The sequence below is a fragment of the Vibrio sp. V30_P3S12P165 genome (assembly GCF_009904905.1).
In the GTDB taxonomy this organism is placed as follows: Bacteria; Pseudomonadota; Gammaproteobacteria; order Enterobacterales; family Vibrionaceae; genus Vibrio; species Vibrio fujianensis.
Genome location: NZ_WXWH01000030.1, coordinates 57672 through 173014 on the forward strand (window position 1 = coordinate 57672; position 115343 = coordinate 173014).

A 115343-nucleotide genomic window follows, 5' to 3' on the forward strand; every position below is an offset into this window, starting at 1 on the left:
AGGGAGCGTGGCGTCATTGGGCCAAAGTATGGGATTTAGATTTCGATTGGATTGCAAATCGATTTGATAGTGGTACGTATGGAGGCAGCAAGCCGATGAATACCTTTGGTATTCCGGTTTCTCGTTGGATAGATGGAGTTTTAGAAGATAAACATAATATTCAACAGCGAGAGAATATTCGAGCTATGTTTTATTGGGGCCATGCAGTGAACTCCCAAACGCGTGGTGTCGAAATGAAAAAAGCCATGCAAAAGCTCGATATGATGGTGATTGTGGATCCGTATCCAACCGTGGCAGCGGTTATGAACGAGCGTCATGACGGTGTGTATTTATTGCCAGCGACCACGCAATTTGAAACTTATGGTAGCGTGACGGCATCTAACCGGTCTATTCAGTGGCGAGATCAAGTCATTGAACCGCTGTTTGAGTCGAAACCAGACCATGAAATTATGTATCTGCTCAGTAAAAAATTAGGATTTTCGCAGCAGCTCTTTAAGCATATTCATGTTGAAAACGATCAACCTCTTATTGAAGATCTTACCCGTGAGTTTAATAGAGGCATGTGGACCATCGGTTATACTGGTCAAAGTCCTGAGCGCTTGAAAGCTCATCAACAAAATTGGCATACCTTCCATAAGACGACGTTACAAGCGGAAGGCGGCCCCATTCATGGTGAAACTTATGGTTTGCCTTGGCCATGTTGGGGCACGCCTGAGTTAAAACATCCAGGAACTCATATTCTTTATGATACCTCTAAACCCGTCGCTTTAGGTGGCGGTACATTTCGTGCGCGTTATGGGGTCGAATTTGAAGGTCAATCATTATTGGCAGAAGAGAGTTTTTCTCAGGGGAGTGAAATTGAAGATGGCTATCCAGAGTTTAATGACAAACTCTTGAAGCACCTTGGTTGGTGGAATGACCTTACCGAGTCAGAAAAAATGGCTGCTGAAGGTAAAAATTGGAAAACAGATTTGTCTGGTGGCATTCAGCGCGTGGCGATTAAACATGGTTGCATTCCCTTTGGTAACGCAAAGGCGCGAGCCATTGTGTGGACTTTCCCTGATCGAGTGCCTTTACACCGTGAACCGCTTTATACCCCTCGCCGAGATCTGATCGCCGATTATCCAACTTGGGACGATAAAGACGCCATCTTTAGGATGCCGACGTTATATAAATCCATTCAAGACATCGATAAATCGCAAGAATACCCGATCATCCTGACCTCCGGTCGTCTGGTTGAGTATGAAGGTGGTGGCGAAGAAACTCGCTCAAATCCTTGGTTGGCAGAGCTACAGCAAGAGATGTTTGTTGAGGTAAACCCGAAAGATGCCAACGATCTAGGTTTTAAAGATGGTGATATGGTGTGGGTCGAAGGCGCAGAAAAAGGTCGTATTCATGTTAAAGCCATGGTTACCCGTCGAGTGAAGCCGGGTATGGCCTTTATTCCTTTCCATTTTGGAGGCAAGTTTCAAGGTGAAGATTTGCGTCATAAATATCCAGAAGGTACTGATCCTTATGTCATTGGTGAGTCAGCAAATATTGCGACCACTTATGGTTATGATCCGGTAACTCAGATGCAAGAAACCAAAGTCACCCTCTGTAATATTCGTAAAGCGTAAGGAGCGAACCAATGGCTAGAATGAAATTCCTTTGTGATACCAAGCGCTGTATTGAGTGCAATGGCTGCGTTACTGCTTGTAAAAATGAAAATGATGATGCCTTAGAGTGGGGGATTCAGCGGCGACGTGTGGTGACACTCAATGATGGGGAGCCCGGAGAAAACTCAATCTCGGTTGCTTGCATGCACTGTACTGATGCGCCTTGCATGGCGGTTTGTCCGGCAGATTGTTTTGTTCACACCGACGACGGCATTGTTTTACATAACAAAGATCTCTGTATTGGTTGCGGTTATTGCTTGTTTGCATGTCCGTTTGGAGCACCTCAATTCCCTAAACAAAGCGCATTTGGTGAACGAGGGAAAATGGATAAATGTACATTCTGTGCTGGTGGGCCAGAGACAGAACCCGGTTCAGAAGAAGAACGTCGCAAATATGGAGCCAATCGTATTGCAGAAGGGAAACTCCCTATGTGTGCATCTTTATGTTCAACTAAGGCACTACTTGCAGGTGATGCGGAAAAAGTGTCTGATATTTTTCGTCAACGTGTGGTAGAGCGAGGTGCTAAAGGGGCCGGATGGACAGATGGTGAAGATCTTGCTTTTGATGCGACAAGGAGCTAATCGGTATGCGACACAAGATAGTGTGGGCCACACAATTTATGTTACCGATACTGGTAGTGTGGTTGAGCCTTTTGGCTCTACCCTCTAATGCTAAAGAAGGGGCTCAATCGGAAGTGGCACAACGAGAGATCACTCAGCTCGCAGGCGCAGATTATTGGCGACAAGTTCGACAGGGACAAGAAGGCTATACCACTTCGACATTTCCAGAGCATGGTATTTTGATCAGCGCGCCAGGAGAAACTTGGTTTGTGCTAAAAGAAAAATGGATGTCCCCCGCGGGAGCGATTGCTATTTTTGGTAGTATATCCATGGTCGTTATGGCCTACTGGTTATTAGGGCCGCTGATGCTGAGCCAACCGCGCACCGGGCGAAAACTCACTCGCTGGTCTCGATTAGACAGAGCCTTGCACTGGTGCATGGCGTTTACTTTTTTGACCCTAGCCTTTAGTGGCTTAATGCTTGTTTATGGGAAACACTTTCTCAAGCCTTATATTCCAACAGACTGGTGGGGAATGGTGATTTACTCAGCAAAACAATACCATAACTACATAGGGCCCTTGTTCTTTATTTTGTTGATCTTGATTTTATTGAAGTGGTGGCGAAAATCATTATTTAACAAAATCGATATTCAGTGGTTCCTTAAATTGGGTGGAATGGCTGGAAAATATAAGGGAACACACCCTTCTGCCGGTTTTTCTAATGGCGGAGAAAAAGCCATTTATTGGTTATTAATTGTGTTTGGAACTTTCGCGGCTATCAGCGGGTTGATCCTAGATTTTCCTATTTTTGGTCAAACACGGCGAGATATGGAATTGTCTAATTTAATCCATATGGTCTCTGCGTTGATTTTGATCTGTGGGTTTATCTTCCATATCTATATTGGGTTATTTGGCATGGAAGGAGCACTTGAAGGAATGGTGACAGGAAAAGTCGATGAAACATGGGCGAAAGAGCATCATGATTTATGGTATGAGGAGATGGACGCTCAAGGTAAGATCGAAGCAGTAGATAAAGCAGCACCTGATCAAACAAGGAATCATACCGAAAAAGGAGGAGAGAATGATGTTGCCCGCGAATAAGAACAAATCGGTATGGTTCGTTTATATTGCTAGTCTGTTAACACCATTAACCTGCTTATTATCTGGTGTGGTGGGGATTATCTACGCAGGATATCGGCTTGATAAAAACCAAGATGGTGAGGTTGCCAACTCTCACTACTATGGATTAATTCGTACGTTCTTCCTCTTCTTAACCTTTTTCGTTGTTTTGATTGTCACAGTCGCGACCACAAATGGAGTGATTATGGGGGTCAATCGCTATTGGTTTAGTAATGCATGGCTAGCCGCTGTTGGTCATGCTATCCCTTATGTGGGAGTGGCCATCGCTGCTGGAGCCATAACATTATGGATTTTTCGGATGATTCAAGGAATGAAACAATTGCAAGCTAATATTCTCCATCAGCCGTCAAAAGGGCCTAATCTGTAAATGAGCGACGTATAAAACCAATGCCTTAGTATTCGAACTGAAACACCCAGCTTGTCTGGGTGTTTTTTCAGCGTTAAACGTGATGTAGGTAGTCAAAAGTACTACTATTGTCTAATCCAGAAAACTAGGTTGACGCTTACAATCGATGTTAAGCTAGTTCTAATATAGTGAAGAGAAGGAATATGGTATGAACTTTCCCTATCAAAATATTGTTGTACTAACCGGTGCGGGGATTTCTGCCGAGTCTGGTATTCAAACGTTTCGAGCTCAAGATGGTTTATGGGAAAATCATCGTATTGAAGACGTAGCCACACCAGAAGGATTTGAACGTGATCCTGATCTGGTACAAACGTTTTATAATCAACGTCGTCGCAAGTTACAGTCAGCAACGATAGCGCCCAATGCTGCACATATTGCTTTAGGCGAGTTAGAAAAAAAACTTCATGGCCAAGTTACCATCATCACTCAGAATATCGATAACCTCCACGAACGAGGAGGCTGTCATAATGTCATCCACATGCATGGAGAACTATTAAAAGCGCGATGCAGTGTTTCTAATCAAGTGATTGAGCAGCAGGATGATTTAAACATGGGAGATCTATGCCATTGCTGCCAAATTCCGCAACAGCTACGGCCTCACATTGTTTGGTTTGGGGAGATGCCATTACGTATGGGAGATATTTACACCGCGTTAGAGCAGGCCGATTTGTTTATTTCCATTGGCACTTCCGGTGTTGTCTATCCTGCTGCAGGATTTGTGCATGATGCAAGAATGCATGGTGCACATACCATCGAAATTAATCTTGAACCGAGTGCTGTGGAAAGTGAATTTGCAGAGAAACGTTATGGCAAGGCGAGCATTGAAGTGCCTCGTTTAGTTGATGAATTATTAGCTTTACAAACCGAATCGAAGCCCGCCTAAGGTTGCCCTTTGACACCATGGCGAACCTATTAATAGTGTTCGCCTTCAATCAGAAATATTTTGATTTGGTGAGGCTGGTTAAGTGTTTAATCCCGCAGCTGTCATCATGATTCGAAATAGGCTTGAAATAATACCTAACGCGAGAACACTGCCACCCCAAAGACCGATCATCCATGCCCATTGGATACACCATTGTTTTATCTTCATAGAGACTCCTTACCAATTTATTTAGTGATAGGCTTGACCTTGTTTTACTTTTCCTGAAAAAACGTAATAACTCCAAGAGGTATAAGCCAGTATTATGGGAACAATAATAGCGGTACCTATGAGCATAAAAGATTGACTACTGGCCGGCGCGGCAGCATCCCATATTGATATGCTCGGTGGAATAATGTTAGGCCAGATACTGATGCCAAGTCCTGCGAATCCGAAGAGTACGATCAGCAATGCCATGATGAAAGGGCTACGCTCTTTACGGGTTCTGATTGAACTGGCTAGTTTAAAGCATACTATCCCAGTAAGAACTGGCACCGGAACCAGATAATATAAATTGGGTAGCGAAAACCACCGTTCGGCAATCGATGGGTAAGCAAGTGGAGTCCAAATACTGACAATAATTAATATTGAGATCATGACTAGCAAGATGTAATGAGTAAATCGGTACATCGTATTTTGTAGTTCACCTTCAGTTTTCATAATTAACCATGTACTTCCGAGCAGTGCATACGTTGCTACCAAACCGAACCCGCAAAATATTGGGAAAGGAGTGAGCCAATCAAGCTGACCCCCCGCAAAAACACGGTTTTTAACATCGAACCCTTCAATTAGAGCGCCAACCACCACGCCTTGGAAAAAAGTCGTTAAAATAGAACCGATCATAAAAGAGCGATCCCAGAACTTTAAATGATTTTCCAATGCCTTAAAGCGAAATTCAAACGCCACACCGCGAAAGATCAAAGCAATCAACATCAGCGTTAAAGGGATCGTTAATGCTTCTATAATGACCGAATAAGCGAGTGGAAAGGCACCTAAAAGCGATGCGCCACCCAGTACAATCCACGTTTCGTTCCCATCCCAGACGGGAGCTACGCTATTGACCATGACGTCTTTTTGCCTCTCATCCTGAATCAAGGGCATCAAGATACCGATTCCCAAATCGAAGCCATCCATAATGATGTACATCAGCGTTGCAAAAACGATGATTGCGAACCAAATCACGGATAAATCAAAATGCATATTCTTTACCTTTATTGCTATTAGAGAGACTACATACGGCCTGAAATGGTTGTTAGTTCATGGGGTTCACTTTGCTCGATAATATCAGGCCCTTTTTTGATCTGATGGATCATGTAGTAGTAACCAAAGCCAAACACTAAGCTATACACCACAAGAAAGCACAATAGGCTTATGCTCATCTGAAGATCGCCATGTGTAGAAACAGCATCGCGGGTTTTTTGTACGCCATATACAACCCACGGCTGACGTCCAACCTCGGTAGTAAACCAGCCAGCGAGTATGGCAATAAGACCAGCAGGGCCCATAAGTAGAGAAAATTTGAGGAACCAACGTGAGGTATAAAGTGTATTTTTCTTTCGCAACCATAGACTGTAAAAACCTTGAACAATCATCAATAAACCTAGCCCGACCATGATCCTGAATGACCAAAATACGATAGGGGAGTTCGGTCGCTCATCTTTAGGGAAATCTTTTAACGCAGGGATAGGCTCGGTTAAACTATGGCGCAGAAGTAAGCTACCTAATATTGGTATTTTTATCGCAAAGTTTGTTCGCTCTTGTTCCATGCTCGGCATACCAAATATGATTAATGGTGTTGGTTCGCCATCGCTGTTATCCCAGTGACCTTCAATGGCGGCGATTTTTGCGGGTTGATACTCTAGCGTATTTAATCCGTGCATATCGCCAATAATCGCCTGAAGAGGCGCGAGGAAAACTAAAAGGCCTAATGACATCGAAAACATAGTTTTTATCGCTGAAGATTGGTTTCCTTTGCGTAGGTGCCAAGCGGCGGCTGCGGCAACAAACAAGGCCGAACTAACAAAAGCAGCAACGCTCATGTGGACTAAACGATACGGAAATGAAGGGTTAAACACGATAGCAAACCAGTCCGTTGGTACCACGCGTCCATTGACGATTTCATAGCCTTGTGGTGTTTGCATCCAGCTATTTGAAGCAAGAATCCAGAAGGTAGAAATAATCGTACCTAACGCGACCATGGAGGTGGCAAAAAAATGCAGTTTTTCACCAACCCGATGCCAGCCAAATAACATCACGCCAAGAAATCCAGCCTCAAGAAAGAAAGCTGTTAAGACTTCATAAGTAAGCAATGGCCCTGTTATTGAGCCGGCAAAATCAGAGAAACCACTCCAGTTGGTGCCAAACTGATAGGCCATAACAAGGCCAGAGACAACCCCCATTCCAAAGTTAACGGCAAAGATTTTAGCCCAAAAGTGATAGAGTTTTTGATAATCGGGATTACGGGTTTTGAGCCATAAACCTTCGAGAACGGCGAGATAGGTTGCCAAACCGATAGTAATGGCGGGAAAAATAATATGAAAAGAGACAGTGAAGGCAAACTGTATCCTTGCAAGGATCAATGCGTCGAGGCCAAACATGAAACTTCCTTTGAGCTTATTAGTATTATCAGAATGCTAGTTTAAAAGGAGAAAAGTGCAGGAAGTAGATACAGATAAACACGATAAATCCATAACAGAATATTAACCAAAGTGTTATTATTTTGAGGAGTGTAAATCGCGAGGTTGTGAGTATGGCAAAATATCAACAGTTAGTTGAACAGCTTAAAAGACAGATAAAGTCGGGGATATGGCACTCTGGGGATAAGCTTCCTTCTCTTCGTCGTCAATCTGAACATTCTGGCTTAAGTTTAATGACGGTATTGCATGCATACCAGCTTTTAGAATCACAAGGCTGGCTCATCTCTCAACCTCGCTCCGGTTATCGAGTTGCCCCCAGGATGAAAAGCGCACATGAGACTCAACAAGTCTCAACTGCCGTTGCATGGACGGAGCAAGTCGATATAAATGCATTTATCTTCGATGTGTTGCAGGCCAGTAAAAATCCCTCCATAGTTAACTTTGGCTTTGCCTATCCAGATCCAAGCCTCTATCCGCGTTATCACGTTAATCGGGCGATGAGTGCCGCCGCTCGTAATATGCCGATTTCTTCCACATTTGATAACTTACCACCAGGAAACGAACAATTGCGCTCAATTATTGCGAAGCGCTATGCCGCTAAAGGTGTTGAGATTGCACCAGATGAAATTATCATTACAGCAGGAGCGTTAGAGGCATTAACATTGAGTTTACAGGCATGTACTCGACCTGGGGATTGGGTTGTGGTTGAGTCACCTACATTCTATGGCGCTCTGCAATCGTTAGAAAGATTAGGGTTAAAGGCATTATCTGTTAGAACAGATCCTGTGACTGGAATTGATTTAGATTCTTTGGAAAAGGCGTTACAAACGCACGATGTCAAGGCATGTTGGCTGATGTCGAATTGCCAAAATCCTTTAGGATTTACCTTAACCAACGAGAAGAAGCAACAATTGGTTGAACTTATTCGACGATATCAGATCCCGATTATTGAAGATGATGTATATAACGAACTTTATTCCGGAGATGAACCCGGACATCCGTTAAGAATGTTCGATGATACAGGTAATACCATGCTGTGTTCATCGTTTTCTAAATCGTTAATTGCTGGGCTTCGTATTGGGTGGGTTGCTGCAGGGAAACAAGCGTTAGAGATTCAAAAGCTACAGTTAATGAGTACACTAGCGACAAGTGCGCCAGTTCAGATGACGTTGGTGCACTATTTGACGAGTCGTAATTATGAATCGCACTTGAAGCAGTTGCGGAAAAAACTGTCTGAACGAAAACGCAAAATGACGGAGCGACTCAAGACACTTTTACCTAAAGAGGTCACCGTGTTCAGTCAAAGTGGCGGGTATTTTATTTGGTTAGTGCTTCCTAAACAGATCGACGCTTTGCAGGTATATCGAGAAGCATTAAACAATAGTATTAGTATTGCCCCAGGGAAAATGTTCAGCCTTACCGAACAATATGATCATTGTATTCGGCTTAATGCTTCTTTTGAGTTAAATCTGAAAAATAGTCTTGCACTAAGCACGTTATCTAACATCATCATTAACCAACTGTTGTGATATATCGAACACATTGCTGCGCCTATCCTCAAACAACTTGGAGTTGCTGCTAAGCGGTAAATTGGTCTGGAATAAATGTGAACAGTCGTAGGTTGGTTTTGTTAAGAGCCAAGAATGGCGAGGTGGGGTGAAAGAACATAACCGACACCACTGTAGCTTCAAGTAGAAAGCGGGATAATCTCTCCATAAATCAACAGCGACACAAGTGTCGCTGTTGATTTATCTGGTAAGCAATGATTATTTTACTTTGAGTCGTTGGAAATATTCATCGTAAAGTACGCTGGCGTCACCGACTTCATCTTGCCATTCACCACTTTCCATAACCGATTGTGGTGGGAAGATATTTGGATCGTTAGCAAATTCTTCTGGTAGAAGTTTATGCGCGGTTTTTACTGGCGTCGGATAACCAATTTCTAGAGCGATTTTCGCAGCATTTTCAGGACGTAATAAGAAATCGATCATCTTATGAGCTGCTTCGACATTTTTAGCTTCAGCGGGTATGGCTAAGCTATCCATCCAAAAAATAGCGCCTTTTTCAGGCCAGATAATATCAATCGATGCGCCTTCTTGACGTGCCATATAAGCGGAGCCGTTCCACAGCATTCCTAGAGAGACTTCTCCGGCTAGAAATGGGTTGGCAGGAAAATCGGAGTTAAATACTAATACGTTAGGCATTAACTTGGTTAACTCGTGATAAGCGGCTTCAATTTCTTTTGGATCGGTAGTATTAGGGGAATAACCCAGTTTGCTTAATGCGATATGGAAAACTTCACGCGAGTCATCCATTAGCATGAGTTGACCTTCCCACTTTGCATCCCATAAGTCGCCCCAATTTTTAATGGCGCTTTTATCTAACATATCAGTATTGATACCGATGCCCGTTGCTCCCCAGATATAAGGAATAGAGTAGTTGTTATTAGGATCAAATGATTTGTTTAAAAAGTTAGGGTCTAAATCGGCAAAGTGGCTAAGTTTCGATTTATCTATCGCGCGTAACATGCCTTCTTTACGCATTTTTGAGACAAAATAAGTCGAAGGGACAACTAAGTCATAGCCTGAGCCTTGTGTTTTTAACTTAGCATACATGCTCTCATTCGATTCATAAGTGGAATAAATAACTTTGATTCCGGTCTCTTTGCTAAAATTTTCAAGAATTTCATTAGGGATATATTCAGACCAGTTGTAGAAATAGAGTTCATTGTCGCTAGCCATAACAGAGGTGGTGAATAGCGCGGCTGCGCATAAAGCGCCAGCATACAGTTTACTTTTCTTCATTACAGTTCCGTATTCTTATAGCAATAGCCTAAATTAGGCAAAAGGTGAAGCTAATCAGTGGCTAAGTATAGCAGACCCAAAAAAAATAGGCAGCTAATGCTACCTATTTATCAATACTGCTAGGTTATTGTCCGGCTTTTAACTTCATGAAATAATCTTCATACTTCACGGTTTTATGGCCAACGGCGGCTTGCCACTCAACACGATCTAAATCTTCTTGTGAAGGGAAAAGCGGTTCAACATCTTTAAATTTTGCATTAGATTGGGCGACCCCGGTTAGATATCCAGTATCACGAGAAATCTGCTCCGCAATTTCAGGACGCAATAAAAAGTCGATCATTTTATGTGCTGCTTCGACATTTTTTGCACCAGAGCTAATCGCAAAGTTATCGACCCATCCGATTCCGCCTTCTTTTGGGAAGATTAATTTAATCGGGAGCCCTTCTTTCTGTGCTGCAGCGGCTGAACCATTCCACAACATACCTAGGCCAACTTCGCCAGAGAGATAAGGAGCAGCGGGGTTATCAGAGTTGAAAACCAACACATTTGGCATCAGTTTACGTAACTCCGCATAAGCTTCATCAATCTGCTTATCATCCGTTGTGTTACCGGAGTAACCAAGTTTACGCAGAGCAATATGGAAGACTTCACGCGTGTCATCCATCAACATGAGCTGACTGGCTAATTCTGGTTTCCACAAATCACCCCAACTTTGAAAATCGTTGGGATCATACATATCGGTATTGACCGCAAGCCCGGTAATTGCCACAACATGAGGAATTGAGTAGTCGTTATTTGGATCGTAAGGCTTATTGAGATAGTTCGCATCTAAGTTAGCAAAATTGCTTAACTTTGATTTATCTATCTTTTGCAGCATTCCCTCATCGCGCATTTTCGACACAAAGTAAGTCGACGGTACGACAAGATCATAGCCTTGGTTATGGGTTTTTAGCTTGGCATATAAAGTTTCATTCGATTCATAAGTAGAATAAATAACTTTAATCCCAGTTTCCTTAGTAAACTGTTCTAGTATGCCACTATTAATGTATGGCCCCCAGTTCATAAATACCAATTCCTCATCCTGCGCAACCGCTGTATGTGATAACAGAGAAAGCGCACATGCACTACCAGCTAATAGAGTAGCCCATTTTTTCATTGACGTTAGCTCCAAACCAAACGTAGCCCCATGGGGCGTTATATAGAAAAACAGAATGACGATCGCCATTCTGTTCCGTGTTAAATATCAAGTGAATATTACTTCACTTTTTCCCTTGCTAACAACTGTGATGTGATCACAAGTAGTAATGAAACGACTAGCATCACGGTTGCCAACGCATTCACTTCTGGTGAAATTCCAACCCGAACCATCGAGTAAATTTTTAGCGGTAAAATTTCGTAGGTGGGCCCGGTCACAAACGAGCTAATAATCACATCGTCTAAAGATAGTGTAAAGCTCAATAGCCAACCAGCGGCAACAGCGGGCTTCGCCAAAGGAAGAATGATTTTTTTCAAAATCACCCATTCACTTGCGCCTAAATCTTTTGCGGCTTCTAGCATTTTCACATCAAAACCGTTTAAGCGGCTGTATACCGTCACAACCACAAATGGTAAACAGAATGTGATATGGGCAATTAACAGCGTAAAAAATCCGAGTTGTGCGCCTAAGACAATAAAGAGTGCTAGTAGGGCAATGGCCATGACAATGTCTGGTGACATCATGACGACAAACAACATACCATTGACCATTTTTTTACCCTTGAATTGATATCGAAACAGAGCAACGGCCGTTAGGCTACCGATGAGGGTGGCAGCTGTGGCGGAAAATACCGCAACAGTAATTGAGTGCCATGCAGCTTGCATCAAGCTATCATTATTCACTAAAGCGTGATACCACTTGGTGGTAAACCCACCCCAACGGATGCCGAACCGGTTATCGTTAAAAGAGTTGACGATAAGCACTACGATAGGGAGGTATAAAAAGAGATATACCAAGCTCATAAAGCTAAATCTAACTGTTCTTCCCATTAGTCTAGCTCCACTTTTCTATTCAATAATTTTCCAGCACGGTAGTAGGCATATAGCATAATGGCCATTGCTGCGGTTAAGGCGATACTGGTTGCAGCCCCAAACGGCCAATCTCGAGCATTTAAAACTTGGCTCTTAATCACGTTACCAATCAGCAAGTTTTTCGCACCACCAAGGAGATCAGCAATATAGAACATGCCTAATGCCGGGAGTAGAACGAGTAGACAACCACCAATAATTCCGGGCATCGTTAAAGGCAATACTACTTTGATCAGCGTTTGTAGCTTATTGGCACCGAGATCTCGCGCAGCTTCAATGTAAGTGCTATCGAGTTTTTCAATCGCAGAATAGAGCGGTAGGATCATAAAAGGCAGTAGAATATAGACCAAACCAATCATCACGGCAGTTTCGGTGTACATGATACGCAATGGTGTCTCGATTACTCCGATTCCGAGCAGTAACTTATTTAAGATCCCTTGGGTACCTAATACTACTTTTAATCCATAGGTGCGGATTAATGAGTTGGTCCAGAAAGGAACAATGATAAGAAATAGCATGATAGGACGCCATTTTTCTGGCATTTTGGCCACAATATAAGCAAAAGGGTAGCCAATGACTAAGCAAAACAGTGTTGCGACAATCGCCATATAAAACGAGTGCAGCATGACTTTGGCATACAAAGGATCCATCAAGCGTAAATAGTTTTCAAAGGTAAACGTAAAATCAATCAGATTGGATTCATCACGAGTGAGAAAACTAGTTCCAATAATCATCAGATTAGGAATAAGAACAAACAGAGTCAGCCATCCGACAATTAATGCGATAATCGCATTTTGCAGATTAATCTTGTTGCTCATCATTGAGGACCACCTCCCAGCTTTCAATCCAAGTAATCGCGACTTTTTGGCCGATAGAGTGGTCTACGTCGGGATCATCCTCATTAAAAAATTCACTGACTAACACTCGCATACCAGAGTCTAACTCAACGATCGACTCTAACGTCATTCCTTTATAAGTTCGATCAGTGACGTGGCCGACAATGCCTCGAGTTTCCGACTCTTTAATTTCTTCGATAAGAAGATCTTCAGGTCGAAGTAGAACTTGCAATTTATCGCCTTTTACGACCGCTTGATCGTAGTAAACAATAGCAGGCACATCATTGATCGTGACTTTTATCCGCTTATCATCGATACGTTCTTGCATTTCTGCATTAAATACATTGATTTCACCGATAAAGCGCGCAACGAAGAGGTTTTTAGGTTCTTCATAAATCTCACGAGGAGAGCCATCTTGCTCAATAATTCCATCACGCATGACAATAATACGATCTGACATCGATAAAGCTTCTTCTTGATCGTGAGTCACGAAAATAAAGGTAATGCCTAGTTTACGTTGCAGCTGCTTAAGCTCGATTTGCATTTGTTTACGCAGCTTATAGTCAAGAGCCGATAAAGATTCATCAAGAAGTAATACTTTCGGTTTATTAACCACGGCTCGAGCAATAGCGATACGTTGTTGCTGACCACCTGATAGCTGGTGGGGTTTGCGTTGCGCCATTTGTTCTAAACGCACCATACGCAAAGCTTCCATCACGCGAGGTTCAATATCGGCACTAGGAACTTTCTGCATACGCAATCCAAAGGCAACATTGTCGAACACGGTCATATGAGGAAATAAAGCATAACTTTGGAAAACCGTATTAACATGCCTTTGTTCGGCGGGAACTTTGGTAACGTCTTGACCATCAAGTAATATTTGGCCAGCATCAACCGTTTCAAACCCAGCGATCATTCTTAATACGGTGGTTTTACCACACCCTGATGGGCCAAGAATAGTCAAGAATTCACCATGATTCACATCTAAGTTCAGGTGAGAGATGATCTCTTTTCCATCGAAGCTTTTGCTAATGCCAGATAGACGAATAACTGGCGTACCTACCGAGTGTTGTTTATTCAACGTCTGTTTTTCTCCCACGTGTAGTCGTTATACCCTTATCCTACTCCTTATCCTGTTGAATGCATCATTGATCTATTCACAGTAGAAAGTGAGTAAGCAGTGTACCGGAGTGTGACATAAAGTAATTTTAGTGATACAACCAACAGATTGATGACCATCAAGACCATGAAATCGAGCCATCATTAAGTAACTTGGTTATGTTCTTAAAGGGCGCATCATAATTACCATAAACGCTGAAATCAAAGTATTTTCACCTCTTGAAACAGAAAAATTTTTATGGGCAAATGATGGTGATCTTTAACCGAGCTATTTTACTAAGTTTCAACGCTTTCAAGCGGTTAATTATTGACCATGTAAAGCAGAAAGCAAGTCGAGTTTGGTAATGAGATTTTAGACTGCGCCGTATTTCAGTATAATGATCGAATATTTTTCATTTTGGTGTGTTCGCTTTTTAAACAGCCAATCTAGGGCAAACTATGAGTAATAATTTAGAAAAAGAATTCAACTTAGGCGGAACGGTTGAGCAAGCCCTTTCGGGGCAATATCAACTCAAAGTTGGAGAAATATTAAAAGAAGCGTGGGATTGTACCCTAAAGCATTTCTTATCCTTTTCTCCGGCGGTTGGGATCATGATTATAGCTCAGGTGGCTATTTTCTTTATCGCCTTGAAACTGATGATCGGTGATCCATCGCTCATTCTGACCGCATTAGAGCAGGCCGAGGGGTTTCCACAAGAAATAGTACAGGGAATATTGATCGCTAATTTCAGTTATGAAGTGGTCAGCGCGCCGATTTATGCTGGTGTGAGTTTAATGGCCATGAGCCACGCCGCTGGGTTAAAAACTAAAACGAGCCATATTACGAAAGGGTTACAATTTACGATTCCAGTGATTGTAGCTACTTTATTGAGCTTATTGTTACAAGGTATCGCCGGAATGATTTTTCCGCTTTTATCGATGTATTTTTCATTAGCATTTAGTGGTGCCATTCTTCTTATTTGTGAAAAACGTGTACCGCCTGTTCAATCGCTCTGGATTTCATTGCGTGCAGTCAATAGAAAACTTATTCCGTTGGTGGCCATTTATGCGTTATTGATGCTGATGTTTGTCGCTGCGGTATTATTTTACGGTATTGGACTTATTTTTGTGTTGCCTTTCTTTTTTCATGTTAAAGGCATTATTTATCGAAATATGTTTGGTATTCGTTTGAAAATTATCGCCACCAAAAAACCAAACGATCACGATAATGATAACTCAGACTCACAGGTGTTTAATGCGTAAATTTACTTTGATGTTTATTGGTATCGTATTGACAATCTGCGGTGGTCTTTATGTTTATCAAAAAATGGCTGATGAGCCCGAGGCGGTACTCCAAGGGCAAGCGGTATCTGACGCTCCCGATTTTCGGTCTATCAACGATGTACGAGAAAAAAAACATGCCTTTTTCTCTTACTTAAAACCTGGGGTTGCTTTTGAAAATGCTCGGATTTTGCAAGAGAGGAGCCAGATTACTCAGTTACAGCACGTTGTAAGTAAAGGTAAAATGTCAGCCCAGCATCGAGCGCTAGCCATTCAATTAGGTCAGCGATATGGCATTGAGTGGCAAGACACTCAGACAGAGGCATGGTTTGATGCAATGTGGCATCGAGTTGATGTTCTACCTGAAGCGCTGGTACTAACTCAAGCCGCCAATGAGTCAGCTTGGGGAACTTCACGCTTTGCTAGGGAAGCGAATAATTATTTTGGCCAATGGTGTTACGTACAAGGTTGTGGCCTGGTTCCTTTGGCTCGTCAGGAGGGGATGACTCATGAGGTAGCAAAATTTAGTTCAGTACAAGAATCTATCCATCGTTATTTTATGAACGTCAATCGCAACCCAGCCTATCACGATCTCAGAGAAATCCGCTTCCAGTTACGTCAGCGTGATGCAGACCTTTTTAGTGTCGAAAGTGCTATGGCATTGAGCAATGGCTTACTGAAATACTCGGAACGTGGTGAAGATTATGTGCACGATTTACAAACGATGATGCGTCATAACCAACCTTATTGGCAGAGTGAATAAACATGAGACTACCGACGACACTTCTACTAACTTGCCTATCATTGGGAGCTTCGCTTCCTGCTCAAGCACAAGAATACATGTTTACTTATTCAAAATTGTTTTCTCAGTTAAAACACAACACAAAAGAACAGTATTCGGATGTGAAAGTCGGTATTTTTTTTGTGAATGCCGAAAATAAACAGCTTTGCCCGATTGAAAAAGCATGGATGGAAAAAGAAGCTCATTATGAGTTATTGTCTTCCAATAAATCTTATGAGTTATTACTTCCTCTCGATAACCATTTACGGCAAGCCAACCCACTGGTTTTTGTGGATACACCAAACGATATGCGTTGTGATTTTTCTGTGGTGGTATTGAGCAAACAACCACTAGAAGGGCTGGTCTCTTATCAGCAAATCAACCATCTGTTGCCACAAATGCAAAGTTTATTACAAGAGTTGGGGGGCATGTTTGCGGGTTGGTTTACACCGCAAGTTACTGGTGTCACATTAGAATTTGACCCTGAAATGCAGGGACACATAGAGTTGAGTAGTGGAGAATGGCTGCCGATTATTGATGGTAAGGTTCAAGTTTCGCTTGAACAGATCGGTGAGCAGGGTTGGATGCGATTACCTAATGCAACTCGGCGAGTATTGCCTTTCTTGCCAGAAGCTAGTTCGAGGTGATTACTCAATACTTCGATGCGCATAATAAGACGTGCATCGAAGTCGATAGTGCTTCTTTATACGTTAGTAATATCAAGCATTAAGCTTGGATCAAACTCTGTTACCATATCTTCATCATCTGGTTTTAGCTGTGGAAGCGGTTCTTTATCAAAACCAATATCGCCACCATTAATGACACCAGAATCACGGTTTATTGATTTAAAATCAAAAAGTTCAAAGTCAGCTAAATGGCTCGGAACCACATTTTGCATGGCTCTAAACATGGTTTCAATCCGCCCCGGAAATTGTTTATCCCACCCGTTTAGCATTTGTTTAATGTTTTGTCGTTGTAAATTTGGCTGAGAACCACATAAATTACAAGGAATAATCGGGTAGCCGCGCAGATCGGCATATTTAATGATGTCTTTTTCTCGACAATAAGCGAGGGGGCGAATAACCACATGCTCACCATTGTCAGAAACCAATTTCGGCGGCATTCCTTTCATTTTGCCCCCATAAAACATATTTAAAAATAACGTTTCAAGGATATCATCACGGTGATGTCCTAGTGCAATTTTCGTGGCACCTAATGCTTTGGCTGTGCGGTATAAAATACCACGGCGCAAACGTGAGCAGAGCGAACAAGTGGTTTTACCTTCAGGGATCTTCTCTTGTACAATTGAATAGGTATCTTCTTCAATAATTTTGTATTCCACACCCAAACTTGCAAGGTATTCAGGAAGAATGTGCTCAGGGAAACCGGGTTGTTTTTGATCTAGGTTCACAGCGATTAATGAAAAAGAAACGGGGGCACTTTTTTGCAAACTCATCAAAATATCTAGCATGGTAAAGCTATCTTTACCCCCCGACAAACATACCATGATACGATCGCCATCTTCGATCATATTAAAGTCTGCAATGGCTTGGCCGGTATTACGGCGAATACGTTTTTGTAATTTATTAAAATTGTATTGTTGGGCTTTGGTTAGTGCTTGGGTCTGCTCTGTCATTAGCTTGCGGTCTTTAATCTTCAAAACAAAGTGAAGTGCGTATGATACGGATATATGATCGAGATGCTAGGGTTTGTTGACCTTTTACGATTAAATAAAAACGCCCAAAAGCAATCGCTGGGCGTTTTTGATCAGCAAACATTAAGTGAGGATTAATTCGCAACTTTTGGATCAAGCGGGCTGATGTAACCTTTAGGTTTTAGCGCTAAAACATCACAATTGATTTTATCGATCACTTGTTCTGCTGTATTACCAATAAAAACCGCAGACAGGCCAGTTCGTCCAGTTGTTCCTAAAATAACCATGGCTGCATTGAGTTTTTCAGCTGCGGCTGGAATCACATCTTCAGGTAAACCTTGTTGAACCACCGTTTGTTCTTCATTCAAGCCATGTTTTTGGCGTAATGCTTTCATTGCCGTGAGATGATGACCACGAACTGCATCGGTGTAAGTCGTTGGGTCAAATTCTGGCAGCTCAATTGTAATATTAGCTGGTGTAACCGGATAAGCATTCACCAAATAAGGCATTGCATCCAATCGAGAAGTTAAACAGAGTAACTGTTCAACCATAATATCATTCAATTCAAGGTGCGCTTCAACTTCAGACCCTACATGAACAGAAGCGATAATATTCGCATTTTCAGGCCAGTCAGCATTTTTAACCAATAAAACTGGGGTTGGGCACTTGCGTAATAGATGCCAATCGGTGGGGGTGAAAATAACCGACTCAAGAATATCATGCTTGCGCGTCCCCTTAATCAGAATATCGTGTTCACCAGAAAAAACCTCTGCGATGATCGCTTCATAAGGACGATTGTGCCAGACTACTTTGACGCTAAAGTTAATGGAAGAATCAATATAATCTTCAGCTACTTTTTTCATCCACTTTTCTCGTTGATGAATGACACCTCGTCGCATGGCATCTCTTTCATCCATCGAAAGCATAGAGGTCATATCATAAGAAAAGTCATAAATCGACATAAAGAAAGTAATTTGGCTCGGGGAACGACTTTTTGCGGCTAACTGAACCGCTCGGGCAAGTGCTGGTTGTTCATCGTGATTAATATCTGCAACCACTAATATCTTGTTGTAGATGCTCATAACAGACTCCTTGTTTGTGTAGGAGGTTTAGGACCCACCAACCTTAGAGTTACTTTAGCGCAGTTAGCGTCAGAGTTTTAGCGAATATGAGAAGATTTTTCGGAAAAGTATGAGGTAGCTCATTAAAGAGCTACCTCATTGAACTTATTTAGATTCTTTTGACACACCAGCCAATTGCATTAACGCATCATGATCTAAGATGGTGATATATTTGCCTTTTACGCTTAAAATTTCAGATTTTTGAAATCGACCCAGTAGGCGGCTAATGGTTTCGACCGTTAAGCCTAAGTAGTTACCAATATCTCCACGGGTCATCGTTAAGCGAAACTCTCGCGGGCTGAAGCCACGTTGAGAAAAACGCGTCGATAAATTATATAAAAATGCGGCTAAACGTTCTTCTGCATTCTTTTTAGACAGCAAGAGAATCATTTCCTGATCGCCTTTAATTTCATTACTCATCAAACGCATAATTTGTTGACGTAGCTTAGGCATTTTCCCTGACAAGTCATCAAGAATTTCATAAGGAATTTCACACACCATGGAAGTTTCTAATGCTTGCGCAAAACTGGGATGACAATCCTCGGTAATGGCATCAAAGCCGACCAGATCACCAGCAAGGTGAAAGGCAGTGATCTGCTCATCGCCTTGTTCGGTAATGGTATAGCTTTTAATGGTTCCTGAGCGTATCGCATAAAGAGAACGAAGTTCATCGCCTGCCTTAAACAGTTCTTGACCCTTTTGAATTGGCTTTTTACGCTCAATAATTTGATCAAGCTGATCTAACTCTGACTCGTTTAATGTAAATGGAATACAAAGCTGACTAATACTGCAGTCTTGGCAGTGAATTGCACAACCACCAGATTGAATGCGCTTTGCAGCAGGCTTATCAGAAATCATAACAACCTTTCACTAAATTGATATACATCAAGATTCTACCATTCATTAGCATGAAAGGATAGTCTAAAAGTCTCACTCACGATAGGGCGAGCAATATTTCAACAGCGCCATAAGCGGTATAAAAGCCATAGGCAATAATTGAAAGAGCGGCTAGTTGACGAAAATATTTAGACTGTTGAATATGTTTTAATTTAGTCGCACTCGCGCCTATAGCTAACATCGCTGGTAGTGTCCCCATGCCAAATGCGCCCATAATTAAAGCGCCCGAAATAGCACTGCCTGAAACGGCAGCCCAAGTCAGTATGGAATAAACTAATCCACACGGTAACCAGCCCCAAATAAAGCCAAATGGGATCGCTTGCCAACGGGATGTTAAGGGTAAAAAGTGGCGTCCTAATGGTGAAAGGTAATACCACAGTTTTTGCCCAACCGCTTCTAACTTTAATAGCCCAAACCACCAGCGACCAATATAAAGACCCAGTATGACCATAAACATGGCGGCCAATAAACGTAACCAAATGAGAGATTGATTTAAGCTAGCGAGTTGAGAGATTGAGGCGGTGAATCCGCCAATCAAAGCGCCAAAAACCATATAGCTAATGATACGGCCTGCATTGTAAAGAAGGAGAGTATGAGACATAGGATGAGCAGAGGGGGATCCGATGGTTAATAATGAACTTAACCCGCCACACATCGCCATACAGTGCCCAGCTCCGAGCAGACCAATCACAAACGCTCCAATAAAATCTGGCGTGACCATGGCTTATTTGCCCTCTTTTTCTTCGGGTTCTAGGCGGTATTGTGATTTGCAAGCATCGGTTTCTTCTTGTTTTGGCTCTTCATCATCAAACAAAATGTTATGACCTTGCCGCTCTAAATCTTCAAATTGATCATGTTTTACCGCCCAGATAAAAATCGCACAGGCGAGGGCGGTAAATAAAATGGCAGCGGGCACTAATAGAAAAAAACTATCCATGGAACTTCAATAACCTCATTGAATTTGCAATCACGACAACCGAGCTGAGCGACATTCCTAAAGAGGCAATATAAGGCGGGACATAACCCATTATGGCTAAAGGTAGAATCAGTAGGTTATAGAACAAAGATAGCCATAAATTCTCTTTAATGATTTTCCGAGTGTTAAACGCAAGTTTTCGAGCTTTAAGCACATTACTGAGTTTGTCATTCAATAAAACCATATCAGATGAAGCTTTAGCGACATCGGTTCCTCCTCCCATGGCAACAGAAAGATGCGCGCCGGCTAGGACAGGAGCATCATTAATACCGTCACCAATCATTAAGGTGATGGTATCATCCGGTAGAGAGTGTAGATAGTTTAATTTTTGTTCTGGAGTCACATTCGCAACCACATGTTCAATGCCCATTTTGTCCGCGACTCGTTGTACGTTCAATTGATTATCTCCGGATAATAGAGTTAAACGAATCCCCGCATTTTTGAACTCAGTGACCATCGCCAAGCTCTCACGACGAATCGGATCGCGGTAATAAAATGAAGCGATCAACCGTGTATTACTACTGAGATAAATACAATCGAGTTCTTGCGCATCGAGATCGGATTGACCTAAAGCAAAAGACGCCGAGCCTAATCGGAGAGTTTGTCCTTGATAAATGCCCTGTAGACCACTTCCTATTACGTTTTTTACCTGTTCAACTTGATAACTCTCATCCGCAAAAGAAGTAAAAGCTTTCGCTAAAGGATGATTAGCATGTTGCTCTAAACTGGCGGCAATGGCTTGACATTGCAGGAGGGAAAAATGTGCATCATGTACTTTTGTTTGATAAATCTCGATGCGACCTTCAGTCAGTGTTCCCGTTTTATCCATAATCAAGTGATTCACTTGACAAAGAGTTTCAAAAACATGCCCTTTACGGAGTAAAATGCCAAAGTGGCTTAAACGAGAGGTCGCACAGGTAATTGCGGTCGGTGTGGCTAATGCGAGGGCGCATGGGCAGGTTGCCACTAAAACCGAAAGCATGATCCAAAATGCGTCTTCTGGATGATAAAAGTGCCAAAATAGCCAAGTCCCTGCGCCAATAACTAATGTCGCTATGACAAAATAACGTGAAACAATATCGGCAATTTCTGCAATTCTTGGTTTACTTATCTGGGCGTTATCTTGCATGCGAACTATATGAGAAATCATTGACTCTGCTTTATTTTTAGTTACCTGCATTTCAAAAGATTCATCACCATTTAAGGTGCCAGCAAAAACATCATCACCCATTATTTTCACGACAGGAACGGACTCCCCTGTTAACATGGACTCATCCACATACACTTGCCCTGAAAGAATTTTTCCATCAGAAGGAATATTTTCTCCTGGTAACACTCGTAATGTATCGCCTACATTCAATTGCCTTACAGGGACTTGTGATCCATCAGATAAGGTAGCAAACGTTGGCACCAATTTGAGCAAATTTGCACTATGAGCAGAGGCTTCTCGTCGAGCTTTCATCTCAAAATATCGGCCAAGTAATAAGAAGAAAGCAAACATGGTTACTGCTTCATAAAACACCTCGCCTGAACGGTTGACTGTCGCAACAATACTTGCAACATATGCCATGATCATTGCGATAGAAACCGGGATATCCATACTTGGTGCGCGAGCTTTGATGCTTCGCCATGCATTTTCATAAAATGGCCACGCTGAATAAAGCATGACGGGAGTGGCAAAGAAAAAGCTAACGATCCGAAAATAATGTTTAAAAGCGTCATCGAGATCGGAAAAAACTTCTAAATAGAGTGCAACAGCAACCATCATAACCTGCATCGATGCGATACCGGCAACACCGATACGATAAAGGTATTGCTTTGAAGCTCGGTGGTATGCTTGTTCTTGATCGTCTTGTTCAAAAGGGGAGGCTTTGTAACCTAACCTTTGTAGTTGGGTGATAATGGCACTTAGTTTTATTTTCGTGGGGTCCCAGACGAGTCGAGCTCGATGAGTTAGGGTATTGACACTGACTTCTGCTATTCCTGCTTGTTTTAGCATGTGTTTTTCAATTAACCAAGCACAGGCGGCACAGGAAACACCTTCGAGGCCTAACGTGACCTCATTATACTCATCATGCTTAAAAACAAATTCCTCTTGAATCGTGTCATCATCATAGTGAGTTAAGTTTTTAAGCGCATCAGGAACAAGGTCAATTTTTTCGGCCGTTTTTTGTCGGTATTGGTAGTAGGAAACAAGGCCACTGTCTACTATCGTCTGAGCTATCGTTTGACAGCCAGGGCAGCACATCTCTCGTTGTTCGCCTAAGATCATCACCGTCAATTGGGTATCGGCTGGGACATCTTCGCCACAGTGATAACACGTTTTTTTCATAAGCCTAATTCAGCAATTGAGTGGCTGCGACCGAGGGAAAGTTGACCTTTCCTTGAATCAACCATTGATCGTTATGCGGCGATAATTCTAAAAACCATGGACCGTTGAGCGCTTCATCCAATTTTATTCGATAATGACCTTGAAAGTCGGCAGTCACGAGTTGAGTAAAGTCACGATCCGGCAACGTTCGATGAGCAAACATAATATTGAGTGCAGGGTAATGCGGCAAAGAACCTTTATCGAGCTGAATAACGACATCGTTACCTTCTGAAAGAATCGCCGCTTTGAGGTGATGGCGTTTTGCCTGATTAATTTTTGATAAGTCAATATTGATTCCTTTCCCTTTTTTATAATAATCCTCCGTGACCATAGAAACTGAGTTTTGATGAAAGATAAAGACAACAACTAAGGTTCCAATGACCACCATCGAAGGTAATATAATTAAGAACCAGGGCCAGAATTGTTTATACCAAGGTTGTTCCATAAGAATATTCTCTACAACAAAAGATAGAACATAAAACTGATAGAGAACCAGCCCCTTTTAGGGGCTGATTTGAAACGCTATTTCATTGTATCTGAATTACTCAAACTCCAGACATAAGCGGCAACAAGCTGAACTTTATCTTCACCCAATATGTCCAACCATGCAGGCATCACACCGGAACGACCATACATAACGGTTTCTGTGACATCGGCACGGGAACCGCCAAAAAGCCAATATTGGTCGGTTAGATCTGGAGCACCAACAGCAGGGTTTCCTTTACCATCAGTACCATGACAGGCAGCGCAAACGACAAAACGATTTTTTCCGGCTGCTGCTTCACGGGCATTAACAGAACGGCCTGAGAGACTCAAGGTATAGCTGACGACTTCTTTAACACCTTGTTCACCAAGAGAGTCTTTCCATCCGGGCATTTCACCGATGCGACCGTGGCGAATCGTGGTAATAATCGCCTCTGGTTCTCCACCATAAAGCCATGCTTTATCGGTGAGATTAGGAAACCCTTTTTGTCCGCGAGCATCAGAACCATGGCATTGAGAACAGTTTTGCAAAAACAGACGTTGACCAACATTTAAAGCGTCTGAATCAGCGGCAATCTCTGGTAATGAGCGTAGTTCATCCCCGCCGTTTTGGTAGGCGAGTTTTCTGAACTGTTCACCAAAGTAAGTTTGTGCGTCATCTAATTCTTTTGCGTATTGAACCAAACGCTTATTTTGTTGAGCGGCTTCGATAGAGGATTCAGATGCCGCTAGTGAACGCACCGTTTGATCTGAACTCTGCCAGCCAAGTAACCCTTTAAAGTTACCCAAACCAGGATAAAGAGCGAGATAAATCGCGGCAAAAACAAATGTTCCAATAAACAAATATGTCCACCACTTAGGCAGCGGATTATTGATTTCTCGGATGCCATCATAGTCATGGCCCATGTCTTTGCCTTCTTCTACCCCCATTTTGTCTTTCAAACACCAAATGAGTAGAGCCGCACAGCCCAGTAGTGTTCCGACTGTGATGACGATAATCCAAAGACTCCAAAATGTCGTCATTGCTTGGTCTCTCCTTGTTTTTTCGATGAAGATGGCTCTTCGTCGAAGATGAGATTAGCTGCTTCATCAAAACGTGCTTTACGCTTCTTCCCGTAAGCCCACCATACAACACCAATAAAGCAGACAAACAAGACAATGGTCCAAATACTGTGAATCGTACCGATATCCATAAATACTTCCTCTATTTCATTGCATGACCAAGCGACTGAAGATAAGCAATGATGGCATCCATCTCTGTTTTACCTTCTAATTCTTTTGGTGCATTGGCAATTTGTTCATCGGTATAAGGCACACCAAAGCGATCACGGAATAAGGCCATTTTCTGTTGAGTATGCTTATCACTGACTGCATTTTTTGCTAACCATGGGAAACCAGGCATATTAGATTCAGGAACCAACTCACGAGGGTCAATTAAATGAACACGGTGCCACTCGTCAGAATAGCGTGCACCCACTCGAGCAAGATCTGGCCCAGTACGTTTTGACCCCCATAAGAAAGGATGTTCCCAGACGCTTTCACCGGCGACGGAATAGTGCCCGTAACGTTCAGTTTCAGAGCGGAAGGGACGGATCATCTGGCTATGACACACATGACATCCTTCACGGATGTAGATATCACGGCCCTCCAACTCTAAGGCAGTGTAAGGACGTAAATTATCGACCGGTTCATTGGTTTGTTGCTGAAAGATCAAGGGCGTAATTTCGACTAAAGCTCCCAGACTAATAGCAAAGACGATCAAAATAGCCAGCAAACCTACATTACGTTCTACTATTTCATGGCGGTTTTTAGCGTTATGACTCATGCTCTCAATCTCCTTATACCGGCTGAGGAATAGCTTTTAAGCTATCTTTCGGGGCTGAAATGGTTTTATAGGTGTTATAAGCCATGACAAACATACCTGATAAGAAAATAAAGCCACCAATAAAACGAACGGTATAAAAAGGATAAGAGGCTTGAACAGACTCAACAAAACTATAAGTGAGTGTGCCATCAGAGTTCACTGCACGCCACATTAGTCCTTGCATTACGCCTGAGATCCACATTGCGACGATGTATAACACTGTACCAATCGTTGCGAGCCAGAAGTGCATGGTGATTAAACCAACCGAATACATACGTTCTTGTCCAAATAAGCGCGGGATAAGGTGGTAAACGGATCCGATAGATACCATAGCGACCCAACCTAAAGCTCCAGAATGCACATGGCCTACCGTCCAATCAGTATAATGAGAGAGAGCATTGACGGTTTTAATCGACATCATCGGCCCTTCAAAAGTTGACATACCATAGAAGGAAAGCGAAACGATCAAAAAACGTAAAATGGGATCATCGCGTAATTTATGCCATGCACCCGACAGCGTCATAATACCATTGATCATACCTCCCCAAGATGGTGCAAAAAGAACCAATGACATCACCATACCGAGAGACTGTGTCCAATCGGGGAGTGCGGTATAATGAAGGTGGTGCGGGCCAGCCCAGATATATAAAGAAATCAAAGCCCAAAAGTGAACGATAGAGAGCCGATATGAGTAAACTGGACGTTCAGCTTGCTTGGGAACAAAATAATACATCATGCCTAAAAAACCAGCCGTCAATAAAAAACCAACCGCGTTATGGCCATACCACCATTGCACCATGGCATCAACAGCACCTGAATAAATACTGTATGATTTCATCATTGAGACAGGAATCGCCATGCTATTGACTATGTGTAGAACAGCCACAGTGATAATGAAAGCACCAAAAAACCAGTTCGCGACATAAATATGTGAGGTTTTACGTTTGACTATCGTCCCAAAAAAGACCACAGCATAAGCAACCCAAACGATAGCGATTAAGATATCGATCGGCCACTCTAACTCAGCGTACTCTTTACTGGTGGTGTAACCTAAGGGCAAAGATATAGCAGCGGCAACAATGACCGCCTGCCATCCCCAAAAGGTAAAGGCCGCAAGTCGGCCACCAAAAAGACGAGTTTGACAGGTGCGCTGTACAACATAATAAGAGGTTGCGAATAGGGCACTAGTACCAAACGCGAAAATTACCGCATTTGTATGCAGAGGACGTAAACGACTATACGTCAACCACGGCGTATCAAAGTTGAGCTGTGGCCATACTAATTGAGCGGCTATCAAAACGCCCACAGCCATACCGACAATACCCCATAAAATAGTCACAAGGGTAAATTGACGAACGACTGTGTAGTTGTAGTTTTGTCTAAGCTGCTGTTCTTGGCTCATTTGCATGCTTCCAATGTCTAATTAACTACACTTTACTTTCAACACGACTCATGTCGTAATGCCACCAAGTTGACAACAACAGGCAATCCCCACCATAAAAATAATGGTTATCAAATGCTTGAGAGTTGTTGCTGACTTTATAAAAAAGTGGCATTTTCCAAACGCAACTATACTGCATTTAACAATTTAATGACAGGGATGTAACCTTAGTATTGTTCTGGGCTTGCTTTTTTATTTAAAAAGTTTGAAGTTTGTTACATAGGGAACACAAATTAATGCCATCAGAAAGACTTACAAAACACAGACTTGTTCAAATTACCATCACTTTAACTATTTTACTGGTTGCGTTTATATGGCGCACCATAACGCATGATGACGTTGTCACTCTTGACTGTGTCATTCAACCTAAATGTTCGTTAATTGTGAATGAAAAAGTGCTTACGATAACAAGAAAAGAAAACGATGAAGTTGGGTACAGCCTTTATTATCCTATTGAGGAACAGTGGACGATCACGCCCAAAGAAAATGTGATTAAACAAGAGAGGAATAGATGGTTGGTCAGTGAAGCGACATCAGAAATATACATTGTTGAGTTGGGTATCAAAATTCGTCTTTTATCAAGCAAATCAGGATAAAAATTATACTCTACCTTTCAGATCATGTATAACAAGCAAAGAACTTTTTAAGTATATATACAGATGCGATTAATTACCGCTTACACTCATATATTAACGCCCCAAAAAGCGATAGACCAACTGCAAGAAGAGCTCGAAAAAGAGGGGATCGCGAGTCTTATTTGTTATTATTCAGAAGAATATGCTGGTCATGAAATTCAACATGCGCTCACCCAAGCCTTTCCTTCAACGCCTTTCATTGGCTGTTCTTCCTGCTGTGGGGTCATGACCGATCAAGGTTACCATGCGGGTCCCGTGATTGCGTTAATGGCGATTTATGACTCGTTTTATAGTGCCTATGGCACTGGGCTTATCAATTTTACACTCGGCTGTGACTATAAAAAAAATACCCAAATCGCCCTTCAGCAAGCATTAGTGTCAGCCGACCGAGTGGGTGAAGTTCCAAGCTTAGTTGTTTTACATTCAACCCCCGGTAATGAGGAACTTTTAATTGATGCCATTGATGAAACATTCGGTACTCAAGTTCCTATGATTGGAGGAAGTTCAGCTGATAATGATATTCAAGAGAAGTGGTCTATCATCACTCAAGATGGCTGGAGCCAAAACGGCATTGCTATTCAACTGTTTTTCCCTTCGCAGCCATTACTCACTGGACTAAGCGCGGGTTATTCACCGACCGAGTTTGAAGGAAGAGTCACAAAATCGGCTGGACGACTAATTGAACAGATTGATGGAGAAAGAGCGGCTGATATTTATACGGAATGGGTCAGTGATCATTCTGGGATGCAAATCAACGATGATTATCTTTTTCAACATGTCACTCGCTTCCCGTTAGGACGAGTGGCCGGTTATGTACACCAACAGCCCTACTATAAATTATCTCACCCAATTCGAATGACAAAAAATGGAGCATTAGAACAATTTTCCACCATTAAAGAAGGTGAGCGGATCACCCTGATGACCGGCTCGAAAGAGCAATTAATTAATCGAGCGTCCAAAGTAATTAAAGAGGTTAATACTCAAAATTATCATGAATCGCTTATGCTTGGGGCGATCATCATTTACTGTGCTGGTTCAATGTTACGATTAGGGAGTGAAATTTCAACCGTTTACCAGCAATTATCCAAGCAGATGCGTGGACATCCTTTTATCTGCCCCTTTACGTTTGGAGAACAAGGACGGTTTACTGGTGGTGAAAATGCGCACGGTAACCTTATGATAGCTTCGGTTATTTTTTATGAATCAGAATAACAATTAATGATGGAACAAGACAAAATTGAACAGTTTAATGAGATGTTACTTGAGCTTGAGCGGAGTAAAGAGCGCGAGCTCAAACTCGCTGAAGAGAACCGAGTTATATTAACCGCGATTTCTACCTTAAGTCATGCCGATAATAAGCATCAGATATTTGATGAATTAAAGAATGTACTACATCGATACATTAAATTTGATGACTTTGTTGTTATCTCTAAACTTAAAGATAAAACTACGTTTGCTACTTTTCTTTCCTCTAATCAAGCGTTTAAAGATAAGTCTTGGTTAAATGGTGATAAATTTCGACGTGTATTAGAAGGTGAGTGCATTATTCTTTTCGAGCCTATCAAGCTAGAAGAGTTTGATAATCTGAATCCCTTTCTTAAAAACCAGATAAAATCGGCGCTTTTTACGGGTATTCGAACCGAAACAAGCGACTCTATTTTATTATTGTTAGGCAGTAGAAAAGGGCAGTTTAGTCTAGAAACGAAAGCAACATTGCAACGTTTTCGTCCATTACTCGAACGAGCGATCAATGATATTGAACATAAAGAAGAGTTACAGCGTCTCGTTGAATTGAAAACGCGCGAATTAACAATAGCACAACAACAAGCAGAGCAAGCGAATCAATCCAAATCTCAGTTTTTAGCCATGATGAGTCATGAGCTGAGAACGCCGCTCAACGCTGTATTAGGATTGATTGAAATTTTACGTAAAGACTCCAATCGTTATCAACAAAATCTGCTTGAACAAATGGAAGGCTCAGCTGAGCTTTTACTGGTCATTATCAATGATATTTTAGATTTAAGCCGTATTGAATCAGGGCATTTTAAGTTACATTGTCACTGGGTTCAGCTCCATAAACGTTTAATGCATGCGCTTGGGTATCATCATAAAGCCGCAGAAACGAAAGGGATCCGTTTTAATGTCCGAACATCCATCTGTGATCACTATGAATACTGGGTTGACCCAGTTAGATTGATGCAAATTCTGTTCAACATTATTGGTAATGCTATAAAGTTTACTCACATTGGCAGTGTCGATGTTTCATTGATAACCGCACGAGATCAGTTGGTTATTGAGGTTAGAGATAGCGGCATTGGCATAGAACAGCAACGAATTGAACATTTATTTTCACCTTTTATCCAAGCTGATAGCTCAATTACTCGTAACTATGGTGGTACTGGCTTAGGGTTAGCAATCACAAAACATCTAGTGAAGTTAATGGGAGGGGAAATCACCGTTCAAAGCCAACTTGGTGAGGGCAGTCAGTTCACCATTAAGTTACCTGTTGAGTCTCGTTTAAATCAAAAAGCCACTGTTTCTTCAACGACTAATATGACGTTGCGCAAACCCGCACAAAATGTAAGTAGCCAAAATATCTTGGTAGTTGAAGATACAAAAACAAACCAAGTGGTCATTCAGTTAATCCTATCTCAGATGGGTTACAATGTAACAATTGCAGAGCATGGTTATCAAGCGATTGAACTCGTAAAGAGCAACGACTCTTTTGACCTAATTTTTATGGATATTTCTATGCCGATTATGGATGGTATTCAAGCAACCCAGCAGTTACGAGCCAATCACATTCAAACGCCTATCATTGCGCTCACCGCTCATGCGATGCAAAGTGATCATAAAGTATTTCTAGAGGCAGGCATGAATGATGTCATTTTAAAACCGATACGTAGCCAAGAACTGCAACGTCTTACTCAGCTTTATTTACAAAGAAATTAATCTTTGCTCTGTANTTTATGGATATTTCTATGCCGATTATGGATGGTATTCAAGCAACCCAGCAGTTACGAGCCAATCACATTCAAACGCCTATCATTGCGCTCACCGCTCATGCGATGCAAAGTGATCATAAAGTATTTCTAGAGGCAGGCATGAATGATGTCATTTTAAAACCGATACGTAGCCAAGAACTGCAACGTCTTACTCAGCTTTATTTACAAAGAAATTAATCTTTGCTCTGTATCGCATAATTAGCTTTATTGGTCAGCCATGACACAATAAAGCTAATTATATACTTTATGGTAAATAGGTTATGTTCAATGGAAAATAGCGCGAGTGAATAGAAGTCATCTAAGCTTGAAAGGAATAGTCATTTATTGATTATAGCCACGTTATATAATTTAACATAATATACGTAATGCGCACTTAAGTATAACAAGGCTCAATAAGATTGACATGCGAATTACCTCATGTTTTTATGAGCAAACGTTAATCAATAAGGATATGTAATGAAACGTGAAACTCTTGCCTTGCACTATGGTTATCAACCCGATAGCCAACATGCTGTCGCTATTCCTGTCCATCAAACAACCTCATTTAGCTTTGACAATGCTCAGCATGCCGCTGATTTGTTTGATTTAAAAGTTCAAGGTAATATTTATTCTCGAATTATGAACCCTACCTGTGATGTGCTTGAACAGCGGATTACAGCCCTTGAAGGTGGTGTTGGCGGCTTAGCCGTTGCTTCCGGAATGGCAGCAATTACTTACGCCATTCAAACCATCGCTGAAACTGGCGATAATATCATCTCATTAAGTGAACTTTACGGTGGAACTTATAATTTATTTGCTCATACGCTACCAAGACAAGGTATTGAGGTTCGTTTTGTAGATAAAGATAACTTCAATCAAATTGAGCAACTTATCGATCAAAATACGCGCGCAATTTTTTGTGAAAGTATCGGTAACCCTTCTGGTAGTTTGGTCGATATCCAAGTTCTAGCTGATATTGCTCATCAACATGGCGTTCCTTTGATTGTTGATAATACTGTTGCGACGCCATTTCTATGGCGTCCTTTTGAACATGGTGCCGATATTGTTGTGCATTCTGCCACTAAATATATTGGTGGGCATGGCACAACAATCGGTGGAGTCATTGTCGATTCTGGAAACTTTCCATGGGCCGATCATGCCGAACGATTTCCATTACTTAATCAGCCTGATGTCTCTTATCACGGCGTTAATTATACTCAGGATATCGGGGCGGCAGCCTTTATTGCACGCGCACGAGTTGTCCCCTTACGTAATATGGGAGCTGCATTAAGCGCTCAATCCGCTTGGAATCTTTTGCAAGGATTAGAAACACTCGCACTACGCATCGAACGCATTAACCAAAATAGTTTAGCCATTGCTCAGTGGCTTACTCAGCATCCTCAAGTGAGTTGGGTGAACTATGCTGGATTACCGACTCATAAAGATCATCACTTAGCTGAAAAATATATGCAAGGACAAGCATCGGGTATTTTAAGTTTTGGTATTGTCGGCGGGCGTGATGCTGGCACTCGATTTTATGATGCACTAAAGTTAATTCTTCGCTTGGTTAATATTGGTGATGCTAAAAGTTGTGCGGCTATTCCCGCAGCAACAACCCACCGTCAACTGAATGACGAAGAGTTAAAAGCAGCCGGTGTTTCAGCTGACATGGTTCGGCTCTCTATTGGGATTGAACACATTGATGATTTACTTTCAGATCTTGATCAAGCTTTACAAGCCTCACAATAATATACACAGCTGATTAGCTTCCTATTTTAATATTTTAGGCTCTTATCATAAAAAGCCCATCAAACGTGACATTGTCACCTCCTTGGTGAGCTTTTTATTTATCTCAATCAAACCTTTTAGCCTCCGCAACTAAGATCCATCCCACATCGTTGTTATACCCTTCCTACTTGAAGCTGCAGGGGTGTTGGCTACGTTCTTTCACCCCAATCACATAGCCAGTCTATGCTCATGGGGATTCACTCACTTGCCGCCTACCTGCAACTCCAAGTTGTTTGGGTATATTGTCCTTAATAAGAAAGTGACACCGTTGCCTTTTAGCATATCCTACTAGTAAAGATATTGGCGCTATTTGTTTTTGTAATAAAATTACAAAGCATGCTTTTTGACTAAACTAATGAGAAAGGTGGTAGTGTTTTATTCTGATGTAATGCATTGAAATTTATTCATTTTATGTTTTTTGTGTTTATTTAAAACAAAAAAAGAGCGCTTTTAGCGCCCTATTCTTCGACCTTTACTGTAATTTATTCTTTGCTTTGAGAGGTTGTTGCTTGCTCCGTTCGTATAGCTTCGGCAACGACTTTAATGGCTTGTGCCGTACTCATACCTTGTGCCATTAAGTGTTGAATTTGTTCCACGGCGGTTTGTTGCTCGGCATGGGTTAACGTTGGGAAATCATCTAACATAAAAAAGGCTCCTATAAAGGAGCCAAACTATAGAGCTTCATTTAGTAACTCGCAAGGACGTTTACATAAGCGCCCATTGCATTTTCGTTCGTATAGCTAGCACCCACGTCTAGTTGAAATAATCCGAGTGGCGAAAGCCCTATTCCGGCGGTCACCGTATCTTCTGAATGACGATAAGCTAAGTTTTTATTGTAACCTGCTCTTAGTTTTAGTTGTCGCATAATATCGATCTCAGTTCCGACTCGAATCATTTGCGTATCATCAGCAAAATTTTTATATCGCTTATCGGTATTCAAATCATAATCGACGCTGAGGGAAAAATAATCAGCAACAATTCCTGCTCCAAAGGTGACTTGAGGACGAATTTGATATTCATATTGTGTATTGCCAATACTACGGGTCTGTATATCTCGGCTGACTAAATTATTGACCGAAACACCTAATCGATAAGGGCCATGAAACCATAATGCCCCCGCATCAATATTAAAGGTGGTTTCACCGGTCCCTTCATCTAAAAAGTCTTTAAACTCATAGTTGGTAAAACTGGCTTGATAAACGTAGGTATAGATACGTTGTAACTTTGGGCTGATGCCAAACGACATGTGCTGCCCTAATACAGTTTGATATTTTGCTAATGATATTCCAACCTCTGTTACCGCGACTGAAACAGCATTGACGGTACTATTTTGTGCTTTTTCCAGCGTACAAAGATCTGTATTTCCTGGGTCTGAACATGTATCGGAAATGGCGGGAGCAGCGAAGGCTTCAACATAAGCTTTGCCAAAAATATTGGCAGAGATATAACGATTCGGTATGCCAAAAGCAACGACTCCCCCAACATTCGCGTTAAGGACACTACCATCTATATCGTTCAGTGCGGTTTCTAGTTCACTGGCTTTTGATGGATCGCCGCTGTTGATTAAATCAGCAATATTATCAATGCCTTTTACGAGCTTATTGGGATCATTATAGGTAAGGCCGATACTCGGTAAAATCATACCAGCATCATCACTACGCCGATAAATCGCAACAATGGCCGGATTATAAAATGGCGCAGTTAGATAGTTTGCTGCCACGACTCCGACCCCACCCATAGCATCGCCACGGGCTTCAACGGCATAGTTTGCAGCGAACGTATTTCCCGCTGCTAGCGTAACCGATAACGCTAAAAGGTTAATTTTATACTTCATACCAGATAAACCGTTCGTTTCTTTTTTCTATTAACGGCTTATTGTCTATTAACTTGAGTTATTCCTCTAGTGAAACGTTGTATGTTTTACTAATAACTTGAGCTTGTTCTATGGTGATAGCACCTTGCCAACGTTGATGGGTCATCGAGACGGCGAGTACATAGCGATCGGAGGCAAGATTGGTCAATTCAAGTTGTGTTGGATAGTCAGACTCATAACTTTTTGTCCATATTTCTTTGTATTCGTTATCCACATAGTCAAAAACGGAAACATCCAATTTGGGTAATGGGCAGTATCTATTCAGTAGTGCGTTTTTATCTACGATCCACTGATCTTTTGATGACCAATGCACTGTTTGTTTGGCTTTAAAATCGCTTAAAATAATCCAGGAACTCCAAGAGGTTTGATCACTCGCGGTAATATCTAATCGATATAAGCCTATCGATAATTTGTTATTCAAATTATAACGTTTAAGATAGGTTCGCCAACCATTAGTGACATTGTCACCTTTTCTACTAAATAAAATATCGGAAGAGAGTGGTTTTTTGACCCATTTTGTTAATTTTACGTCGGTGAGTTCTTTACTTGTTTGTGCTTCAACTAAGACTTGATAAGCATCTCTCCCCGGGCTTTGAATGTCGATATTGGTAATAGTTATCGATTTTATCCATTCAGGAAAAGGTTGATTATTTAAGCTTTTTCCACAATCGATGGAAAGTGATTGCACGAATAAATCATTGAGGTGGGATTGAATATTTTTGTTCTGTTTTAGTTGCCACACTTCAACTAAGGAAGTAAACATTCCTTCAAGATCATTGGTTAACAAGTTTTGATGGGCTTGAGCCAAAGGAGTGTTTGTCTCAAACCAATCGCTACTATGTAGTTGAAAAGGCACGCTTAGCAACGTGCCCAGAATCAATACTTTTTTTGGCATGAAATTAAGCTTTCATTTTATATCCTACACCACGCAAAGTTTCAATTTCTAATCCGGGAAGCTTTTGGCGCAGTTGTAGAACATGTGTATCGACAGTTCGGGTTGTTGGGAAATGGTTATATCCCCATACGTGATCAAGCAACTCATCACGAGTAAAAACACGACCTAAATTACTGGCTAAAAATAGCAATAGATCAAATTCGGTTCGAGTTAAGGTAATAGACCGATCATGAAAGAATACCTCTCTTGTCGCTTTGTCAATCACCAAGTTCGGGGTAATAACTTTGCTATCATCTTGTTCATCACTATCGGGTGAACGAAGTTGTGCTCTAATTCTGGCAAATAGTTCTGCTTCCGCAAAAGGTTTTGTTAAATAGTCATTTGCTCCCGCATCAAGTCCGGTCACTTTATCTTTGACTGTAACCAGTGCGGTTAACAAGATCACGGGAACATCCTTGATTTTTTTCCATTCCGTCATATGTTGTACTGAGTCACCATCGGGTAATTGGCGATCCAAAATAACTAAATCGGCTTTTTCCCAATATTGTTGTACAGCGGCAATGGTTTCTGCATGTAAACAGTCATATCCTGCTTGCTCCAAGCTAACTAATAGACCGTCAGCGAGGTTTTTATCATCTTCAACGAGAAGCAATGTCTGTTTCACAGGGTATCTCCAATATAAAAGTGGTTGGTGGTCCAATAAGGGTCATTGTTCCCCCCATTCTGCCAACCATCGATTCTACTATAGTTAAGCCAAGTCCTAAGCCACTTTTGCTTACAAATGGCTTGCGTAAATGACGCCAATCTTTATGTGTTAGTGCCCCTTGGTCTGTCACCTTGATCGTCACAACATTCGGTTGTGTAACAACTTCCAACGTCACGGGGGCAACGCCATATTTGACCGCATTGCGAATTAAATTATCCACACAAGTTCCAAGCCAATAAACGTTAAGTTTTGCGGCAATATCTTGATTAATAATGAACTCAATCGGTTCTATAAATTCTTCTTCAACCTTATATTCTAGCCATTCCGCAACCGAGGGAACCCAATCGGTTGCCAGTGGCTTATTATCCGATTGCAGATAATCTTTACTTGCTTCAGCTAATTGCCTTAGTCGCCTTGAGTCTTCACAGAGACGACGAAACTCATCGTATACAGATTCGGGTAAATGTTCAAATTCACGGCGAAAACCTTCAACCGTTAATGATAAGCTTGCAATCGGGGTTCTAAGCTCATGCGTCAAAATCTGTAAAATAAGCATGCGGCTTTTCATTTCTTTTCGTTTAGAATTCCAGCGATAGATTAACCAGCCGATCACTAATAGGATATTGGCAATCACCAATATCACCATACTTATTCGTAGTAGATCAGAATGATCTTTTACATCCCAACACAAATTACCACGTTGTACAAAACAAGTACTCTCATGACCCGCTAAGCTAAATGATAATCCCGCATTAGCGGCATTTTCCTGCCAGATCCCCTCTTCAAACAGATAGTACTTATCCCCTTTTCTCAGCCAAAATAATTTACCATCACTAAACATAAGTGCACCTGAAATCAATGCACTCATCGTGTACTCATCCATCTGTTGTAGACGACCAAGAAGATCATCTTCAGGCGCTTTGGGGCGTTCTTGAATGTGCATAAATGGTTCAAGTTCGGCAAACCTATCTGGATAAGCGTTTGCATAGCGAGCGGCATAACTTCCACCACCAGGATGAATCAATGCACTTCGAGCAAACCAACGTGTTGGTAAGTGAGTTCCTTTACAGAGTGCACGAGTAAACACCAACGGCTCGGTCATTAAAGGATTTAAAGGTAAATTACCAGAACACGTTTCAGCTAACCGATACAGCAATTGGATATCCTTTAACGGATATGCAGCAGTCTGAGGTAGCATGGTTTCGTGAATTAATAAACGAGTCGGATATTCTTTTTGTATGCTACGAATATCGTAATTCACTACAGAGCTTTGATAATCAAACGATGAAACAAACTGATCGATTCGCTCCGGTAGTGAATCGGCATAAACTGAAAAAGCCGATGCAACTGCCCATAAACCAATGAGAGTTCGTATAACCGTAGCCACCAATATTAATGTTCGTTTGATCATAAAACCCCAAAAATGGAGATTAATTATCTAATAGATATAAAATGTTGTTGTTATTTCCCTGTCAATAATAGACAGGGCTAATGTCAAAAAGAAGACTGGCTATTAGCCAAAATAATGAAAGCCAGCATTTGCTGGCTTTCATTATTAAACCTAGAGATAAGATTACAACGCTTTAGATATAGAGTCTACACTCTCTTTGGCATCACCAAATAACATATAAGTATTGTCTTTAAAGAATAGTGGGTTTTGCACACCGGCATAGCCCGTATTCATGGAGCGTTTAAAGACGATGACATTTTTAGCATGCCAAACTTCCAAAACGGGCATACCTGCAATTGGGCTGTTGGGATCTTCTAACGCGGCTGGGTTAACCGTATCATTGGCTCCGATAACTAAAACGGTATCGGTCTCAGCAAAGTCATCGTTGATTTCGTCCATTTCTAGTACGATATCATAAGGTACTTTAGCTTCTGCTAATAGAACATTCATGTGTCCAGGTAACCGACCAGCAACCGGGTGAATTCCAAAACGAACCTTGATTCCCTGCGCTCGCAGTTTTTCGGTGATCTCATAAACTGGGTATTGAGCCTGAGCAACCGCCATACCATATCCAGGAGTGATGATTACGGAACTTGAATTTTTGAGTAGATCGGCAACATCTTCTGCGTTCATTTCACGGTATTCACCTTGCTCTTGATCGGAATTAATCACGATCTCTTGACCAAAGCCACCAGCTATGACACTAATAAATGAGCGGTTCATTGCTTTACACATGATATAAGACAGAATGGCACCTGAAGAACCAACCAATGCACCGGTCACAATTAAGAGATCATTAGCTAACATAAACCCAGCGGCTGCGGCTGCCCAACCAGAGTAAGAATTCAGCATTGACACAACCACTGGCATATCGGCACCACCGATCGAAGCCACTAAATGGTAGCCAAAGACTAAAGCAATCATTGTCATAACGATTAAGGGAAATAACCCTCCATCAGTATTAACAAAATTAATCATTAATAGTCCAGATACAACCAGCGCGGCAAGATTTAACTTGTGTTTATGTGGCAAATTAAGTGGTGATGAATTAATCGTGCCACGTAATTTACCAAAAGCAACGATAGAGCCAGTGAAGGTCACCGCGCCAATGAATACTCCAAGGAAAACTTCGACTAGGTGGATCACATGTTCAGCATGAGTGGTAACCGAAGGGGCATCTAATAAGCTATTGTAGCCGACCAAGACTGCCGCCATACCAACAAAACTATGTAACATAGCGACCAACTCAGGCATTTGGGTCATTTCCACTTTTTTTGCTAAGTGGATACCAATCCCCGCACCGATAACCATCGCCAGTAAAATCCAACTGAGCCCTTGGGCATCTGGGCTAAAAATAGTCGCAAATAAGGCAATCGCCATCCCTGCAATCCCATAATAGTTCCCTGCCCTTGCCGACTCTTGCTTTGATAGACCAGCCAAACTTAAAATAAAAAATAGAGCAGCCACAATATAAGCCGCGTGTACTAATCCTGCAGACATTGTGAACTCCCTTAGTCTTTACGGAACATTTCAAGCATACGTTTGGTTACCGTAAAGCCACCAAATATATTAATACTTGCAATTAAAACAGCAATAAATGCCAAAGCGGTAACCACGCCATTTCCTTGCCCAATTTGTAATAATGCCCCAACAACAATAATACCGGAGATAGCATTCGTCACCGACATTAAAGGGGTATGTAAGGCATGTGTCACGTTCCAAACAACGTAATATCCAACCACACAAGCCAAAACAAAAACCGTGAAGTGACCGAGGAATGCAGCAGGAGCGACAGAAGCAACCCATGCAAAAGCACTAACCCCAACCGCAAGGCCGAGCAATTTTTTAATCGGTGATGTCGGTTCAGCTTGTACTTTTTCAACGACAGGTTTAGCTGGTGTGGGTTGAGGTTGCGCAGACACTTGAATTGGCGGCGCAGGCCAAGTAACTTCGCCCTGTTTAACCACGGTCACGCCGCGTAAGACCACATCGTCAAAATCGATATTGATTGTGCCGTCTTTCTCTTTACAAAGTAATTTAAGTAAGTTAACTAAGTTGGTTGCATAAAGCTGTGACGATTGCGTAGGTAAGCGTCCAACCATATCGGTATAACCAATGACCTTGACACCATTTTCGGTCACAACTACTTGATCTTTGACAGTATATTCGCAGTTTCCGCCATTGGCTGCTGCTAAGTCAACAATGACACTTCCCGCTTTCATGCTATCAACCATCTCTTTGGTGATCAATTTAGGAGCTGGCTTACCTGGGATCAGTGCTGTTGTAATGATGATATCGACATCTTTTGCTTGTTCAGCATAAAGCTCTGCTGCTTTTCGATTAAATTCATCGGACATCTCTTTGGCGTAACCATCCCCAGAGCCCGCAGCTTCTTGGGAGTTAACTTCTAAAAAGTCAGCGCCCATAGATTGCACTTGTTCTTTGACCTCTGGACGTACATCAAATGCACGAACAATCGCGCCTAAACTTCCTGCTGCCCCAATAGCTGCAAGACCAGCCACACCGGCACCGGCAATAAAAACTTTTGCAGGGGGAACTTTTCCTGCCGCGGTAATTTGGCCAGTAAAGAACCGTCCAAACTCATGGGCTGCTTCAACAACGGCTCGATAACCCGCGATATTCGCCATGGATGATAGCGCATCTAGCGCTTGCGCTCGTGAAATACGTGGCACACAATCCATCGCCAGTACATTAATATTTTTGCTCGAAAGCTTTTCCATCAGTTCCGCTTGTTGTGCTGGCCAGATAAAGCTAATTAGTGTGGCTCCATCCTTGAGCAAAGCAATTTCGTCAATTTCATCATGACTAACAGGCGCGTTCACTTTTAAAATCAGTTCTGAATTCCACACCTGCTCTTTATCTACAATCGTGGCTCCTGCCGTTTGAAAAGCAGAATCTTCAAAACTGGCTAAAATCCCCGCTTGGGATTCAATGACGACATCAAAACCTAATTTTATTAACTGTTCAACCGATGAGGGGGAAGCAGCAACTCGCGTTTCTCCTGCGAGAATTTCTTTTGGTACACCAATTTGCATAGCAGTTCCTTGACTATTGGCACAATGATTATTCTATTTTTCTCTGTTTACCTTTAAAAACCGATCATCGCAATCGACTCCGCATATAAGGGTATATCAGACTAGAGTGACGTAATGTTAGCTATCTAACTTGCATGAAGTCAGAGCAAATAGCAAATAGCAAATAGACTCAAGCCACAGCTGAGAAAAATAGGGCTTTGCAAAGCACACAAATAAATAAAAGAACGATAAGCATATCGACTTAGCGTTCTTTTATTTATGATTTCTGTCAATGACTTGGTTAATTACTGAAAGATCTGACCACTCATCTGATCAATGTAGAGCTGTGCTTTCTTTAACATGAGTTCTTTTGCTTGTGCTTCACTGGACAGTAAATCAGAGCGGATGAAACGATGTTCTTTCCATTCGCCATTCACCTCCTGAATAATTCGCCCGGCAATACGATATTGACCGTGTTCATTAATCGGCTCCTGATAAATTAAAAAACCTTTATATTCATAGGGTTTTTCATCAATAATGTCATTTTTTAAGTGACGACTAAACCAACGAGAAAATAAGCCCACAACTACTCCTTATCGATTAATTTCTCTCCCATAATGGGGGTTTCATACCATTCTAAAGGCATTTCGTCATCCACCGTACGTGTCCCAAACAAGACGGGAATGATAAGCTCTCGATCGGTTCGCCTATCATTGATGATCATCGGCTCTGCGGCTTCAACTGCCGCGACAGCTCGCTGTTTTAATATCACTAAGCGTTCTTCTGGCAGTGAGGATAAAAAATCAATATCAAAGCGAATATACACAGGCCGAATTTGATTTAATGCTAAACAGGCTAAATCGGCTAATTGATCTGTATCATATTGTGAAACATAGTAACTTTGGGCTAGGACTTGTCCAACTAATGTTTCCATATAATTATGGACTTCCATGTTCAGTTGCATCGTTGAATTCCTTATCATTTCATAGCAGACAAAACAATTCTATCTCACTTATAATACAAAAAGCCTGTTACACTTCAGCAAGATGGTTGGCAATGAAAGCTAAAATTAGCATTTTCAGCGAAAACGATATCGTTATGTTCACGTCTAGTTTAGCAAAAGGTTGGCAATTGATGAAATCAACGTATTCTGATCACTAGGGTCTGTTCACCTTTCTGGCTGATTTTTGCAAATTTTAACGGCGAAAGGTCAACAGACTCTCCCGAGAGATAAGTCATCGCTCTTTTTTTCATAATGTCTGGTTTGTTCTTTACCTCATAATTACAGCAAATGGTTTAAAAATAAAACATGTTTACGGGCTTTACCTCCTCGTCTTGGTTTCGTTTTGCTTTTCCTCTTCTCTTGCTGCTCGCGGTATGGGCAGGGATGAATAACGTTATTTTCGTCAGCCAAACCAATAGTGGTTTTGCTGATACGCTCCCGTATGTGCTTTTTTTCGCCGCCATTGCTGTCGCTCATCTATTTAAGCAAAGTCGTATCGCGATGATCGCTTGTACCCTTATGATTAGCTATTGGGTGATTCATTATCGTTTACAAACCCCACTGACGACGGGGTCAACCTTACTTGAATTATCTTTATTAGCGGTATTGCTGCCCGTTGCAAGTCTCATCAGTTACACGTTACGTAATGAAGGACTTTTTAGTAAAGGCTTTGTATTGTATCTGGTTCTATTAATATTTTTTGCTTTGTGGAGTACATTGATCGTGGTTCACTTCGACTCTGAGCCGCTTAATGGGCTCAATGGGCTGCTTTATGTCGAACCAAGACTGTCTCGCTTACCTGTTATCGTTGTCCTATATCTTGCTTTGATGTTAGGTATTTGTGCCATCGTGCTCTTGACCCGAAATCGTCTAATGGATGCTGTCATGTATACGTCGATACTATTTATGACTGTGACTTTTGTTTTTTTTCATGTCCCCTATATTTCCAGTACGATGTTTTCATTAGCGGGTATTTTTCTGCTTCTATACTTACTCTCGATTGGCCATGAATTGGCATTTAAAGATCGCCTTACCCAGTTACCAGGACGCTATGCTTTAGATCTCGATTTACCACGATTAGGTAAAAAGTTTACTATCGCTATGCTAGATATTGACCATTTCAAAACCTTTAATGACCAATTTGGCCATGATACGGGCGATGATGTACTCAGATTAGTAGCCAGTCGATTACGGCAGATACCAGGTAAAGCTCATGTTTACCGTTATGGTGGTGAAGAATTTACCCTTTTATTTAAAGGAAAATATGCCTCTCAGGCCGAGGAGTCTCTTGAGTGGTTACGCAACGATATTGAGCAGTATGATCTCGTCATCCGTAATATAGAAGAACGCCCTAAAAGTCAGCGGGCTGGCGTGAAAAAACGCCATGAAGGGGGGAAAAACTCGGTCAACATCACGGTGAGTATGGGAATTTGTGATAGCCGTATTGAAAGCGATCCGAAACGAGCCTTAAAGCTAGCAGATGAAGCTTTATATAAGGCAAAAAAATCGGGCAGAAACTGTATTAAACAAGCCTCGCTTACTACATCGACTGCGTATTAAACAGTAATCCCCCTAAATAAAGGAGGATTACATGAAGAAAAGGCGATTTAATTTTGTTGTTTTTCTTGTACGTACTGACGACTGACATCAACAATTGCTACATGTTTAAAGAAACTTCTTCCCAACAAAAGTGGAAAAGTTAAATGAGTTCTATTGGCTAATGTAAATTCTGTTTTTTCTTTTAGATCACCAATTTGAATCCACGTGACAACCACTGGACGGCGATGTGCCGCTTCACTAGCTGATTGACGAATGCGAACCCAACGTTCAACCGGAAGATTCATTTCGTTGCTTGTAATACCATCATGTTCAATTCGAAATTTAACCCAGTCTTTGCCCCCTCGATCAAATGGCACAATGTCTACAGCACTGATGGAAGACGTCGCTGCTCCAGTATCAATTCTTGCCCGGAAATGTTCCTGTAATGCAGGTACATATACCCACTCTTGATCACCAAGAATTAATTTTCCATCCGATGTTTTAGTCGAAGATAAAACTAATGCCGCAGGCTCTATTGAGTGAGGGGCTAAATGGGTTTCCTCCTCGATAGCCACTTGGTTACTTTCTGGTGGCACATGTTCAATGGGCGTCAGTTCTTGCTGCTGTTCCGGCGTACTGTGTGGTTCGGGTAAAAAGGAGCAAGCACTCAATGTGCCAGAAAGTATACCTAGGATAAAAATTTTCCAGTGTGATTTCATTCATTCACCTAATCAAACATCAGTTAAGATACCTTAACTATCGCCTCTGCCACATAAGGAATATCTTGTTCGGTTAACCCTGCGATATTAATTCGACCATCAGCCACACCATATATTGCAAACTCTTCTCGCAATCGATGCATCTGCGCGGCACTAAATCCAAGCACGGTAAACATCCCTTGATGACTTTCAATAAAATCAAATTGTGACGTATTATGTTGATTTCTCAACTCATTACATAAGGTTTGACGCAGGTTTAACAAGCGGTGTTGCATGGTATTGAGTTCTTGTTTCCAAAGGGAGGTTAATGCCTCACTTTGTAATATGGTTTTCACCAATGCGGCACCGTGATCCGGTGGCATGGTGTAAGTCGAGCGTGCTAAGGTCAACATTTTGCCCCGAGCGTTCGCAATCTCCTGCCCGTTTTTTCCTAATACTATAGCAGCCCCTGTTCTTTCTCGGTATAAACCAAAATTTTTAGAGCAGGATGTGGTGATCAACATTTCCTCAACTTTTGCTGCCATATAGCGTAAACCGCTGGCATCTTCTTCGAGCCCACCACCGAAGCCCTGGTAGGCAATATCAACAAAAGGAGTAAAGCCTTGTTTAAGAGCTAACTCTGTAATTGCCTGCCAAGCAGAGAGATCAATATCGGCTCCTGTTGGATTATGGCAACACCCATGCAATAGCACGACATCTTTTGGCCCTGCATGAGATAAATCATCCAACATGCGTGCCACATCAACTAACTTAGTCTGTGGATTGAAATAAGCATAGTATTTAACCTTTAATCCTGCGGCTTCCATCACTGGTTTATGGTTAATATAACTAGGATTGGTTAGCCAAACGGTGGTTTCTGGTTGAGCGACCCGCATTAAATCACCAAGCATGCGTAAAGCGCCACTAGCTCCTGGGGTTTGAATTGAAGTCAGACGATCAAATACCGGCGTCTCCCCTAATACTAGCTTAGCGATGTGCTGATTAAACTCTTCACAACCCGCTAATCCAACATATGACTTGGTGGTTTGTGTATTTACAACCATGGCTTGTGCCTGCTGCACCGCTTGCATTATTGGTGTTTCACCTTGGCTATTTTTATACACACCAATCCCGAGATCTACTTTTTGAGGACGTGGATCTTGGCGAAATGCGACGGAAAGCGAAAGAATGGGATCTAATGTTGGTGTTGGTAAATGTGAAAGCATGAAAGTCACAACCCTTTGAAATTCAAGTAATGACTTTCAAGTAAACACCAGATAAGGAAAAATCGAAAGTGATTTTTACAACTTTAAGTAATGAATGATCTGATTACTGCTCCCTCGCCAGTCTAAACTCGGGTCAGCCAATGATTGCTCAAATTTACCATCGATCAAGACATCAAGGTAATCTAACACTTGCCGCTGCTTTTCATCTAGTTCGTGTAAACAATATCCGGTCCATAACCAAATATCTTTTCCAACACACTCTTTCTTTACTCGCTCAACCAAATGCAATACCGCTGCGACATTGTCTGGATGCAGTGGATCACCGCCGGAAAGAGAAAGCCCCCGCTTCGGTATCCGAGAATCATTAAGATCCGCAATAATTTGATCTTCCATTGCAGTGGTAAAAGGACGTCCAGAATCTAGTGGCCAAGTGCTTTTATTGTAGCACCCTCGACATTGATGGAGACAGCCGGAAACGAACAAAGTACAGCGCGTGCCCGGCCCATTAACCACATCAATTGGATAGTATTGATGATAATTCATAAAATCACAGATGTTTCACACGACGTTTAACTTCTTCTTGTTTGCCGAAGTTAAATGGACGGGCATCAGGACTACCTAAATAACCGCATACACGCCGAGTCACCGACACTTTGGAAGAATCGTGGTTGCCACATTTAGGACACACAAACCCTTTACTGGTGCATTCAAATTCTCCCGTAAATCCACATTCATAACATTCATCAATGGGCGTGTTCGTACCATAGTATGGCACTCGGGTATAACTGTAATCCCAAACGTTCTCTAATGCTTCAATGTTACGTTGCATATTGGGGAATTCACCATAGCAAATAAAACCACCACTCGAGAGGGAAGGATATGGCATCTCAAAATCAATTTTATCGTAAGGATTCACTTTCTTTTCAACGTCTAAATGAAAGCTATTGGTGTAATAGCCTTTATCGGTTACCCCATCAATGACACCAAATTCTTTAGTGTCAATACGACAAAAACGACTGCATAGGTTTTCGCTAGGGGTGCCATAAAGGCTAAAGGCATAACCCGTTTCTGCTTTCCATTGGTCAACTGCAGCACGAAGTTTTCCAATAATATTTAAGGCATGCTCACGTAGCTCTACGCTATCATAAACGTGTTGCTGTTGACCAAATAGCGCATTCACAGTTTCATGCACCCCGATATAGCCTAATGAAATCGAAGCTCGACCATGTTTAAATATTTGCGCGACAGAATCATCCGCTTTTAAACGGACACCACATGCCCCTTCCATATATAAGATAGGCGCAACACGTGCTTTCACATTCTCTAATCGATGGATACGTGTTTCTAACGCTCGACGTGCAAGCTTCAATTTTTTATCTAATAAGCGGTAAAAAGTATCAAGATCACCTTTCGCCTTGAGCGCAATACGCGGTAGGTTTAAGCTCACTACACCTAAATTATTACGACCTTCATGGACTAATTCGCCATTTTCCTCATATGGGTTTAAAAAACTACGGCAGCCCATTGGGGTTTTAAATGAGCCTGTGACTTCGACGACTTTGTCATAGTTAAGAATATCAGGGTACATACGTTTAGAGGCACACTCTAACGCTAACTGTTTAATGTCATAGTTAGGATCATCCGCTTTATGGTTTAGGCCATCTTTGATGGCAAAGACCAGCTTAGGAAAGACTGCCGTTTTACGATTTTTTCCAAGCCCTGCAATACGATTTTTTAAGATAGACTGCTGAATTAACCGAGCTTCCCAACTGGTTCCTAAACCAAAGCCAAAGGTGACAAATGGCGTTTGCCCATTCGCTGTATGTAGGGTATTGACTTCATACTCTAATGATTGGAATGCGTCGTAACATTCTTTTTCAGTACGAGCCATTGCGAAAGCCTGAGGCTCTGCAATCTCCCATTCTTGGGCGATGGCCAAATGTTTGTTATAGCTAGAAGTCACATAAGGAGAAAGAACTTCATCAATACGGTTAATGGTTGTGCCACCATAAATATGGCTAGCCACTTGCGCGATAATTTGGGCCGTTACTGCCGTTGCGGTAGAAATTGACTTCGGTGTATCAATTTCAGCATTACCCATTTTAAATCCATGGGTTAACATGCCATTTAAATCAATCAACATGCAGTTAAACATGGGAAAAAATGGTGCGTAATCCAGATCGTGATAATGGATATCCCCTTCTTCATGCGCTTGTACAATGTCACGTGGCAAAATACGTGTTTTGGCATAATGTTTTGCCACTATACCCGCTAGCAAATCACGTTGAGTTGGAATCACTTTACCGTCTTTATTGGCATTCTCATTGAGAAGATCGGCATTGCTTTCTTGAATTAATCCTTCAATTTCTTTAGTTAACGTACTCTGCTTCTCTCGAGCGATGTCACGATCATGGCGATATTCAATGTATGAACGAGCCAATGCTTTATACGGACCTTGCATGAGTTCGTTCTCTACCAGAGTTTGGATCTCAGCAATATGAACTTGTTCATACTCTTTGAGTTTAAGCTCGACTGCCAACGCAACATTCAATGCATAAATTGCGATTTCATTAGTGACCTGATCAGCTGCACTTTCCACAGCAGATTGAATACGATCTCGACTAAATGGGGCTTTTGATCCATCTCGTTTGATTACTATTGGTTTCACCATTTCTCCTTACCCAGCATATTCACAGAATTATCCACAAATACACCATATGGTTATTATATTGCACGTTGAGCACTATATGTTGTGCTGTATTTAACGAAAAGCCAGTGGGTTGCGTATTGATATAGATCAATAAAAAACGGACAATGAGTAAGAAGGAATCAATCTTATAGAATAAGATCTCAATCTACTATGAAAGTAAAAAATGAGGTTTTCATAAAAATTTATGTTGCTTTTTTTGTACTCCAATCAAGTAAAGGGCTGAGAGCAATGCAAGAAAAAAATAACCAAAATAATACCGTAATGGCACGAATTTTTATCCCCTAGCGAGTGATTATGGTTCCGAAAAGTTATTCACAATGACAAACAAAAAAAAGCCCCAATTAGGGCATGTTGATCTTTAGCGGTTAAATTGTATGCGAAACAAAAACGTATTCACCGCGGTGAAAGGTCAACAAGCCCTGAGGCAATAGATGAGGTGGGTGATAAAATACGATTTAATGATTTTGCATTTTCAGCCAAAAGTTCATCACACTTAATCCAACGATCATCGAAATAAAAAAGATCCAAACATCCGGATTACCCAACGCTAAACTCGATACAGCGGGCCCCGGACAAATGCCTGCGATTCCCCAGCCAATGCCAAACAGTGCCGCACCTAGAAGTAACTTGGCATCAATCGTCCGGTTTGTAGTTAAACAGAACTCTGAGGCATTCCATGGTTTTTGCTGGGGCTTGATCAGTAAAAAATAAGCTGGCAGAAACACCAACAGAGCACCGCCCATGACAAAGATCAAGCTTGGATCCCAAGTCCCTGCAATGTCTAAAAACCCAATCACTTTTGTTGGGTTAGCCATTCCTGATATGGCCATTCCCACGCCAAATAACACCCCAGAAACGAGAGAAGTCAGCTGAAAGAATATTTTTCTCATAAGGTTATCCTTACTTTTATTGCATTAAAGTAGGTGAAGACGAAGATAGACGGTAATACCGGCAACCAACATAAATATCCCCGTTGCAACGATAGAACGAATGGATAAACGCCCGATACCACAAATGCCATGGCCACTGGTACAACCGTTACCTAAACGTGTTCCTAATCCGACCAGTAATCCCGCACCAATTAACAGGCTAGTTTGAGTGCCATAAGTCATGGGAACATCGCTGGTGAATAGATTAACCCCGGCGACCCCACCAGCAATCATGCCTACCACAAATAATAATCGCCACATGAAATCTTGTGCTTTAGGAGAGAGAATGCCATTTAAAATGCCGCTAATTCCGGCTACTTTTCCATTAAGTAGTAGCATCAAGGTCGCTGAAATCCCCAATAATATGCCGCCAAGCAGCGACGCCCAAGGAATGGAAAATGTCATAATTGCCCCTTTGTTGGTTCACGCTAAACTAAGAACAAAATACCGCTTGTAAATGGTGGATAAATTGACTTAATCGACTATCGGTTAATGAATAAAAAACCTGCTGAGAAGATTTGCGAGCTTGAATCAATCCGTGTTTTCTTAATACTGCTAAATGTTGAGAAAATGCTGACTGACTCAATGATGAACTCTTCATCAATTGCGTCACACCAACTTCTCCTTGCGTTAATTGACAAACTACCATGAGTCGCTCTGGGTGAGCCATGATGCTTAACAATTCGGCGACCTCAACCGCTCGGGTGTGCATCTGATTGACATTTATTCCATCCATACCTTATCCCTCGCGTTGTCATTGAGTGTTAATCATACGTAAAGACAACTAAATTAGTCAAACCTTATTTAGAAATATCAAATTTAGATAAATTAAAATTAGACATGGCTAAAATAAGGTTTTATAGTAGAACCAATTTTGCAACGGAGGCTAAAACTATGACAATCGAAAATGGCATCAGAGTCATCGCAGGAAGTATGATTCTTCTCTCAGTACTATTAACCGTGTTTATCCATGCTAATTTTATATGGCTGACAGTGTTTATTGGTGCCAACTTGCTACAAAGCGCATTTACCGGTACCTGCCCTGGTGTATTTGTCCTAAAAAAAATAGGCATACTAGCTAAGTAAATTCGAGTCTATTGCCGTTGCCCAACCTATTGCTGAGTGGGTATAAAAAAGATTCATCCTTTGCCCTACCACTTAACCAGTGTAGGGCATGTATTTTTTGGAGTCGTTATGACAAAAATCGTTATTGTGGGCGGAGTTGCCGGTGGCGCTTCTGCCGCTGCCCGGGCTCGTCGTTTAAGTGAAGAGGCTCAAATTATTATGTTTGAGCGAGGCCCTTTTGTTTCATTTGCTAATTGTGGATTGCCTTATCATATCGGCGGTGACATTAAAGAACGTAGCAACTTACTCCTGCAAACCCCTGAAAGCTTTTTAGCCCGTTTTAATGTTGATGTACGGGTGATGAATGAAGTGTTGCGCATCAATCGTGATACCAAAACCGTCACAATCCGCAATCTCATTGATCACACGGAATATGAAGAAAGTTATGATTTTCTTCTACTGAGCCCCGGTGCTGGCCCTGTTATCCCCCCGATTTCAGGCTTAGACAATCCACTCACCTATTCACTGCGTAATATTCCGGATATGGATAACATCATGAAGGCGATTCAGATGAATCAACCTAGCCATGCAACGGTGGTAGGCGGTGGATTTATCGGATTAGAAATGATGGAAGCCTTTCATCAATTAGGCATCAAAACCACTTTGATCGAAATGGCCGATCAAGTGATGACCCCGGTCGATCGAGAAATGGCAGGTTTTGCTCATGCCGAAATCCGAGATAAAGGCATCGACCTACGTTTAGGGGTTGCACTTCAGTCGGTTGAGTTTGTGCCAACGACCTCAATTGCTAATGCTGATGCTGGTGAAACCGTCAGACAGCAGCACTTATGTGGTCAATTAATGCTAACACTTAATAACGGTGATACCTTATCGACTGAATTGCTGATCATGGCGATAGGCGTGCGTCCTGAAACTCAACTGGCGAAAGACGCTGGTTTACAAATTGGTGAGCTTGGTGGCATCTGGACCAATGAGTCAATGCAGACCAGTGATCCGTCTATCTATGCCGTGGGAGACGCCATCGAAGAGAAAGATTTTGTCACAGGAAAACCAACACTAGTGCCACTGGCAGGCCCAGCGAACCGTCAAGGTCGAATGGCTGCCGACAACATGCTTGGCCGCAATGAAACTTACCAAGGTACACAGGGTACCGCAATTTGTAAGATTTTCGACTTGGCGGTAGCTTCAACCGGTAAAAATGAGAAGCAACTTAAACGTGAAGGCATTGAATACGAAAAAGTTTATGTGCATACCGCAAGTCATGCCAGTTACTACCCAGGGGCAGAAATTGTCTCATTTAAAATGTTGTTTGATCCGAATAACGGTAAAATTTTCGGCGCACAAGCAGTCGGTAAAGACGGTATTGATAAACGGATTGACGTGATGGCGGTTGCGCAACGTGCCGGTATGACCGTTGAACAACTGCAGCACTTAGAGTTGACTTATGCACCACCGTACGGCAGCGCAAAAGATGTCATTAACCAAGCCGCATTTGTTGCCACCAACCTGATGAAAGGTGACGCTAAAGCGATTCATTTTGAGCAACTTGACACCCTAACCGACGATCAGATTCTGTTAGATGTCCGCAACCCGGATGAACGGCAAAATGGTTGTTATCTCAAAGGCGACATCAATATTCCGGTCGATCAATTACGTCAGCGGCTGCATGAGTTACCGAAAGACAAAGAGATCATTATCTACTGCCAAGTTGGGTTACGCGGTAACGTCGCCTATCGCCAGTTGGTGAACCACGGCTTTAAAGCACGTAACTTGATCGGTGGGTATCGCACTTACTATTTTGCTCATGCCTAGCACACATTTAGTTCTCAGCCAGTGGATTACCACTGGCTTTTGCTGATTGAAAACAGACCCTAGTACAATTACCCTTTGAGATCTGCCTGCCCTTGGGCATTGGTCACCGAAAGCGTTTTCCCTTGGAGTGCTTTAGGTAAAGCAAGCGTGAACGATTCCCACATTGGCATCCGACGACACATATCTTGTTTAACGCGCATCACCGATACGGTTGCTGCTTGTTGCTGGATTGAGTCTATCTGTAACGCAAAATGATCCGCCTGGCTGCATCCATTCCCCAGCGCTTCAAAAACGATATAGTGTGAGTTTATTTGATAGCTCAATAGAGGGACTTTATCCCCTGCTACAGTGGTATTGGTTACAGCAGTCTCTGCGCCACTACAAGCACTCAACATAAAGGCCAATACGATGCTGAATACGACTCTTATCACCATTTCACTCCTTGACGAAAACGGAACCAACCGAGTAAGCCTAACCCCAATAAAGACCAACTGATACTGCCACCTGAGCTAGAAGTAGTAACCTCTTTATTTTCTTGGTCACGCTCAAACATCAAGGCAAACGATAATTTTTCATTATTTTCTCGGTTAGTCGTAACGGTTAGCTGTTGAACTTCACGGGCATCAGTCGATCGAGGAAACAGTTTTTTTGAGGTTGAGGTGAGATGAATGCTACAGCTAGTAGAAGGCTCTAAAGTCTCACCAAGACAAGTATTGGTTGTTATGGTGAGCTTGGAATCAGGCTCAAGTTCTATGTCAAGAATAGATAATGCCGTATCAGAGGTATTCTCTATGACAAGCTCTTCTTCTACGCTTGGTTGAGTGACTTTACGATAAGTATATTGGGAATAACTGATACCCAATTCTTTTATCTTGGCGATCCAATCTTGAAAATAAGCAACATTAGCATAAACCCCATAGGCGTTTGGCTGAGCGCAGCCATTCCCCCAACTAACGATACCAACTTGCTGCACGTTATCACCTTCTTTAACCACTAAAGGCCCGCCACTATCGCCTTGGCAAGAATCGTATCCCCCCTCTGGAAAGCCAGCACAAATGGCATCGTTACCAATCTTGGCATAGGCACCATTAAGATTTTGACAGGTTGTTCTCGGCACATAAGGCACATCGACTTGTCTCAGCACTGATGGATAGTGGGGGGGGTGATTACGATCGGCCACAGTATTTCCCCAGCCCATGACTGTTAGAAGTTGCCCTTCCGACAGATCTCCTTCAGTTGTTTTCAGCGCTACGGCGTCAGCATTAGGTTTCGACCTTAACTCAATCAAAGCAATATCATTGCTGTAATCACTAGCAGCTGCATACTTTTCATTCACATAAACTGCTTTAATCTCAGCACGTTCGCCTTCATTTTCATCTTCGCTAGCCGTTTTAAGCAAATTATGCACGCCAATATGCACATGAAAATCGTTAACGTTGATTCTCTCGACACAGTGGGCTGCGGTCAATACCCACCCACCACCCAGGTAACTCGCCCCACAAAACTGTCCTTTATAAGTATTAATTGCATTATTTTTGACTAATGCAGTCATAAAAGGCCAAGCGTTTACGTCTGACTCTTCTCCTTCGATGATTCTAGGCATCCATTGATCCAACGACCATTGCTGATTGTGAGTATTTGCACTGATCTGTGATGCAAATACACTAGCCAATACACCAACCCATATACTTTTATACATTTTGTTTACCAAACCAATTTTATCTTAAACTATTAATAGCTTGATTTAGTCAATCAATCAATGTCGAGCGCAACAACATCGCTTAAAAATAGGTTTTGCCTATCAAAAGAATAGATATAAGCAATTTTCCTTTATCAACTCAAAGTGGGAATATACTTACCGAACGCAAGACATTGCGAAATCAAAAACTTACAAGAAAGGAAAGTAAAGAATGATTAACACTCATATCAAACCATTTAGCGCAACAGCATATAAAAACGGTGAATTCGTAGAGATCACAGAACAAGATGTTCTTGGCAAATGGGCCGTGTTCTTCTTCTACCCAGCAGACTTTACGTTTGTCTGCCCAACTGAGCTTGGTGACCTTGCAGACCATTACGAAGAACTACAAAAACGTGGCGTAGAAGTGCTCTCTGTCTCAACAGACACCCACTTCACTCACAAAGCATGGCACGACAGCTCTGACACGATTGGCAAAATCAACTACTACATGGTCGGTGATCAAACGGGCAACATCACTAACAACTTTGGCGTGATGCGTGAAGGTCAAGGCCTAGCAGACCGTGCGACCTTCCTTATTGACCCACAAGGGGTGATTCAAGCGATGGAAATTACCGCTGAAGGGATTGGTCGTGATGCAGAAGATCTGATGCGTAAAATTAAAGCGGCGCAATACGTTGCGGCACACCCAGGTGAAGTATGCCCAGCAAAATGGAAAGAAGGTGAAGCCACGCTTGCTCCTTCGCTAGACCTAGTCGGTAAAATCTAACCTTTACCGCTAATTAAGAGCAAGCCGGGTGTTTTACTTTGACGACCTAAATGCCCGGTTTGCTCTCCCTTTTCGTTCAATCTCTAACATAGATAAAAACTTAACAGCGACTAAAGGGCATTTCGCATTTATCCAGAGTAGCCATTCTCTTTATCACATTATTCGACAGGATTAGATAACCATGCTAGACCAAGCGATCAAGCAACAATTACAACAATATCTCAGTAATCTGAAAGAAGAAGTCCGTTTAGTGGTTAGTCTCGATGAAAGCAAAGCTTCACAAGACATTCTTTCACTCGCGAATGAAATTGCAGACCTCAGTGCTTTAGTATCCGTAATCCAAGATGATCAAGCCAGTGCACGTAAACCCGTGATGACGGTGACTAACCCAACCAAACAGACTCAACTACGCTTTGCTGGCGTACCTATGGGCCATGAATTTACCTCTTTAGTTTTGGCTCTGCTCCACTCCGGTGGGCATCCCATGAAACTTGAACCTGCGGTTATTGAACAAATTGCACAATTGGATAAAAAGCTGGATGTGGAAATCTTTATTTCTCTATCTTGCCAAAACTGTCCGGATGTGGTGCAAGCCTTCAACATGATGGCAGCGATCAATCCTAATATTCGTGCCACTATGATTGACGGTGCTCTATTTCAAGATGAAGTCAAACAGCGCGACATCATGGCAGTACCGAGTGTCTTTATTAATGGCGAATTATTTGGTCAAGGCAGAATGAGCCTTACTGAAATTCTCCATAAACTCGATGATGGGGCCGCTCAAAAAGCCGCAGCAAGCTTAAATGACAAAGCCCCCTACGATGTACTGGTTGTCGGTGGTGGCCCTGCGGGAGCGGCAGCAGCAATTTACGCGGCGCGTAAAGGCATTCGTACCGGAATTGTCGCCCAACGCCTTGGCGGTCAAGTGATGGACACCATGTCGATTGAAAATTTTATTTCCGTTAAACATACCGAAGGCCCCAAATTGGCGGCAGATTTAGGCGAACACCTCAAAGAGTATGGCGTGGATATTATTACTGAGCAGCAAGCCAATAAACTGATGGGCGCTGATTTTACCAACGATGGTAATATTCACCTCAGCCTTGAAAGCGGCGCTCAGTTAAAAAGTAAAAGTGTGATTTTAAGTCCGGGAGCTCGCTGGCGTGAAATGAACGTACCGGGTGAACAAGAATACCGCAATAAAGGGGTTGCCTACTGCCCTCACTGTGATGGCCCTTTATTTAAAGGGAAAAAGACAGCCGTGATCGGTGGCGGAAACTCAGGGATTGAAGCGGCGATTGATCTGGCAGGAATTGTCGAACATGTCACCGTACTAGAGTTTGCTGATACGCTACGGGCAGATCAAGTATTGATCAATAAAGCCAACTCAACACCGAATATCGAAATCATCACGATGGCACAAACCACAGAAGTGATTGGCGATGGAAAACGAGTTACTGGGCTGAAGTATAAAGACCGTAACACCGATGAAATCAAGCAGCTCGAACTCTCAGGCATTTTTGTTCAAATTGGACTGGTTCCTAATACTGAGTGGTTAAAAGATTCAGACGTTGAGCTTTCTGATCGTGGTGAAATCGAAATTAGTAGCCGTGGTGAAACCAGTATGCCGGGTGTCTTTGCTGCTGGTGATGCGACAACGGTTCCTTATAAACAAATCATTATAGCGATGGGCGAAGGGGCCAAAGCTAGCCTTGGCGCGTTTGACTACCTTATCCGTCAACAGAACTAACCTTATCTAAAGACGATGACTCTTGCGATGCGGCGGACTCCTTTTCTAGGCCGCTATCGTAGGAGTCTTTTTTTCATGAATTCAATCGCGCTCTGGCTTTTGGTCTGATTTTTAGTAGAAAAGCTCAGCATCAACCTTTATCCACTGCTAGCCATGCTGATGATACGCACAAAATCGCCGCGCTTAGCGCTTTATTGATACGTTTAGGTTGACATTTCAGCGTAACTTTTTAGCATGAGGTTTTTCCTTGATGAGAAATTTTTCATGTCAGAAACGACTCAAACTGAAGCACCGACCATTACTTTAGATACTATTTCACCTGAACTACGCCAAGTGATCGAGTTTGATCAAGTGCCAGAGCAGATGTACAGCATGGTGACTTCCATCCATGAGGTCTCAGAGGAAGTCGTTCGAGAGGCTTGGAATAGCCTGCCTGCTAGTGCACAAAATATCCTGGATAATTTTGAACAGTTCCATGCACTTATTTCTGTTAGTCAGGCTTTTGCTGGTATTGAGGTAATGGAAGAATTTCCAACGCTAAACTTACCTCAAGAGATGACGGAGCAAGATAAAGAAGAATATCGTGCTCAATTGCTTGATCAAGTGTTGCATAGCTGTGTTAAAGATATGGTTAAGCAAGTTAAAAAAGCTCGTCGCGATCCGATTTTAAAACGCGACTTTAAAGACGTTTTTCAAAAATAAATAACGGCTAAACAAATCCTAATATAGAAGCTCGCGATAAGCGGGCTTTTTTATTGCGCCTGCTTTTTTCCTACGACAACCTGTCTATCCTTTTTGGCACTGATTTATCCTTTATCGTCACTTCAGCCAATCATGATGGTTTTCGATCCCACTTCATGTTTGCCATAAGATAGAAACTACAGCAAAACATGATCAAGATCAAAAATAAACGAGTGAAAACTGCCATTTTTTACTGTTTAATGCTTTCATACGAACATAAACAAACAAAAAAGAATCAAAAAGGCCATCGATATGGAAAAAAAACAGAGCTTAACGCAATTTAACGAACATGAAGTGTTAGATATCATTGTGGTTGGTGGTGGTATTAATGGCGCTGGCATTGCCGCAGATGCGGCAGGGAGAGGATTAAAAATTGGGCTATATGAAGCACAAGATTTTGCCAGTGCCACCTCATCAGCTAGTTCTAAATTAATCCATGGCGGCTTGCGCTACCTTGAGCATTACGAGTTTCGTCTCGTCAGTGAAGCACTTGCTGAACGCGAAGTGCTGCTTAAAAAAGCCCCTCACCTCGTGACGCCTATGCGCTTTCGTCTTCCTCACCGCCCTTTTCTTCGTCCTGCATGGATGATTCGTATTGGGCTATTTTTATACGATCACTTGGGTAAACGAACCTCTTTGCCTGCCAGTCAAAAAGTGCCACTCAAAGCAGGAACCGTTACTAAACCAGAAATGAAGGTCGGTTTTGAATATTCAGACTGCTGGGTGGATGATGCACGACTAGTCATTCTCAATGCGATGCAAGCCAAAGAGCTTGGCTCTGAAGTCATGAATTACTGCCGGGTTGAGAAAGCCGTGCGAGAGGGATCGCTCTGGAATGTGACTTTATTTGATGAACGCACGCAAAGTCACTTTGTGCGTAAAAGTCGCGCATTGGTGAATGCAACAGGCCCATGGGTAAAACAATTTTTAGACAGTAATATTCAAATTCGCTCACCTTATGGCATCCGATTAATCAAAGGTTCACACATCATCGTTCCTAAAATTCACGATGAACCGCAAGCGTATATTCTGCAAAATGAAGACAAACGTATTGTTTTTGTTATTCCTTATCTGGATCAATATTCAATGATAGGCACTACTGACGTTGAATATAAAGGCAACCCTAGAGAGGTCGAGATTTCAAGCGAAGAACGTCAATATTTAATCAATGTCGTTAATCAACATTTTATGCGTGAAATCAGTATTGATGACATTATTTCCGAATTTAGTGGGGTTCGACCACTGTGTGATGACGAATCAGACTCACCACAGGCTATCACTCGCGACTATACTCTCTCGCTTGATCAACAAGGAGAAGAAGCCCCCTTACTTTCCATTTTCGGAGGCAAACTCACCACCTATCGTAAGTTGGCAGAAGCAGCCATGAAACAGCTCTCTGCATTCCTACCACAAATGAAGTCAAGCTGGACAGATCAATCCGCCTTACCGGGTGGCGAAAATTACCAACTCAAGGCTTTGTTGACTCAATTCAAGCAACAAGTTCCATTTGTCAGTGATCAAACTTTAACACGCTGGCTGAAACAATATGGTTCACGTACTCAAGCGCTACTGCATGATGTCAAAACGATCGATGACTTAGGCATAGCCTTTAGTGAGACGCTTTTTCAACGAGAAATTGATTATTTGATTGAGAACGAATATGCCTATCGAGCGGAAGATATTTTTTGGCGACGGAGCAAATTAGGCATTGACCATGATGCAGACTGTATCGCACAAGTCGCTCACTATTTGGAACCCGTTGCTGAAGCGTCACATCAAACGCTCGCCGTTAGTTGATCGGCTGGTGTGTTTGTTGGTTCAAAAGCGCTCGGGAATCCATCAGATCATAAAATATGGATTCCCAATCGAGAGCGGTTCGATTTAACCTGCCACCCCTGTTAATGTTTATTACGCAACTGTTCTAACTGCTGTTTAAATAATGCAGGCATGGTATACAGCAACAATAATCGAATCGCGTGATTAACCATCACAAACGCAGGCTCTAATCCTAGTAAAAGGGCCACCGCGGTCATCGCTTCAACACTTCCGGGCACCCAAGAGAGCAGCAAAACTAACCAGCTCATTCCCAACCAGTGTGCGGCTAAAAAAGAAACACCAACCGCAACCGTTAATCCGATAAGCGTCACCATCATGCCGGCTTTTGAGTAACAAAAGGCTTCTCGTAACGTCGTTTCCGCTAAGCGTATGCCAATCAATACTCCCAGTAGCGCGGTGGCAAATAACACCAGAGAAACGGGAACCAATAATGCATCGTCAGGCATCACGCTATTCACGCTTGCTGTAATTAATAGCGAGGCAATCATATAAGGAGCTGGAATACCAAATTTAATCGAGAGTTTCCCACATAACATACTGATAGCGACCAATATCAATAATATCGTCCAGTGCTGAATCGTCATAGTGATACTATTAATTGCCGTTTCCGTCGCACTAGTGGAGATAACCCCTGCCATCAAGATCAAAATGATCAAACGAACCGAATGCGCATATACTACTTTGGATGACGGTTTACTGCCCGATTCACTGATCACCAATATGGCTGCCATTGCACCAGGCACCGCCCCCAATAGCGACTCAAAGGGATGCCACCCTTCACGTTTATAGAGCCAATAAAAACCGCCACTGGTTTGTAACATCAGGCAAATAATTAAACCAATCACCATCGGGAAACTTAAGGTTTGGGCCAGTTCCCCTATCGAAATAGTGGCTCCAACGCTGATCCCTAATACCACTTGAATAAACATCAACAAAGTTTTAGGCAACGTTAAGCTAATATTGGCTTTTTTTCGCAGAAGAACAACCAAAATTGCGGCGATAAACAGTTCGGCTAATGGCAGTGAGAAACACACGCCAATCGACATCGAAAGCAAAGCTATCATGGTAATTTTTAATAGATTAGACAAAGAATTTCTCTTGAACACAAAGAAGCCTCACTCGGCTTTAAAAGCCATACAGACAGCAATACACGTTAACAGCAAAGCTTATGCCACACTCGGATGAAAACGACTCCAGCTCACCAAAAGTAGACCCGCAAAAGCAATCCACACCAAAGTAGCAAAACTGAGAGTCCACAGGAGATTAAATTGATAACTGAAGTAATAAACGGCCAATAAATAAGCGGCATAAGGAATCAATGAATACAACCCAAAGAGCACGGTTATTCTTAGCTCTTCCATGGTACGTTCAGTACCAACAATGTAGTGAGCGATGAGGGCAAAAGTAGGAAAAAGAGGAACCAAGCCAGAAATAAAAAAACTTTTACTTTTCGAAAGCAGAGCTATCAGCAAAACAGCCAATGCACCGAGCAAACATTTGAAAAAAAGAGCCAGCATAACCATCCTTATCTTTTGCGACACTCACCGCATTTGACTATAACGCTATGTAACCAAATGTAAAGTAAGAGTTATCACTCTATGATAAACACCGATTTAACGTGAAAATAGGCCGCCATGGATCGCCGGTATTTCGTTACTCCGGATTCAACGGTTTGAGTTCAATCACATTACCTTCAGGGTCTTCAATGTAAATAGAGCGGCCAAATCCTTGTGCACCATAACGTTTGGCAAAGCCTGAATGTGGGATCTGGTGGTGATCGAGATAGTGAATAAGCGCAGCTTCAGCAAGCGGTGAAATCTGTAAACAAAGATGATCGACATTACGCCCATCTTGCTGTGGTGGTTTTCCTCCCTCCTGACCGAGCTCACTATTGACGGTCACTAAGTCAATCAAAGCACTACCGGCTCGAAGTTGTGTCAATCCAAGTTCTTCAGGTAAGACGCGTTCAATCTGACAGCCTAATACTGTGCAATAAAAATCCAGCATCTTTTCCAATTTTGTTGTTCGTAAAACTACGTGATCCAATCCATGTATTGTTAGCATGGTACTTCTCCTTATTATCATGGTACTTGCAATGCAGCATGACCAGAGTTTGGCATGACTAGAGTTTGTTGACCTTTCGAACAACACAACCTACCTCAACGCTAAATTTGCAAAGCTCTGCTGAGTTTTATTTTATCAAGTCAGCTTAGCATCAAACAATCACGGCTTTCTGTTCGCCTTATTCGATTTAATTGTGGCTAACTCTACAACTCCCTTCTTCAGTGGCATACAATAGCGATTAATTTGATATTATCCTAATCGGAGCCAAGATAAGTGAGCGCAAAATATACCCATCTAGCCTGGCAACTCAATTGTGCAAATCCAGCAGAAAAACTGGCTTTACTGATGCTCGCAGATAGTACCGATGATATGGGATACGTAACGGTGAACTTAGAGCATATGGGCCCGTTGTGCTGTATGTCTACTTTTGGATTAGCCGAATGCTTACGGGCATTATGTGAGCAAAAAAAACTAGAGAAAATCGATGTTGAATATCGCCAAGGTATGGAACTGCATATTTTTAAAATGCGGATTGATCAAAAAGATACCGAGGTAGCCCTGACTACTCCTGCACCTGCACCTACACCTCAGGAAAGCTTTCCTAATGTACCGAAGCAAGCGTTACATTACCGTAATAACGCCTCTAATCTGATGCAAGGTAATGCGATTGCGACACATGATTTAGATGAAAATGAAATTCCAATGTGGGCTGAACGAGCTTTCAAATTTTCTGGGATTAGCAATGATCATATTCTGGTTTGGAAAAAGTTCGTTTTATGGCATAAATCAAAAGCGAGTGAGTTATTAACCATCTCTCGCCTAGAAAACAAACTTCAGTATTGGCTGACGAACGAGAAACTCAATGAAAGACAGCAAGCGAAAACCTCTGAACATTCAGGAAATCGAGAGCAAACTGCGGGAAATGGGTATAAACCGAAGCTTAGCCCATCTGAGCGCTTCCGACAGCAGCTTATCCAAAGAGGAAAAAAACCCACCTTCTGAACCAACCACCCCACAAGTGGTTGGAGATGAAGAACCATCTGACTGGTGTCTGCATGTCTTTGGTTCTTTTCTAAGCGTTTATGAAACGCAGTGGGAATACCAGTACGGCAGCCAGCCTACCGGCAAGTTTATCGATTTTGCCGAATCAATCGATGCCAATAGCCTGAACCGAGTGCTAAAGCATTGCCATGAACGGATTCAATTGGGTAATAGCTGGCCGCCACAAATGGGCGAGCTATGGGTGCTACGCGATGCTTTAACCGCAGAAGAGCTGTTAGACAGCCGCATTCGTGTCCTTTCGCGTGAGCCTGAAAATCAAATTGAAAAGTGGTTAGTGCAAAATAAATTGTATGATTTAAAACGGGTGGCGGAAAATAAACTGGATCAACTGTTTAAAAAATATTATTTAGAGGCGAAACGGTTGGAAGAAAAGGGCAAGCTCATTACTGAGTTGCCTGATAACTTGCTGCCCGCCCACTCGATAAAAAATGTCAATGATATCAAACGAGAAGAGTACGAACTACAGCACGGAAAACAACTTAACCCACGCATACAAGCCATTTTAAATAGCAAAAAAACACCCCTTTAGGCGCAGCGCTGCGCCTACCATTTTTTAATGAAACGGCCGAACACATTCGGGTGATAATGCCAACAGTGGTCAAACATACTCATGACTTCTGGGTTGCCATAACGTGACAATGTCACCGCATGAAAGCGATTCTTGCTCGCTTTTAAGGCTTGGACTTGCTGTAAAATCGTTTCATTCTGTTTTGGTGCAATAAAGTCGGAAAGAATGATCAGGTCAGCGTTGTTATAACGTGCTTCATTCATTTGCTCAATCGATTTTGCTATAGCCAAATCTAAATCGGTTCCACCATGGAAGGTATAGCTGAGAAAATCACTCGCTTCTCTGAGCCCATCTTGACGAGTCAGCTCATAGACGATCGATTGCGTTGAAAATAACACCACATAGCAATCACGCTCTTCAGCGAGCGCAATTTGTATCAAGGCATAAGCCAGCGCTTTGGCACATTGTTCAGGAAAACCTTTCATCGAACCTGAAGCGTCAACACAAATAATAAATGGCCCTTTTTCTATCTCCGTAGGTGCATGCGCAGCAGATTGAGCATGAACTTTACGTAATGTTCGTTGCTTCCCTTGCATGCGATAATTCATTAATCGCTTATCAATCAAATGTTTATAGAAAACAACCTCCAGCTCTGGATAAGCCAAAAATAAAGTTTCATTTGGAAGAAGTCGATTTAAATCATCGCTAGGATGAATTCCGACAATATCATCCGTCGCTTGATCAGACTTTTCTTCGCTCATCGTCGCTTCCTCTTCTTGAGTAGAATTAAAGTCAGGATCATCAATTTGACTGGCCATTCTGCCAAGTTGCTGGGCAATGTTTTGTAATTCTTGATGTTTTTTAAGGAATTCCGCATGACGTTTAATGATCGATAAATCCATGCGACTCAATTTGGCTGAAGCCATATCCCATAAGCGACCAACATTACCTTCACCGCCCTGATCGGTTATCTGTTGCATGTTACGTAACGTTTCAATCCGCTGATAGAGTTCAAGGTACTCCTTTTCTTTACTGCTTTCGATCTCAATCAACTGCGCTTGTTTTATGTCGTGGCATAACGCTTTATACCAACAATCACAAAAGAAATGCGCAAACATTGGGTTATTAAACGTTTTTTTATCATCAACTAACTGACGTGCTTTGGTATAAAAAGAGGAGTGCCACTCCAATTGTTGCAATAAATCCGGTAGCTGTTTCATAAAAGCGCGCTCGCTTAGCTGAACCGTTTGCTGATAAAGCGCGATTTCGGTTTGAAAATGCTCTTGCTCTCCCACTCGAGTAATACGATGTTTTACACGGTTATGCCATCTGGCCAAATGGTTTTTGACTGAGGAACGAAGCACCTCATTTTCGACCATGATAAGTTGTGAACGAGCGAGTAGATCGTTCACCGCTGTTTCGATGATACCCGATTCAGCAATGGCTAAAACGATGTTGACACTATCTGGCCCAAGCATTATTTATCCTAATCATGCAAAATACTCTGGTAAGGATTTGATACGTTGAACACGCTTGGTACACTCTTGCTGTGCGGATTCTAACTGTTGCTGTATATGGTGTAAGCTTGCTTCCATCGCGGTGGGCAATTCAGGATCGATAAAACTATGGGGAAGTGAGCCATGAAAATCAGAACGAACTTTCAATAAATGGTGCTCTGCCTGTTTCAATTGACTCAAGGATTGTTCCGTTTTTTCTAACCAGTCTTGATACATTCCTTGTTCTAAGCCCTTTTGACTGGCAAGGGCTAATCGTATCGAACGGTTGGCAATATCCTTCACCACCAAGTGATTATTTGCATCGCGTTCAAAGCATAAACGACATAAATTAGGGTTGTGATTGACGTAGCCATAAATATCGCCTTGTCCTTCTTTGATCAAGCGCTCCATATCTGCCTGTGTGACATATACCCAACGGCTATCTCCTTTTTCCCCTTCAGCAACAGACATATTACTTTGCAATAAGACCAATTTAATCAAATTTTTTGCCTGTCCAATTTGGTACGTTTTCGCTTGGCTAAAATCATACTGATAAATCTGTTTTTTTCTTAATCCATTTGAAGTTTCCAGCGATAACGTAATCGATAAATCAGCTTCGATTTCTTCTTGAACCGTGGCAATTGTAATTCGACAAGTATCACATTGCAGCTCTACTTGAGATTGATCAAAAGCTTCTCGCAGCGCAAATTCACGAATGATACGATACACCAACTCTCTTGATTCGGGACTATTCCATAGGCAATCTTGCAGTAATAACAAGTCCAGCGGGCTAATGTGGTCACGACCATTAAAAAATGCACTGGCTTTAAGTAGCTTTACTGCTTTTTTCCAGCGCCGATCTGACACATACACGTCTTCAATTGGCAAGCCGCTCTCTGCCGCTGCTTGTTCTAACATACTTTTCAATTGGTACAGTTTTTCAAAGACATCATTGGTTAACGTTAATTTATTTAATTGAGACTGCCATTGATGATATTCGGCATCGGTTATTGCTAAGCCTGCAGGTATTTGGGCTTCTTGTTCCGTTCCTACTGTCAGCATCGATTTAAAGTTTTGTTTATTCTGGATTCGATTGACAAAAATACGCACTAAAATCCGGTCATACAATGCGTCTAACCCACTCTCTTCATCTGGGAGTTCATTCGATGCAGAAATCAACACCCGCATAGGGACTCGTTCAATATCACTCCCATTTTTAAACGTTTTTTCATTAACCACTGTAAGGAGCGTATTTAAAATCGCAGGGCCTGCTTTCCAAATTTCATCGAGAAAAACCACTTGAGCAGTTGGTAGATACCCCTCTGTCAAACGCACATAGCGTCCGTTATCTTTCAGTTCTTGAATACTCAAAGGGCCAAACACTTCTTCTGGCGTTGAGAAACGAGTCATCAGGTATTCAAAATAGCTACTATTATCAAACGCTTGAATCAATCTTTTGGCAATTAAACTTTTGGCAATTCCGGGGGGGCCAAGCAAAAAGACACTTTCGCCGGTCAACGCCGCTAGCAAACAAAGTTTAATAGTACTTTCTCGTTCATAGACGCCATCTGAAAGGGCTTGAGTTAATTTATTGATTCGCTCTGCCAGTAATGCTTTTTGAGCATAAGAAGGAGAATTGATCATGAATGGCTCCGCTGAGGGGAAAATGAGTGGTTATCAATCAGTTTATACATTGGTTATAATTTTGTTACATGAACTAATTCATTTCAACGTATTTTTATAGCAGATCTCTTTCAATTGAACGCGAGTGCAATCAATGTTTTCACTAATCCATTTCATCGAATACACCATTACGACCATATTGTTGATGATAGATTGTCCCCCCATATGCTTTGCCTCTCATTTAAATATCCCTCATTTGTTAAAGTAAACCACAAAATAACGCCATCGCCGTTGGGATAGGCTCAGTAATTAGGGTAAGGTGCCCCTTTCAGATTGCAACGAAGACCGTTTCATGAGTAAAACCGTACATCAATGGAAATCAATTAGCTTAGTGGAAGAGTCGGTGACCTTACCGACAGGAAAAGTGATCACCCATACCACGATAAAGCATCCTGGCGCTGCAGTTATTTTGCCGCTTACCCGTGATAATAAAATTATTCTGATTAATCAGTTTCGACCCTCGTTAAATAAATGGTTGCTAGAACTTCCTGCCGGAACCATTGAGGAGAACGAACTCACTCTCGACTGTGCTCAACGTGAATTAGAAGAAGAAACGGGTTACAGCGCTCAAGAATGGATTCAATTGGGGCAAGTCACCCCTATGGCCGGGTTTTGTGATGAAATTCAACACTTATTCGTTGCCAAGCAACTCAAGTTGACCACTCGTTTAGTTTGCGATGATGATGAAGTGATTGAAGTATTGGCTTTATCAATGGCTGAACTTGAGCAGAAAATTATAAACGGTGAAATCAGTGATGCCAAAACCATTGCTTGCCTAAGTAAAGCAAAATTATGTGGCTATCTGCCCAAATAAACGATGTGATAAGAGGTATTTTTTATTGCTCAATCGGCACAAAACGCTTCCCATTTCTTGAAAAACAGCAACACAAGATGATGAATTGTGCAGTCAATCGCTCAAGCGAGCCGTTGTTGGTGAAAGTTGCCCCGGTATCTGGTAAAACAGCGGTGATCTTGGTTGATGAAGAAGAGTAATGAACGAAAAAAGACAAGGGCGACGCAGCGCTCAAGATGCCCATCAAACTCGATGCCATATTCTTAAAATTGCGGCCAAACTATTTTGTGAACTCGGCTATGCACGCGTTTCGTTACGTCAGATCAGTGAAAAAGCCGGGGTTTCACATAGCTTAATTCGTCATCACTTCGGCAGTAAAGAAAAAATCTGGCACAGTATCAGTGATGGTATTCATGACTACATGGAGCATTATTTACGTCGAGTCATTGATGAGATTCCCAGCACCACTCCCGCAAATGTCAAACTGTACCTTTTTACGATGCGTTTACTCGCTCATGGGTTAATCATTAAACAACCCATCCAATTGATTGCTGATGCGGTACGGCAAGAAGACGCTTTGTTTGATTACTTTATCGACACATCGGGTGAAATCGAACATATTATTGAAAGTTTCGCTGAGCAATATAATCAGCAATGTCCAGAGTATCCGATCAAAATATGGGAAGTGAAATGGCAGATGATCATGTACACCCACAGTGCCGCTAGTTTAACCCCATTTTTAAGGGAAACCTGGCGTGACGAAAATGCAGATTTAGCGCAATGCCTACTCAAGCACTGGCAACTGTTTAATGAGTTAATGATTCATAAATATCGAATTACCCCCCAATACGTTCTCAGTCCTAACAGTGTAGAAGAGTTAGTTTATGACGTAGGCTATAGCTGGGAGCAGCAATGTGCAAAAATGCAAGAAGAAAACCTGTCTGACTGATGTCCCAACCATTGCTGTTTATTTTTATCAAGGATGATCTGTTATTTTTTTCCTCGTTTAGCGTGAATTTTTAACTTAGCTTTCAGTTTACGTTTTTCCGCTGAACGACTCAAACGACGGAGGGAGGGGGCCTCTGCGGCCTCGTATTCCAATGATGGTTCAAACCCTTTTAGCCATTCTTGAGGTAGCCGTTGATCAAGTAACTGTTCAATGGCTTGTAGCATCGGTTCTTCATCTGGGCTCATAAAAGAGATGGCCATTCCGGCTTGACCCGCTCGCCCAGTTCGCCCAATACGGTGCACGTAATCCTCTGCCTTATAAGGCATATCATAATTGATGACTTGTTCTAATTGGCAAATATCAATTCCTCTTGCCGCAACATCGGTGGCAATCAATGCTCGAATTTTTCCTGCTTTAAAATCGTCAAGTGCTTTCTGACGAGCACCCTGACTTTTATCACCATTGATCGACGCGGCTTTAATACCATCGAGTTTTAATTCTTGCGCTAAGGCATCACTGCCCTGCTTGGTTTTCGTAAACACTAAGACTTGTTGCCAATTGCGTGAGCCAATCAAATAGGCTAATAACTCACGCTTACGCTTTTTATCAACGGGGTACACCATTTGTGTCACCGTTTCTGCCGTTGAGTTCTCTGGTGTGACTTGGACTTCTTTGGGATCATGTAATAAACGATAAGCTAAACTTTTGACTTTATTATCAAAGGTTGCAGAAAAGAACAGCGTTTGTCTTGCTCGATTAAGCTTTCTTAACACACGTTGAATATCAGGCATAAAGCCCATGTCGAGCATTCTGTCGGCTTCATCCAAAACCAGTGTTTGCGTCTGCCCAAGGTATACACTTTTTACATGAACATGATCAAGAAGGCGTCCCGGTGTTGCCACTAAAATATCGGCCCCGCCTTGCAAGTTTTGCTTTTGCGTATTCATGCTGGTGCCGCCATAGGCTACAACAATTTTTAAATTGCTTCCCTTAGCATAAGCTTGTAGATGATCAAAAACTTGCTGGGCTAACTCTCGAGTAGGAACCAAAACTAACGCCCGAATATTATTACTCCCTGCTATGGACGTTACTGGCTCTTGCGCTAACCGCTGTAACAAGGGTAAGCCAAATGCGGCCGTTTTCCCCGTTCCCGTCTGTGCACCTGCCAATAAATCTTTTCCCGCTAGAATATGAGGAATGGCCTGCTTTTGAATTTCAGTCGGGGTATGAATGTTTAGTGCAGCTAAACGTTCAACCAAAGTAGGAGCAATACCTAATTGCAGGAAAGTTACCGAATGTGAAGACATATTTATTTACCTAAAAACGAATAGGCGCTCTGAGGATCGCCAACCGATAATGGGAGCGGATGATAGCAAATTTGTTAAACCTTGGCTTTAGTTAACCTCGCCGGTCTATGCTCATGGTGAGAGGTATTTTTGGCTCAGACCAAAAGACAGCCTACGGCTGTTTAAATTTCTCACTCACTGGCGGCCTACCAGCAACACCAAGTTGTTTGGCTATATTCATCAATAAATGATGACAAGCTAACCATTGCAAATAGTCAATGTGTACACTTAAATTTACATTTGTGGTTTTAAATTTTTACAACCCCATTGACCCATTACTATTCTTTGTTCAAAATAGACCAAAACAAGCAAAAAGACCGGATAACATTCGTTTCATTTCAACTGTTATCCTCTTGCAACCACAACAAACGTATATTTATATTTACATTATGAAAAAATCCAAACTCTTAGGCAGCAGTTTGATTATTGCTGGAACCACGATTGGAGCCGGAATGCTGGCGCTTCCTTTAGCATCCGCAGGTATCGGTTTTTCCACTTCGTTGATCATTATGCTCACATTATGGGCTCTTATGGCTTTTACGGCTTTGTTGATGGTTGAAATTCACCAATACGCCAGTAAGGACGCCACCTTACACACGTTAGCGAAAGAAATTCTTGGCGATAAAGGTAAATGGATTGCGACTTTTGCGATGCTTTTCCTCTTTTATTCGCTATGTGCCGCTTATATCGCAGGCGGCGGAGCTCAATTTACTCATCGCTTAGCGGAGTTAACAGGAATTGACGTTTCTGGCTCGATGGGAACCTTGCTGTTTACCTTTATTGTTGCAACGGTTGTTACGATTGGTACTGCCACGGTCGATAAAGTAAATCGCGTGCTATTTGCAGGGAAAATTATTGCCATGATTATGGTGCTCACATTCCTTGCTCCCAATGTCACAGAGTCTTATTTATTAAGTATGCCGTTAGAACAAGGGTTAGTCGTTGCCTCTATTCCCGTTATTTTTACCTCTTTTGGTTTTCATGGCAGTATTCCAGCGATTGTTAATTATCTTGATGGGCATACCCCATCGCTTCGTAAAGCGATTGTTATTGGCTCAGCCATTCCTTTGATTATTTATATTCTTTGGCAACTGGCGACGCTAGGTGTTGTCAGCCAAGCTAATTTAGTGCAAAACAGTGGGCTATCGGCACTGATTCGAACACTCGCACAAACCGCTCATCAATCAGGTTTAAGTAATATGATTGGTATCTTTGCAGATTTAGCACTGTTAACCTCTTTTCTTGGCGTCAGCTTAGGGCTGTTTGAATTTATGGGAGATACGCTACGTAAACCTGGTGCCCCGAAAAGTCGCCTTCGCGCTTCCATTGTTACCTATACACCACCTTTAGTGTTCGCACTATTTTATCCGCAAGGTTTTATTATGGCACTTGGCTACGCCGCCATTGCACTGGCTGTATTAGCCATTTTTTTACCGATTGCTATGGTAACGAAAGTCCGTCAACAAAATACCAGTGTGCACTATTACCAAGTGGTTGGAGGTAAACCTGCTTTACTCTTTACCGGTGCTGTTGGTTTCATCATTGTGACAGCGCAGCTTTTGATCACGGCGGGCATTCTGCCTGCCTTAGGTTAATCATCTCTGACTTAACCAACCCAGCTGAAGTGTTGTGGCACTTCAGCTGGGTTCTTTTGTCTTATATGGGGAGTGAACTTGCCGAAAGATCTGAATGGCAATACTGCCATGGTTCCGTTTGCTGATGAAGAATACGGATTATGTGAGCACCATGAGACTGTGCACGATAAAAAATTGCATGTTTATGATGATCGTGGCGGCGAAGCCCTTCGGCAATTTCCGGACACTCATAATCCATCAAATTACCAATGTCTCAGATCGTACAGTAATACGAGTTGCTAAAAAGTGGGCAAGTGAGCGTTCAGCGGGATAAGAAGCCTAGCGTACGTTTTCGTTCTATTGAGCTTTACCCCTATATATCGATCTATCTCTCATTTTTAATACTTTCATACATATTCATTTCATCAATTTATGAGATATTACACAACTTTGCATTCCTATCAGCCGTACACTTGCTGAGCTAAAAATCAGCTGCACCGGAGAGACTATGAAAGAAGTTCAATTCAGGATGATTGACCGTGTGTTTATTAAAATGTCGATCAACGATAAAATGTGGGCCATTTTGGCGCTCTTTATTTTAACACTTACTGCCTTGGCAGGATCCCGATACTGGCAAACCGTTCAAGACTTTGAAGCGCAAGCTAAATTGGCGGTCGAGTATAAATTACAGGGTATTCTTAGCCAAAAAGAGATCAGTAGCATTCCTGGTTTAGAGACTCGCCCCACTTTATCGGATACTCAATATCAACAAGGTCAAGCCGTGGCAACTGGGCGTGCCAGTAATGGGCAAGTCTATCGTTTGACTGAAGATTTTACCCAGCAAGAGCAAGCGATGCGGACAAGAGCTTTAACGACGCTATTGCTCAGTTCTTTGTGGCTAATCCCTTTTGTAATATTTACATATTGGGTCGCAACCTTTATTGGCGGCGCACTTTGGGTGTTATACACCACAACACAAAAAATTGCTCAAGGCGATCTAACGTCTCGGCTAGGATTCCATCCTGGGCGCGATGAATTTGGTACAATTGGTTGTGCATTAGATAATGCGATGGATACTCTCACCGATCTGGTGGTGACCGTAAAAGATAACTCAACCACACTCACTGAGACTTCACGCTCTTTTGCTAGCGAGATGAAAGAGAGTGAAACACAAATTTCCCATCAGTATGCATCGCTTGATTCCGTGGCAACGGCGATGGAACAAATGACCGCCTCAGCACAAGAAGTCTCTACTATTTCGTTACAGGCCAATCAACAAGCGGTTCAAGATTCTCAGCAAGTGGCTACCAGTCAACAACGTGTCAACCAAGCGATTAATGAAATTGAACAACTATCACGCTTTATTGCTCAAACCTCTTCATCGGTGACAACATTAAATGAAAATGCGATTCAAATAAATGAAGTGATAACCACGATCAACGCCATTTCTGAACAGACTAATTTATTGGCACTCAATGCCGCCATTGAAGCTGCGCGGGCCGGTGAACAAGGTCGAGGATTCGCAGTTGTCGCGGATGAAGTTCGTACCTTGGCAAGCCGAACTCAGTCTGCAACCGTCGAAATTCAAGCCATGATTGAAAAGCTCCAAACAGAAAGTCAGCACATTGCCAAAATTACCGATCAGACGGTTAGCCAAGCCGATACCAGCAGTCAATTGGTAACGGAAATTGGTCATGATATTGAACATATCGCAGAGTCATCACGCATGATTAACGATATGAGTGTGCAAATTTCAACGTCAGCAGAAGAACAAAGTGCGGTTGCTAATGATATTGCCTCTGAGTTGAGTGATATTCGTAACCAATCCAATACCATCCGCCGCGTGGCAGAACAGTCATCTTCAGGCATTCAGGAAATTGCTCAAGCGACACAAAACTTGAGCCAAATACTCAGCCGCTATCAAACCAACTAGCGTCTGTCCCCTGAACATCAAGCGAGTAGCCAACCAATTAGCGTAGCTACTCGCCTATCTCTATATCGCGTTGGTGAGTATATCCGGCACATGACTTATGTCGGCCCGACCACTTTCGCTAATGCCGCCAGATAACCGCGTTTTTCCGCAAGCTGAATTGCTTTTTGCTCTACTTCTTGTTCTGTTAAACGCATACTCATCGGATGTTGCTGCTCAATCGAGCATGGTACTGAATTTGCCACGAGTTGCCAGGTTGTCACAATTTTTCTCGCCGCTTCTAATGCCGAAGATCCTTTGACTATTTCTATTCGAGCATAATGGTTCGGTTCAAACGTCACGTCTGCTGCACGTAAAGATGCATCTTGTCCTGGAATCTGCTGCGCCCCAAACAATGGAGTTCCAGCCACCTCAGCAAAGGTGAACTCGGGAACGAATTGACTCATATGATCAATCGCACGACGTGTTCGCTTAGCCACTGCTTCTGCCGACCAACCTTGAGTCATTTTCTGCTGCAAATAATCGGGTAAGCGTGGTTGTGATGATTCTATACTCGAGGCAACTAATCCATCCTTAAACAAGGTAATATCTTGAGTCATACCATGCAATTGAAACACACCATCCGCGTAAGGCGTCAATTGAGCCATCCCTTGCGCAGTGCCTCTTGGCCCATGGAAAATCACTTCTGGCCATGCTTGGTAACAACGCGGCCAATGAGAAACATAAGCGGCTTTAAATTCAACCAACCGCTGACGAGGATTGGCCGTTAAATCATCGACAGTTCCAGTTTCATAACCGCAAGCATTAATCAAATAGTCACAGGTCAACGCATGTGTTTCGCCGCTACTATCTCGATAAGTAAGATGCCATTGATTATCGATGAAGGCTGAATTAATGAGCGTACTGTGGGTAAATACTTGGCAGTTATCTAAATGCTCTAGGGTTAATGTGGCACTAGCGGCAAGACGAAAAACACTCCAACCGTACTCTTGTACCGCAATAACCGGATATTTCAGTTGCGCTAAATCCGCATGTTGAGCAAATGGAATCAGCCACTCATCGAGTGTTTGAGGGCAATGAGGCTGGGTCAGTTTGGCTAACTGTGCTAATTCTTCTTGCTGGTAGAGACGATAATAGTGCTTGGGTTGACCAAGAATTTGATTACGAGGATCCTCGGCAACTAGCTGCTGATAAGCGGTACGAATGACTTCAAGCCGTGGCAACAGATCTTGTGGGTGTCCGGGATCAGAGTGTGGAACGGCAATCACGGTCGGTCTTTTGTTTAAGGTATGAGGATAAAGCCGAATGGTTTCTATCGATTGACGCAATAGCTCGATACATTGTGTTAAAGAGATTTCTCGATACAGATTACCTCCAGCATGAAGGTGGCATATCGGCGGGCCATCCACTAAGCCCGCATTTTTTTCCAGCAAGGTAACATTCACTCCTCGTTCACCGAGATGGATGGCTGCGGTACTCCCCGCGATGCCTCCGCCAATGATCGCCACGCTAGGAACCGATTGTGTTGATTTCATTGATATCATTTTACTGCCGCTGGTGATTGACTCGTTATCTAGTGTAAAACGAGTCAAGCGTTATGAAAATCACATTTTTCACAAGGTTATTGCTAGGGTCAGTTTCATCAGCAAACAGAAACCAGCTCACTCACGGTTTATTAAATAAAACAATGGATAAATTCGCCGGAAAAGATAAAAAAACACTTGACTCATTATTGGCAAATTTTGCCTTTTTTCATCATGTGAATAATCCAATTCCGGTAAGCTTGATTGCTATTGGCTTAACAGCAAAATGTAGCGGATTCATATGCTAAGTTATCCCAAACTTTATCCACCGTTTTTGTGGATAAGTGATTAACTTACTCAATGAATCGCTAATCAAAGGCTTTGTTTATTGGTGTTAATAATTTGTTTAGCAAGCTTCCGACAACTAGGGCTAACGTAAAACATGTCAGTAATGGTAGCAATAACCACATCTCCCAATGCATTTGAGGTGGCAGGGAAAATCCCCAATGCATAATACCAGCCACGACTGCCTCAGCACTCATACTGGCGATCAACCCAGCCACCAATGCCATTACACCAAATTCTGCCCAAATCGTGCTGTTAACGCGACGACGACTGGCTCCCAGCGTCCGGTAAAGTTGTAGTTCTTGCTGCCTTTGACTCAAGCTTAGCCGTAATAAAGTAAAGATGAGCAAGAGTCCAGCAAGCATACCTAAAGCGGCTAAGATGGTCATTGCCCAAACAATTTGGGTTAACAAGATTTGTATTTTTTCCCCCATCTGGCGAATGTCCATCAAGGTGACGGTTGGAAACTGCCTTGATAAGACGGTCAGCACAGACTGATGATCGGCATTAATACGAAAGCTGACCATCCAGCTGCCAGAAAAATTTGCCATCACATCAGGAGTAAAAATAAAAAAGAAGTTGGGTTTCATCTCACGCCATTCAACTGCACGAATGGAGTTAACCACGGCTTCAACAGGCTGACTGCTGATCAAAAAGGTGAGTCTATCGCCAAGATGAATGCCAAGTTCATTAGCCAGCGCTTGTTCAACCGAGACGCCGCTTTTATGGTTCCATTGCCCAGCCACAACCGGGTTATAGTTTGGCAATGCCTCTGACCACGTTAAATTAAGTTCCCGTCGTAAAGCATTCGGCCCCTCTCCATTTTCGACACGCATTTGAGCTGGCTGACCATTGATTTCGGTAAGACGACCTCGAATAATCGGAAAAGCAGTTGAGCGTTCAATCCCCGCATTATCGAGTTCGGCTAAATAAGCGGCCTTCTCATAACCCGCAATATTGATTGCAAAGGCATTAGGGGCATTCTCTGGCAATATTCTTTGCCAGTCGGCCAGTAAATCTGTTCGAACTAACCACATCACCGCTAACAACATTAAAGAGAGAGATAATGCCCCAAACTGAAGCCCTGTCACTAAACTAGAACGACTCATTCGGCTCAAAGCTAACCTCATCGAGGTGGTAAGCGGTAATCGATGTAATGCTCGTGTGATCGCCAAGCTCACTAACGCTAAAATAACAAACAGCCCCAGTATGCCAGCAATCACCATCCATACCAATGAGTTGTGCCAGTAAACAACAATCATCGATAATACGGGGGCCAGCAGTAGTGCACTATTCCAGAGTAGACGGGGCGATGTTCTGGTGCTTTGCATCACACTGATGGCTCTGATATTTAATAGATTTCCAAGTGGTATGCCTAACGCAGGGACGGCAATTAAGCCACTAGAGAATAACGCCACTAAAATTGGCCTGGTGCCATAAGCTGGTAATGGATCAGGCAATAGATCCGCTAATGGAATCCTTAATGCGTATTCCAATATAACCCCAATCACACTGCCCGCCACGGCCGCCACGGCAAACAACAGAAGCACCTGAATAGTTAGCCAGCGTGCAATCCATTTCTTGTTTGCACCAAGGCTTTTTAGCATCGCAATGGTACGTTGTCGGCTTGCTACGTAATGCTGACACGTTAACACTAACGTTGCCGCGGCCATAATAATGACCAATGCCAAGGTCAATGATAGATATTGCTGAGTACGTTCAAACACTTCATTGGTTCGATTGGCTGTTGCTGTCTCTCGCCATTCGTCGCTAGGGGTCAATTCAACCGTGTCTTGCAGTGCCAATCGTTCATGTTCAGTCGCATTAATAAATAAGCGATACTGAACTCGACTACCCAATTGTATCGCGCCTGTTTTTTCAATATCCATTTGATGAATCAATACCGTTGGCATTTGCTGAAATGGATTAAAGCTTAATCCGGGTTGGGTCATGATTTTCCCAGTCACGATAAAATCAGCGTCTCCAACGCTCATGGCATCCCCCACCTCTACCTCTAACTGGGAAAACAAACGCTCATCAAGCCATAGTTCATTGGTGGATACATGTTGCAAGGTACGCTGCCCATCAGACAATATCAGCGAGCCACGTAAAGGGTATTGGCTATCAACCGCTTTAACCGTCACCAGTTGCATAGCATGCTCACTAAATGCCATGGTCGTGAAACGAGTCATTTGTGACGTGGCCAAACCACGTTGCTCCGTCATCTGTAATAACGTGGTCGGTATTGGATTGGCAGAAACAAAAACGCTATCAGCAGTTAAGGCTTCTTTCCCTTGCTTAACAACAACTTGTTCCATACGTTGTGCTAACGCTGTTAATGCAAAAACACAGGCAATAATCAAGGTTAAAGCTATTGAAATCGGCCATAACTGACCATGGCGAATCTCATTTAAACTCCACCGCATAAGACGCCAATTAAGCGTCAAAGAAGACAGAGGGTTCATTTTTGCTCCTCCAATAACCCTGAATGCATATAAAAACAGCGATCGCAACGCGCAGCTAACTGAGTATCATGGGTCACTAACACTAGGGTTGTTCCATGTTGTTGGTTCAGATCAAATAAAAGATCAATAATTTTGCTTGCGGTTTCTTGATCGAGATTCCCAGTTGGCTCATCTGCAAATAAGATTTGTGGCTCCACCATAAACGCTCGAGCTATCGCTACGCGTTGTTGCTCACCTCCAGAAAGCTGCGCCGGTAAGTGATGCATTCGATGCGCTAAGCCTACTGACGTGAGCAGTGCTTCTGCGCGTGGTTTATTTTCTGACTCTCCTTTTAATAAACAAGGTAAAGTCACATTTTCAAGTGCTGACAAGCTTGGAATCAGTAAGAAGCTTTGGAACACAAACCCCACTGAACGACTTCGAATTGCCGCTCGCGCTTCATCATCTAATGTGGCTAGTGGATGACCAAGCAGATGAATTTCACCATGACTAGGTACATCTAACCCCGCCAGCAGTGTCATCAACGTTGACTTTCCAGCCCCAGAACTGCCTACAATAGCCACACTTTCTCCGGCATAAATCGTCAGATTAATGTCACGGAGGATTGTCAATGACTCCTGTTTGGTGGAGACTAGTTTAGATAATGATTGTACAGAGATAATAACGGAGCTTTGCATGGCGAAATGGTTTTCCTTGTTATTAATATGGTTTATTCCTGCGAGCGCTATCATGTTCGCTACCAATGTTAGTAGTAGCACACTATTAATCTTAGGTGATAGTCTAAGCGCAGGATATCAAATGCCTTTGCAACAAGCTTGGCCCAATTTATTAGGGAATAAACTTGCCCAACACTCTGCTGGCGTCACGGTGGTCAATGGCAGCATTTCCGGTGACACCACCGGAAATGGGCTAGAGCGGCTACCGGCATTATTAGAACAACATCACCCAGAATGGGTTTTGATTGCGCTAGGTGCTAATGATGGATTACGTGGTTTTCCGCCTCACATTATTGAACATAATTTACGAGCCATGATCACACAGATCCAAGCTAAGAATGCACAAGCGATTATCATGCAAATCTTGACACCTCCGAATTATGGTCGTCGCTACAGTGATGCCTTTGCAAACATTTATCCTCGCTTAAGCGAGGACTTCTCTCTCCCTTTAATCCCTTTTTTTCTCGAACAGGTGATCATAAATCCCGAATGGATGATGGCAGATGGCCTACACCCAACCTCAGATGCCCAACCTTGGATAGCAAACTACATGACAGAGCAGCTCACTCCTTGGCTCTATGTTGAGTCATCCCAATGACAGAACCATGCTTCACAAGCATCTAATGATGGTTAAAAGTCTCTTTTTTAATGGTCTAGCTCAATAAACTTTACCTAGCTTTACGTTATGTTGAAGCCTCCCCAAGTAGCAATAGGTAATTTTTTATGCGCATAGAGCCGATTATCCAAGGTGTGGTTGCTCGCACCGCCCACCCTTTGGGATGCAAACAAGCTGTACTCGAACAAATTCGTTACGTCAAATCAGCAAAGGCTATTTCTCACGGGCCGAAACGAGTTTTAATCCTTGGGTCTTCCTCGGGGTTTGGGCTGGCTGCGCGAATTGCGCTTACTTTTGGGGGATCTGATGCAGATACGATAGGCGTTTCCTTTGAGCGAGCCCCCTCTGAAAATCGTATCGGAAGCGCGGGTTTCTACAATAATATTTTTTTTAAGCAGCAAGCAGAAAAAGCCGGACGCACTGCTATCAATATTAATGGCGATGTGTTTTCAAAAGAAATCAAAGGACAAGTTATTGAAGCCATTGAAACTTATTTTGAAGGTGAAGTTGATTTAATCATCTACAGTATCGCTAGTGGTAAGCGTCGCAAGCCTGAATCGGATCAGTTTTGGCACTCCGTCATTAAACCCATCGGAGAGTCCGTCTCTGGTGCGACCATTTTGCTAGAAAATGATACATGGCTAGAAACAACCCTTCCGCCCGCCACAGAAGAAGAAATTGATCATACCTTAAAGGTGATGGGTGGCGAAGATTGGGAAAGCTGGATCGACACATTAATTAATAATGACTCACTCGCCCAAGGTTGTAAAACCATCGCTTTTTCTTATGTTGGCCCCAAAATGACTCACCCTATTTACCTAGATGGAACATTAGGCAGAGCCAAAATCGACCTTCACCAAACCAGCCATTCATTGAATTTAAAACTAGCAAACTTTGACGGTAACGCTTATGCGACTGTATGCAAGGCCTTAGTCACCAAAGCCAGTGTTTTTATTCCGGCGTTTACCCCTTATCTGCTGGCGCTTTATCGGGTGATGAAAGAGAAAGGAACTCATGAAGGCTGTATTGAACAAATGCAACGACTCTTTAGTGATAAATTGTATGCCAACGTTCCAGTACCAGTAGATAGTGAAAGGCTATTACGTATGGATGACTGGGAATTAAACCCAGAGACTCAAACCCGTGTTCAAGAGATCGTACAACACATGACGGCAAATAATTTTGCAAAAATTGGCGATTATGATGGATTTAAACAGGATTTCTTGCGACTCAATGGGTTTGGCATGCAAGAAGTAGACTACCAAACCGAGGTTGATTTATCCTCATTTATTCCATCACGCTAGTCTGAATTTGGTTGTTGCTGTTATTCGCCTGCGCTACAACAGAAAATTGAGGGATATGGATGAAAGTCATCGTTGGCTTTCATCATTACCATAAGCATTAGATAAAAAATATTGATACCGTGCGTTCAGCATTAATCAATTATCAGCCACAAACGAGATAAATCTTTTCCTAACCGGTGGGATTATTTATCATGCTTTACTCTGTGCGGGGTGCTCCCTATAATCCCCCTCCTTTCTTGCCCTAATAAGTGATACTCGAGATGGATTTACTAATAGCGACACTGAAAAAACTCGAAAAACAGAATTACCGTCTTTATCAAAAAATCAAAGGACAGTATGATTTTACTGACTTTACTCTGTTTATCGATCACGTTCAGCCTGATCCTTATGCTTCCGCCTCCCGATTACGTGCGACGCGTGCATGGTCACTCACTGGTTTAGAGTGGGTTAAACAGCAATCGCCAGCCTATCAACAAGCGGCACGTGACTTTATCGCTCGGCGCTTTGCTGAACTGGCAAAACAAGAAAACAGCTTATCTATCGCCTTAACTGGACAAACCGTGCTCGATAGTACCGCCGTTATTTTTAATGATGAGGGTATTGAACTGCGCTTTCGTATCAACTTGCCAGCTGAAGGGCGCGATATTTTAGCTAAAAAAGCACTTAACATTTTAACCTTTCATCTGCCTAAATTTGTTCGCCGTGCTACCCTTGAGCGAGAATTAGATAAACAAGCTTTCATTCAGCATTGCCAACTGATTGAAGATCAAGACGCTATGCGTAACCAGCTCACTGAACACGGTTTGGTGGCATTTGTTGCCAATGGCAGTATTTTACCTCGCCTCGCTGGTGATAGTGATCTTCCAATGACAGAAGCGGTTCCTTTTCAGGCCCCCTCTAGCTTACAAGTTACCTTATCAACGCCCAACCAAGGCTTAATAACCGGAATGGGGATTCCCAAAGGCATCACGTTAATTGTGGGTGGTGGGTTCCATGGTAAATCGACCTTATTAACCGCATTAGAACGTTCTATCTACAATCATATTCCCGGCGATGGTCGTGAACGTGTTGTCATGGATACTCACGCAATGAAAATTCGGGCTGAAGAAGGACGTTGTGTTCATCATCTTAACTTGTCTAATTATATCAACCACCTTCCGATGGGCAAACATACCCATGACTTCAGCACACAAGATGCTTCTGGGTCGACCTCTCAAGCCGCTTGGTTACAAGAATCAATAGAAGCAGGCGCAAAAACCTTGTTGATTGACGAAGATACCTCTGCCACTAACTTTATGATCCGTGATGAAAGAATGCAGGCCCTCGTCAGCAAAGGCGATGAACCGATCACGCCTCTCGTTGATCGTATTGGTCAATTGCGTGACACATTAGGCATTTCTACCTTGATCGTTATGGGAGGGTCTGGGGATTACCTCGATGTAGCAGATACTGTTATTCAAATGCATGACTATCAAGCGCTTGATGTGACAAAAAAAGCCAAAGTGGTTATAGAACAACACCCAACGTTACGTCGTAACGAATGTGACACGCCACTCACGATATTAACTCCGCGCCAACTGAATCGCAGCGGACTACAAAAGTTATTGGCTGAGGGTAAATTCCGCGTTTCTGCAAAAGGAAAAGGCTCACTCCGTTTTGGCAAAGAGTTGACTGATATTTCTGCACTCGAGCAATTAGAATCCACCTCTGAAATTAATGCCATTGGCTGGTTATGGTTTCAGTTGGCTCAACAGCCAGGATGGTCAACTAACCCGGCATTGGAGATGGAAAAGCTACTTGATGGGCAGTGGTATGCAAACATGCCAAATCAAGGCGATCTCGCTAAGCCGCGTATTCTTGATGCAATGGCCGCTTTAAACCGTTTACGCAAAGCCCAATTTAAGGGCTAAAACATCCGCTCTTTATTGCATCGATCTTTATTGCTTTATTCTGCCAAGCTCTACTCTGAATAAGGCAATAAGACCATAAAGATGCGTGACGGCTCAATACTAAGCTTCTGGTTCTTGGCGTAAAACGTTCCATGCAGCACATAAGATTCGAAAGCGCTCTGCGTTACCGTTATCCCGATCTGGATGCCAGCGCAGTGCCAGTTTTCGCCAAGTTTTTCGAATTTCAAAAGAGGAAGCCTCTTCTGTTAATTCAAACAAACGCAATGCTTTAGCACGATCTAAGGTTTTAATACTCTCCCCGCCCACAAAACGTTGGTAGCGAGTCCAAAACTCATTCAATAAACGTCTAACTTCCCCTTCACTTGCTTCGTAGTGCTCCCAGTGGGTGTAATAGTCTCGTAGTGGATCATGATCATCAATCACGTATTGCGCATGACGAAACATCGGGCGTAAAGCAATGTCCATCGCTTCAACCTGAAGCCAACTTTTGGGGTAGAGCATCTCTTGTAACTGGTACAGAGCATTCATAATCAAAAAATTGCGCTTAAAAAGATCTTTCTCTCCAGTCGCATCCAAAACTGGCATTAACCCTTGCTCGCTTAAATGTGCCGCCAAGGTGTGCACCTTCCAGCCCGAAGGTTGGCGCTTTAGCACTTCCAAAATGGGCCATAATAATGGATTTTCCATATACGATTGAAAGGTTGTGCTCAATGCTTGTGTATGTGACATGCGATCCCCATCCTTGCCTGTATGCTATATATTCAAAGCTAAAGTAAAGGATTTGTCGAGTACCATCCTATCTAGATTGTCAGTTTTTGAACTCGGCTCTGTTTCTTAGCCGCTTATCGAATAAAACGAGGTAAAACCCTTCTTGCTGTCTAACACTTACTCGAAGTAAAATACCAATTGAACACTGTTCACAAGGAAATTACTGATGTTGATGAGGGAATACAAATCGTTATGATACTATCCAAACCCATCGCTTTATTTACTCTAGCTTATTTACCTATTTTCCTGTTTTCGGCAATAGCTCCTACTTCCCATGCGGTATGGATTGCTGAAATTTTACCAGCAATATTAATCCTATCGGCTTTATGGTGGCTCTCGTACTACCATACGTTAAGTAAAACAGCTTACTTACTTGCTTTTATCTGGTTGGCATTGCATACAATTGGTGCTAAATACACCTTTGCTGAGGTTCCTTTTGATTGGTTTAATCAGCTTGTTCATTCTTCTCGCAATCAGTTTGATCGAGTCGCACATTTTGCGATTGGTTTATATGCCTACCCCATCGCCGAATGGTTATTGCGCCGACAGTTAGCTAACCGGATGATCGCCACTTTATTTGCACTTTTTTCTGTTATGAGCGTCGCTGCAGGATATGAAATTATTGAATGGTGGTATGCAGAGCTTGCGGGTGGCGAGGAAGGTTTAGCGTTTTTAGGTTCACAAGGTGATATTTGGGATGCGCAAAAAGATATGCTTTGCGATACATTAGGTGGCATCACAGCACTGATCATCCTGAATTGGCAGTGCCACAAAAACCCACATCGATTTACCCAGTAACGGTCGATACAATGCAGATGCTACTGTTCATTGATCTGAGTATGTTGATTTAACCAAGATAAATAAGGATCAAATCCTTCGCTAATTGGAAGCTGTATAATTTCAGGAATTTGATAGCAGTGTAAACGAATGATTTCCTCCTCTAGCGCTGGATAACAGGCTATACGCGTTTTTATAATCAATAAAATTTCATCGTCACAACAAATTTCATTATTCCAGCGATAATGGCTCTGAATAGGTAAGGTCTGTATACAAGCAGATAAGTGCTTAGAGAGCAAAGATTGAACCATCAACTGAGCATTTTCTGGCCGGTTGGTGGTCGTTAATACTATACAAAAGCTTTCATTACTCATGACATCCTCAGCATTATTTGACTTAGAATAGATACTCTATCAGCTCATCCAATTGGCTTATTAATTGAACATTAGGATGATGAAAATGGTTCAATGAGCTGAGTGGCTGAAGCTGAAATGTGGCAACACCTGCACTGACTCCCGCTTTCACGCCTTTTGCTGTATCATCCACATAAACGCACTCATCAAGAGAAAACCCCATATTCATGGCGCAATAGCGAATAAGATCGGGCTCAGGTTTCCAACTGTTTGCCTCGAAAGCTGAAAAGATTTTACCATCAAAGCGCTCTGCCAATCCGGCCCGAGAGAGACAACTGACCATTTTTTCATAAGGGGCATTGGAAGCCACACAATATTCAATCTGATACTTGTCAAGCTGTTGCAATAAAAATTCACTACCAGGCATCGCTTTAAGTTGTGTCATAAAAATAGACTCAAGTTCTTGTCGGTAGCGGGATTCTAACAGATCGAGATCGGCACTCATTCCTGCTAATTCTAGTGTATCTGATAAAATATCGGCAATTTTCCCTCCAGAAAAATGCTGAGCCACATCCTGGAACGTTAATTGCGCACCTAATGCATTAAACACTTTAACTAAAGCCATGCAGCATAAACGTTCACTATCAACTAAGGTTCCTTCGCAATCAAATATCACGCAGCGAAACTTTGCTTTTTCCATATTACACCTCCTGTTACTCAAAAGTGTATACGGATAGATGCATAACAAAATGATACAGTTAACAGAATCAAGTAAGATGACCCAACCGATGCTTATATCTTCAAGCTATGTCACTCTTCTTGCCCACTCGTTGGCAACTCTGATTCAATATATAGACGGCCACTAAATGGACGACCTTCGAGCCATTTTTCGAACACGGCACAAGCAAAATCATTCGGTGTTCCCAAAACCTTCTGATTATGAATGACGATATCGGAGATCAATACACTTTGTTCGCATTCGGTTAACAAGGCAGCCGCTACTGGTTGTGTATCCACAAATCCTAAAAATAGAGAACAAGGTGACGAATAAATGATTTGCGTAAAAAATTCCACCAGCAATGCCCGTTGCTCTTCTTGTGGACAACGTGATGCCTGAAGTAATGCAAACATAATCGTCAAGCGATGAAAATCAACTAAATAAATATTATTTAGATGAATACCATGCTGAGTATTGAATGCCAGTGGAGTAACCTGCTGCTGTCTATTGAGCGATAGATAAAGATCTCGTCCTTGAATACTCTCTGGGGTTGGATATAACACATTGACATGCTGACAAAGCCAGTTGTTTTTTTTATCCACAATGGCTTGCATAGCAAGATCGACAAAAACGTGGGTCATAAGGTGATACTTCTTATTATGAAAGCGAGACATCGATAATGAGCCCTTCACTATCAACATCAACCGCGGTATTGTGGCTATCTTAGCATAATTCTCCCCTACCTTTCTTGTTCATTACTGCTATCATCACTCCATTCGAAGAACAGCCTCTTAGCGAGTATCAATATGAAAAAAATAGCATTAACCCTTGGCTTATCTGTATTACTTGTAGGATGTGATAATAACGAAGTGGGCGATGTGTCGCTTGGTTTATTCACAATGAAAGATATTAAAATTGCATCGTTAGATGATCCAATTGTGACTGGGGTTACCTGCCATATTGCCTCGATTGAAGCTAACTTAAGCCTTGCAGACCCGAGTGACAGTTCTATCTCATGTCGTCAAACCGGCGAAATCACGCCTGAGATGATCGCCAAAATTGATAAAAGTAAATCCGGTGACGTGGTCTTTAAGCAATCCAAAAGCATTTTCTTTAAATCAATGAAAGTCCGCCGTATCTATGACTCAGAAAATCAAACGCTGCTTTATCTATCCTATTCAACCAAAGAAACATCAGGGAGCTTCAAGCATAGTTTATCAACCGTGCCACTCTGGGGAACACAAGCTTATCGCAATGAAGCCACTGTACCTCAAAGCTAAAGTAACGCATGCCATAAACGAGGATGTTGTTTAAAATTGATTCATTGAGCCTAATTTTACTTGGCGTTATAGTAGGTTACCTACAATGGTCAAACCCCTCGGTGTATTAATATGTTGTTAACAGAAGGCTCTTCAACCAAAAACCAGCACACCTTTCTTAAGTATCAACAACATCGTCTAATTCATATTTTTGACCTATTCAGTGAAGGAGTTTTTCACATGGGGGTTGATGGAAGCATGACCGTTTATAACCCCCAATTTTATGACCAATTTGGGTTTTATCATTCCACAATTTCTTATCAGGATTGGCTATCCATCGTTCATCCAATTGACCGAACAAAACTTGAACAACGCGTAAAGCAGCATTTAGAACAAGAATCACGAGTTACCACAGAGTATCGAGTCAAGCGAAAAAATGGCCAATATTGCTGGATTCTCGGTACTGCAGTCACCAAGACCGATCAAGGGGAGCGATTTATGGTCGGTAGCCACCGTGATATTTCTGATCAAAAAAAGCTGAACTCTTTTTTACATCAAGCCGCCTTTTATGATTCAGCATCTGGAATGGCCAACACAACCAAACTACTGCGTGATATTAATGACATTAAATGCCATGCCACCTCACCTCAAGCAACCTTGATTTATATTCAAGTTGAAGATATCAAATCCTACCTTAACCACTATGGTTCCGATGTTATCCAACATATACTTCACCATATGAATCGAGCGCTCAGCACGTTAATACATTACGACGCAACTCTTTATCGAGTGCGCACTGATGATTTTGCTATTTTGCTCCGCTCATCAAAGAATCAAACCCAGCTTCAAGCGCTATGCCATACCATTCTTGAACGCTATGCTCAGTCTGCTCAAGAACAAGGGCACCTTTTGGGAGATAAAATGAATATTGGGGTTTATCCCAATTTCTCTCTTGAACACGATGCCGCACAAATTCTTAATATTGCCTCTCGAACCTGCCAATATGCGGAAGAAAAGAGTGATTCTCGAATTGAAATTTATAGCGGTCAAACGCAACAAGCCGTTGATCGATTTTTTTATATTGAGCGAGGGCTAAAAGAAGCATTATTCCAACATTCGCTTTCGGTGAAATTTCAACCGATCATTGAGGCCAAGACCGGCAAGGTAGCCAGCTTTGAAGCGTTAGTTCGCTGGCGTTCGGTGAAATTTATCCTGATGAGTTTATCCCTTTAGCTGAAAAAAAAGGGTTGATTACCGAGTTAGGTTACCAAGTGTTTGAACAAGCTTGTCGATTTATCAGCCAGTATCATGCTGTCCATGGCGTCAGCACTCGGATCAATATTAACGTCTCTGTTTTACAGTTATTAAACAGTAACTTCCCTGTCAATATCAAAATGATGGCTGATGCGGCCGGTGTTGCTCCGTCGTTAATTGTGTTAGAACTGACCGAAACTGTCATTTTAGATGGTAATCGTCATGCAATCCGCCAGTTAAACACACTGAATGAGATGGGATTTCAACTCTCATTAGACGATTTTGGTGCTGGTTTAAGTTCAATCTATAGCTTTTTCGATTTGCCACTCGACCAAATTAAAATTGATCGTACGATGGCTTTAAAAACGCTGATCAATCCAGTCTCAGAACAGTACCTTAGTTTTATTATCCAATTGTGCCATTCCAAAGGCATGGCTGTCGTGATTGAAGGGATAGAAAACGCAAACATGCAGCAAGCATTCGAAACGATGGGAGTTGATTACCTGCAAGGCTATTGGTTTGCTAAACCTTTATCGTTTGTCACAGCAAGCCGTTATACCTTGCTTGGTATCCTTAACCGCGAAAATAACGCTGTGGTATAAAAGGCATTTTAACCACCCGCATCGCGATCCGCTTTCCACGAACCTCTGCAAAAATCGTTTGATCAATAACCGCCCAATCGCTGCGTACATAAGCCATGGCAATCGGTTTTTCTGCACTCGGCCCAACCGTTCCGCTGGTAACGACACCAATTTTATTTCCTTTTTCGTCAAATAGTTCCGTGCCTTCTCGAACGGGGACTTTCGTTACTCCCACTAATCCGACCCGTTTACGAGTCACCCTTTGGCTTTCAATTTGATGCAAAATCACCTCTGCGCCAGGGAAACCACCTTCCCTTGCTCCACCATGACGGCGTGCTGGAGAAATCGCCCACATTAAACCGGCTTCAACCGGGGTGGTCGTTTGATCCAAATCATGCCCGTATAAACACAATCCACACTCGAGACGAAGTGAGTCTCGAGCGCCAAGCCCTATCCATTCAACCTCATCGGCATTCATTAATGTTGAGGCAAAGGTAACCGCTTGTTCAGCAGGTAAAGAAATTTCAAAGCCGTCTTCTCCGGTATAACCACTACGGCTAACAATGCAATCAATGCCGTTGATTTCCATTTGCTGAATATCCATAAAATGTAATTCATGTACTTTAGGTTGCCAACGAGCCAATACATTTGCCGCAGCCGGGCCTTGCAGTGCCAATAATGCACGATCATCGACGACATCAACGATGACATCACTGGGTAAATGAGTGCGTATATGATCAATGTCTTGTTGTTTGCAGGCAGCATTAACCACTAAAAACAGATGATCACCTAAGTTGGCAATCATAAAGTCATCTAAAACGCCTCCTTGTTCATTGGTGAATAAAGCATAACGCTGTTTGCCGATGGAGAGATCTATCACATCAACCGGAACTAATGCTTCTAACGCTTTTGCAGCATTTGAGCCAGATAGGCGTAATTGCCCCATGTGAGAAACATCAAATAATCCAGCCGCTTGTCGTGTATGTAAATGCTCTTTCTTAACGCCTAAAGCATACTGAACGGGCATAGCGTAACCGGCAAAAGGAACCATTTTAGCGCCCATTGCTAAATGCATAGCGTGTAAAGGAGTCACGCAAAGATCGTGAAAAGTCTGCAGAGCCATTGCTATCTCCATGACGTTTAATTCAAAAATCAACGCGCAAAAAGCGCGATCAAGTCAACATTTTCAATCATAAATAGAATGCGCTGATTGTTCATGGCCAACAACCTTTACTCATAAATATGCATTACATTTAACACCAAGATCACATTTAACTGAATTCACTGAACTAAGAAGCCTTATTTTTCAATCGATAACCAACTTAAACACCATAAAATATTTATGATTAGACACTCAATACATTTTACTCACCCGTTGATAACAACATCAAACAAAACAACATTAAACAAGGGAACTGGTTGTACATGGGGCATCCGGAATTCAAATAACGCCTTGTTATGTCGTTAAAATGTGCTTTCTGTAACAAAAAACAGCCTGAGATTTCTTATAAAAAATTTTTAAATTGAACGCCTATTTATGAAATAGTATGTTATTAATTTGTTAGTAGATAAAATTCCTATCGATTCGGTGATCGATAGCGCAAAAGTTCTCACCTAGCTGTTGCAAACTTGGGGTTGGTTTAACAGCCAATCACGCAAGAAAATAGAGAACGTTATGACTCTCTATCCGTTGAGTATTTAACCGTATACAGGAGACAACACAAATGGATAAAACGCTTAAATTTACCGATAGCCACGAGTGGGTTCGTGATAACGGTGATGGGACAGTAACGGTCGGTATTTCTGAACATGCGCAAGAAATGCTCGGTGATGTAGTTTTTGTTGAATTACCTGACATAGACAGTGAATGTGATGCAGGTGATGGCTTTTCTTTAGTTGAATCAGTCAAAGCCGCTTCCGATATATACGCTCCGGTCTCTGGTATCGTTATTGAAGTCAATGATGAACTTTCTGATAGCCCGGAGCTCATCAATGAATCTCCTTATGATACAGGCTGGATTGCTAAAATTAAGCTATCAGACCCCGCAGAACTCGACGATCTTAAAGATGCGGATGAATATCTCCTCACCATCGAAGAAGAATAAAGAAGAATAATTAACTTATGATAGATCAACGATAAAGCGACCTTTGTCCATGGGTGGCTTTGTTGATTGTGGACTTGAGGTATCGGCGCTGATTCAACGAACTTCACTTGTTGCGATTTTAAAAGGTAAAGAAAAATGACCACACTGCTTGACAGCTTACAACCCAAGAATGAATTCATCGCTCGTCATAACGGGCCGAATACAGCAGAACAAGCCAGCATGCTCGATGTGGTTCAAGCGAAAAACCTTGAAGAATTAATAGCGCAAACCATTCCTAAAAATATTCGCTTAACGGCACCACTCACACTTTCAGAGCCAGAAAGTGAAGCAGAAATGCTCGCCCATCTCCAACGTTTTGCTCAACAAAACCAGCTTAAGCGAACTTTTATTGGTCAAGGGTATTACAATACCTTCACACCCAGTGTCATTTTACGCAATGTTTTGGAAAATCCTGGCTGGTATACCGCTTACACCCCCTATCAACCAGAAATATCTCAGGGTCGATTAGCCTCGCTGCTTAACTTCCAACAAATGATCATTGATTTAACAGGGATGGAGATTGCTAATGCTTCGTTACTCGATGAAGCAACAGCAGCAGCAGAGGCGATGACGCTTTGTCACCGAGCTGGGAAAAGTAAACACAACACTTTTTTTGTCGCCGATGATGTCCATCCTCAAACCATTGAGGTAGTAAAAACACGAGCCGCTTTTCTTGGATTTCATGTGCAAATCGGCCCGCTTGATAGCTTGACCCAGCAACCAGCTTTTGCCGCTCTGTTACAAAACCCCAGCACGACAGGAGAAGTGCGTGATTTAACTGCAATTATCAACAAAGCCCACGCTCAAAATACCCTAGTCACCGTCGTCACCGATTTACTTGCTTGCACCGTGATTAAACCGGCCGGAGAAATGGGGGCTGATGTGGTAATTGGCTCCGCGCAACGATTCGGTGTCCCCATCGGTTATGGCGGCCCTCATGCAGCTTTTATGGCTACACGTGAAACCTATAAACGTACCATGCCTGGGCGAGTAATTGGAGTCTCTATTGATAGCAAAGGCAATCAAGCACTGCGCATGGCGATGCAAACCCGAGAGCAACATATTCGACGAGAAAAAGCCACCTCCAACATTTGTACCGCACAAGCTCTATTAGCCAATATGGCTGGGTTATATGCGGTCTATCATGGTCCAGATGGGCTTAAAAAAATTGCTCGTCGAACTCATCATTATACTGCCATCCTTGCGGCAGGACTGACAAAAGCCGGATACGAATTGGCTCAGCATACTTTTTTTGACACCTTGACGCTCCAGACCGGCGATGCAACAGAAAAATACTACCAATTAGCTTTGGAGGCCAATATCAATTTGCGAAAATGGCCGCATCAGTTAGGGATCAGTTTTGATGAAACAACGACCTTAGCCGACATTAAAACCTTATTTGCTCTTTTTGAGGTCGAAGCATCGATTGATGACCTATCGACTAAAATTGCCGAAAATGAATTCGCCGCCATTCCTCACTCATGTCAGAGACGATCCAACTATCTGATGCATCCAGTATTTAATACCTACCATACTGAAACGCAGATGATGCGCTATCTAAAACAATTAGAGAACAAAGATTTTTCTTTGACACATGGCATGATTCCACTGGGTAGCTGCACCATGAAATTAAACGCGGCAGCAGAAATGATCCCTATCTCTTGGCCCGAATTCGCGTCGTTACATCCATTTGCACCTAAAGAACAAGCTGCTGGATATGCTGCGTTAGCTGATGACCTAAAACATAAATTGTGTGAAATCACCGGTTATGATGCCTTTTCTTTACAGCCCAATTCAGGCGCATCGGGTGAATATACGGGGCTAATTGCGATCCAACGTTATCATCAAAGCCGTGGCGAGGGACATCGCAATGTTTGTTTAATTCCCAGTTCAGCTCACGGTACAAACCCTGCGACAGCATCCATGCTATCTATGAAGGTTGTTGTCGTGCGCTGTGACCGTCTTGGTAACATTGATCTGAGCGATCTTTCAGAAAAGATTAACATATACCGCGACCACCTTTCTGCCATTATGATTACTTACCCGTCTACACATGGCGTCTATGAAGAACAGGTCCGCCAAGTCTGTGAACAGGTTCATGCTGCCGGTGGGCAAGTCTATCTGGATGGGGCGAATATGAATGCGCAAGTTGGCTTAACGTCGCCGGGTTTTATTGGCTCTGATGTTTCTCATCTGAACTTGCACAAAACGTTCTGCATTCCTCATGGCGGTGGCGGCCCAGGTGTTGGACCGATTGGGGTAAAATCCCACTTAGCGCCTTTCCTTCCGGGTCATATTCAACAAGGCGGGGATGGCGAGCATTTTTCAGTATCGGCTGCACATTTAGGCAGTGCCTCCCTGCTCCCTATCTCTTGGGCTTATATTACCATGATGGGAGCACAAGGCCTTGAACAAGCGACTCGATTGGCGATATTGAATGCAAATTACATCATGGAACGTTTACGGCCTTATTACCTTATTCTTTATCGAGGGGTACATGGACGAGTCGCTCATGAATGTATTATTGATATCCGCCCCATTAAAGAGCAAACTGGGATTAGCGAGGAAGATATTGCGAAACGCCTGATGGACTACGGATTTCACGCACCAACGATGTCTTTTCCCGTCGCAGGCACTCTCATGGTTGAACCAACAGAATCAGAAAGTCTTGCCGAACTGGACCGCTTTTGTGAGGCGATGATAGCGATTCGCGAAGAAATTAAGCAGATCGAACTCGGCCATTGGTCGATCACAGATAATCCATTGGTCAATGCCCCACACACATTGATTGATTTAGCACAAGACAAATGGTCACATCCTTACTCAAGAACACAAGCGTGTTTTCCATCTTCCCATGTTAAAGCCAACAAATATTGGCCAACCGTTAACCGGGTTGATAATGTCTATGGTGACCGTAACCTTATCTGTTCTTGCCCTGATGTTGAACACTATTTAAAGTAATAAAGCAGAAACTTAAAGTAAAAAGCAGAACGTGCCAAATAACATTTACTGGGATTGTCTTGGTTTCTGAACCATTAGCTGCGACAATGGTATGTCAATCCATACAAGATCAATTATCATGAAACTGTTAGTTAGAAACCTTGCTCGTACCACGACTGAGCATGAGTTAAGAGTACTCTTCACCGATTTTGGACAAGTGACCGAGTGTACTTTAGTCCTTGACCAAGAAACTGGTCTATCAAAAGGTTTTGCCTTTGTAACGATGCCAAATGATGATGAAGCAAAATCAGCCATCAGCGCACTTAACTTAACGTTATTCGCTAAAAGTAAAATTCGGGTAAAAAAAGCGGATTAACAATTGAGCAGGACGAGAAGATCTCGTCCTGTAACATTCACTGTCTATTGCTACTTCTAATGCGTACCATATTTCGCTCTCATCCATAATCATTGAGATGTATAAATTCAAATAATAAAAAAATAGTGCTAGCTATTTAAATTACTCCGTGTATAGTATCACTCGGCTCTTAAAGAAGAGTTGTTAATGTAAATTCAGTGTAAGTTTAGTGTTATACAAGTCGCGAAACCTTTCGTTATACCTGTGTCAACTGCACCTAGATCGACCATTCAATAGCTTGTCTCAGCCAAAAACTAATTCAATTAACACTTAAGATATATAGAGGTGACTATGTCTGGTAATACGACTGGTACAGTAAAATGGTTCAACGAAACTAAAGGTTTTGGTTTTATTTCTCAAGATAACGGCGGTAAAGATGTATTCGTACACTTTAATTCTATCGTTTCTGATGGCTTCAAAACTTTAGCTGAAGGCCAAAAAGTGAGCTTCAACGTTGAAGAAGGCAAAAAGGGCCCACAAGCGACTCAAGTAACCGCTCTGTAAGTCTATATTGCTATTATAATTGCAAAACGCAGTGCCTCAGCACTGCGTTTTATTTGGTTCAACAAAACGTTAAGACGCAAATTTCATTCCAATAATACCTAGCACAATCAATCCTAAGCTTGCAATTTTTACCATGCTAACGGGCTCTCCCCAAAAGACCAGACCTACGATAGCCGTTCCTACAACACCGATACCAACCCACACACTGTAGGCTACCCCTAACGGTAAGGTTTTTAATGATAAACCCAACAAAACAAAACTTAACACTAAACAAGCCAAAGTAAGTATTGAAGCGACAGGCTTACTAAACCCTTCGGTATATTTAAGGCCTGCAGCCCAAGCCACTTCACTCAAACCTGCAATAAAAAGTATCAACCAAGCCATAATTCGACCTCTGTTATCAATAGGGCCGTCCCTTGAATGACAATAGAGCGGTAAGGTCGTCCTTACTTCTAAATAAATCGATAAAACATCAAAAAGTCTGTATCCGCGCCAAATAGCATAATTAAACGTTTTTATCGATAAGTCGTATCTTACACACTAAAAAATCCCCTATCTAGCCCGTCCTCTACTCACTCCGTGCAAAGTAGTAAGCTAATTAGCGTTGTATCCAAGGTATCCGGTAAAGCAGTAGCGCTGCAAGTAATAAACTGCATCCAACAATTTTATTAAACGGCAGGCTTTCATGATAAAACCAAACGCTGAGTAATAAGGTCCACACGGGCTCTAACAGCATCAACAACGCTGCATTCGCGGGATGTGCTTTTTTTTGTCCGATTGTCTGCATTAAATAACGTAAACTGGTCGCTAACAACACGCTTAGTGTAAACCATTTCCAAGTTCCTAAGCTTATCGTCTGCGGCCAAGCTTCCAAGAAAAACGATAATAATAAACCCACCATACCGGCAGTAAACAACTGTAATGTGGTCAATAGCATGGGAGGTAACTTCGCTGAGCATTGGCTATTAAAATTAAAATGCAAAGCCAAGCCAAATGCAGCGATAAGAAACCATAGTTGGTTAGGTGCTATGTGCCATGCGCCGTTCCAAGAAAGCAAAAAAAGTCCAAGCACAGCAACCGGTAATGAAAGCCAAAACGCTCGGTTTGGTTTAAGGCCAAACAAAGGCCATGCTAGGAGTGGTACAAATAACATGGATAAACTCATAATAAATGCGCCTTCACCCAGTGTGGGACTGATTGAAATCGCATATATCCAGCAAAAAATTGAGCCGCCCAAAAACAGCCCCACCCCCATTGCTTTAAAACAATCCTGACGGGTTGCCTGTTTGAATGCAGAAAAGCAAAAAGGGGCTAAAATACACGACGCGGTCACAAAGCGTAATCCAATAAAGCCAAATGGCGGTAAACCTTCGATTGCCTGCTTGGAAAACACCCACCCAGCAGCAGCAAGCATGGTTGTGATGATCAAAATCAGTTCAGAGCGGAAGTTAGCAAACATAATTTAGGGTCTGAGCCTTTCGGAGTGAAAGAAATCGATTGTGCGATATTTTAACGCTCCTCTCAAGCCAATTAAATAACTCACAACCGCATAACACATTACGTCATCTAAAAAAACAACAAAAATAAGAATATAAAACCAATAATAAACCATAAAAACAAGACAAAAAACTATGAAAAAGACATTAACCCGGTTTCATTGAATTTAAAATCAGCAATAAAATAGTGTATTTAACTACCAAGCCAAAATGACCATATTATCTATTTATGGTAACGTAATTAGAATTAAGATTTGAATATGGTTTTACATTCAGTGAAAGAATCTGCCAAAACTCTAAATTTCAGCACTACAAATAATAATCCCGAATGGAATACACACGATACGTATTGGTTACTGAGCCTATTTGGTACCGCTGTCGGCGCTGGAATTTTATTCTTACCGATCAATTTAGGATTGGGAGGATTTTGGCCTTTAGTGATCTTAGCCTTGCTCGCTTACCCTATGACTTATTTGTCTCATCGTGGCTTAGCTCGCTTTGTACTTTCTTCCCAACAAAATCAGGGAGATTTTACTGATGTAATTCAAGAACATTTTGGCGTGAAAGTTGGTCGTACTATTTCTTGGCTCTATTTTTTATCTATTTTTCCTATTTTACTAATTTATGGGGTTGGCTTAACGAATACCGTTGAGAGCTTTCTTGTTCACCAAGCAGCCGTCACTCCGCCACCTCGAGTATTACTTTCCGGCTTTCTAGTGTTGATCCTCTTTTCAATTATGTTAGGTGGAGAAAAAGTGATGCTACGTGCGTTTGCTGTGATGGTTTACCCCTTAGCCGCAATATTACTCACGTTATCACTGTATCTCATACCACGTTGGAATATGCCTTCACTCACGCTTCCTAATCTCACTGAATTTACCCAAACTTTATGGTTAGCAATTCCTGTGGTTATTTTTTCCTTTAGCCATGCAGCAGCCATATCAAGTTTTGCTCATATCCAGCGTCGCCATTATCAACAAAACGCATTACTCAAATCAGAGCAAATCCTCAAACGTACCAGTTTATTACTGATTGCTTTTGTCTTATTGTTTGTATTCTCTTGTATTTTAACCCTTTCACCCGATCAATTGTTAGAAGCTAAAAAACAAAATCTCTCTATACTTTCCTACCTTGCTAACGTAACGCATAACCCACTGATTGGAGCATTTGGGCCATTTATTGCTTTTATTGCCATTACGTCTTCCTTCTTAGGACATTTTCTTGGTGCAAGAGAAAGCCTCAATGGACTCATAACCAAACATACCCGTCTTTCTTATTCGATTGCCGATAAGGTCGGTATTATTTTTCTCTTTCTCACTATTTGGATAACCGCCATTCTGAATCCGAGCATTTTGGGCATGATGGAAGCATTATCTGGCCCAGTCATTGCTATTATTCTTTTTATTATGCCAATGGTTGCCGTGTACAAAGTGCCATTTTTACAGGCTTATAAAAAAAGCTTCAGTACCTATTTTATTTTTGTCAGTGGCGTATTGGCCGTTTCCGCCCTGCTCTTTCGATGGCTCAATTAATTTCCCCACACTAAAGAACAGATTTATCAATGAAAATAGAAGGAAAGATAAGTTATTTGAATTGGATTAGAAAATATATGGCATAGACTGTGTTGACTAAGAATTAACCAAGTTCTACCTTATTATGTAGTCTTGATCACATTCGGAGGACCACCAATGAAACGCACCAGCCCAAGTTATCGTCTTCAAATGATAAAAGAAGTCGCTAATCGTCATCAATCAACTACCACTGATCCAATGGCCGACTATATTCAAACCCTTCTTAATAAAAAAAATGCCCATCCAACCCAAAAGCCAGAAAAAAAACGGATTTTTTCTGGTCTTCATTTTGACGAACATGCAGGTGGTTGGGTCAGTGACCGTTGGGTAACGAAATAGTTGCCATCTAGCGGTTTATGAGCATGAATGTCATAGCGTTTAATGACTCATTCAAAACAATTCATGCTGTGGGTTATCCATTTCAACCTGAAGTGAATGTTTAACATCACTGGCACGTTTTTTCCGCTGATAACGCTGACAACAAAGATGGATAATGTGTAGTTGTTGAGCTGGGGTCATCTCTAACCAAGTAAAGCGTTCTTCTCTCTTACGCATACACCCTTGACAATATCCCTTATCATCAACAACACATACGCCAATACACGGACTAGGAATTTGGAAAAACTCTAATTGCTCCATAGAGGCTCCTTTATCATTTCCTATTGACCAACCAATGACTTTATTTTGACAGAAACCACGTTTGATTAACTATACTAACCAAGTTTTTCATATTGGGAGTGTTGATAAATGAAGCTTAGCGCAAAAACTTTATTGGTTGCAATGGCTCTACCTGTTTTGGTTACTGCGTGCGTAAGTAATGTTGACCAAGCACAAATAACCGTAGATGATCTACAGCATCATAATTGGCAACTAACCCATATTGATGGCCAACAGTGGGTTAAGAATGAGCATAATGAGATACCACGTCTTGAAATTGGCGAAAACATGATGGCAAGTGGAAATGCAGGTTGCAATAATTTCTTTGGCCAAGCTGAGTTAAAAAACAATCAGTTCCGTATTGAAAAAATGGGCATGACCATGAAAATGTGTATTGGTGACGCGATGGATACGGAACAAACCGTTTCTCAATCACTCTCAGATTGGAGCCATGTTACCCTTTCTGATAATACATTAATTCTAAAAAATGATGCTCATACCTTAACGTTTACTCTACGCGATTGGGTTCAATAACATAATTGGGTTCAATAGCATAAAGGATGGCAGCTCCATGCTGCCATCTTCATAAGCTCTACCTTATCGATCGCTGCATGATTCAGTTTTTAAGTATCAGATGCATCATCGATAAGATTTTTTCTCATTTTTCATCCATAATAAGTGATAAATCATTACGTTAATTAGGATAACTATGAGAAAGCTGCTTTCATTTTGCCTCGCTTGCCTGCTCTCTTTTTTTGCTCAAGCACAATCTTGGTCTGAGGTGGTTGAAGACGCAAAAGGACAAACCGTCTATTTTCATGCTTGGGGTGGAAGCCAAGAAGTCAATCAATACCTTCGCTGGGCGGCTCAACAACTCAAAACTCAATATGGGGTAAAGCTTGTCCACGTTAAAGTCACCGATATTGCAGAAACGACTAGTCGATTAATCGCAGAAAAAACCGCAGGACAAAATAAGTTAGGAAGTGTCGATTTAGTCTGGATTAATGGGGCTAATTTTAAGTCGATGAAATCTAACCACCTATTATACGGCCCTTTTGTTCAACAGCTTCCAAACTGGCAGTTGGTTGATCAGTCACTACCCGTTAATGAAGATTTTTCAGAACCGACCGAAGGTTTAGAAGCGCCATGGGGCGTTGGGCAGCTAGTTTTTATTTACGATCGTCACAGATTGAATAATCCACCACAAAGTTTTGCAGAGTTGTTAAGTTATGCACAAGCCTTCCCTTATCGCATTACTTACCCTCGCCCTCCTGAATTCCACGGTGTCAGCTTTCTAAAAGCATTACTGATTGAATTAACCCATCATGATCCATCGCTGGCTCTGCCGGTTGATGATGCTTCATTTCCTCTTATTACCGCTCCATTATGGAATTACCTAGATAATCTTCACGCTGTCGCATGGCGAAGTGGTAAACAATTTCCCTCAGGTTCTGCAGAAATGATTCAACTCTTAGATGATAAACAGATTGATCTCGCTGTCACATTTAATCCGAATGCAGTTTATGCCGCACAGGCATCTGGAAAATTATCAAAAAACACGGCCAGTTATGCGATGGATATGGGAGCACTGACCAATATCCATTTTTTAGCGATACCTTGGAATGCCACGGCTAAACCTGGCGCACTGGTCACGATCAATTTTTTACTCAGTGCCGAAGCTCAATCTCATAAAGGCGACTTAACGATCTGGGGCGATCCCAGTGTTATTCAAGCTCAGTACTTAAAGACAACACCATACAATTCAATTCGTTATCCATCTATCGCTGAGCCTCATCCCAGTTGGCAAACCGCACTCGCTCAAGCGTGGCAAAAACGCTATGGCCAAGCCAAGTAGCCATTATTCATGATGTTACGATTTGGTTATTGTTCGGCGATTTTTATTTGCATTGCGCCTATTGTTCCGGGAGTTCTGGGGCTGGTGAGTTCGGCGTTTTCTTTCATTCCTGCATTAGGACTTAATCAAATCAATCTTACCGGGTTTATTGAACTAACACAGTGGGCTGGTCTTTCCCACTCATTAGGATTATCGATCAGCTCTGCATTAATAAGCACCTACCTCGCATTAGCCGTTAGCTTTGCTATTTTATCAACCTTCTGGAATCAAAAACGTTGGTACCGAATTGAAAACTTACTCTCGATTTTACTCGCGTTTCCTCATGTCGCATTCGCGATTGGTTTTGCTTTTCTGTTTTCACCCACCGGGATGGTTGCACGACTTCTGCACTTAATAACAAATGATTTAATGAGTACACAAAATAGCACATGGTTAGTGCATGATCCTCATGCATTAGGGCTAACGCTTGCGTTAACTTTTAAAGAAGTGCCGTTTTTGCTTTTCATGAGCCTACCCATTTTACAGCAACTCAACGTATCATCTTTACTTTCGACGGGAGCCTCTTTAGGCTATTCACCACCTCAAACTTGGCAAAAGCTCATCTTCCCTCTATGGCTAAGCAAAATGCGTTTTCCTCTTTTTGCGGTGATTTGCTATGGCATATCTGTTGTCGATATGAGCTTAATTTTGGGGCCTAATACGCCACCAACATTCGCCGTATTAGTATGGCAGTGGTTTTCTGATCCTGATTTACAAAGACTACCACGCGCCGCTGCCGGTGCCATGCTGTTGATGTTTACTGCGATAGCAATGCTAGGTGTCGTTACGCTAATCGAGTACTTTCTTTTAAAGCGTTACCGACGATGGATGTGGTCAGGACGGCATAAACACTGGATTGCTGGTCAACCACTACTGATTATATTAGCGAATACCTTCTTGCTAATGATTCCCATCATGCTGATCTGGAGCTTGACCCAACGCTGGCCATTCCCAGCACTCTGGCCACAGCAACTGAGTTTACAATTTTGGCAATTAGAGTGGTCTACTCTAGTGCCTATCCTTTATAACAGTATTGAAATAGCTTTTATCAGTGGTAGTTTAGCGCTTGTTTTTGCGCTTATTACTCATGAATATCACTTAAAGGCCAAGTCTTCAATACCGACCTATATCTTGGTATTATCATTATTAATCCCCCCCATTTCATTATTATTTGGTTTACAAATCATCACCTTGCTCTTTTCCGCACACAGTTATCGGCTGTGGGTCATCTGGGGACATCTATTTTTTGCTTTTCCCTTTGTCTATCTGGCGTTAGCTGGGCCTTGGAAAAGCTATCCACTCGACTACAACAAAATAGCCGCAAGCTTGGGTAAAACACCTTGGCATATCTTTTGGCGCATCAAAATTCCACTTCTCATTCCTGCCATCGGTTATGCTTGGGCTGTTGGTGTGAGTGTCAGTTTGGCTCAATATTTACCAACATTAATGTTAGGTGCTGGGCGAATTACAACCATTACAACTGAAGCCGTTACGCTCTCCAGTGGTTTTGATCGCCGCGTGATAGCCATTTACGCATTATGGCAAACGCTACTACCCTTCTTCTTTTTCTTACTTGCCATTATAGTCAGCCGGGGTTATTCATACCAACGACATATAAAGCATCACAGAAGTAAAATGTTATGAGTTTTTATTTGCATGATTTATCCCTCCAACATCGTGCTGGCAGAATCCTGTTAGAATCATTTAATCTCAGCATAATCACTGGTGAAATAGTCAGCTTAATGGGGCCAAGTGGTTGTGGAAAATCGACCTTACTCAGCCTCATTGCAGGTCACATTGATCCGGCCTTCACTTTTTCAGGGGAGATCATACTTGATGGATGCCGATTAAATTCACAACCGCCTTATCAACGCAACGTTGGTCTATTATTTCAAGACGACTTACTATTTCCTCATCTACGTGTATGGGAAAATTTGGCTTTTGCACTCCCTAACACGATAAAAGGCCAACAAAGAAAAGAAATAGCATTGTATACATTAGCAGACGTTTCGTTAACCTCTTTAGCCGACGCTTTCCCTCAACAGATCTCGGGCGGCCAAAAAGCTAGGATCAGTTTACTGCGTATGCTACTAGCAAAACCTAAACTCGCTTTACTTGATGAACCATTTAGCAAGCTAGATAAAGCCCTCCGCGATCAATTTCGTGACTGGGTATTCGAGCAACTGCGTCACTGGCAAATTCCAACCTTAATGGTGACACATGATGCTGAGGATGTGCTTCATTGTGATCGCATCATTCACTGGCCAAAGGAGATAACTCATGCTTGATCGCTATACCGTTCCTGCTGTTCGGTGGCCTCTCTCTAAACTCGCACACATTCTTGACTCGGTGAATATTACTGCGAATCAAATCACCGTATTTGGTTTTCTCTTGGGGAGTTTAAGCTTACCTGCATTATTATTTGAACAGTATTTGTTGGCATTATTATTAATTTTAATCAATCGTATTTGTGATGGACTAGATGGTGCCGTTGCTCGTATACAAGGCTTAACGGATGCGGGAGGATTTCTCGATATTAGCCTCGACTTCCTCTTTTATGCATTAATTCCTTTTGGATTCGTCCTCGCAAACCCAGAAGCGAATGCGGTTGCTGGAGCATTTTTGATTTTTTCATTTATTGGTACAGGCAGTAGCTTCCTTTCTTTTGCTATCATGGCTAGCAAACGAGATATTATCAACCCAAGCTACCCCCATAAATCGCTCTATTATATGGGGGGACTAACCGAAGGAACGGAAACCATCGCCTGCTTTGTACTGTTTTGCTTGTTTCCTAACAGTTTTTCTTTAATTGCCTATTTATTTGGCGCTGCTTGTTGGCTAACCACCTTGACTCGACTGTATTCGGGCTACCATACTCTGCGTCACCCCTCCAGCCATCAACAGGAGTAAAAGATCAACGAAAGACAAGGGCTTTTAATGAGGCCTCATGATCAATATCTGCAAACTCTGGCGGGTTCTCTAATCGATATTGAAAATTCAGTTGTGGCGCTTCTTGTTTCATGCCATCAATTAAAAAATTACTACTGACCATTGGTGAATTAACACATGCAAGAACTTGCCCTTGCTCCGCCAACAGCTCAGGCAAACGGCGTAATATACGCTGATAATCTTTTGTTAGCGCAAAACTGCCCTTTTGAAACGAAGGTGGATCGATAATGATCAAATCATAAGGGCCTGAATGGGTAATTTTCCGCCATGATTTAAAAATATCGTACCCCAAGAAATTGACTTGATTGAGAGAGTGCCCATTTAAGTTATGATTTTCCCGACCTTTGGCTAACGAACCTCTTGCCATATCAACATTGACAACTTTATCCGCCCCGCCAGCAATTGCCGCGACTGAAAAACCACACGTATAAGCAAAAAGATTGAGTACCGTTTTATGCTCAGATTGGGAACGCACCCACTCTCGGCCCAAACGCATATCTAAAAACAACCCCATATTTTGATTCGTGCCAACGGTTAACTGATAGGATAAACCGTTTTCTTGCACGATAGGATGGGTATTTAACTCCCCGACGATCACCTGTGAAGGGGCACCATTAGCATACCGATACTGTAATAAAATGCACTGTCCCGCTTTCGTTTGCCACAAGGTTGAATTGGCTAATGCCATTAAACCTTGTGTTAAAACTTGCAGATATTTGGCATCGACCTCTTTGTATAACGTCACGACCAATTGGCCTTGTAACCAGTCTGCGGTCAGCTGTTCCAATCCTAGCCATTTTCGACCACGACCATGAAATAAGCGACGAACTTCATTAGGCGCGTTTTCAAGCTGTTGATGTAATTCTGTAAAAAATTGGTTTAATGCTGTGATATTCATAAATTATTCATTAGAGAGTGAGGGCCAACTTAATAACCAAGGAGTCAGCCAAGTATCAATTCCTTGACAGACGGTAGGGTGATTCCATTTATCACCAAGATGAGCATTTTTTCTGGGATCACTGATAAATTCAAAACGCTGATTTTGATAAACAAAACACAAGCCGAATGCATGCAGATAACCTCTATCTGACACACTGCTTGAGTTATAAATCGGATCACCAATAATCGCTGATCCAATCGACTTTAGAGCCACTCGTATTTGGTGAGTTTTTCCCGTATGCGGCTTACATAAAAATAGTCGCTCACCGGGTTCAGCTGGCAAAGAAAAAAACTGTGTACGAGCTGGATTTTCCTGTGAAGTTAATAACTTCCAACTCGCCCGGCGTGAGCGTTGCATATCACCGCTGATCAATCCCTGTTTTTTTTTCGGTTTACGGTTACCAATTGCTAAATAAAACTTTTCAACGGCTCGCTGTGCAAAAGCAAGCGAGAGTAATCGAGCCGCCCCAGAGCTGCGAGCCAATAACAAAAGCCCTGATGTCATTTTATCAAGCCGATGAACTAAATAGAGTTGGTGATCACCGGTTTTTTTTGCAATTTCTTGCAACAACATGACTTCACCATCATCTTTATGAACTGAGACATTAGGATGCTTAATAATTACTAAAAAATCCTGATGAGTATAGAGAATGTCAAACATAGCACCGCTCTCAAATACGCCGCATTATACAGAAACCTGACGCTCCGTCGTTACTAAAGAGTGGCAAAAAACAGTAAAACCGCCCTCAAAGGCGGTTTTACTGTTTTTTACGGCAATAGTTCAAGTTACGCGAAAAAGACCATCAACATTAAAATCGGGCACACAATACGAACATACAACGGCCAGATTTTCCAAAACCAGCTATGTTCAATTTCTGGATAACCTTGTTTTAACTCCGTTAGAATCTGATTACGATTCCAGATCCACCCTACAATCAGCGTGATTAATAAAGCGATAATCGGTTGAGAATAAACCGTGGTAATTTCAATCACTAATCCAAATAGACGGGAGAAATTAAACACAACAATACTAGAAATTAATGTTACTAGCCCGCCTATCCACAACACTGCCGTTGTCCGTTTTTGTTGTAATTCTTCGATAGCACAAGCCACAGGAACCTCCAGCATCGAGATAGAAGAGGTCAATGCTGCAATAATCATTAATAAAAAGAAGACCAAACCAATTAATGCACCAACGGTTCCCATGGTTTCAAACATGGCGGGCAATACCGTAAAAACTAAGGTATCAGAATTCAGTAGTTCACCCGATGACGAGAAAATTTCAACGCCGTTATGTTTAGCAACAAACATCGCAGGTAAAACCATCAGTCCAGCAATAAATGCCACCCCAGTATCCAACAGCGCCACTTGTGCCGCTGTTTTTGGTAAGTTCGCTTCTTTTTTAAGATAAGAGCCATAGGTGGTCATGACACACACACCTAACGAAAGTGAAAAGAAAGCTTGCCCCATGGCGCTAACCACTAACTTAGGAGTGAGGTGAGAAATATCAGGAACCAAGTACATTTTCAAACCTTCCCATGCTCCATCCTGAGTAAAGATATAGACCGTTAATAAAGCAAATAAGGCAAATAACAGTGGCATTAAACGCGTTGACCACTTTTCAATACCATTAGCCACCCCATTCCGGACGACGACCATGGTCAAGATCATAAAGGCCACCATCAAAACTAAATTACGCTCGGTGGTAAAACTAATTAACCAGTGGCTCATGGTTGGCATCCCAATTAAATCAAAACCACTTCCAAACAATGAACCCACTAACCAACCCGCAACAATAGCGTAAAAACTCAAAATTAATGACACTACAATCATACCGACGATACCCAAAAGTATCGCCCCTGCTTTACCTTGTGGCCAAGCCGCTCGGAACGAACGAATAGGATTAGATTGACCATAGCGACCAATCGTCAGCTCAGCAACGAGCATAGGAAAAGCCAGTAAGAAGACCATCAGCAAGTAGACAATCAAAAATACCGCGCCACCATTACTGGCCGCTTGAGTGGGGAACCCCCATACATTGCCAAGTCCAACTGCGGAGCCCGCAGCCGCCATGATAAAACCAAATCGTGAAGAGAATTGGCCTCGAGAACTACTCGCCATTATCTTTATACCACTAGATTGTATTGATACTTACGATGCCAACTTAAGTGTACACATATGTGTACAGCAATAAAAAATTAAGTCACACCCAGAAGGGTAGTAAGTAGAACAGTTTAAGCATAAAATTGGAAGTCCGAACTTTATAAATTCTAGTTAAACCGCATTTTTTATTTAATATTTGATGATTTTTTCGACGCATTTAATTTATACTCTGTGCCTATTGTAAAAATCATACTCCTTTTATGCGGTTTCTATTTCATATCCCATTCTCCCTCTTCCTTATCTGATACTTTCCCTTTACTATCCAGATTGGTAATTATAGGTATCAAATCAGTATGGATAAGATTTATCACTTTTTAATGCTTGCTGGCATCGCAATCTATTGGCTATTAATTGCCGGTATTACTCTGCGTGTCGTACTAAAACGTAGAGCTGTCAGTGTCTCTCTTGCTTGGTTAATGGTGATTTATATACTCCCTATTGTTGGAATTATATGCTATTTCCTGTTTGGTGAGCTAAATCTAGGGCGTAAACGTGCCGAACGGGCCAAAGAAATGTTTAAACCTTTTGGCGAATGGTTTTTAAACCTAAATGACTGTCAAGCTCATTTACCAGAAACCATGGGAGCCCCTATCTATAAAATCGATAAACTCTGTAACCATCGAATGGGCATTCCCGCCTTAAGTGGTAATAGCTTATCGTTGCAAAACTCACCAAACGAGATCTTGCATTCAATTATTGAAGACATCGAACAAGCTCAGCACAATATCCGTATGGAGTTTTACATTTGGCATCCGGGAGGTTTAGCCGATGCTGTTGGATCCGCATTAATTCAAGCCGCTAAACGAGGCGTGGATGTAAAACTGTTACTTGACTCTGCTGGTAGCCCACGGTTTTTCCGTAGTCACTGGTATAAAATGATGCGTACAGCGGGTATCCATGTGGTACAAGCTTTAGAAGTCAGCCCTTGGCGGATATTTTTACGTCGACTCGACTTACGCCAGCATAGAAAAATCATCGTGATAGACGACAGCATTGCTTATACTGGCTCAATGAATATGGTGGATCCTGCTTTTTTTAAACAAGATTCTGGAGTGGGTCAGTGGGTTGATATTATGGTTCGAATTACCGGCCCGACCGTAAATGTCTTATCAGCCATTCATTGTTGGGATTGGGAGGTAGAAACTGGCTCTCGTATGCTACCTAAGATTCCAGAATGCCAACTTGATGTGAATATTCCACAGCATCCGATACAGGTTGTTCCCTCGGGACCTGGAATGCCTGAAAATTTGATTTCTCAAGTATTGACATTGGCGATCAATCAGGCGAATGAGTCGGTTCGGATTACCACTCCCTACTTTGTCCCTAGTGCCGATCTACTAGCAACCTTAAAAATGACCGCACAACGTGGTGTAAAGGTTGAATTAATCATCCCTCAAAAAAATGATTCATTTATGGTGCAGTGGGCTTCGCGGGCTTTTTATGGCGAATTGCTCCAAGCTGGAGTTATTATCCACGAGTTTTATGGCGGTTTATTACACACTAAATCGGTGGTCATCGATCGACAGTTCTGCTTAGTCGGCACCGTAAATTTAGATATGCGTAGCTTATGGCTTAACTTTGAGGTGACGTTAGCGGTTGATGATGAAGAATTTACCCAGCAACTCTATTGGCAACAAGAAAACTATATTAACCAGTCCCAAGCCGTTAGCGATTCACTATGGGAAGAGCGCTCACTAGGCCATCGTTTTTTAGAACGGTTATTTTATCTCTTCAATCCCTTGCTTTAAACTTCTAGCACCCGAAGGCCTGCTTACATAAAACAGGCCTTCGGGCTTGCATTCAACCGCGCCTTCATGTTTTAAATACCCTATTCACCATTGAGAAAAGGACAATTCATGTCAGAAGGCAAAAAGACTCAGCTTGTGACCGCTGGACGCAATAAAAAATGGACGCAAGGTGCCGTTAACCCGCCCGTACAACGCGCTTCAACCATTATATTTGATAGTGTAACCGAAAAGCGTCACGCGACCATTAACCGAGCCAATAAAACGTTATTTTACGGTCGTCGTGGAACCACGACCCACTTCGCGTTTCAAGAAGCGATGAGCAATATTGAGGGCGGTGCTGGTTGTGCACTTTATCCTTGTGGGGCCGCCGCCATCAGTAATACCATTCTTGCGTTTGTTCAGTCTGGCGATCACCTATTAATGGTCGACACCTGTTATGAACCAACTCGAGATTTCTGCAATACCGTCTTGAAGAGATTTGGGGTAGAAACCACCTATTATGACCCCATGATTGGCGAAGAGATTCATACCCTAATCCAGCCCAACACTAAGGTGTTATTTACCGAATCTCCCGGTTCAATCACAATGGAAGTGCAAGACATTCCAACCCTAGCACGAATCGCTCATGACCATGGCATTATTGTTATGATGGACAACACTTGGTCTGCTGGAGTCAACTTTTCAGCGTTAGACTATGGGGTGGATATTTCTATTCAAGCTGCGACAAAATACATCGTCGGACACTCCGATGTGATGTTGGGTACCGCAGTGGCTAAAGCACCATTTTGGGATCAACTGCGCGAACAGAGTTATTTAATGGGTCAATGCATTTCGCCTGATGATGCCTATCTTGGCCTACGCGGATTAAGAACGTTAGATGTCCGATTACGCCAACATGCCCAAAGTAGTCTAAAAGTGGCACAGTGGTTAGCGCAGCATCCGTTGGTTGATCATGTTCGTCACCCTGCACTAGAGAGTTGTCCTGGCCATCCGGTTTTTCAGCGAGATTTTACCGGAGGTAATGGTTTATTTTCTGTGGTGTTAAAAACTAGCTATCCACAAGCAACCACCGCTTTGCTCGATGGCATGCAGCACTTTAGTATGGGTTATTCATGGGGTGGCTTTGAAAGCCTGATTTTAGCGAATGAACCAAACAGCTTTGACAGTTTACGTACCGTGGCTAACCCCCATTTTACTGGCACACTGATTCGTTTGCATATTGGGTTAGAAGACGTCGATGACTTGATCGCGGATCTGGCACAAGGGTTCGTTCGTTATCAAACAATGTTAGCCGAAAAAATGGATCACTGAGCGTTGTTCAATCAGGCAGCAAATCAATCGGTTGATAATGCGTTTTGAATGCTATCGAAAATCACAAGCGGTTTTTACTCGATTAGAGCGTCATGGCGCTCTAATTTATCTAGCGGTGTGGGCAATGCAGCAAGTGATCATTGACCATCCCCACCGCCTGCATAAACGCATAGCAAATCGTTGGGCCGACGAACTTAAACCCATGTTGTTTTAAGCATTGGCTCATCGCATGAGACTCGCGGCTAGTACTCGGAATTTGTTTCCTATCCTGCCACTGATTGAGGATGGGTATTCCCCCCACAAACGACCAAAGCAGCTGACTTAAAGAGCCATATTCTGCTTGTAATACCAACGCAGCTCTCGCATTAGAAAAAACCGAGCCAATTTTCCCTCGGTGCTTGACCACATCAAACTGAGCAATAATAGCATCAATCTTAGAGTCATCATGACTGGCCAAAACCGTAAGATCATAATTCGAAAATGCTTGCCGATATCCTTCTCGTTTCTTAAGGATAGTCAGCCAACTGAGTCCGGCTTGTGCGCCTTCCAGCGTTAAAAATTCAAATAAAACCTGATCATCATAAACCGGTTTCCCCCACTCGGTGGCGTGATAATGTCGCTCGAGAGGGTGTGTCATTTCCCACGCACAGACTATCGGTTCATTCATAATAAATACTCTATTTTTATCGATTAAATTCGATTCGTTTAACAAGCAAGACCACGGATAGTTAACACCAATGACAGACTACCCCTTAACCATAAATAATGACAAACCGAACACAGTAAATCATTGCTGAAGCTGGTTGTTAACCGTGCTCTATTCATCCAGCATCACGCCGCATTATGATGGAGATTAAGATTGAGCTATGCTTCATTTCGTGGCATGGTGCGATAGTTTCAGTTACTTTCATCAGAAAATCATCATTAACCTTTGGAGAACCGACAAATGATCGATAAGCTGACCTTTTCATTTGGCCTTGTTCAGTAAAGAATGGTAAATTAACTGGATTTTGAGGCACAAGCTATCTCGCTTAGCCTTGTTGCTCACAGAAATACTTCACTATGAACTCTTTATTAAGACTGACTCTCGGATTATGCGCTCTCACCGTACTTACAGGCTGCGGCGAAAGTATTGATCATAACAATATTCGCCAGTCTGGCTTTGTATATTGCGGTCAAAGTACCCCGACTACCTTTAATCCACAATTGGTAGATAGTGGTATTACCTCTGAAACGCTAAGCCCGCAAATATATGATACGCTGTTAACCTTAAATCCAGAAACACACCTTCCACAGCCCAGTTTAGCAACCCAGTGGGTCGTTAAAAATCAAGGGCTAGAGTACTTTTTTACCCTGCGTCAAGACGTTCAGTTTCAATCAACCGCTTGGTTTACTCCAAGTCGTCCACTGAACGCCGAAGATGTTGTTTTCAGCTTCCGCCGAATCATTGATACCTCTCATCCTTTTCATGCCATAAACCACGCGACTTATCCTTGGTTTAGCAGCTTAGACTTTGCGGGACTGGTCCAAGACATCAAAGCGATTGATCCGCAAACGGTAAAATTTACTCTCAATCACCCAGACAATACTTTTCTTACTAATATTGCAACAACTTATGCGGTTATCCTTTCTGCCGAATATGCTCAACAGTTGGAATTAAACCATCAACGCGCAATGTTAGATAGCCATCCCGTTGGTACTGGGCCTTTTTATTTGGAGCAGTATCAGCCAAGAGACTTTATTCGGTTACGGCGTCACTCTAACTATTGGAATGGCCCAGCACAGATGAGCCAAGTGGTGTTTGATATTTCGCAACGAGGAACTGGCACATTAGCCAAATTATTGCGCCATGAATGTGATGTATTGGTTTCTCCGATAGCCAGTCAGATTCCGACCATCAAAGCGCAATCAGATCTCGTTCTTGATACGACGTCAGCCATGAATGTCGCCTTTATTGCGGTAAATACCCAACGTCCTATTTTGCAAGATGTGCGCGTCCGTCAAGCACTGAATTTTGCTATTAATCGAAATAAAATTTTAGATTCAGTTTATTACGACACCGGCAGTGTTGCTTATAGCATTCTTCCGCCTTCCTCTTGGGCTTATCAACAAGATAGCGTTCAAGTCCGTTATGACCGACACTATGCCCTCGCCCTACTCAAAGAGGCTGGATTTAGCTCTGGACTTAAACTGACAATGTCTGTCCCGATTGAACCTAGAGCGTATAATCCTAGTCCAAGAAAGACCGCAGAATTAATTCAAGCTAACTTGGCAGATGTTGGGGTAGATTTACATCTAATCTGGGAAGAGCGTTCAGAACGAAATGAGTTCTCAGCACGTGACGAGGTTGATTTATCTTTAACTGGCTGGGCAGGCGCAACCAGTAACCCAGATCATTTTCTACGCTCATTACTCTCATGTAATGCCAATCAGGCAGGCGTAAATGTTGCTCAATGGTGTGATCGTGAGTTTGATTTCCTATTGGATTTAGCGTTAGAAACTAACCGACCACGCTATCGATTAAACCTCTATACTCAGGCACAGAATATCTTAAATCAAGCCTTTCCCGTGATCCCATTAACACATGGTAAACAGTTTAAAGCTTACCACAAATCACTTACCGGATTTTATCTGAGCCCATTTAGTACTCAGCCTTTTCATACCATTGAGAGAATAAGTGAATAATGTTTAGTTACACACTGCGCCGATTAAACCTCTTTGTTATTACCTTGCTGATTTTAACCATGGTCGGTTATTCACTCCTACGCCTTGAACCCACATCGCCTATGGCTCATCAAGAGTTTTGGTTCGGTTGGTGGGTTTATCTTAAGCAACTCGTCAACTTAAACTTCGGGATCAGTAAAGGCGGGGTGGCTATTTTTGAAGAACTACTTTTTGTTTTTCCTGCCACACTAGAGCTTTGTTTCGTCGCCTTCATATTATCCTTATTGATTGGCATTCCACTAGGCACATTAGCTGGTATGAAACAAGGCAAATGGCTGGATACGATTATTTCATTTACTTCGATGTCAGGTTATTCAGCTCCGATTTTCTGGGTCGCTTTAATGATGATCATGATTTTCTCGCTTCAGTATGAAGTTTTTCCCGTGGCGGGACGCTATGACCTACTCTATCAAATTAAGCCCGTAACCGGATTTGCCTTGATTGATGCTTTTCTTGCCCAAGGGCCTTATCGTAGCCATGCTCTAGCAAGCGTCATTGAGCATATGGTGCTGCCTTGCTTGGTGCTAGCTTTGGCACCGACGACTCAGATCACTGGATTAATGCGCGCCTCCGTTGCTAATGTGATGAGTGAAAATTATATTCGTGCCGCTCGCATCAAGGGACTCTCCTATTATCGGATTGTCACTCAACATGTGTTACGAAACGCAATCCCGCCTATTATTCCTAAGTTTGGTGTGCAGCTCTCAAGTATGTTGACACTGGCCATTATTACCGAATCGATCTTTAATTGGCCAGGAATTGGCCGCTGGTTACTCGATGCGCTGGCCAATAAAGATTATGTTTCCATTCAAGCCGGGGTCATTGTGGTAGGCACTCTGGTGTTAACGGCCAGTATTCTCTCTGATTTAATCGGCACTCTGGTGAATCCTTTAGTAAGGAAGGAATGGTATGCTAACCAATAATGTTTACCAAGAAGAGCATATTCCAAGCCAATTTGAACGTTTTTGGCGTAGTTACAAAGCGAATAAGCTGGCGATGTTTGGTTTATGGTGTCTAGGAATTATCTTCATTCTTACATTATCTTCACATTGGATCATACCTCATGATCCTCATATCGCTTCTGGGGAATTATTAATGCCACCGTCGTGGGATCCTTCAGGAACCGTGCAATTTTTTTTGGGTACTGATGATTTTGGACGCGATATTTTATCTCGCTTAATAGATGGCTCACGAATTACCTTTGGTGCTGCGTTATTGATCACACTAATTGCCACGCTGATTGGTTGTGTGATCGGAACATTGGCGGGCATGACTAAAGGGCTACTATCTAGCACCTTGAATCATTTACTTGATACCGTCATGTCGATCCCCTCGCTACTTCTAGCGATTATTTTCGTGGCATTTTTAGGGGTCGGAGAGTTCAATATTATGCTCGCTATCTGTTTAGCATTGATCCCTCGGTTTATTCGTTCCGTCTATATTACTGTGCATAGTGAAGTAGAAAAAGACTACATTCTAGCCGCTCGCTTAGATGGAGCTAGCGATGTCTATTTACTTTGGTATTCCATCTTACCTAATATTTTACCCGTGATAACCGCAGAAGTAACCATGGCATTATCGATTGCAATTTTAGATATTTCAGCATTAGGCTTTTTAGGTCTGGGGGCGCAATCACCAAGTACTGAGTGGGGAGCCATGTTAGGTGATGCCGTTGAACTAATTTACCTTGCCCCCTGGACGGTCACATTACCGGGTATCGCCATTATGTTTACTGTTGTTATGATCAACCTCGTTGGTGAAGGGGTTCGCCAAGCGCTCAATGCGGGAGTTGAATAATGCCATTACTTGATATCCGTCATCTCACGATTGAAATTGATACCCCACAAGGTATTGTTAAAGCCGTTGATCGGATGAGTTTAACCATGAATGAAGGTGAAATTCGTGGTTTGGTTGGTGAGTCTGGCTCAGGAAAAAGTTTAGTTGCGAAAGCAATTGTTGGGGTGAGTAAAGAAAACTGGCGCATCAGCGCTGATCGATTAAGACTGGGAAATGTAGACTTATTACAACTCACCCCTCGTGAGCGTCGGCGAGTGATCGCTCGTGACATTGCAATGATTTTTCAAGAGCCATCTACCTGTCTCGATCCTTCTGAAAAAATCGGTGAACAATTAATCGAATCGATTCCTTCCCGAACCTTTGAGGGGCGTTGGTGGCAACGCTTTACTTGGCGAAAAAAACAAGCAATTGCTTTATTGCATAAAGTCGGTATTAAAGATCATCGACGTATTATGAGCAGCTATCCTTACGAAATGACGGATGGCGAATGCCAAAAAGTAATGATCGCCATGGCGATTGCGGCAAAACCTAAGTTATTAATTGCAGATGAGCCAACCAATGACTTAGACCCGATCACTCAATCGCAAATTTTGCGCTTACTCAGTAGAATGAATCAGGTCAATAACACCTCTATTTTACTGATTGGACATGACTTAACGACCATTACCCAGTGGGCAAACCGAATCACCGTTATGTATTGCGGCCAATCTGTTGAATCTGCTGATACACAAAAAATCATGACCGAACCAAAGCACCCTTATACGGTTGCACTACTTAAAGCCATGCCTGATTTTAGCGACTGGATTCCTCATAAACAAAAATTACAATCTTTACCGGGATCTATTCCTCCACTTCAGCACTTGCCTATCGGTTGTCGGCTCGGCCCTCGCTGCCCTTACGCACAACGCCAATGCGTTGAAGTGCCTGCGACTCGTTGGGTTAAAAATCATAAATTTGCCTGTCATTTCCCACTCAACATGGAGCCCTAGCCATGAGTGCATCATTATTAGAAGTCAACCAGCTATCTAAAGACTTTATCACTCGCTCTGGCTTATTCCGTAAAAAAATTCAACAGGCGGTAAAACCCGTTAGTTTTTGTTTAGAAGCTGGGCAAACTATCGGTTTTATTGGCCAAAATGGCTCAGGAAAGTCAACTTTAGCTCGGATGCTAGCAGGTATGGTCGAGCCAACCTGTGGCGAAATTTTAGTGAATGGCGAGCGACTTGAACACCAAGATTACTCAACACGTTGTAAGTTAATCCGGATGATTTTTCAAGATCCTAACACATCACTCAATCCTCGACTGCAAATTGGTCGAATTTTAGAAGGTCCACTCAAGCGTAATACCAATATGACGCCTGAAGCACGACTAAAGCGAGTCAAAGACACCTTACTTCGGGTAGGGTTACTGCCTGAGCATGCTTATTTCTATCCACAAATGCTAGCAACGGGGCAAAAGCAACGGGTCTGTTTAGCTCGTGCGCTCATTTTGCAACCTTCAATCATTATTGCTGATGAAGCTTTAAATGGTTTAGACATGGCCATGCGTTCACAGATCATCAATCTTTTTCTTGAACTACAAGAAGAGATGGGCGTCTCGTTTATTTATGTTTCCCAACATATTGGTATCGTCAAACATATCACTGATAAAGTGATGGTCATGCATGAAGGTGAAGTGGTTGAATTCGGAGATACCTTGCAAGTGCTCTCTGAACCTCAGCATCCAATCACCCAGCGGATGATCGAAAGCCATTTTCAAAAAGCACCGAGTTTCAAATAATATCCGTGCAACATAACAAAAGGCCCACATACTAATGTGGGCCTTTTGTTATACAAGAACACAAATGCGCTTCTAGCGCGCTTTTTGTTGTTTATTCAGCTCGAAGTCGAACTCATCAGGAAATAAAACCACGCCCTCTTCTTTATCATTTGGAAAAACAACAACCGACAATTGATCGTCACTTAACCCAGGAGTCCAACGGCTACGCCATTGATGAAGAGGAATGGCTTGGGCCTGGCAATCAGCCCACTCACCCGTCGCCCAAGCCTGAGCCAACTCTTGGTGAGGCCAGACCGGAACACAGTCGTCATCTTCTGTATTTAGCATTACACATCCGTGTTGATCCGTTAAAATCCACACCTGTTGATGCTCAATGATCTGCTTGAGCGAGTATTTCATCCGCTGATCTGAATCATACTGATTAAGCGATGAAATTTGCTCTGCGTTCAGTGAATCTACCATGGTTTACTCCCACTGTTTTTCGTGCTGAGATAATACCTTAATTGAATGATTACGCTAGTTCCGTTTGTAACCAAGGCCAACCTTGTTTCTTACGACTGAGGGTATTATGCATCATCAGTACACCATCTTGCGCATGTTTCTCTAATTTGGTTGACCATTCACCTTTAAAGAGCAAACGCGTTTGAGCGGTGGTAATATCCGTTAACATCAAAGCGGCTAACGCTAAATTATCTTCCTCACAACGACGTTGTAAATCCATTTCTAAGTCGTCAATCAGATCGCCGACCTGCTCTAAGGTCGCTAACTCGACTTGTCCCACAATCACATTGCGTCCATCAAGAGGATAAGCTTTCAGATCTTTTTCTACTAACTGAGCAGCACTTAAGCCTTCAATATCCGTTTTTGCAATTAATAACTGTTGTGTAAATGCACCTAAATCCTCTACTTGAGCTAAGCTGGCCAATTCAGTCACCGCTTGTTTATCTTTTTCAGTACAGGTTGGAGAAGCAAAACCGACCGTATCAGACAAAATAGCAGACATCATTAAAATTGCTAATGGCCGAGTGATAGGAAGCCCTTCCATCTTGCATAAGTTAAATAAGATGGTGCAAGTACACCCCACAGGCCAAATCCAGGCTTCAAGCGGATTAATTGTCATCACATCACCTAAACGATGGTGATCGACAATGCCCAGAATTTCAGCTTGGCTCAGATCATCCGGCGCTTGTGCCATATCGCTATAATCCACCAACCAGACTTTCTCACCCGCCACCGAGGTGCGAAGTTCAGGAGCAGCCACTCCTGCTTGATTTAAAATATGTTGAGTTTCTCGGCTTATTTCACCCTGACGGATGGCTTTGACTTTTACACCACGAGCATTGAGTAGTTCTGCTGCAACTAACGCACTACAAATACTATCACTGTCTGGATTTTTATGACCTACCACTAAAATCATTGCTTTTCCTACTGAATTTGTCTTAAAAATGGGTTATCTATCCGGAAACTCAATGTACAAAATTTCATGATACATACTTGGTGCTACATCAAGAAAAATGCAATTTCTCCACTATTTGTTGCCCGCTTTCATCTCTTTAACACAAGTAAAAGATAAGCACACTGATATGTGGTGATTATTTAGCCATGGCAGTTATTTATTGATGTTAAAACAACATTACTGATAAGTGAAAAGCAGAGAATAGACGAAAAGTTAACAAAATAAGCATTTGTATCTTTTTATTATCAATAGAAGGTATTTTAAAAAGAAAAATAAGGTTTTTATTGCTTGTAATACGATAAAAGGCTGTAACACTGCTCAAATCATCACCAGCAATAAACGCCTAATGAAATAAAATAAATGAAATATTAATTTAACAAATCAGAGAGTTAAGGTTACTCACGGGCTTTAAAGCAACTTATCCACAGAAAATGTGGATAACAAAGTGATAAAATCGCCCACTTATGACGATTTTATCCCAAATTGATTAATCTTTAAGGTATATCAACCAATACCATATACCAACGAACACACCACCGCCGACAATATTACCTAATGTTACAGGAATCAGATTATTCATGATAAAGTTAACCATGGTTAGATCTGCATATTGAGTTATATCTGCCCCTGTCAATTGCCAAAAGCTTTCAGGCGCGACATACTTAATGCCAATAGCCATCGGAACTTGGTACATATTCGCAATACAGT

General features: G+C 42.3%; 111 protein-coding genes and 2 pseudogenes (2 of these 113 cut by a window edge). 52 read left to right on the plus strand and 61 right to left on the minus strand.

The window, feature by feature from the left end; translation table 11 throughout:
* From CAG57_RS05880 to cobB, 5 genes are all read left to right on the plus strand, one after another.
* Positions 1-1619, plus strand: the 3' portion of a protein-coding gene (locus CAG57_RS05880) for a formate dehydrogenase subunit alpha (protein WP_161428483.1). The gene continues 1237 nt to the left of window position 1, outside the view; the window shows 1619 of its 2856 coding nt (coding positions 1238-2856); the start codon falls outside the window, past its left edge; the stop codon is at positions 1617-1619.
* Between the two features lie 11 nt (positions 1620-1630).
* Positions 1631-2239, plus strand: a complete 609-nt coding sequence (fdh3B, locus tag CAG57_RS05885) for a formate dehydrogenase FDH3 subunit beta (protein WP_099612440.1) — start codon at positions 1631-1633, stop codon at positions 2237-2239.
* 5 nt (positions 2240-2244) lie between these two features.
* Positions 2245-3318 carry a formate dehydrogenase subunit gamma gene (locus CAG57_RS05890; protein ID WP_161428484.1) on the plus strand — a complete coding sequence of 358 codons (1074 nt, stop codon included), beginning with the start codon at positions 2245-2247 and terminating at the stop codon, positions 3316-3318.
* Positions 3302-3724: a hypothetical protein gene (locus tag CAG57_RS05895; protein ID WP_161428486.1), complete on the plus strand. Its 423-nt coding sequence runs from the start codon at positions 3302-3304 to the stop codon at positions 3722-3724. Before CAG57_RS05890 ends, CAG57_RS05895 begins: the two co-directional genes overlap by 17 nt.
* A 187-nt stretch (positions 3725-3911) precedes the next feature.
* Complete coding sequence (cobB, locus tag CAG57_RS05900; RefSeq protein ID WP_161428485.1) at positions 3912-4646, plus strand: Sir2 family NAD+-dependent deacetylase; 735 nt, start codon at positions 3912-3914, stop codon at positions 4644-4646.
* A 78-nt stretch (positions 4647-4724) separates the two neighbouring features.
* Here cobB and CAG57_RS05905 read toward each other — a convergent pair whose 3' ends face one another.
* The 3 genes from CAG57_RS05905 to CAG57_RS05915 are packed head-to-tail and all read right to left on the minus strand — an operon-like array spanning position 4725 to position 7279.
* Positions 4725-4853 carry a DUF2474 domain-containing protein gene (locus CAG57_RS05905; protein ID WP_099612437.1) on the minus strand — a complete coding sequence of 43 codons (129 nt, stop codon included), beginning with the start codon at positions 4851-4853 and terminating at the stop codon, positions 4725-4727.
* A 21-nt stretch (positions 4854-4874) separates the two neighbouring features.
* The gene (gene cydB, locus CAG57_RS05910) at positions 4875-5882 is read right to left on the minus strand and encodes a cytochrome d ubiquinol oxidase subunit II (RefSeq protein WP_099612436.1); all 1008 of its coding nucleotides are present in this window, start codon (positions 5880-5882) and stop codon (positions 4875-4877) included.
* 29 nt (positions 5883-5911) lie between these two features.
* Complete coding sequence (locus CAG57_RS05915) at positions 5912-7279, minus strand: cytochrome ubiquinol oxidase subunit I (protein ID WP_161427815.1); 1368 nt, start codon at positions 7277-7279, stop codon at positions 5912-5914.
* A 152-nt stretch (positions 7280-7431) separates the two neighbouring features.
* Between CAG57_RS05915 and CAG57_RS05920 the strand changes: the two genes are divergently transcribed.
* Positions 7432-8847 (plus strand): aminotransferase-like domain-containing protein, encoded by a 1416-nt coding sequence (locus tag CAG57_RS05920; protein ID WP_161427816.1) that lies wholly within the window; start codon positions 7432-7434, stop codon positions 8845-8847.
* Positions 8848-9084: 237 nt separating this feature from the next.
* Here CAG57_RS05920 and CAG57_RS05925 read toward each other — a convergent pair whose 3' ends face one another.
* From CAG57_RS05925 to potA, 5 genes are all read right to left on the minus strand, one after another.
* Positions 9085-10122: an extracellular solute-binding protein gene (locus CAG57_RS05925; protein ID WP_099612433.1), complete on the minus strand. Its 1038-nt coding sequence runs from the start codon at positions 10120-10122 to the stop codon at positions 9085-9087.
* Positions 10123-10246: 124 nt separating this feature from the next.
* Positions 10247-11278, minus strand: coding sequence for an extracellular solute-binding protein (locus CAG57_RS05930; RefSeq protein WP_099612432.1), 1032 nt, complete (start codon positions 11276-11278; stop codon positions 10247-10249).
* A gap of 98 nt (positions 11279-11376) precedes the next feature.
* Positions 11377-12147 (minus strand): spermidine/putrescine ABC transporter permease PotC, encoded by a 771-nt coding sequence (gene potC, locus CAG57_RS05935; RefSeq protein WP_161427313.1) that lies wholly within the window; start codon positions 12145-12147, stop codon positions 11377-11379.
* Positions 12147-13004, minus strand: a complete 858-nt coding sequence (gene potB, locus CAG57_RS05940; protein ID WP_202597822.1) for a spermidine/putrescine ABC transporter permease PotB — start codon at positions 13002-13004, stop codon at positions 12147-12149. The genes potC and potB overlap by 1 nt, the downstream gene beginning before the upstream one ends.
* The gene (gene potA / locus CAG57_RS05945; protein ID WP_161427315.1) at positions 12988-14121 is read right to left on the minus strand and encodes a spermidine/putrescine ABC transporter ATP-binding protein PotA; all 1134 of its coding nucleotides are present in this window, start codon (positions 14119-14121) and stop codon (positions 12988-12990) included. The genes potB and potA overlap by 17 nt, the downstream gene beginning before the upstream one ends.
* Positions 14122-14579: 458 nt before the next feature.
* Here potA and CAG57_RS05950 point away from each other — a divergent pair, with 458 nt between their 5' ends.
* The 3 genes from CAG57_RS05950 (at position 14580) to CAG57_RS05960 (ending at position 16829) form a co-directional block, all read left to right on the plus strand.
* Entirely contained in the window at positions 14580-15383 is an 804-nt protein-coding gene (locus CAG57_RS05950; protein WP_099612429.1) for a hypothetical protein, read from the plus strand.
* A gap of 64 nt (positions 15384-15447) precedes the next feature.
* On the plus strand, positions 15448-16164 hold the full coding sequence (locus tag CAG57_RS05955; protein ID WP_425445526.1) for a glucosaminidase domain-containing protein: 717 nt from the start codon (positions 15448-15450) through the stop codon (positions 16162-16164).
* A gap of 2 nt (positions 16165-16166) precedes the next feature.
* Positions 16167-16829 (plus strand): DUF2987 domain-containing protein, encoded by a 663-nt coding sequence (locus CAG57_RS05960; protein WP_161427111.1) that lies wholly within the window; start codon positions 16167-16169, stop codon positions 16827-16829.
* A 56-nt stretch (positions 16830-16885) separates the two neighbouring features.
* Here CAG57_RS05960 and ttcA read toward each other — a convergent pair whose 3' ends face one another.
* The 11 genes and pseudogenes from ttcA to ccoN form a co-directional block, all read right to left on the minus strand.
* Positions 16886-17818 carry a tRNA 2-thiocytidine(32) synthetase TtcA gene (gene ttcA, locus CAG57_RS05965; RefSeq protein WP_161427110.1) on the minus strand — a complete coding sequence of 311 codons (933 nt, stop codon included), beginning with the start codon at positions 17816-17818 and terminating at the stop codon, positions 16886-16888.
* A 152-nt stretch (positions 17819-17970) separates the two neighbouring features.
* A complete protein-coding gene (uspE, locus tag CAG57_RS05970) occupies positions 17971-18918 on the minus strand; it encodes a universal stress protein UspE (protein WP_099612425.1) in 948 nt (315 codons plus the stop codon).
* A 144-nt stretch (positions 18919-19062) separates the two neighbouring features.
* The gene (locus tag CAG57_RS05975) at positions 19063-19815 is read right to left on the minus strand and encodes an FNR family transcription factor (protein WP_099612424.1); all 753 of its coding nucleotides are present in this window, start codon (positions 19813-19815) and stop codon (positions 19063-19065) included.
* Between the two features lie 76 nt (positions 19816-19891).
* A complete protein-coding gene (locus tag CAG57_RS05980; protein WP_099612423.1) occupies positions 19892-20575 on the minus strand; it encodes a sulfite exporter TauE/SafE family protein in 684 nt (227 codons plus the stop codon).
* A gap of 63 nt (positions 20576-20638) precedes the next feature.
* Positions 20639-20791, minus strand: a pseudogene (gene ccoS, locus CAG57_RS05985) (cbb3-type cytochrome oxidase assembly protein CcoS); the annotation flags it as partial.
* Positions 20784-23162 carry a heavy metal translocating P-type ATPase gene (locus tag CAG57_RS05990; protein WP_161427108.1) on the minus strand — a complete coding sequence of 793 codons (2379 nt, stop codon included), beginning with the start codon at positions 23160-23162 and terminating at the stop codon, positions 20784-20786. The pseudogene ccoS and the gene CAG57_RS05990, both read right to left, overlap by 8 nt.
* Before the next feature lie 4 nt (positions 23163-23166).
* On the minus strand, positions 23167-23646 hold the full coding sequence (locus CAG57_RS05995) for a FixH family protein (RefSeq protein WP_099612421.1): 480 nt from the start codon (positions 23644-23646) through the stop codon (positions 23167-23169).
* Between the two features lie 77 nt (positions 23647-23723).
* Entirely contained in the window at positions 23724-24707 is a 984-nt protein-coding gene (ccoP, locus tag CAG57_RS06000) for a cytochrome-c oxidase, cbb3-type subunit III (RefSeq protein WP_099612420.1), read from the minus strand.
* Positions 24704-24877 (minus strand): cbb3-type cytochrome oxidase subunit 3, encoded by a 174-nt coding sequence (locus tag CAG57_RS06005; protein ID WP_099612419.1) that lies wholly within the window; start codon positions 24875-24877, stop codon positions 24704-24706. Before CAG57_RS06005 ends, ccoP begins: the two co-directional genes overlap by 4 nt.
* An 11-nt stretch (positions 24878-24888) precedes the next feature.
* The gene (ccoO, locus tag CAG57_RS06010) at positions 24889-25509 is read right to left on the minus strand and encodes a cytochrome-c oxidase, cbb3-type subunit II (RefSeq protein WP_161427107.1); all 621 of its coding nucleotides are present in this window, start codon (positions 25507-25509) and stop codon (positions 24889-24891) included.
* Positions 25510-25522: 13 nt separating this feature from the next.
* The gene (gene ccoN, locus CAG57_RS06015) at positions 25523-26950 is read right to left on the minus strand and encodes a cytochrome-c oxidase, cbb3-type subunit I (protein WP_161427106.1); all 1428 of its coding nucleotides are present in this window, start codon (positions 26948-26950) and stop codon (positions 25523-25525) included.
* Positions 26951-27225: 275 nt separating this feature from the next.
* On the opposite strand from ccoN, the gene CAG57_RS06020 reads away from it, so the two are divergent.
* The 5 genes from CAG57_RS06020 (at position 27226) to CAG57_RS06040 (ending at position 32357) form a co-directional block, all read left to right on the plus strand.
* Entirely contained in the window at positions 27226-27585 is a 360-nt protein-coding gene (locus CAG57_RS06020; protein ID WP_161433669.1) for a hypothetical protein, read from the plus strand.
* A gap of 63 nt (positions 27586-27648) precedes the next feature.
* Entirely contained in the window at positions 27649-28836 is a 1188-nt protein-coding gene (locus CAG57_RS06025) for an FIST signal transduction protein (RefSeq protein ID WP_099612415.1), read from the plus strand.
* Positions 28837-28845: 9 nt separating this feature from the next.
* Entirely contained in the window at positions 28846-30576 is a 1731-nt protein-coding gene (locus CAG57_RS06030) for an ATP-binding protein (RefSeq protein ID WP_161433671.1), read from the plus strand.
* Between the two features lie 8 nt (positions 30577-30584).
* Positions 30585-30806 (plus strand): response regulator, encoded by a 222-nt coding sequence (locus CAG57_RS06035; RefSeq protein ID WP_337247025.1) that lies wholly within the window; start codon positions 30585-30587, stop codon positions 30804-30806.
* 279 nt (positions 30807-31085) lie between these two features.
* Positions 31086-32357 (plus strand): O-acetylhomoserine aminocarboxypropyltransferase/cysteine synthase family protein, encoded by a 1272-nt coding sequence (locus CAG57_RS06040; protein WP_099612413.1) that lies wholly within the window; start codon positions 31086-31088, stop codon positions 32355-32357.
* Positions 32358-32878: 521 nt separating this feature from the next.
* On the opposite strand, the gene CAG57_RS06045 is transcribed toward CAG57_RS06040, so the two are convergent.
* From CAG57_RS06045 to CAG57_RS06085, 9 genes are all read right to left on the minus strand, one after another.
* Positions 32879-33040 carry a YoaH family protein gene (locus CAG57_RS06045; protein ID WP_099612412.1) on the minus strand — a complete coding sequence of 54 codons (162 nt, stop codon included), beginning with the start codon at positions 33038-33040 and terminating at the stop codon, positions 32879-32881.
* 41 nt (positions 33041-33081) lie between these two features.
* Positions 33082-34230 (minus strand): conjugal transfer protein TraF, encoded by a 1149-nt coding sequence (locus CAG57_RS06050; RefSeq protein ID WP_161427120.1) that lies wholly within the window; start codon positions 34228-34230, stop codon positions 33082-33084.
* A gap of 58 nt (positions 34231-34288) precedes the next feature.
* Positions 34289-35164, minus strand: coding sequence for a DUF2861 family protein (locus CAG57_RS06055; RefSeq protein ID WP_161434029.1), 876 nt, complete (start codon positions 35162-35164; stop codon positions 34289-34291).
* Positions 35165-35168: 4 nt separating this feature from the next.
* Positions 35169-35828 (minus strand): response regulator transcription factor VxrB, encoded by a 660-nt coding sequence (gene vxrB, locus CAG57_RS06060; protein WP_099612409.1) that lies wholly within the window; start codon positions 35826-35828, stop codon positions 35169-35171.
* Entirely contained in the window at positions 35803-37281 is a 1479-nt protein-coding gene (vxrA, locus tag CAG57_RS06065; protein ID WP_161434027.1) for a sensor histidine kinase VxrA, read from the minus strand. Before vxrA ends, vxrB begins: the two co-directional genes overlap by 26 nt.
* Before the next feature lie 162 nt (positions 37282-37443).
* Complete coding sequence (gene pntB, locus CAG57_RS06070; RefSeq protein WP_099612407.1) at positions 37444-38820, minus strand: Re/Si-specific NAD(P)(+) transhydrogenase subunit beta; 1377 nt, start codon at positions 38818-38820, stop codon at positions 37444-37446.
* 11 nt (positions 38821-38831) lie between these two features.
* Complete coding sequence (locus CAG57_RS06075) at positions 38832-40376, minus strand: Re/Si-specific NAD(P)(+) transhydrogenase subunit alpha (protein ID WP_099612406.1); 1545 nt, start codon at positions 40374-40376, stop codon at positions 38832-38834.
* 284 nt (positions 40377-40660) lie between these two features.
* The gene (locus tag CAG57_RS06080; protein ID WP_161430889.1) at positions 40661-40939 is read right to left on the minus strand and encodes an HlyU family transcriptional regulator; all 279 of its coding nucleotides are present in this window, start codon (positions 40937-40939) and stop codon (positions 40661-40663) included.
* 2 nt (positions 40940-40941) lie between these two features.
* Complete coding sequence (locus CAG57_RS06085; protein WP_161430891.1) at positions 40942-41319, minus strand: late competence development ComFB family protein; 378 nt, start codon at positions 41317-41319, stop codon at positions 40942-40944.
* 345 nt (positions 41320-41664) lie between these two features.
* Here CAG57_RS06085 and CAG57_RS06090 point away from each other — a divergent pair, with 345 nt between their 5' ends.
* Positions 41665-42918: a GGDEF domain-containing protein gene (locus tag CAG57_RS06090; protein WP_202597926.1), complete on the plus strand. Its 1254-nt coding sequence runs from the start codon at positions 41665-41667 to the stop codon at positions 42916-42918.
* Positions 42919-42965: 47 nt separating this feature from the next.
* Here the strand turns inward: CAG57_RS06090 and CAG57_RS06095 are convergent, their stop codons facing one another.
* From CAG57_RS06095 to CAG57_RS06125, 7 genes are all read right to left on the minus strand, one after another.
* Positions 42966-43616 (minus strand): ATP-dependent zinc protease family protein, encoded by a 651-nt coding sequence (locus tag CAG57_RS06095; RefSeq protein WP_161428292.1) that lies wholly within the window; start codon positions 43614-43616, stop codon positions 42966-42968.
* A gap of 23 nt (positions 43617-43639) precedes the next feature.
* Positions 43640-44821, minus strand: coding sequence for an amino acid aminotransferase (locus CAG57_RS06100; RefSeq protein WP_161428293.1), 1182 nt, complete (start codon positions 44819-44821; stop codon positions 43640-43642).
* Positions 44822-44896: 75 nt separating this feature from the next.
* Positions 44897-45364, minus strand: coding sequence for an anaerobic ribonucleoside-triphosphate reductase-activating protein (gene nrdG / locus CAG57_RS06105; RefSeq protein WP_099612403.1), 468 nt, complete (start codon positions 45362-45364; stop codon positions 44897-44899).
* A 4-nt stretch (positions 45365-45368) separates the two neighbouring features.
* Positions 45369-47489: an anaerobic ribonucleoside-triphosphate reductase gene (gene nrdD, locus CAG57_RS06110; RefSeq protein ID WP_161428294.1), complete on the minus strand. Its 2121-nt coding sequence runs from the start codon at positions 47487-47489 to the stop codon at positions 45369-45371.
* 497 nt (positions 47490-47986) lie between these two features.
* Positions 47987-48421, minus strand: a complete 435-nt coding sequence (locus CAG57_RS06115; RefSeq protein WP_161430674.1) for a YeeE/YedE family protein — start codon at positions 48419-48421, stop codon at positions 47987-47989.
* A 24-nt stretch (positions 48422-48445) separates the two neighbouring features.
* The gene (locus tag CAG57_RS06120; protein WP_099612401.1) at positions 48446-48865 is read right to left on the minus strand and encodes a YeeE/YedE family protein; all 420 of its coding nucleotides are present in this window, start codon (positions 48863-48865) and stop codon (positions 48446-48448) included.
* A gap of 28 nt (positions 48866-48893) precedes the next feature.
* Complete coding sequence (locus tag CAG57_RS06125) at positions 48894-49196, minus strand: ArsR/SmtB family transcription factor (protein ID WP_099612400.1); 303 nt, start codon at positions 49194-49196, stop codon at positions 48894-48896.
* Between the two features lie 158 nt (positions 49197-49354).
* On the opposite strand from CAG57_RS06125, the gene CAG57_RS06130 reads away from it, so the two are divergent.
* Both CAG57_RS06130 and CAG57_RS06135 read left to right on the plus strand, forming a co-directional pair.
* The gene (locus CAG57_RS06130; protein ID WP_099612399.1) at positions 49355-49546 is read left to right on the plus strand and encodes a YgaP family membrane protein; all 192 of its coding nucleotides are present in this window, start codon (positions 49355-49357) and stop codon (positions 49544-49546) included.
* A 108-nt stretch (positions 49547-49654) separates the two neighbouring features.
* Positions 49655-51358 carry an FAD-dependent oxidoreductase gene (locus CAG57_RS06135; protein WP_161426944.1) on the plus strand — a complete coding sequence of 568 codons (1704 nt, stop codon included), beginning with the start codon at positions 49655-49657 and terminating at the stop codon, positions 51356-51358.
* 68 nt (positions 51359-51426) lie between these two features.
* Here the strand turns inward: CAG57_RS06135 and CAG57_RS06140 are convergent, their stop codons facing one another.
* Complete coding sequence (locus CAG57_RS06140; protein ID WP_161426943.1) at positions 51427-51792, minus strand: hypothetical protein; 366 nt, start codon at positions 51790-51792, stop codon at positions 51427-51429.
* Positions 51786-53057 carry a S1 family peptidase gene (locus tag CAG57_RS06145; protein ID WP_161426942.1) on the minus strand — a complete coding sequence of 424 codons (1272 nt, stop codon included), beginning with the start codon at positions 53055-53057 and terminating at the stop codon, positions 51786-51788. Before CAG57_RS06145 ends, CAG57_RS06140 begins: the two co-directional genes overlap by 7 nt.
* A gap of 211 nt (positions 53058-53268) precedes the next feature.
* Here CAG57_RS06145 and ahpC point away from each other — a divergent pair, with 211 nt between their 5' ends.
* The 4 genes from ahpC (at position 53269) to glpD (ending at position 58114) form a co-directional block, all read left to right on the plus strand.
* Positions 53269-53826 carry an alkyl hydroperoxide reductase subunit C gene (gene ahpC / locus CAG57_RS06150; protein WP_161426941.1) on the plus strand — a complete coding sequence of 186 codons (558 nt, stop codon included), beginning with the start codon at positions 53269-53271 and terminating at the stop codon, positions 53824-53826.
* A 181-nt stretch (positions 53827-54007) separates the two neighbouring features.
* Positions 54008-55576, plus strand: coding sequence for an alkyl hydroperoxide reductase subunit F (gene ahpF / locus CAG57_RS06155; RefSeq protein WP_161426940.1), 1569 nt, complete (start codon positions 54008-54010; stop codon positions 55574-55576).
* 264 nt (positions 55577-55840) lie between these two features.
* Positions 55841-56278 (plus strand): DUF3069 domain-containing protein, encoded by a 438-nt coding sequence (locus tag CAG57_RS06160; protein WP_099612395.1) that lies wholly within the window; start codon positions 55841-55843, stop codon positions 56276-56278.
* Positions 56279-56569: 291 nt separating this feature from the next.
* The gene (gene glpD, locus CAG57_RS06165; RefSeq protein WP_161430451.1) at positions 56570-58114 is read left to right on the plus strand and encodes a glycerol-3-phosphate dehydrogenase; all 1545 of its coding nucleotides are present in this window, start codon (positions 56570-56572) and stop codon (positions 58112-58114) included.
* 101 nt (positions 58115-58215) lie between these two features.
* Here the strand turns inward: glpD and CAG57_RS06170 are convergent, their stop codons facing one another.
* The 3 genes from CAG57_RS06170 to CAG57_RS06180 form a co-directional block, all read right to left on the minus strand.
* Positions 58216-59259, minus strand: a complete 1044-nt coding sequence (locus CAG57_RS06170) for an AbrB family transcriptional regulator (protein WP_161427396.1) — start codon at positions 59257-59259, stop codon at positions 58216-58218.
* A gap of 60 nt (positions 59260-59319) precedes the next feature.
* Entirely contained in the window at positions 59320-59670 is a 351-nt protein-coding gene (locus CAG57_RS06175; protein ID WP_099612393.1) for a GlpM family protein, read from the minus strand.
* Positions 59671-59806: 136 nt separating this feature from the next.
* Positions 59807-60217, minus strand: a complete 411-nt coding sequence (locus CAG57_RS06180) for a VOC family protein (RefSeq protein ID WP_099612392.1) — start codon at positions 60215-60217, stop codon at positions 59807-59809.
* A 273-nt stretch (positions 60218-60490) separates the two neighbouring features.
* Here CAG57_RS06180 and CAG57_RS06185 point away from each other — a divergent pair, with 273 nt between their 5' ends.
* Positions 60491-61219: a hypothetical protein gene (locus tag CAG57_RS06185; RefSeq protein WP_161427372.1), complete on the plus strand. Its 729-nt coding sequence runs from the start codon at positions 60491-60493 to the stop codon at positions 61217-61219.
* Entirely contained in the window at positions 61140-61808 is a 669-nt protein-coding gene (locus CAG57_RS06190) for a hypothetical protein (protein WP_161427371.1), read from the plus strand. Before CAG57_RS06185 ends, CAG57_RS06190 begins: the two co-directional genes overlap by 80 nt.
* Before the next feature lie 14 nt (positions 61809-61822).
* Here the strand turns inward: CAG57_RS06190 and viaA are convergent, their stop codons facing one another.
* Together viaA and CAG57_RS06200 are read right to left on the minus strand one after the other, a co-directional pair.
* The gene (gene viaA / locus CAG57_RS06195) at positions 61823-63265 is read right to left on the minus strand and encodes an ATPase RavA stimulator ViaA (RefSeq protein WP_161427370.1); all 1443 of its coding nucleotides are present in this window, start codon (positions 63263-63265) and stop codon (positions 61823-61825) included.
* 12 nt (positions 63266-63277) lie between these two features.
* Complete coding sequence (locus CAG57_RS06200) at positions 63278-64927, minus strand: ATPase RavA domain-containing protein (RefSeq protein WP_161427369.1); 1650 nt, start codon at positions 64925-64927, stop codon at positions 63278-63280.
* A 331-nt stretch (positions 64928-65258) separates the two neighbouring features.
* Here CAG57_RS06200 and CAG57_RS06205 point away from each other — a divergent pair, with 331 nt between their 5' ends.
* Positions 65259-65780 (plus strand): NUDIX hydrolase, encoded by a 522-nt coding sequence (locus CAG57_RS06205; protein ID WP_099612388.1) that lies wholly within the window; start codon positions 65259-65261, stop codon positions 65778-65780.
* 178 nt (positions 65781-65958) lie between these two features.
* Complete coding sequence (locus tag CAG57_RS06210; RefSeq protein ID WP_099612386.1) at positions 65959-66708, plus strand: TetR/AcrR family transcriptional regulator; 750 nt, start codon at positions 65959-65961, stop codon at positions 66706-66708.
* A 41-nt stretch (positions 66709-66749) separates the two neighbouring features.
* Here CAG57_RS06210 and CAG57_RS06215 read toward each other — a convergent pair whose 3' ends face one another.
* Entirely contained in the window at positions 66750-68015 is a 1266-nt protein-coding gene (locus CAG57_RS06215; RefSeq protein WP_161430478.1) for a DEAD/DEAH box helicase, read from the minus strand.
* A gap of 428 nt (positions 68016-68443) precedes the next feature.
* Here CAG57_RS06215 and CAG57_RS06220 point away from each other — a divergent pair, with 428 nt between their 5' ends.
* Positions 68444-69649, plus strand: coding sequence for an aromatic amino acid transport family protein (locus CAG57_RS06220; RefSeq protein ID WP_161428282.1), 1206 nt, complete (start codon positions 68444-68446; stop codon positions 69647-69649).
* Positions 69650-70136: 487 nt separating this feature from the next.
* Positions 70137-71561 (plus strand): methyl-accepting chemotaxis protein, encoded by a 1425-nt coding sequence (locus CAG57_RS06225; protein WP_161428283.1) that lies wholly within the window; start codon positions 70137-70139, stop codon positions 71559-71561.
* Positions 71562-71656: 95 nt separating this feature from the next.
* On the opposite strand, the gene CAG57_RS06230 is transcribed toward CAG57_RS06225, so the two are convergent.
* Positions 71657-73093 (minus strand): FAD-dependent oxidoreductase, encoded by a 1437-nt coding sequence (locus CAG57_RS06230; RefSeq protein ID WP_161428284.1) that lies wholly within the window; start codon positions 73091-73093, stop codon positions 71657-71659.
* Between the two features lie 62 nt (positions 73094-73155).
* On the opposite strand from CAG57_RS06230, the gene CAG57_RS06235 reads away from it, so the two are divergent.
* Complete coding sequence (locus CAG57_RS06235; protein ID WP_099612382.1) at positions 73156-73389, plus strand: hypothetical protein; 234 nt, start codon at positions 73156-73158, stop codon at positions 73387-73389.
* Positions 73390-73449: 60 nt separating this feature from the next.
* Here the strand turns inward: CAG57_RS06235 and CAG57_RS06240 are convergent, their stop codons facing one another.
* Both CAG57_RS06240 and CAG57_RS06245 read right to left on the minus strand, forming a co-directional pair.
* Positions 73450-75891 (minus strand): ABC transporter permease, encoded by a 2442-nt coding sequence (locus CAG57_RS06240; RefSeq protein ID WP_161428285.1) that lies wholly within the window; start codon positions 75889-75891, stop codon positions 73450-73452.
* Positions 75888-76568, minus strand: a complete 681-nt coding sequence (locus CAG57_RS06245) for an ABC transporter ATP-binding protein (RefSeq protein ID WP_161428286.1) — start codon at positions 76566-76568, stop codon at positions 75888-75890. The genes CAG57_RS06240 and CAG57_RS06245 overlap by 4 nt, the downstream gene beginning before the upstream one ends.
* Here CAG57_RS06245 and tesA point away from each other — a divergent pair.
* The 3 genes from tesA to CAG57_RS06260 all read left to right on the plus strand — a co-directional run bounded on the left by tesA (position 76567) and on the right by CAG57_RS06260 (position 80437).
* Positions 76567-77205: a multifunctional acyl-CoA thioesterase I/protease I/lysophospholipase L1 gene (gene tesA / locus CAG57_RS06250; RefSeq protein ID WP_161428287.1), complete on the plus strand. Its 639-nt coding sequence runs from the start codon at positions 76567-76569 to the stop codon at positions 77203-77205. The two genes, CAG57_RS06245 and tesA, sit on opposite strands and share 2 nt — an antisense overlap.
* Positions 77206-77330: 125 nt before the next feature.
* Positions 77331-78527 carry an enoyl-ACP reductase FabV gene (gene fabV / locus CAG57_RS06255; RefSeq protein ID WP_161428288.1) on the plus strand — a complete coding sequence of 399 codons (1197 nt, stop codon included), beginning with the start codon at positions 77331-77333 and terminating at the stop codon, positions 78525-78527.
* A 260-nt stretch (positions 78528-78787) separates the two neighbouring features.
* Complete coding sequence (locus CAG57_RS06260; protein WP_161428289.1) at positions 78788-80437, plus strand: ABC-ATPase domain-containing protein; 1650 nt, start codon at positions 78788-78790, stop codon at positions 80435-80437.
* A 99-nt stretch (positions 80438-80536) separates the two neighbouring features.
* Here the strand turns inward: CAG57_RS06260 and CAG57_RS06265 are convergent, their stop codons facing one another.
* Complete coding sequence (locus CAG57_RS06265) at positions 80537-81166, minus strand: DNA-J related domain-containing protein (RefSeq protein WP_099612378.1); 630 nt, start codon at positions 81164-81166, stop codon at positions 80537-80539.
* A 231-nt stretch (positions 81167-81397) separates the two neighbouring features.
* On the opposite strand from CAG57_RS06265, the gene CAG57_RS06270 reads away from it, so the two are divergent.
* A complete protein-coding gene (locus CAG57_RS06270; protein ID WP_161428290.1) occupies positions 81398-82003 on the plus strand; it encodes a DUF2238 domain-containing protein in 606 nt (201 codons plus the stop codon).
* Positions 82004-82023: 20 nt separating this feature from the next.
* Here CAG57_RS06270 and cutA read toward each other — a convergent pair whose 3' ends face one another.
* The 3 genes from cutA to CAG57_RS06285 form a co-directional block, all read right to left on the minus strand.
* Complete coding sequence (gene cutA / locus CAG57_RS06275) at positions 82024-82356, minus strand: divalent-cation tolerance protein CutA (protein ID WP_099612376.1); 333 nt, start codon at positions 82354-82356, stop codon at positions 82024-82026.
* A gap of 22 nt (positions 82357-82378) precedes the next feature.
* Positions 82379-83035, minus strand: a complete 657-nt coding sequence (locus tag CAG57_RS06280) for an HAD family hydrolase (protein ID WP_099612375.1) — start codon at positions 83033-83035, stop codon at positions 82379-82381.
* A 110-nt stretch (positions 83036-83145) separates the two neighbouring features.
* Positions 83146-83694, minus strand: a complete 549-nt coding sequence (locus tag CAG57_RS06285) for a hypothetical protein (RefSeq protein WP_237665769.1) — start codon at positions 83692-83694, stop codon at positions 83146-83148.
* Positions 83695-83859: 165 nt separating this feature from the next.
* Here CAG57_RS06285 and CAG57_RS06290 point away from each other — a divergent pair, with 165 nt between their 5' ends.
* Positions 83860-84333: a CreA family protein gene (locus CAG57_RS06290; protein ID WP_161439512.1), complete on the plus strand. Its 474-nt coding sequence runs from the start codon at positions 83860-83862 to the stop codon at positions 84331-84333.
* Positions 84334-84444: 111 nt separating this feature from the next.
* Positions 84445-86168, plus strand: a pseudogene (locus CAG57_RS06295) (EAL domain-containing protein).
* On the opposite strand, the gene gcvT reads toward CAG57_RS06295, so the two are convergent.
* Positions 86140-87270, minus strand: coding sequence for a glycine cleavage system aminomethyltransferase GcvT (gcvT, locus tag CAG57_RS06300; protein WP_170886921.1), 1131 nt, complete (start codon positions 87268-87270; stop codon positions 86140-86142). The pseudogene CAG57_RS06295 and the gene gcvT overlap by 29 nt on opposite strands.
* Positions 87271-87871: 601 nt before the next feature.
* Between gcvT and gcvH the strand changes: the two genes are divergently transcribed.
* The 4 genes from gcvH to cspE all read left to right on the plus strand — a co-directional run bounded on the left by gcvH (position 87872) and on the right by cspE (position 92150).
* Positions 87872-88252: a glycine cleavage system protein GcvH gene (gene gcvH / locus CAG57_RS06305; RefSeq protein WP_161433949.1), complete on the plus strand. Its 381-nt coding sequence runs from the start codon at positions 87872-87874 to the stop codon at positions 88250-88252.
* A 135-nt stretch (positions 88253-88387) separates the two neighbouring features.
* Positions 88388-91252, plus strand: a complete 2865-nt coding sequence (gene gcvP / locus CAG57_RS06310; protein ID WP_161426864.1) for an aminomethyl-transferring glycine dehydrogenase — start codon at positions 88388-88390, stop codon at positions 91250-91252.
* 118 nt (positions 91253-91370) lie between these two features.
* Positions 91371-91607, plus strand: a complete 237-nt coding sequence (locus CAG57_RS06315; RefSeq protein ID WP_099612364.1) for an RNA recognition motif domain-containing protein — start codon at positions 91371-91373, stop codon at positions 91605-91607.
* Positions 91608-91937: 330 nt separating this feature from the next.
* A complete protein-coding gene (gene cspE, locus CAG57_RS06320; RefSeq protein ID WP_099612363.1) occupies positions 91938-92150 on the plus strand; it encodes a transcription antiterminator/RNA stability regulator CspE in 213 nt (70 codons plus the stop codon).
* Positions 92151-92219: 69 nt separating this feature from the next.
* On the opposite strand, the gene CAG57_RS06325 is transcribed toward cspE, so the two are convergent.
* Together CAG57_RS06325 and CAG57_RS06330 are read right to left on the minus strand one after the other, a co-directional pair.
* A complete protein-coding gene (locus CAG57_RS06325) occupies positions 92220-92534 on the minus strand; it encodes a DMT family transporter (protein ID WP_161430429.1) in 315 nt (104 codons plus the stop codon).
* A 214-nt stretch (positions 92535-92748) separates the two neighbouring features.
* Positions 92749-93609, minus strand: a complete 861-nt coding sequence (locus tag CAG57_RS06330) for a DMT family transporter (protein ID WP_161433788.1) — start codon at positions 93607-93609, stop codon at positions 92749-92751.
* Positions 93610-93921: 312 nt separating this feature from the next.
* Between CAG57_RS06330 and CAG57_RS06335 the strand changes: the two genes are divergently transcribed.
* Together CAG57_RS06335 and CAG57_RS06340 are read left to right on the plus strand one after the other, a co-directional pair.
* Positions 93922-95178 carry an aromatic amino acid transport family protein gene (locus CAG57_RS06335; protein WP_337247026.1) on the plus strand — a complete coding sequence of 419 codons (1257 nt, stop codon included), beginning with the start codon at positions 93922-93924 and terminating at the stop codon, positions 95176-95178.
* A 156-nt stretch (positions 95179-95334) separates the two neighbouring features.
* Complete coding sequence (locus CAG57_RS06340) at positions 95335-95556, plus strand: hypothetical protein (protein ID WP_099612361.1); 222 nt, start codon at positions 95335-95337, stop codon at positions 95554-95556.
* 51 nt (positions 95557-95607) lie between these two features.
* Here CAG57_RS06340 and CAG57_RS06345 read toward each other — a convergent pair whose 3' ends face one another.
* A complete protein-coding gene (locus CAG57_RS06345) occupies positions 95608-95856 on the minus strand; it encodes a DUF1289 domain-containing protein (RefSeq protein WP_161430960.1) in 249 nt (82 codons plus the stop codon).
* 108 nt (positions 95857-95964) lie between these two features.
* Here CAG57_RS06345 and CAG57_RS06350 point away from each other — a divergent pair, with 108 nt between their 5' ends.
* From CAG57_RS06350 to CAG57_RS06370, 5 genes are all read left to right on the plus strand, one after another.
* Positions 95965-96408: an META domain-containing protein gene (locus CAG57_RS06350; RefSeq protein ID WP_099612359.1), complete on the plus strand. Its 444-nt coding sequence runs from the start codon at positions 95965-95967 to the stop codon at positions 96406-96408.
* Between the two features lie 175 nt (positions 96409-96583).
* Positions 96584-97729 carry an ABC transporter substrate-binding protein gene (locus tag CAG57_RS06355; protein ID WP_161430958.1) on the plus strand — a complete coding sequence of 382 codons (1146 nt, stop codon included), beginning with the start codon at positions 96584-96586 and terminating at the stop codon, positions 97727-97729.
* 9 nt (positions 97730-97738) lie between these two features.
* A complete protein-coding gene (locus CAG57_RS06360) occupies positions 97739-99412 on the plus strand; it encodes an ABC transporter permease (protein ID WP_161433757.1) in 1674 nt (557 codons plus the stop codon).
* Positions 99409-100056, plus strand: coding sequence for an ATP-binding cassette domain-containing protein (locus tag CAG57_RS06365; RefSeq protein ID WP_099612356.1), 648 nt, complete (start codon positions 99409-99411; stop codon positions 100054-100056). Before CAG57_RS06360 ends, CAG57_RS06365 begins: the two co-directional genes overlap by 4 nt.
* Entirely contained in the window at positions 100049-100678 is a 630-nt protein-coding gene (locus CAG57_RS06370) for a CDP-alcohol phosphatidyltransferase family protein (protein WP_099612355.1), read from the plus strand. The genes CAG57_RS06365 and CAG57_RS06370 overlap by 8 nt, the downstream gene beginning before the upstream one ends.
* Positions 100679-100682: 4 nt before the next feature.
* Here the strand turns inward: CAG57_RS06370 and CAG57_RS06375 are convergent, their stop codons facing one another.
* From CAG57_RS06375 to CAG57_RS06385, 3 genes are all read right to left on the minus strand, one after another.
* The gene (locus tag CAG57_RS06375; protein WP_161433755.1) at positions 100683-101615 is read right to left on the minus strand and encodes a class I SAM-dependent methyltransferase; all 933 of its coding nucleotides are present in this window, start codon (positions 101613-101615) and stop codon (positions 100683-100685) included.
* 3 nt (positions 101616-101618) lie between these two features.
* A complete protein-coding gene (locus CAG57_RS06380; protein WP_099612353.1) occupies positions 101619-102317 on the minus strand; it encodes a TIGR01621 family pseudouridine synthase in 699 nt (232 codons plus the stop codon).
* 125 nt (positions 102318-102442) lie between these two features.
* Entirely contained in the window at positions 102443-103777 is a 1335-nt protein-coding gene (locus CAG57_RS06385) for a sodium-dependent transporter (protein WP_099612352.1), read from the minus strand.
* Positions 103778-104112: 335 nt separating this feature from the next.
* Here CAG57_RS06385 and cls point away from each other — a divergent pair, with 335 nt between their 5' ends.
* Together cls and CAG57_RS06395 are read left to right on the plus strand one after the other, a co-directional pair.
* Entirely contained in the window at positions 104113-105567 is a 1455-nt protein-coding gene (gene cls / locus CAG57_RS06390) for a cardiolipin synthase (RefSeq protein ID WP_099612351.1), read from the plus strand.
* 108 nt (positions 105568-105675) lie between these two features.
* Positions 105676-106878 carry a cystathionine beta-lyase gene (locus CAG57_RS06395; RefSeq protein ID WP_161427701.1) on the plus strand — a complete coding sequence of 401 codons (1203 nt, stop codon included), beginning with the start codon at positions 105676-105678 and terminating at the stop codon, positions 106876-106878.
* Between the two features lie 109 nt (positions 106879-106987).
* On the opposite strand, the gene CAG57_RS06400 is transcribed toward CAG57_RS06395, so the two are convergent.
* On the minus strand, positions 106988-107548 hold the full coding sequence (locus CAG57_RS06400; protein ID WP_425445523.1) for a DNA-3-methyladenine glycosylase I: 561 nt from the start codon (positions 107546-107548) through the stop codon (positions 106988-106990).
* A gap of 392 nt (positions 107549-107940) precedes the next feature.
* Between CAG57_RS06400 and sapA the strand changes: the two genes are divergently transcribed.
* The 5 genes from sapA to CAG57_RS06425 are packed head-to-tail and all read left to right on the plus strand — an operon-like array spanning position 107941 to position 113179.
* Entirely contained in the window at positions 107941-109563 is a 1623-nt protein-coding gene (sapA, locus tag CAG57_RS06405; RefSeq protein WP_161427700.1) for an ABC transporter substrate-binding protein SapA, read from the plus strand.
* Positions 109563-110525 (plus strand): ABC transporter permease, encoded by a 963-nt coding sequence (locus CAG57_RS06410; RefSeq protein WP_161427699.1) that lies wholly within the window; start codon positions 109563-109565, stop codon positions 110523-110525. Before sapA ends, CAG57_RS06410 begins: the two co-directional genes overlap by 1 nt.
* Complete coding sequence (gene sapC, locus CAG57_RS06415; protein ID WP_099612348.1) at positions 110512-111399, plus strand: putrescine export ABC transporter permease SapC; 888 nt, start codon at positions 110512-110514, stop codon at positions 111397-111399. Before CAG57_RS06410 ends, sapC begins: the two co-directional genes overlap by 14 nt.
* Positions 111399-112388 carry a peptide ABC transporter ATP-binding protein gene (locus tag CAG57_RS06420; protein ID WP_161427698.1) on the plus strand — a complete coding sequence of 330 codons (990 nt, stop codon included), beginning with the start codon at positions 111399-111401 and terminating at the stop codon, positions 112386-112388. The genes sapC and CAG57_RS06420 overlap by 1 nt, the downstream gene beginning before the upstream one ends.
* Before the next feature lie 2 nt (positions 112389-112390).
* Positions 112391-113179, plus strand: a complete 789-nt coding sequence (locus tag CAG57_RS06425) for a peptide ABC transporter ATP-binding protein (protein ID WP_099612346.1) — start codon at positions 112391-112393, stop codon at positions 113177-113179.
* 72 nt (positions 113180-113251) lie between these two features.
* Here the strand turns inward: CAG57_RS06425 and CAG57_RS06430 are convergent, their stop codons facing one another.
* The 3 genes from CAG57_RS06430 to focA form a co-directional block, all read right to left on the minus strand.
* Complete coding sequence (locus CAG57_RS06430; protein WP_161427697.1) at positions 113252-113641, minus strand: DUF2750 domain-containing protein; 390 nt, start codon at positions 113639-113641, stop codon at positions 113252-113254.
* A gap of 49 nt (positions 113642-113690) precedes the next feature.
* Positions 113691-114596 (minus strand): manganese-dependent inorganic pyrophosphatase, encoded by a 906-nt coding sequence (locus CAG57_RS06435; protein ID WP_161427696.1) that lies wholly within the window; start codon positions 114594-114596, stop codon positions 113691-113693.
* A gap of 526 nt (positions 114597-115122) precedes the next feature.
* Positions 115123-115343: the end of a formate transporter FocA gene (gene focA, locus CAG57_RS06440; RefSeq protein ID WP_161433753.1), read on the minus strand. 622 nt of this gene lie beyond the right edge of the window; the window shows 221 of its 843 coding nt (coding positions 623-843); the start codon falls outside the window, past its right edge; the stop codon is at positions 115123-115125.

Bases quoted from the DNA above. Each gene is read 5' to 3' on its own strand.
- fdh3B (WP_099612440.1), top strand. From the start codon at position 1,631: ATGGCTAGAATGAAATTCCTTTGTGATACCAAGCGCTGTATTGAGTGC.
- CAG57_RS05890 (WP_161428484.1), top strand. From the start codon at position 2,245: ATGCGACACAAGATAGTGTGGGCCACACAATTTATGTTACCGATACTG.
- CAG57_RS05895 (WP_161428486.1), top strand. From the start codon at position 3,302: ATGTTGCCCGCGAATAAGAACAAATCGGTATGGTTCGTTTATATTGCT.
- cobB (WP_161428485.1), top strand. From the start codon at position 3,912: ATGAACTTTCCCTATCAAAATATTGTTGTACTAACCGGTGCGGGGATT.
- CAG57_RS05905 (WP_099612437.1), bottom strand. From the start codon at position 4,853: ATGAAGATAAAACAATGGTGTATCCAATGGGCATGGATGATCGGTCTT.
- cydB (WP_099612436.1), bottom strand. From the start codon at position 5,882: ATGCATTTTGATTTATCCGTGATTTGGTTCGCAATCATCGTTTTTGCA.
- CAG57_RS05915 (WP_161427815.1), bottom strand. From the start codon at position 7,279: ATGTTTGGCCTCGACGCATTGATCCTTGCAAGGATACAGTTTGCCTTC.
- CAG57_RS05920 (WP_161427816.1), top strand. From the start codon at position 7,432: ATGGCAAAATATCAACAGTTAGTTGAACAGCTTAAAAGACAGATAAAG.
- CAG57_RS05925 (WP_099612433.1), bottom strand. From the start codon at position 10,122: ATGAAGAAAAGTAAACTGTATGCTGGCGCTTTATGCGCAGCCGCGCTA.
- CAG57_RS05930 (WP_099612432.1), bottom strand. From the start codon at position 11,278: ATGAAAAAATGGGCTACTCTATTAGCTGGTAGTGCATGTGCGCTTTCT.
- potC (WP_161427313.1), bottom strand. From the start codon at position 12,147: ATGGGAAGAACAGTTAGATTTAGCTTTATGAGCTTGGTATATCTCTTT.
- potB (WP_202597822.1), bottom strand. From the start codon at position 13,004: ATGAGCAACAAGATTAATCTGCAAAATGCGATTATCGCATTAATTGTC.
- CAG57_RS05950 (WP_099612429.1), top strand. From the start codon at position 14,580: ATGAGTAATAATTTAGAAAAAGAATTCAACTTAGGCGGAACGGTTGAG.
- CAG57_RS05955 (WP_425445526.1), top strand. From the start codon at position 15,448: ATGGCTGATGAGCCCGAGGCGGTACTCCAAGGGCAAGCGGTATCTGAC.
- CAG57_RS05960 (WP_161427111.1), top strand. From the start codon at position 16,167: ATGAGACTACCGACGACACTTCTACTAACTTGCCTATCATTGGGAGCT.
- ttcA (WP_161427110.1), bottom strand. From the start codon at position 17,818: ATGACAGAGCAGACCCAAGCACTAACCAAAGCCCAACAATACAATTTT.
- uspE (WP_099612425.1), bottom strand. From the start codon at position 18,918: ATGAGCATCTACAACAAGATATTAGTGGTTGCAGATATTAATCACGAT.
- CAG57_RS05975 (WP_099612424.1), bottom strand. From the start codon at position 19,815: ATGATTTCTGATAAGCCTGCTGCAAAGCGCATTCAATCTGGTGGTTGT.
- CAG57_RS05980 (WP_099612423.1), bottom strand. From the start codon at position 20,575: ATGGTCACGCCAGATTTTATTGGAGCGTTTGTGATTGGTCTGCTCGGA.
- CAG57_RS05990 (WP_161427108.1), bottom strand. From the start codon at position 23,162: ATGAAAAAAACGTGTTATCACTGTGGCGAAGATGTCCCAGCCGATACC.
- CAG57_RS05995 (WP_099612421.1), bottom strand. From the start codon at position 23,646: ATGGAACAACCTTGGTATAAACAATTCTGGCCCTGGTTCTTAATTATA.
- ccoP (WP_099612420.1), bottom strand. From the start codon at position 24,707: ATGACGACATTTTGGAGTCTTTGGATTATCGTCATCACAGTCGGAACA.
- CAG57_RS06005 (WP_099612419.1), bottom strand. From the start codon at position 24,877: ATGGATATCGGTACGATTCACAGTATTTGGACCATTGTCTTGTTTGTC.
- ccoO (WP_161427107.1), bottom strand. From the start codon at position 25,509: ATGAGTCATAACGCTAAAAACCGCCATGAAATAGTAGAACGTAATGTA.
- ccoN (WP_161427106.1), bottom strand. From the start codon at position 26,950: ATGAGCCAAGAACAGCAGCTTAGACAAAACTACAACTACACAGTCGTT.
- CAG57_RS06020 (WP_161433669.1), top strand. From the start codon at position 27,226: ATGCCATCAGAAAGACTTACAAAACACAGACTTGTTCAAATTACCATC.
- CAG57_RS06025 (WP_099612415.1), top strand. From the start codon at position 27,649: ATGCGATTAATTACCGCTTACACTCATATATTAACGCCCCAAAAAGCG.
- CAG57_RS06030 (WP_161433671.1), top strand. From the start codon at position 28,846: ATGGAACAAGACAAAATTGAACAGTTTAATGAGATGTTACTTGAGCTT.
- CAG57_RS06040 (WP_099612413.1), top strand. From the start codon at position 31,086: ATGAAACGTGAAACTCTTGCCTTGCACTATGGTTATCAACCCGATAGC.
- CAG57_RS06045 (WP_099612412.1), bottom strand. From the start codon at position 33,040: ATGTTAGATGATTTCCCAACGTTAACCCATGCCGAGCAACAAACCGCC.
- CAG57_RS06050 (WP_161427120.1), bottom strand. From the start codon at position 34,230: ATGAAGTATAAAATTAACCTTTTAGCGTTATCGGTTACGCTAGCAGCG.
- CAG57_RS06055 (WP_161434029.1), bottom strand. From the start codon at position 35,164: ATGCCAAAAAAAGTATTGATTCTGGGCACGTTGCTAAGCGTGCCTTTT.
- vxrA (WP_161434027.1), bottom strand. From the start codon at position 37,281: ATGATCAAACGAACATTAATATTGGTGGCTACGGTTATACGAACTCTC.
- pntB (WP_099612407.1), bottom strand. From the start codon at position 38,820: ATGTCTGCAGGATTAGTACACGCGGCTTATATTGTGGCTGCTCTATTT.
- CAG57_RS06075 (WP_099612406.1), bottom strand. From the start codon at position 40,376: ATGCAAATTGGTGTACCAAAAGAAATTCTCGCAGGAGAAACGCGAGTT.
- CAG57_RS06085 (WP_161430891.1), bottom strand. From the start codon at position 41,319: ATGCAACTGAACATGGAAGTCCATAATTATATGGAAACATTAGTTGGA.
- CAG57_RS06090 (WP_202597926.1), top strand. From the start codon at position 41,665: ATGTTTACGGGCTTTACCTCCTCGTCTTGGTTTCGTTTTGCTTTTCCT.
- CAG57_RS06095 (WP_161428292.1), bottom strand. From the start codon at position 43,616: ATGAAATCACACTGGAAAATTTTTATCCTAGGTATACTTTCTGGCACA.
- CAG57_RS06100 (WP_161428293.1), bottom strand. From the start codon at position 44,821: ATGCTTTCACATTTACCAACACCAACATTAGATCCCATTCTTTCGCTT.
- nrdG (WP_099612403.1), bottom strand. From the start codon at position 45,364: ATGAATTATCATCAATACTATCCAATTGATGTGGTTAATGGGCCGGGC.
- CAG57_RS06115 (WP_161430674.1), bottom strand. From the start codon at position 48,421: ATGAGAAAAATATTCTTTCAGCTGACTTCTCTCGTTTCTGGGGTGTTA.
- CAG57_RS06120 (WP_099612401.1), bottom strand. From the start codon at position 48,865: ATGACATTTTCCATTCCTTGGGCGTCGCTGCTTGGCGGCATATTATTG.
- CAG57_RS06125 (WP_099612400.1), bottom strand. From the start codon at position 49,196: ATGGATGGAATAAATGTCAATCAGATGCACACCCGAGCGGTTGAGGTC.
- CAG57_RS06130 (WP_099612399.1), top strand. From the start codon at position 49,355: ATGACAATCGAAAATGGCATCAGAGTCATCGCAGGAAGTATGATTCTT.
- CAG57_RS06135 (WP_161426944.1), top strand. From the start codon at position 49,655: ATGACAAAAATCGTTATTGTGGGCGGAGTTGCCGGTGGCGCTTCTGCC.
- CAG57_RS06140 (WP_161426943.1), bottom strand. From the start codon at position 51,792: ATGGTGATAAGAGTCGTATTCAGCATCGTATTGGCCTTTATGTTGAGT.
- CAG57_RS06145 (WP_161426942.1), bottom strand. From the start codon at position 53,057: ATGTATAAAAGTATATGGGTTGGTGTATTGGCTAGTGTATTTGCATCA.
- ahpC (WP_161426941.1), top strand. From the start codon at position 53,269: ATGATTAACACTCATATCAAACCATTTAGCGCAACAGCATATAAAAAC.
- ahpF (WP_161426940.1), top strand. From the start codon at position 54,008: ATGCTAGACCAAGCGATCAAGCAACAATTACAACAATATCTCAGTAAT.
- CAG57_RS06160 (WP_099612395.1), top strand. From the start codon at position 55,841: ATGTCAGAAACGACTCAAACTGAAGCACCGACCATTACTTTAGATACT.
- glpD (WP_161430451.1), top strand. From the start codon at position 56,570: ATGGAAAAAAAACAGAGCTTAACGCAATTTAACGAACATGAAGTGTTA.
- CAG57_RS06175 (WP_099612393.1), bottom strand. From the start codon at position 59,670: ATGCTGGCTCTTTTTTTCAAATGTTTGCTCGGTGCATTGGCTGTTTTG.
- CAG57_RS06180 (WP_099612392.1), bottom strand. From the start codon at position 60,217: ATGCTAACAATACATGGATTGGATCACGTAGTTTTACGAACAACAAAA.
- CAG57_RS06190 (WP_161427371.1), top strand. From the start codon at position 61,140: ATGGGTATAAACCGAAGCTTAGCCCATCTGAGCGCTTCCGACAGCAGC.
- viaA (WP_161427370.1), bottom strand. From the start codon at position 63,265: ATGCTTGGGCCAGATAGTGTCAACATCGTTTTAGCCATTGCTGAATCG.
- CAG57_RS06200 (WP_161427369.1), bottom strand. From the start codon at position 64,927: ATGATCAATTCTCCTTCTTATGCTCAAAAAGCATTACTGGCAGAGCGA.
- CAG57_RS06205 (WP_099612388.1), top strand. From the start codon at position 65,259: ATGAGTAAAACCGTACATCAATGGAAATCAATTAGCTTAGTGGAAGAG.
- CAG57_RS06210 (WP_099612386.1), top strand. From the start codon at position 65,959: ATGAACGAAAAAAGACAAGGGCGACGCAGCGCTCAAGATGCCCATCAA.
- CAG57_RS06215 (WP_161430478.1), bottom strand. From the start codon at position 68,015: ATGTCTTCACATTCGGTAACTTTCCTGCAATTAGGTATTGCTCCTACT.
- CAG57_RS06220 (WP_161428282.1), top strand. From the start codon at position 68,444: ATGAAAAAATCCAAACTCTTAGGCAGCAGTTTGATTATTGCTGGAACC.
- CAG57_RS06225 (WP_161428283.1), top strand. From the start codon at position 70,137: ATGAAAGAAGTTCAATTCAGGATGATTGACCGTGTGTTTATTAAAATG.
- CAG57_RS06230 (WP_161428284.1), bottom strand. From the start codon at position 73,093: ATGAAATCAACACAATCGGTTCCTAGCGTGGCGATCATTGGCGGAGGC.
- CAG57_RS06235 (WP_099612382.1), top strand. From the start codon at position 73,156: ATGAAAATCACATTTTTCACAAGGTTATTGCTAGGGTCAGTTTCATCA.
- CAG57_RS06240 (WP_161428285.1), bottom strand. From the start codon at position 75,891: ATGAACCCTCTGTCTTCTTTGACGCTTAATTGGCGTCTTATGCGGTGG.
- tesA (WP_161428287.1), top strand. From the start codon at position 76,567: ATGGCGAAATGGTTTTCCTTGTTATTAATATGGTTTATTCCTGCGAGC.
- CAG57_RS06245 (WP_161428286.1), bottom strand. From the start codon at position 76,568: ATGCAAAGCTCCGTTATTATCTCTGTACAATCATTATCTAAACTAGTC.
- fabV (WP_161428288.1), top strand. From the start codon at position 77,331: ATGCGCATAGAGCCGATTATCCAAGGTGTGGTTGCTCGCACCGCCCAC.
- CAG57_RS06260 (WP_161428289.1), top strand. From the start codon at position 78,788: ATGGATTTACTAATAGCGACACTGAAAAAACTCGAAAAACAGAATTAC.
- CAG57_RS06265 (WP_099612378.1), bottom strand. From the start codon at position 81,166: ATGTCACATACACAAGCATTGAGCACAACCTTTCAATCGTATATGGAA.
- CAG57_RS06270 (WP_161428290.1), top strand. From the start codon at position 81,398: ATGATACTATCCAAACCCATCGCTTTATTTACTCTAGCTTATTTACCT.
- cutA (WP_099612376.1), bottom strand. From the start codon at position 82,356: ATGAGTAATGAAAGCTTTTGTATAGTATTAACGACCACCAACCGGCCA.
- CAG57_RS06280 (WP_099612375.1), bottom strand. From the start codon at position 83,035: ATGGAAAAAGCAAAGTTTCGCTGCGTGATATTTGATTGCGAAGGAACC.
- CAG57_RS06285 (WP_237665769.1), bottom strand. From the start codon at position 83,694: ATGACCCACGTTTTTGTCGATCTTGCTATGCAAGCCATTGTGGATAAA.
- CAG57_RS06290 (WP_161439512.1), top strand. From the start codon at position 83,860: ATGAAAAAAATAGCATTAACCCTTGGCTTATCTGTATTACTTGTAGGA.
- gcvT (WP_170886921.1), bottom strand. From the start codon at position 87,270: ATGGCTCTGCAGACTTTTCACGATCTTTGCGTGACTCCTTTACACGCT.
- gcvH (WP_161433949.1), top strand. From the start codon at position 87,872: ATGGATAAAACGCTTAAATTTACCGATAGCCACGAGTGGGTTCGTGAT.
- gcvP (WP_161426864.1), top strand. From the start codon at position 88,388: ATGACCACACTGCTTGACAGCTTACAACCCAAGAATGAATTCATCGCT.
- CAG57_RS06315 (WP_099612364.1), top strand. From the start codon at position 91,371: ATGAAACTGTTAGTTAGAAACCTTGCTCGTACCACGACTGAGCATGAG.
- cspE (WP_099612363.1), top strand. From the start codon at position 91,938: ATGTCTGGTAATACGACTGGTACAGTAAAATGGTTCAACGAAACTAAA.
- CAG57_RS06325 (WP_161430429.1), bottom strand. From the start codon at position 92,534: ATGGCTTGGTTGATACTTTTTATTGCAGGTTTGAGTGAAGTGGCTTGG.
- CAG57_RS06330 (WP_161433788.1), bottom strand. From the start codon at position 93,609: ATGTTTGCTAACTTCCGCTCTGAACTGATTTTGATCATCACAACCATG.
- CAG57_RS06340 (WP_099612361.1), top strand. From the start codon at position 95,335: ATGAAACGCACCAGCCCAAGTTATCGTCTTCAAATGATAAAAGAAGTC.
- CAG57_RS06345 (WP_161430960.1), bottom strand. From the start codon at position 95,856: ATGGAGCAATTAGAGTTTTTCCAAATTCCTAGTCCGTGTATTGGCGTA.
- CAG57_RS06350 (WP_099612359.1), top strand. From the start codon at position 95,965: ATGAAGCTTAGCGCAAAAACTTTATTGGTTGCAATGGCTCTACCTGTT.
- CAG57_RS06355 (WP_161430958.1), top strand. From the start codon at position 96,584: ATGAGAAAGCTGCTTTCATTTTGCCTCGCTTGCCTGCTCTCTTTTTTT.
- CAG57_RS06360 (WP_161433757.1), top strand. From the start codon at position 97,739: ATGATGTTACGATTTGGTTATTGTTCGGCGATTTTTATTTGCATTGCG.
- CAG57_RS06365 (WP_099612356.1), top strand. From the start codon at position 99,409: ATGAGTTTTTATTTGCATGATTTATCCCTCCAACATCGTGCTGGCAGA.
- CAG57_RS06370 (WP_099612355.1), top strand. From the start codon at position 100,049: ATGCTTGATCGCTATACCGTTCCTGCTGTTCGGTGGCCTCTCTCTAAA.
- CAG57_RS06375 (WP_161433755.1), bottom strand. From the start codon at position 101,615: ATGAATATCACAGCATTAAACCAATTTTTTACAGAATTACATCAACAG.
- CAG57_RS06380 (WP_099612353.1), bottom strand. From the start codon at position 102,317: ATGTTTGACATTCTCTATACTCATCAGGATTTTTTAGTAATTATTAAG.
- CAG57_RS06385 (WP_099612352.1), bottom strand. From the start codon at position 103,777: ATGGCGAGTAGTTCTCGAGGCCAATTCTCTTCACGATTTGGTTTTATC.
- cls (WP_099612351.1), top strand. From the start codon at position 104,113: ATGGATAAGATTTATCACTTTTTAATGCTTGCTGGCATCGCAATCTAT.
- CAG57_RS06395 (WP_161427701.1), top strand. From the start codon at position 105,676: ATGTCAGAAGGCAAAAAGACTCAGCTTGTGACCGCTGGACGCAATAAA.
- sapA (WP_161427700.1), top strand. From the start codon at position 107,941: ATGAACTCTTTATTAAGACTGACTCTCGGATTATGCGCTCTCACCGTA.
- CAG57_RS06410 (WP_161427699.1), top strand. From the start codon at position 109,563: ATGTTTAGTTACACACTGCGCCGATTAAACCTCTTTGTTATTACCTTG.
- sapC (WP_099612348.1), top strand. From the start codon at position 110,512: ATGCTAACCAATAATGTTTACCAAGAAGAGCATATTCCAAGCCAATTT.
- CAG57_RS06420 (WP_161427698.1), top strand. From the start codon at position 111,399: ATGCCATTACTTGATATCCGTCATCTCACGATTGAAATTGATACCCCA.
- CAG57_RS06425 (WP_099612346.1), top strand. From the start codon at position 112,391: ATGAGTGCATCATTATTAGAAGTCAACCAGCTATCTAAAGACTTTATC.
- CAG57_RS06430 (WP_161427697.1), bottom strand. From the start codon at position 113,641: ATGGTAGATTCACTGAACGCAGAGCAAATTTCATCGCTTAATCAGTAT.
- CAG57_RS06435 (WP_161427696.1), bottom strand. From the start codon at position 114,596: ATGATTTTAGTGGTAGGTCATAAAAATCCAGACAGTGATAGTATTTGT.